Source organism: Nocardiopsis coralli, assembly GCF_014892575.1.
Classification (GTDB): Bacteria; Actinomycetota; Actinomycetes; order Streptosporangiales; family Streptosporangiaceae; genus Nocardiopsis; species Nocardiopsis coralli.
Map to the genome: position 1 here is coordinate 115,343 of NZ_JADBGI010000012.1, position 98,244 is coordinate 213,586.

The window sequence follows — 98,244 nt, forward strand, 5'->3', positions numbered from 1 at the left end:
GCCCGCGAACCGCACCGGGGACGGAAGGCGAACGTGACCGCCGGCCGTGTGGCCGTGCGGGGTCTGGTGCTGATGATCATCGGGTGGATCCTCACCGCGATCGTCTCCCCCACCGAGGCCGCGCTGACGGTCATCATCACCTACTACGGCCTGTACTTCCTCCTGGCGATCCCGTTCCTGCGCCTGAACGCGAAGTGGAGCGCGGCCGCCGCCGTCACCGCCGCGATCGTGGGGCCGCAGCTGCTGTACGCCCTGCGGCGCTCCAACGACGAGGGCGGCTGGTTCTACGAGTTCACACAGTCCTGGAACCAGGTCTCGCCGGGCCACATCTTCCTGGAACAGGGGCTGCTGGACCTGTCGGTCTACGGCTTCTACCCGGCCCTGAGCTACCTCGCGATCGTGCTCGCCGGTCTGGCCGTGGGGCGCCTGGACCTGCGCTCGCACACGGTCCGGATGGGGCTCGCCGCGCTGGGGCTGCTGCTGAACTCGGTCGCCTACCGGGCGTCCTGGCACGCGTGGGAGAGCTACCGGCTCGTCGACGAGATCGGCCCGCGCGAGGAGCACCAGGGCCCGGTGCCCACCGACGACGCCCGTTGGCTGCTCTCCAGCGCCTCGCACACCGCCACCACCCCCGAGATCGTCGGCGGGACCGGACTGGGCATGGCGGTGCTGGTGGGGTGCCTGTACCTGGCCGACCACCTGCCGCGCCTGCTGCGGCCGCTCATCGCCACGGGCACGATGGCGTTGACGGTGTACGTGGCGCACGCCCTGGTCATGGCGTGGCAGGCGAACATCGACCACACCTCGGGGGACCTGGCCCACTGGTTGAACGAGTACATGCCCGAGGTGTTCATCGTCGGGGCGATCGTGGTCGGGTTCGCTTGGCACAAGCTCGTGGGACGCGGGCCCGTGGAGGCGTGGGTGTCGACGGTGAGCAAGGCCGTGGTGCCCGGCGGCGGGGTGTCCCGGAAGGCCCGGAGCACCGCGGGCGGTGGTGACCCCGGTTCCGACGGGGGCGGTGACCCCGGGGGGCCCAGCGGCAGCGGGCCGGAGGGCCCGGGTGGCAGCGACGGCCCCGAAGGCGACGCCGCCGGCCCCGAGGCGGGTGGCCCCGACCCCACGGCCCCCGACGCCGGCAGCTGGGACCTCGAGCGACCGGGACCTGGTGAACGCCGCGACGGCGCGGACGAGAGGGCGGAGACCGAGCGGGAGCCCGAGCACTCCGGAACCGGCCCGCGCTGGACCTGACGCGCCCTCGCGTTGAACAGGGATCGGACCCGGGCGGCTGTCACCCCGGTGACAACGCCGGGACCCATGTTGTCTCTGCGGGGCGAAGCAAGTTCCGGGGCGGCGGGGTTAGTTTCCTCGACATGTCTGTCACCCCCGACGACCTCTGCCCCCTACCCCGACTGCTCGACCGGTGGGCCTCCGAGCGGCCGCACGGCATCGCCTACGGGTTCACCGACTTCACCGACGACACCCAGGGCTCGAACACCGCGCTGACCTGGGCCGAGACCGCGCGGCGTGTGGACCTGCTGGCCGCCCGTGTGGCCGCGGCGACGGCCCCCGGCGACCGGGTCGCCGTCCTGGCCCCACAGGGGTTGGAGTACGTCGTGGCGGTGCTGGCCGTCCTGCGCACCGAGGCGATCGCCGTCCCGCTCTTCGCCCCCGGACTGCCCGGCCACGGGGACCGGCTGGCGGCCACCGTGCGCGACTGCGCCCCCGCCGCCGTGCTCACCACGGCCGACGCCGAACCGTCCGTCCGCGCGTTCCTCGATCCCCCCTCCGACGGCACGGACGGCGCGCCGGTCGGTACTTCCGTGCACACGGTGATCGCGGTCGACGCTCAGCTCCCGGAGACACCCGCCGACGGGCCCTCGGTCCCCCGTCCACCCGGGGTCACACGTTCGCCCGGGGATCCCGCCTACCTCCAGTACACGTCGGGGTCCACCGGGTCCCCGTCCGGTGTGGTCATCACCCACGGCGCCCTGACCGCCAACGTCCGGCAGTTGTGGGCGGCGGCGGTCGGCCCGGAGGACCGGACCGTCACCACCGTGGGGTGGCTCCCGCTCTTCCACGACATGGGGCTGGTCCTCACCGTCGCCGTCCCACTGCTGACCGGAAGCCGCGCGGAGTTCATGGACCCGGCCGCCTTCGTGATGAACCCGGCCCGCTGGCTGCGGCTGCTGTCCCGGCACACCGACGTCTACAGCGCGGCACCGGACTTCGCCTACGAGCACTGCCTGCGCCGGGTGCGCGAACGGGCCCGGCAGGGGTTGGACCTCAGCGGGGTGCGCGCCCTGCTCAACGGGGCAGAGCCGATCCGTCCGCAGACCCTGGAACGCTTCGCCCGGGCCTTCGGTCCCCATGGCCTGGATCCGAACGCGATGACACCCGCCTACGGGCTGGCCGAGGCGACGGTCTACGTGAGCATGGACGCCGCCGACCGCGCGCCCGCCCTGCGCACCGTGGACCGCGCGGCCCTGGCCTCGGGGATCGCGATCGAACGCCCCGGAGGCGGGGAACACACGTCCACCCTGGTCTCGTGCGGCCGCCCCGTCGGTCAGGAGGTCGCGGTCGTCGACCCGGAACGGGCGACACGGCTGAGTGAAGGCACGGTCGGCGAGATCTGGGTGCGCGGCCCCAACGTCGCCACGGAGTACTGGGGATCACCCGCGCACGGGGCCGAACGCTTCGGGGCCCGTCTCGACGGCGGCCTCGGTTGGCTGCGCACCGGGGACCTCGGGGTCCTCCTCGGCGGGGAGATCCACGTGACCGGTCGGCTCAAGGACCTGATCATCGCCGACGGGCGCAACCACTATCCCCAGGACCTCGAGGCCACCGCCGCCGACGCCCACCCCGCGGTCCGCCGGGGCCGGGTGGCCGCCTTCGCCGTGTCGGGAACCCACGGGGAGCAGGCGGTCGTAGTGGCCGAGACCGACGACGCCCTGCCCGCCGCCGAACACGGAGAGGTCTCCCGGGCGGTCCGCCGCTCCGTCTCCGCCGAACACGCCCTGGGCCTGCACGACGTCGTGCTCGTCGGGCGGGGAGGGGTGCGGCGCACCAGCAGCGGCAAGCTCGCCCGGAGCGCATGCCGCGAGGCCTACCTGGCGGACCGCGCGTCCGGATCCGCACCCGGTGGGGGCGCCCCGCGCGAAGGTGCGGGCGCCGGGCCGGGGGCCGCAGCGACCACACGCCCCTGACCCGGCCCCGGACGGCCGCCCCGGCACGGTCGTCCCCTCCTTCCACCCCGACGGAGCCCCATGTTCGACGCGCTGGCACGCACGGTCTGCCGGCACCGTTGGGCCGTGCTGCTCACGGCGGTCCTGTTCACGGTGCTCTCCGCCGTGTGGGGGCGGGGTGTGTTCTCCGACCTCTCCGACGGGGGTTTCGAGGACCCCCGCTCGGAGTCCGCGTGGGCGTCGGACACCCTCGAGGCCGCCTTCTCCGAGGGCGACGAACTGGTCGTCTCCCTGCGCGCCACCGTGATGACGGTCGACGACTTCGAGTACCGGCGTGCGGTCGGCCGCATGCTGGAGCGGTTGCCCGAGGGCGCGCTGACCGGGGTCACCGACTACTGGAACACCGGTGACGAGGCACTGGTGGGCGAGGACCGCCGGGACACCTACCTGCTGGTGTCACTGCGCTCCGGGGAACTGGCCGACGAGGCGGGGCACGAACGTGTGCGCGCGGCCCTGACCAGCCCCGACTTCTCCGTCGAACTGGGCGGCGAAGCGGTCGTCGCCCAGGAGACGGCCGAGCAGACCGAGTCCGACCTCGCCCGAGCGGAACTGATTGCGCTGCCCGCGCTGGCCGTGCTGCTGCTCGCGGTGTTCGGGAGCGTGCCGGCCGCGCTGTCGGCCCTGGTGCTGGGCGTGTTCGCGGTGCTGGGCTCCCTCACGCTGCTGCGCACGTTGGCGATGGTCACCGAGGTGTCGGTCTTCTCGGTCAACGTGATCACCATGCTGGGCCTGGGCCTGGCGGTGGACCACTCACTGCTCGTCGTGGCCCGTTTCCGTGAGGAACTCGCCCGGTCGCCGCGCGGGGGTACGGCCGAGGCCGTGCGCACGACCCTGAGCACCGCCGGCCGCACGGTGGCCTTCTCCGGGACCACGGTGGCGGCGGCGCTGTGCGGACTCCTGCTGTTCCCGCAGATGTTCCTGCGGTCGGTGGGCCTGGGCGGGATCTGCGCGGTGCTCTTCACCATGGCCGGGGCGCTGGTCGTGCTCCCGGCCCTGTTGGCGGTGTTGGGCAGGCGGATCGAGGCGTTGAGCCTGCCGTGGCGGCCCCGGCTGATCGTGCCCCGGCACCGCAGGCCCCGTCCGGGTTTCTGGCGCCGGGTGGCCAGGGCGGTCAACCGGCGGCCCGTCCTGGCGGCGTTGCTGGTCACTGCCGTGCTGGCGGCGCTCACCCTGCCCTTCGCCGGGGTGCGGTTCGGTTCCGTGGACCACCGGGCCCTGCCGGAGGACGCCGAGAGCCGCGCCGTCGCGGAGGAGGTGCAGGAGAGCGCTCTCGGCCACTCCGTCAACGCCCTCGACGTCGTGGTCACCGTGGTCGGCACCCCCGACCAGGAGGCGCTGGAGGACTACGCCGACCGGCTCGCGTCACTGCCGGACGCCACCGGGGCCGACCTCACCGGCTTCTCGCCCGAGCACGGGGTGGTGCGGCTCTCGGTGCTCCACGGCGCCGATCCGATGTCCGACACCGCCCGCGAGCTGGTCCACGCGGTCAGGGCCGAGCCCTCACCGCCCGGGGCCGCCGACGTGCTGGTGGGCGGGCCCACCGCCGAGCAGGTCGACGTCACCGACAGCCTGGCCGACCACCTCCCGCGCGCGCTCGCCCTCGTGCTCGCCACGACCCTCGTGCTGCTCTTCGCCGCCTTCGGGTCGGTGCTCCTGCCCGTCAAGGCGGTGCTGGTGGCGGCGCTGTCGCTGGGCGCGTCCTTCGGCGTCATGGTGTGGGTCTTCCAGGACGGCCACCTCGCCCACCTCCTCGGTTTCACGCCCACGGGGACGACGGATCCGACCGTGCTCGTCCTCGTGCTCGTGGTGGCGTTCGGCCTGGCCACCGACTACGAGGTGTTCCTGCTCAGCCGGGTGCGCGCCGAGTGGGAAGCGGGACGCAGCGGCCCCGAGGCCGTCGCGGAGGGCATGCACCGGACCGGAGGGGTCATCACGGCCGCGGCCCTGCTCCTGTGCACCGTCCTGGTCGCCTTCTCCACGGCCGAGGTCGCCATCGTGAAGATGCTCGGCGTCGGCCTGCTCACCGCGATCGTGCTCGACGCGACGCTCGTCCGGATGCTGTTGGTCCCCGCGACCATGCGGTTGATGGGTTCGGCCAACTGGTGGCTGCCCCGTCCGCTGCGCGCTGTTCACGCGCGGATCGGCTTCGGCGAGGAGGAACCGTCGCACACCCCCGTCGTGTCCCCGCACCCCGCGGCGGACGCGCACACCCCCCGAACAACGGAAGGCACGAACCCATGGCATCCCCTCGCCCCTACGTCCCCCGACACCGCGCCTCTTCGAGGGTCCCCCGTCCCCGGCCGACCGCGCTGACCGCCCTCCTCCTCTCGCTCGTGCTCGGCCTCTCGGCGTCGGCGGCCGCACACGCCACCGCCGGGGACGAGGGCGCCCGGGTCGTCGAGGAGGAGCGGTTGGACGAGCGCACCGTCGACCTGCACGTGGCGTCCCCGGCCATGGACGACACGCTGCCCGTGCGGGTGATGTTCCCTCCCGGGTACTCGGCGGAGGCCGAACGCACCTGGCCCGTCCTGTACCTGCTGCACGGCGGCCGCGACGACTACACCTCCTGGACCCGCGAGACGGATGTCGCCGGTATCAGCGCCGGCAGCGACGCCATCGTCGTCATGCCCGAGGGCGGACGGGCCGGGAACTACGCCGACTGGCACAACCACGGCCGCGGCGGCGGCCCGGCCTGGGAGACCTTCCACACCGAGGAGTTGTGGCACCTCCTGCAGACCGAGTACGGGGCGGGTGACCGGCGCGCGGTGGCAGGGCTGTCCTCGGGCGGTCTGGGGGCCCTCAACTACGCGGCGCGCAACCCCGATGAGTTCTCGGCCGCGGCCTCCTTCAGCGGGCTGCTGTCGCCGCGTGCACCGGGCGTGCGCCAGCTGCTGCTGTCGATCATGCGCTCTGAGGGGCTCGACCCCTACGCCCTGTGGGGTTTCCCGGGCGCGGACGAGGAGCGGTGGATCGCCCACGACCCGCTCTCCAACGCCGAGGCGCTGCGCGGCACCGAGCTGTACCTGTCCAGCGGTCTGACCGGCCTGCCCGGCGAGCTCGACGAACCCGGCGGCGACTGGGACCCCCTGAACATCGGGGAGGCGCTGTCCGGCAAGGCCCTGCGTGCGATGGAGGAGGAGCTCGACCGCAACGGCGTGCCCGCGACCGTCAACCTCTACCGCGACGGCACCCACTCCTGGCCGTACTGGGAGCGCGAACTGAGCAGCGCGTGGCCGATGTTGATGGGATCGATCGGGGCGCGGACTGTGCCGAAGTGAGCCCAACCGCTCGGAAGTCGAGCACCGGACACGATAGTGGCGTGAACCGCGCCCGCTGCATCCTCGGGGTGTCGCACCGTACTCGCGGTGTGATCCCCCGAGGAAGCAGGAGTGACCCCCCGTGACCAGAACACCCCGCCGCCGACGGCCCCACCTGGCCTGGACGGCCGCCGCCACCTGCACCGCGGGCGTGCTCACCGCAGGCGCCTCCGTGGCTCTGCCCTCCGGCGAGAGCACGACCGAGGCCGGGCTGACCGATGCGGGCCAGAGCACGGCCGGCGCGCCCGAGGAGTCGCCAGGGGCGGTGGAGGCCGACGTCCTGTGGGACGAGATCGAGCAGCCGGCGGAGGAGGACCTGTCCCCCGAGGACGAGGACTTCTTCCGCCCGCCGGACCCGCTGCCGGAGGGCGAACCCGGAGACATCATCCGGGCCGAACCCGCCGAGGCCTTCACCGACGCCCTGGGTGTCGGCCGTTTCCCCGCCGACGTCTGGCGGATCCTCTACCTGTCCACCGACGCGCTCGGCGAACCCATGGCGGTCAGCGGCACCGTGATGGTCCCCGAGGAGGAGTGGGAGGGTGACGGCGAGCGTCCCCTCGTCTCCTACGCGATCGGCACGCACGGCCTGGGGTCGCACTGCGCGCCCTCGGTCGGGTTGGAGGAAGGCCTGGAGTACGAGGCGTCCATGATGGAGGACGTCATCGACGACGGGCACGCCCTGGTCGTCACCGACTACGAGGGCCTGGGCACGCCGAACGAGCACACCTACATGGTCGGCCACTCACAGGGCGCGGCCGTGCTGGACTCCCTGCGCGCCGCGACCCGCCTGTCCGACGCCGGGATCCCGGAGACCTCCCCCATGGGCGTCACCGGCTTCTCCCAGGGCGGCGGGTCCGCGGTGTGGGCGGCCGAGATGCACCCCGAGTACGCGCCCGAGCTGGGGCTCGAGGGAGTCGCCGCGGGCGGTGTGCCCGCGGACCTCGACCAGGTCGCCGACCACCTCGACGGCAGTGCGTACTTCACCTTCCTGGCCTTCGCCGCTTACGGGTACAACGCGGCCTACCCCGAACTCCCCCTGGAGGAGCACCTCACCGAGGAGGGGCGGGAGATGCTCGACGAGGCCGGCGACCTGTGCATGATCGAGGCGTTGCCCATCGGCATGTTCGACTCGATGGATGACCTGGTCACCACCGACCTGCTCAACACCCCCGAGTGGCAGGCGCGGCTGGCCGAGAACCGGCCCGGCGGGAGCTCCCCCGAGGTTCCGGTGTACATGTACCACTCCCCGGAGGACGACGTGATCCCGGTGGAGCAGGCCGAGGAGCTGCGGGACGCCTACTGCGCGGCCGGGGCCGAGGTCGAGTGGAACAGCACCGGCTCGGGACTGCACATCACCAGTCTGTTCCTCGACTTCCCGGAGGCCAACGACTGGCTGGGCGAGCGCTTCGCGGGTGAGCCGGTCGACAGCACCTGCTGACCCCGGCCCGGGGACGGTTCAGCCCCGCCGCGGAGAGACGGAAGCGCCGCGGCGGGGCAGCGTCCACAGGCTCAGCAGACCGCCGAGCGCCACGAGCGCGGCGGCGCTGAGGAGCCCGGTCGAGTAGCCGTGCATGAAGGCCTCCGCCTCCGAACCCCCGCGGGCCAGCACGGCGTCGCTGCCGGACCCCACCAGCACACCCACGGCGGCGATGCCGAAGATCCCCGACACCTCGCGGGAGACGCTGAAGACCCCGCTCGCAACGCCCTCGCGGCGCGTGGGAACGGCCCCGAGCACGGCGGACCCGAGGGGTGTGGTCAGGCCCGAGCCCACACCGATCACCACCATCACCGGAAGGAGGTGGGGATGCCCGTGGCCGGGTTCCAGCAGGGTCACCGCCGCCATCCCGCCGGCGACCAGGAAGAGCCCGGCCGCGACCACGGTGTTGGCCCCGAAACGGCGCGCCAGGGCCGGGGCGACCGGGGAGACGACCACGACCGCCACGGCCAGCGGCAGGAACGCCAGCCCGGCCGAGGTGGGGGTGAAGCCCAGCACGTCCTGGAGGAAGATCGAGGTGAAGAAGAAGACCCCGTTCACACCGAGCCCCCACAGCACCTGGGCGGCCACTCCCCCGCTGAACACCCGGTGGGCGAACAGCGACAACGGAACCATGGGCGCCGCTGCCCTCCGTTCGACGAGGCCGAAGACCGCGGCGGCGATCCCGGCGACCGCCAGGGCCAGCTGGGTGCGGGGTGCGGTCCAGCCGATGTCGGGGACGTGGATCAGCGCGAGGGTGAGGGCGGCCAGCGCGACCGTGGACGAGGCCAGCCCCGGTAGGTCGAGGGGCTGCGACGCACCGCGGCCGTGTGGGAGCACCGCCCGGCCCACGAGCATCGCCGCCACCCCGACGGGCACGTTGACCAGGAAGATCCACCCCCAGTGCGCGTGCTGGCTGATCAGCCCGCCCAGCACCGGGCCCAGGGCCAGCGCCGCCGCCGACGTGGCCATCCACACCGCGACGCCGAGGGAGCGCCGCCGCTCGTCGCCGGCGGCCGAGACGATCGCCAGGGTCGTCGGCAACAGCAGGCCGGCGCCCACACCCTTGACGATCCGGGCGGCGATGAGGGCGGTGGCGCTGTCGGCCGTACCCGCCCACAGGGAGGCGAGGGTGAACACCCCGAACCCGGTGAGGAACACGGCGCGGTGCCCGTACACGTCGGCGAGCCGCCCGCCGGTGAGCAGGGTCGCCGAGAAGCTGAGGATGTACCCGGCGGCCACCCACTCGAGCGTGGTCAGGGACAGTCCGAGGTCGGCGCGGATGCTCGGCAGCGCGACCGTGACGATCGTGTTGTCCAGCATCGTCAGGAACGCCGCGAGCGCCACTGCCACCAGGACGGGCACGGGCCGCGTGTCCACGGCCGCCTTCTTCTGTATCAGATCCATCGGGGACCTCCTCGCGCCCCAGTAAGGCACAGGCCGATCGGACCTGACTTGTCAGCGGACGACAAAAAACCGGCGGCGAATTGACCTTTCCGTTGATGTAACGGACCCGGGGGGCCACTAGGTTCGCTGGCATTCCCTTTTCCCCTGCTCTTCATTTTTCCGGATCGCTTTCCCCGACGGTGTCGCATTCGCCGGCACCGACCCCGCAGGAGTGGATTCGCCATGCGAGAGAGTTCTCCCCCCGACACCCCCGCCGATCCCCGCGGTTCCGACGGCTCCCCCGCCGGGGCCGCCCGGATCCAGGGGTTCCTGGTCGAACTGCTGGCGGAGCTGACCGGCACCGACTCCGCAGCCGTGGACATCGATCTCCCCTTCGCGGACCACGGCCTCTCCTCGCGCGACGCCGTCTCCGTCGCGGGTGAGTTGGAGGAGGAGACCGGCCGGCCGCTCTCGCCCGCCCTCCTGTGGGAGCACCCGACGGTGCGGACCCTGGTCGAGGCGCTTATCGGCGACGCCGAAGCGGGGCCCGGACCGGCCTCCGTGGAAGGCGGCGACGCGGCCGACGCGGACGACGGCCTGGTCGCGGTGGTCGGGGTCGGCTGCCGCTTTCCCGGAGCGGACGGCCCCGAGGCCTTCACCGAACTCCTGGCCTCGGGCACCGACCGGATCCGCGACGTGCCCCCGGGACGGTGGGACCGCTACGACGACGGCTCGCCCGAGACCGCCCGGCTGCTCGCCGCGACGTCCCGGAGGGCCGGGTTCCTCGACGACATCGAGGGGTTCGACGCGGCCTTCTTCCGCATCACCCCGGACGAGGCCCGTGTGGTGGACCCGCAGCAGCGGATCCTGCTGGAGACCGCGTTGGAGGCCCTGGAGCACGCCGCCCTCCCGCCCGCCGCAGTCGCGGGGACCCGGGCGGGCGTGTTCGTGGGGGCCTCCTCCACCGAGTACGGGCACGTCACCATGGGCGACCTCAACGGGATCGAGGGGTGGAGCGCCCCCGGCGCCGCGCTCAGTGTCATCGCGAACCGGCTCTCCTACCAACTCGACCTGCGTGGCCCCAGCCTGACCCTGGGCACCGCCTGTTCGTCCTCGCTGTCCGCCGTGCACACGGCCCTGCGGTCACTGCGTTCCGGCGAGTGCGACACCGCGCTGGCCGGCGGGGTGAACGTGCTGCTCTCACCGGCGGTGACCGTCGCCTTCGACCGGGCCGGCGGCACCTCTCCCACCGGGACCTGCCGCCCCTTCGACGCGGACGCCGACGGCATGGTGCGCGGCGAGGGCTGCGGTGTGGTGGTGCTGAAACGGCTCGGCGACGCCCGCCGGGACGGTGACCGGGTCCTGGCGGTGCTGCGCGGGAGCGCGGTCAACTCCGACGGCCGTTCCGCGGGCCTGGTCGCGCCCAACCCCGCCGCCCAGCGGGACGTGCTCACCAGGGCCTGTGCGGACGCCGGGGTCTCACCCGCCGAGGTGGGTTACGTGGAGGCGCACGGCACCGGGACCCCGCTCGGCGACCCGATCGAGGCCCGTGCGCTGGGCGCGGTCATGGGCAGGGACCGGCCGGCCGGGGACCGGCTGCGGGTCGGTTCGGTCAAGGCCGGCATCGGCCACCTGGAGGCGGCCGCCGGCAGCGCGGGGCTGATCAAGGCCGTGGTGGCGGTCCGGGACGGTGTCGTCCCACCCACACCGAACCACCGCACACCCACCCCGCACGTCGACTGGGAGGCCGAGGGCCTGGAGGTGGTCACCCGGGCCCGCCCGTGGCCGGACCGCCGGCGGATCGCCGGGGTCTCCTCGTTCGGGTTCGGCGGTACCAACGCACACGTCGTCGTGGAGTCGCCGCCGGAGGACCTGCGCGACGGAGCACGGACTCCTACGGGCAGGGAGCGCAGGGGCGCGCTCCACACGTTCCCGGTCACCGACGTCTCCCCTGAGCGCGTCCGCGACCACGCCGGCCGTCTCGCCCGCTGGTTGGACGCACGGGCCCCTGCCACGGGCGCTGCGTCCGAGGAGAGCGCCGAGAACCACGGGGCCGTGCTGGACGACGTGGCCCGCACGCTCCACCGCCGGGCCGGGCGCGGCGGTTCCGGGTCCGCCGTGGTCGCCGCCGACCTGGACGGGCTCCGGACCGGGCTGCATGGGCTGGCTGCCGGGACCGCCCACCCGGACGTGGTCACCGCACCCGTCCGCCGTGGCGAGCAGGGCCCCGTGTGGGTCTTCTCCGGCTACGGATCGGGGCTCTCCCCCGACTCCGTGCACGCCCTCATGGACGCGGAACCGGCCTTCGCTGACGCGGTCGCCGAGCTGGACCCGGCGATGCGGCGGGCCACCGGCACCGGCCTGCTCGACGCGCTCGCCACTGCCCCGGACGACCTCGCGCTGAGCGTGGCCCAACCCGCGGTCCACACCGTTCAGATCGCGCTGGCCCGTCTGTGGCGCTCCTACGGCGTCCACCCCTCGGCCGTGGTGGGGCACTCGATGGGCGAGGCCGCGGCCGCCGTGGCCGCCGGAGTCCTCACCGAGGAGGAGGGCCTCCGTGTGACGGCCGAGCGTTCGGCCCTGCTGGAACAGCTGGTGGGCGGCGGTGCGATGCTGCTCGCCGAGCTCTCGCCCGAGGAGGCCGACGAGCGCGCCCGCGCCCGCACGGACGTGCACGTGGCGGTCTACTCCGCCCCCGAGCAGACCGTGCTGACCGGTGACGCCGCCGAGCTCGAGGCGCTGGCCGAGGAGTGCGCGGCCCAGGGCCGGCTGGCGCGGCTCCTGGACGCCCCCGGCGCCGGGCACTCCCCGCAGGTCGATCCCCTGATGGGGCCGTTGCGGGAGCGGCTCGGCGACCTGGTGGGACGCGAACCCGCGGTCCCGTTCTACGGCACCGTGCACGACACCCCCCGCAAGGCACCCGCCTGCGACGCCGACCACTGGGCCGCGAACCTGCGCTCGCCGGTGCGCCTGACCCAAGCGATCGAGGCGGCGGTGGCCGACGGGCACCGCGCCTTCACCGAGCTCTCCTCCCATCCCCTGGTGGCGCACTCACTGACCGCCGTCACCGGCGAGGACACGGTCGTCACCGCCTCGATGCGCCGGGGCACGGGCGGGCACCGGGAGTTCCACCGGTCCCTGGCCCGGTTGGTCCTGGCCGGACACGCCCCCGGCCACGAACCGCCGGGCCGGATCGTCGACCTCCCGGTGCCCGCCTGGGACCGGACCCCCTTTCCGCCTCCCGGGCGCGCACGTGCGCGGACCGCCGGCGCACATCCCCTGTTGGGCACGCCGACCCGGCTGCCCGGAGGGGAACGGGCGGTGGCCGAGGCGGACGTGGGAACGGCGCGCCTGCCGTGGACGGCCGCCGGACAGGGCACGGTCTCCGGCCACGCGGCCGGGGACGCGGGCTCCGGACCTGCGGTGCTGACGCTGGGCCACGTCGCCGAGATCGCGCTGGCCGCGGGCGTGTGGGAGTTCGGGGCCGACGCCGAGGACCTGGAGGTCACCTGCGTGGAGATGGGGTCGCCGCTCGCCCTGGGCGAGCACGCGCCGATCACCACCGACATCGTGCCCCAGGGCCCCGGGACGGTCCGGGTGGCCGTGCACGCCCGCGACGCCGCGGGGCACTGGCACGAGCACGCCACCGCGCTCGTCGGCGAGGCCGCCCCGGTGGACGGGGGCGGACCGTTGGACGGGGAAGGGCCGGCGGACGGGGCCGTTCTCGGAGAGGTCGCCGTCCCCGACGACGTCCCCGTGGACCGCGCCCCGAGGATCAGCCCCGCCCTGATCACCGCGTGCCTCGAGGCGGCGGCCCCGCCCGGCACCGACGAACAGCGGCACCTGGCCGTGCGCGCCGAACGGGTCGTTTTCTCGGAACGGGACGCAGAACGGGCCCCGGACGGTTCGGCGGCGGCCCGGGTGCGCTTCGACCCCATCCGGGGCGACGTGGACGTGCTCGACGGGGAGGGGCGTTCCCTGGCCCGAGTCGAGGGCGTGGTGTGGCGCTCGGTCCGGCCGGACACCGTGCCCGCCCCGTTGGCGGAGATGCTCTTCGACGTGGAGTGGGAGCCCGCGCCGCTCCCGTCGCCCGCGCAGAGCGCCCACGACGGCCTGGGTGACGGCCCTCTCGTGCTGGAGTTCGACGCCGCCGGCGACCTCTCCCCCGAGGAGGTCGTGACCGCCGCGGTGCACGGCGCCCACCAGGCCCTTGACTCCGACCGCCGCCTGCTGTTCGTCGCACGGGGCGGCGCCGACGCCGGGCCCTCCCGGGTCGCGCTCGGCGGGCTGCGGGGCCTGGTCCGGGTCCTGGCGCTGGAACACCCGGAGCTGGCCGCGGCGGTCGTTTCCGTGGACGGGACCGACACCACGGCGGCCGGAGCGGATCTCCGGGCCGAGATCGCCGCGCGGGCGGCCGGGGAGACCGACGAGGACGAGGTCGCCTGGCGCGACGGGGCCCGGTTCGCGGCCCGGCTCACCCGCACGCACCTGGAACGCCCGCGCCGCCCCGCCGCCCCCTTGGTCCGCCCGGGCGCGAGTTACGTCCTGACCGGTGGTTACGGCGGGCTCGGGACGGCCGCGGCACGCCTGCTCGCCGAACGCGGCGCCGGCCGGATCGTGCTCAACGGCCGCTCCGGGCCGAGCGCCGAGGCGGCGAGGGAGATCGAACGCCTCCGGGAGAGCGGCTGCGAGGCCGAGGTGGTGCTCGGCGACATCGCCGACCCCGGCACCGCCGAGCGCCTGCGGAACGCCGCGACCGCCGACGGATTTCCCTTGCGCGGGGTGTTGCACGCGGCCGGGGTCCTGCGCGACCGCGTCGTGCGCGACCTGTCACCCGACGACGTCCTCGGCGCCTTCGCTCCCAAGGTGATCGGGGCCCGGAACCTGCACGAGGCGACCCTCCACGACGACCTCGACTGGTGGGTCGCCTACTCCTCGGCCGCCTCGCTCCTGGGCTCCCCCGGCCAGGGCGCGTACGCCGCCGCGTCGTCCTGCCTGGACGTCCTCACCGCCTGGAGGCGCTCCCTCGGGCTGCCCGCCACCACCGTGGACTGGGGTGTGTGGTCGGGCACCGGCGGCGCCCCCACCGGGGCGGGCCTCGGGGTGCTGCGCCCGTTCGGGGTCGCGCAGGGGCTGACCGCCCTGGAGGCCGTGCTCGCCGACGGCCGCACCTCCGTGGGCGTGGCCGGGCTCCGACCCGCGCGGGCGGCGAAGGTCCTCCCCGACCTGCCGCGCATCCCCTTCTTCTCCCGGGTCATCGCCGCCGCCGAACACACGGCGCCGACCTCCGCGGAGGATCTGCGCGCCCTCCCGCCGGAGGAGGCGCGCGACCTGGTGGCCGAACGGGCACGGGAACGGGTCGCGGAGGTGCTCGGCGTGCCCCCGCAGAGCCTGGACCGCACGCTCCCGTTGGTGGAGGCCGGCATGGACTCGCTGGCGGCGATCCGGGTCAAGAGCGTCGTGGAGCACGAGTTCGGGGTGGCACTGCCCACCCGTGACCTGCTCACCGGCGGCACCCTCGCCCACGCGGAGGCCGCCCTCTGTCGGCAGTTGGGGCTTCCCGAGGCACCGGAACCTGATCCCGGCCCCGGTCCCGACCGGGCGACCGGAGAGGACGGCGCAGGTACCCCGGGTCCGCGCGATGCGTCCGAGCGTGCGGTCGGGCGCTGCGTCACCGAGGTCCTCGGCTTCGAACCCGGGATCCACGACGACCTCACCCACCGCACCGAACGCTCCGGCCCCACCGACTGGCGGGAACGGCTCCGCCCCCTGCTGGAGGCCGAGGCGGGCTCCGCGCTCGACCCCGCGACGCTCTTCGCCGACCCCACCGTGGAGGGGATCGCCGCCGTCCTGCGCGAGACCGACGACCCCGGGTCCGCCGGCCGCCCGCGCGTCCTCCAACAGGGCGCCCGTCAGGGGCACGGCACCTCGGACACACCCCCACCGCTGTTCCTCGCTCACCCCGCCGGCGGCACCACCTGGGTGTACCGGGGCCTGGCCCGGCGGCTCGGGGCCGAGCGCACCGTGCTCGGGCTCGAGCGCTTCACCGACGGCGCCTCCGTCGAGGAGCGCGCCCGCCGCTACGTCCGCATGGTCCGGCAGGCCCAGCCTTCGGGCCCCTACCGCCTGGGCGGCTGGTCGTTCGGCGGGGTCCTGGCCCACGAGGCGGCCCGGCAGCTCACGGAAGAGGGCGCCGAGGTCGAGCTGGTGGCGATGTTCGACGCGGGCCTGCCCATGGACGTGGGCCCCGAGCGTGCGCGGCAGCTGAGCGCGCGCCGCTACGCCGACTTCGCCGCCCACCTGGAGCGCACCCACGACCGCCCCGTCCCCGTCGACCCCGACGAACTGGCCGACCTCACCGAGGACGCCCAGCTCGAGGTCCTGCTGCGGGCCGTCGACGATTCCGGGGTCGGGAAGCTGCTCAGCCCCGCCATCCTCGAGCACCACCGCACCTCGCACGAGGACACCCTCGCGCTCGAGGCCTACCGCCCCGGACCCCACGGCGGCCGGACCGTGCTCTACCGCGCCACCCGGCCCACGCCCTGGGCGGTCTCCGACCCGCGCTACGACCACCCCGACGAGGCACGCGGCTGGGATCCCCACTGCCCGGACCTGCGGATCGTCCGGATCGACGCCCACCACCTGAACCTTCTCGACCCACCCGGGGTCGACGCGATCGCGCGCGACCTCGCCCCGTTGCTCGGCTGAAAGGCTGGAAGAAGATGACCGACCTGATCGACGCAGTCCTGTCCGGCGCCACAGGCGGCGAGCTCGACTCCCTCCACCTGCCCGACACTTACCGCGCCGCCTACCTGCGCCGCGAGGACGACGACATGTTCGGCGACGACCCCGAGCCCGACGTGCGGCGCTCCCTGCGGGTCGGCCCGGTCCCCATGCCCGAACCCGCACCCGACGAGGTCGTGGTCGCCGTGATGGCCTCCGCGATCAACTTCAACACCGTCTGGTCCGCGCTCTTCCAACCGATGTCGACCTTCCGGTTCCTGGAACGGTTCGGCCGCCAGGACCGCTGGGCCGCCCGGCACGACCGCGACCACCAGGTGGTCGGCTCCGACGCCTCGGGGATCGTGGTGCGCGCCGGTGCCGGGGTGCGGCGCTGGTCCCCCGGCGACCGGGTGGTGGTCTCGCCCGCCTACATCGACACCGACGACCCGCGTGCCTCCCAGGACGGCATGGTCGCCGACCAGAAGGCGTGGGGTTTCGAGACCAACTTCGGCGGGCTCGCCGACTTCACCGTGGTCAAGGCCAGCCAGCTCCTGCCCAAACCGCGCCACCTGACGTGGGAGGAGTCCGCGGCCAACACACTCTGCGCGATGACCGCCTACCGCATGCTCGTCGGCCCGCACGGAGCCCGCATGAAACAGGGCGACGTGGTGCTGATCTGGGGCGCGGCCGGGGGCCTGGGCGCCTACGCCGTGCAGATGGTGCGCAACGGCGGCGGGATCCCGGTGGGTGTGGTCAGCTCCGAGCAGAAGGCCGAGCTGCTGCGCCGGCTCGGCTGCGAGGTGGTGCTGGACCGCCGGGACTTCGCGGGCGGGCCCGACGGGTGGTCGGACCCCCGGGCGCGCAAAGGGATGGGCCGGGAGATCCGGCGGCGGACCGGCGAGGACCCGCACATCGTCTTCGAGCACAGCGGCCGCGAGACCTTCGACGCCTCGGTGTTCCTCGCCCGCACCGGCGGAACCGTGGTGACCTGCGGGTCCAGCAGCGGCTACCGGCACACCTACGACAACCGGTACCTGTGGATGAACCTCAAGAGGGTCGTGGGCAGCCACGGCGCCAACCACGCCGAGGCGGCCGAGGTCACCCGCCTGTTCGACCTGGGGATGCTGGTACCGGCGCTGTCGGCCGTCTACCCGTTGGAGGAGGTCGGCGGAGCGACCCGGGCCGTGCAGCGGGGTGAGCACACGGGCAAGGTCGCGGTCCGCTGTCTGGCACCGCGCGAGGGCCTGGGGGTGGACGACCCGGACGCGCGGTTGCGGGTCGGGGAGGACCGGCTCTCCCTGTTCCGCAAGTTCTAGGGTCCGGCGGCCGGATCGGTCCCGGGACCGATCCGGCCCGACAGGCTCAGCACCCGCAGCGCCGCCTCCATCTCGAAACGCTGGTCGGTGTCGTTCAGGCGGTCGCCGAACAGCTCCTCCAGCTGGCGCAGCCGGTAGCGGACCGTCTGCGGGTGCACATGCAGCAGGACGGCGACCTTCTTGGCGTTGAACCCGCACTGCAGCCAGGCCAGGAGCGTCTCCGAGAGGCGTTCGCGCTGGGCGCTGCGGAGTTCGTGCAGCGGGGACAGGCGCAGGGAGATCATCGTCCGCATGAGCTCCTCGTCGCGGAACAGGAGTGAGGCGGCCAGGTGGTCGACCCAGCGCACGACCCCCTCGGCGGGGACATAACCCGCACTGACCAGCGAGAGCGTGTCCCTGGCCCGGCACAGGGACGTCGCGGCGTCGGTCACCTCCACGGTGGGGCCGACCGCGGCGTGCCAGCCGCGCAGCACGTTGCCGAGGCTCTGGATCCGGCCCGGACCGTCCGGGTCGGGGACCACCAGACAGGGGTCGACCCGGTTGAAGTCGCAGAGCACGTCCGAGGGCAGGGTCGGTGGCGGCTCGGTCTCGACCTTGCGCCCGCCGAGGGCGATCACCGCCACCTGCGCGGGCAGGCGCCACTCGGCGGCCAGGGCCAGCTCCGCGACCGCCTCCGGTGAGGGTGCGCTGTCGGACAACAGGAGGTTCACCAACCTGCCCCTGCGTCTGCGCAGCTCGCCCGAGACCTGTGCCTGGGCCTGGTTGTAACCGACCATGGCGGCCCCGGCCAGCTCCTCCAGGAAGAGGAACAGCGCTTCGGCGACCGGGCCGACGTACCTCTGCGGGAACACCCGGGGGTCGGCCATCTGCACCTCGGTGATCCGGCGCCACATCATGACGGCCGCGGTGCGCATCGCCACCTGGAGGCTGTCCAGGCTGCGCCCCTCGTGCGCCTCGCCGGCGCCCAGGGAGCGGAACCGTTCACGGAAGCCGTCGTCCGGGGGGCCGGTGGTGCCGACCCGTGCCAGGAAGGCCTCGAACGCCTCCGCCACGGCCTCCCTCGTGTTGGAGAGGTAGGTGTGGTTGCCCGGCCGGGCGTACTCGGGGACCCGTTCCTGGATCCGCTCCACGACCACGTCGACCATGGGATCGAAATGGGGGCGGAGCTGGTCGGCGACCTCGGGGGGAACAAAGGCCAACGGATTGATTTCTGAATAGTCTGACGCAACCGGTGTATTCACGGCCACCTCCTCGGCAGAACCGGGAACGAGAAACCAACGTTAGCCCGCCGCACGAAAAACACTAGCTTTCCGGTACAGAGGTGTGGGCCCCGTTTTTGTCACCCGCACGACAAAAAAGAGCGATCACCGGTGGGTACGGAATTCTTCGGAGCGCACTCCGGCGCCTTCGAACGACCGGGCCCTCCTCCGGGCACGGGTCCGGGGCCGCATCACCCCTTCCGTCGGGGCCCGCGCCGTGTTTGGGTGTCCTCCTGCACACGAGTGACAGGAGGGTCATGCCCGACCAGCACACGGGGCTGTTGAAGGTCCTCGGACGCGGGGACGTCCTCGCACTGTCCTTCGGGGCGATGATCGGCTTCGGCTGGATCGTCCTGACCGGTGAGTTCATCGACGCGGCGGGCCCGGGCGGCGCCGCGCTCGCGTTCGTCATCGGCGGGGTGATCATGGCCTTCGTCGGGCTCACCTACGCCGAGCTGGTCTCCGCGATGCCGCGCGCAGGCGGGGAACACCATTACGCCCTGCGGGCCATCGGCCCCAAGGGTGCACTGGTGGCCTCGTGGGCGATGGTGCTCGGGTACGTGTCCGTGGTCGCCTTCGAGGCGGTGGCGGTACCCGAGACGCTCGTGTACCTGTTCCCGGACATGGCCGTCGGCCACCTGTGGACGATCGCCGAGTACGACGTGCAGGCGAGCCTGGTCGCCGTCGGCATCGTCACCGCCGTACTCATGGCGGGCGTCAACTACGTGGGGATCCGCCCCGCCAGCGTCTTCCAGGTCGTCGCGGTGCTGTTCCTGGTCGGGATCGGCGCGGTGATGGTCGCCGGTTCCGCCGTCGGCGGGTCCGCCGAGAACATGGACCCGCTCTTCACCGGCGGCGTCTCCGGCATGTTCGTCGTCCTGGTGGCGGTGCCGTTCCTGTTCGTCGGCTTCGACGTGATCCCGCAGTCGGCCTCGGAGATCAAGATCCCCTACCGCCTCGTGGGCGGGCTGCTGGTGATCTCGGTGTTCTGCGCGACCGCCTGGTACGTGATGGTCATGCTCACCGCCGGTTCGGGTCTGTCCCCCTCGGCCCTGCTCGAGTCCGAACTGGCCTCCGCCGACGCCGTGGGCGCGTTGTGGCAGAGCCGGACGGCAGCGAACCTGGTGGTGCTCGGCGGGATCGCGGGGCTGCTCACCAGCTGGAACGCGTTCCTCATCGGGGGCAGTCGGCTGCTGTTCGCCATGGGCCGCTCGGGGATGGTGCCGACGTGGTTCGGGCGGCTGCACCCGCGCTACCGCACACCCTCCAACGCGATCCTGTTCATCGGGGCGCTGTCGGTCGTCGCCCCGTTCTTCGGCGACCCGATGCTGGTGTGGCTGAGCAACGCCGGCGCGTTCAACATCGTCGTCGCCTACCTGGCGGTCGTCGTGTGCTTCCTCGTGCTGCGCCGCCGCGAACCGGACATGGAACGCCCGTTCCGGGTGCCCGCCGGGACCCCGGTCGGTGTGGTCGCGTTCGTGCTCGCCTTCGGGCTGTTCCTGCTCTACCTGCCCGGTATGCCCGCAGCGCTGTCGTGGCCCGAGGAGTGGCCGATGGTGCTCGTGTGGTGGATCGCGGGCGTGCTGCTGCTCCTGCGCCTGCCGCGCGTGCGCCCGGGGGCCGACGCCGAGGAACGCCTCCTCGAAGCGCTGCGTGCCCGCAAGGGGGCCTCCCCACCTCCGTGATGCCGCGGGGCCTCGGAGGGCCCGGGGATCTTGCTACTGGGGCCGGGTTCAGCGCCGAAGTCGGCTCTGGTAGCAAGATCCCCGGGGGTCGGGCCTCAGGTGCGGTCGGAGTGCCAGCGGCGCAGGCGCGCCACGGCCTCGTCGAGCACCTCGTCCTGCTTGCAGAAGGCGAAGCGCAGCAGGTGCGCGCCCTCCTCCTCGTGGTCGTAGAAGACCTTCGCGGGCACGGCGGCGACCCCGGCCTCGCGCGGCAGGGCGCGGGCGAGGTCCTCGCCGTCGGAGTACCCGAGGGGCCGGATGTCGGCCATGAGGAAGTAGGTTCCCTCACACGGGCGCACGTCGAACCCGGTCTCCACCAGGCCCTCCGCGAGCCGGTCGCGCTTGCGCTGCAACGCGTCGCGCTGCTGCTCCACCCACTTCTCCTCGTTCTCGAACGCGTCGGCGATCGCCATCTGCAGCGCGCCGTTGGCCGAGAACGTGAGGAACTGGTTGACCGTGCGCGCGGCCCGAACCAGGGGTTCGGGGCCCATGACCCAACCGGTCTTCCACCCCGTCACGGCGAACGTCTTGCCCACCGACGAGATCGACAGGGTGCGTTCGGCCATGCCCGGCAGCGTCGCCAGCGGCACGTGCGGCGCGCCGTCGAAGGTCAGGAACTCGTACACCTCGTCGGTGACGGCGATGAGGTCGTGCTCGCGGCAGACCTTCGCGATCTCCTCCAGCTCGGAGGCGTCGAAGACCGCACCGGTCGGGTTGTGCGGGGTGTTCACCATGACCACGCGCGTGCGTGGCCCGACGGCGGCGTTCAGCTCGGCGGGGTCGAAGGTGAAACGCCCCGTGGTGTCGTCGCGGCGCAGCGGTACGGGCTTGCGCACGCCGCCCGCCAGGCTGATGACGGCGGCGTAGGAGTCGTACATCGGCTCGAAGACCACGACCTCGTCGCCCGGCTCCACCAGGGACAGCAGCGACGCGGCGATGCCGCCGGTCGCGCCCACGGTGATGTAGACCTGCGTCTCGGGGTCGAGGTCGATGCCGTGCCGGCGCGAGCGGTACCGGGCCACGGCCTCGCGCAGCTCCGGGCGTCCCGGCCCGGGCGGGTACTGGTTCACCCCCTCGAGCACGTACCGGTTGGCGCCCTCCAGCAAGGAGCGGGGCCCGTCGGTGTCGGGGAAGCCCTGCCCGAGGTTGACCGACTTGGTCTCGGTGGCCAGGCGCGTCATCTCGGCGAAGATCGTCTCGCCGTAGGAGCGCATTCTCTCGATCAGCGGTTCATCCACATCACGAGCGTATCGACAGCGGAACGGGGGCCGACCATCCGGTCGGCCCCCGTTCCGCGTTCTGCCCGCTCGGTCGGGGTGCTCAGAGCAGCAGGCTCAGCACCACCCACACCACGGGGCCCGCGATGAGCAGCGAGTCCATGCGGTCCATGATGCCGCCGTGGCCAGGCATGAACCGGCCCATGTCCTTGATGCCGAGGTCGCGCTTGAGCAGCGACTCGATGAGGTCGCCGACGGTCGCGGCGGCCACCACGGCCAGCCCCAGGACCACGCCGACCCACCAGTGGCCGTCCAGCATCAGCGTCACGCACAGGGCACCCGCGATCGCGCAGGCCAGGACGGAACCGCCGAAGCCCTCCCACGTCTTGTTCGGGCTGATCACCGGCGCCATCTTGTGGCTGCCCAGCAGGATCCCGGCGAAGTACCCGCCGATGTCGCTGGAGATCGTCACGACGATGAAGGTGACCAGCCAGAACTGTCCGTCGCCCGGGTGGGACACGAGCAGCTGCCACGTGGCCAGCAGGAACGGCAGGTACATCAGGGTGAACATGTTCGCGGCGGAATCGGCCGCGAAGCCGTCCGCGCCGCCGCGCAGCCGCCACGACAGGGCGACCACCGCGGTCAACGCCGTCACCCCGAGCAGCACCGCGGTACCGCCGAAGTACGCGGCGGGCTGCATCGCCACACCGCCCACGGCCAGCGGCACCAGGGCCAGGCGCACGTCCTTGCGTCCGAACGCGCGGCTGAGTTCGCGCAGCCCCAGCAGCACCGCGATCGAGGTGATGATGGTGAACAGCTGCGGCCAGGGGAAGATCGAGAAGAACACGAGAGCGCCGAGTACGACGCCGCTCGCGATGGCCACCGGGAGGTTGCGGCCGGTGCGCACCGGCTCGCCCCCCGGCTTGTGCAGCACGAAACGCTGCCCGTCGGCCTGGTCGGAATCGGCGTGCGATCCCTCGTCGGGTCTGTGCTCCGGCGAGTGCTCGCCACCTCCGGAGCCGGCGGAAGGTTTCGTCACTGGCTAGACCTCGAGGAGTTCCGATTCCTTGTGCTTGAGCAGCTCGTCGACGCCGGCGACGTGCTTCTGCGCCAGTTCGTCGAGCTCGCCCTGAGCACGGTGGGCCTCGTCCTCACCCAGGTCGCCGGCCTTGACCGCCTTCTCCAGGGTGTCCTTGGCGCGGCGCCGCACGTTGCGGATCGAGACGCGGGCGTCCTCCGCCTTGCTGCGCGCGACCTTGACGTACTCCTTGCGGCGCTCCTCGGACAGCTCCGGGAACACCACGCGGATGATCTGGCCGTCGTCGGACGGGTTCACGCCCAGGTCGCTGTTGCGGATCGCGTTGATGATGTTGGTGCGCGCGCTCACGTCGAACGGCGAGATGACCACCATGCGCGGCTCGGGAACCGAGAAGGAGGCCAGCTGGTTGATCGGCGTGGTCGCACCGTAGTAGTCGACGGTGATCTTGTTGAAGGTCGCCGGGGTGGGACGGCCCGTACGGATGGTCGCGAAGTCCTCCTTCGCGACACCGAGGGCCTTCTCCATCTTCTCTTCGGCCTCGAGGAGGGTTTCTTCGGTCATTGTGGCGCTCCCGGAACTCGACTGGGTGTTCGGTTGGCTGGGTGGCCCCGCGGACCTGGGCCAGGGCGTCAGGACGCGGACGGGCCGACGATGGTGCCGATCTTCTCACCGCGGACCGCACGCAGGATGTTGCCCTGGCTCATCAGGTCGAACACCACGATCGGCAGGCCGTTGTCCATGCACAGGCTGACCGCGGTCGCGTCCATGACCCTCAGGCCGCGGGTGAGGACCTCGTTGTAGTTGAGCTTGTCGAACTTGACCGCGTCGGAGTTGCGCTGCGGGTCGGAGTCGTAGACCCCGTCGACCTGGGTGCCCTTGAGCACGGCCTGGGCACCGATCTCCAGCGCGCGCTGAGCGGCCGTCGTGTCGGTGGAGAAGAAGGGTGCGCCCAGACCGGCACCGAAGATGACCACACGGCCCTTCTCCAGGTGGCGGACGGCGCGGCGGGGGATGTAGGCCTCGGCGACCTGGCTCATGTGGATCGCGGTCTGCACACGCGTGTCCACACCCAGGCGCTCCAGGAAGTCCTGCAGGGCGAGGCAGTTGATGACCGTCCCGAGCATGCCCATGTAGTCGGCCCGGCCGCGCTCCATGCCGCCCTCGGTGAGCTGCACACCGCGGAACATGTTGCCGCCGCCGACGACGACGGAGACCTGGATGCCCTCGGAGACCGCTTCGGCGATGGACTCGGCGACGTACTGCACGATCTCGGGGTCGATCCCCAGATCGCCGCCGCCCGCGAACGCCTCCCCGGAAAGCTTGAGCATGACCCGTTTCCAACCGGAGTCGTGCATGGCGGGTTCGGTGTTCGTCTCTTCCGTCACGGCCTGAGGCCTCCCTTGTCGTCCCCGCACGGTGCGGGGTCCCCCGAGTGTCTGTCGCGGCCGGGCGCACACGGCGCCGAGACCCGCCCTGATCGTCGCGGCCCCGACACGTACAGCGCCGAAATCCGCCTTTGGCCCTGCTCGGCGGACACCGATAACCACGGAAGGCGCCCACCGAACAGGGCCTGATCCACCAAAGGTGCCGGGGAGATCTCTCCCCGGCACCTCCATCATGTCAACGCTCCTAGGCCTGGCCGACCTTGAAGCGGACGAAGCGCTTGACGGTGACGCCCGCCTCGTCGACGACGTTCTGCACCGTCTTCTTGTTCTCCTTCACGAAGGCCTGGCCCAGCAGGGTGACCTCCTTGAAGTAACCGTTGAGGCGGCCCTCGACGATCTTGGGGATCGCCTGCTCGGGCTTGCCCTCCTCGCGGGTGGTCTGCTCGGCGATCGCGCGCTCGTGCTCGACCACGTCGGCGGGGACCTCGTCCTTGCTGACGTACTTGGGAGCCATGGCGGCGATCTGCTGCGCGAGGTCCTTGCCCAGCTCCTCGTCGGCCTTGTCCAGCTCGACCAGGACGCCCATGGTCGGGGGCAGGTCCGGGTCGGACTTGTGGAGGTAGGTCGCGACGTAGGTGCCGTCGAAGGTGGCGACGTGGCTGAGCTCGAGCTTCTCGCCGATGACCGCGCTCTTGCCCTCGATGTAGTCCTGCAGGCTCTTGCCGGACTCGATCTCGGCGGCCTTGACGGCGGCGAGGTCGTCGCTGTCCTGGGCGGCGACGAAGTCGGCGACCTCGTTGGCCAGGGCGATGAACTGGTCGTTCTTGGCGACGAAGTCGGTCTCGCAGTTGAGCTCGACCAGCGTGGCCTTGCCCTCGCTCGCCTGCTTGAGGACGACGGTGCCCTGGGCGGCGGTGCGCTCGGCGCGCTTGCCGACGTCCTTGGCGCCCTTGACGCGCAGGGCCTCGACGGCCTGGTCGAAGTCGCCGTCGGCCTCGGTCAGGGCCTTCTTGCAGGCCATCATGCCCGCACCGGTCATGTCGCGCAGCTTCTTGACGTCCGCGGCGCTGAAGTTCGCCATTGTCGGAATTTCCCTCGGAAGTGAAAGTCTGTGATGGACGGGGCGGGTACACCCGCCCCAGTTGCCGCCCCGCCCGAGGGGCGGGGCGGCGGCGAAACCGTTCGGCTGGTGCCGGCCGGGGACTAGGCCTCGGAGGCCTTCTCGGCGGCGTCGCCCTCGGGCGCCTGCTCGGGGGCGTCGACCGGGGACTCCTCGGCGGCGGCCTCGGCCGGGGCCTCGGCAGCGACCTCGTCGTTCGGGGCGACGGTCGGGGTCTCCTCCGGAGCGGCCTCGGCGGCGGCTTCCTTCGGGGCGGCCTCCTTGCCCTCGAGGAGCTCGCGCTCCCACTCGGCGAGGGGCTCCTCGTCGGCCTTCTGCTCGCCCGAGCCCTCGGCGGAGGCGCCGGAGCGGACCAGCAGACCATCGGCGACGGCGTCGGCGACCACGCGGGTCAGCAGGCTGACGCTGCGGATGGCGTCGTCGTTACCCGGGATCGGGTAGTCGACCTCGTCCGGGTCGCAGTTCGTGTCCAGGATGGCCACGACCGGGATGTTCAGCTTGCGAGCCTCGCTGATCGCGATGTGCTCCTTCTTGGTGTCCACGATCCACACGGCGCTGGGCACGCGGGCCATGTCGCGGATACCGCCGAGGGTGCGCTCGAGCTTCTCCTTCTCACGGCGGAGGTTGAGCAGCTCCTTCTTGGTGAGCGTGGAGCCGGCGACGTCGTCGAAGTCGATCTCCTCCAGCTCCTTCAGGCGCTGCAGCCGCTTGTGGACCGTGGAGAAGTTCGTGAGCATGCCGCCCAGCCAACGCTGGTTGACGTAGGGCATGCCGACGCGGCGGGCCTGCTCGTCGATGGCCTCCTGCGCCTGCTTCTTCGTGCCGACGAACAGGATGGTGCCACCGTGGGCGACCGTCTGCTTGACGAACTCGTAGGCGCGGTCGATGTAGGACAGCGACTTCTGGAGGTCGATGATGTAGATGCCGTTGCGCTCCGTGAAGATGAAGCGCTTCATCTTCGGGTTCCAACGGCGGGTCTGGTGCCCGAAGTGGACGCCGCTCTCCAGGAGCTGGCGGATCGTCACGACTGTGGCCATGACCTGTCCTTCCTGCGGTGGCGGGGTACTCCCCCGCCTTCGGTTGTGCCTGACGCCCCGGCCGTGCCGCCACCCGCTCTCGCGGTGTGGACCGTAGGTCCGGCCCCTCCCCGTGGGGAGGCTCGTGGACGTGCGTAGTGTGATCGGCCCTGTGGGCCACAGATGATTCTATCCTCCGTCGGAAGCAGCCCGGACCCGCCCGTGGTCGTCCACAGATCCGGTGCACCCTCTGGCGGACCACCACCTTCCGGCAGACCCTTGTCACATGGGCCTTCTCACCCGCTGGCTACTGACCTTGTCGATCCTGCTGTTCCCTTTTTTCCCGATCCGAACCGCTGCCGCCGATACCCCCTGGCAGTGGCCCCTGGAGCCCCGTCCCGACGTGCTTCGGGGCTTCGATCCGCCCGAGCAGAGGTGGCTCGCCGGACACCTGGGAGCGGACCTGGCGGCCGAGGTGGGGCAGGCCGTCCTGGCCCCCGCCGACGGGGTGGTGCACTTCGCCGGAACGGTCGCCGGTGTGCCGCTCGTCTCGGTCGCGCACGGCGACCTGCGCACGACGTTCCTGCCGGTGAGCGCCTCGGTGGCGCGGGGCGACCCGGTGGAGGCCGGCGACGAGCTGGGGACGGTGGTGGCCGAGCCCGCCCACTGCGAGGGGCGCCCGTGCCTGCACTTCGGCCTGCTGCGGGGGTCGGTGTACCTGGATCCCCTCGGACCCCTGGGCCACGGCCCCGTGCGGCTGCTGCCCCTGCCCCGCGACGGGCCGGTGGACCCCGAACCGCCCGCCGGTACCGCGTTCCGCACACGTGCCGAGCGGCAGTGGGCTCGGGCAAGGGACGCGCGGCGATGCCCTGTGCCGCGCGGTGCGGAAGGAGAGCGGTCAGGCGCGGGGGTGAGCCTGCCGGTAGGTGTCGCGCAGGCGCTCCACCGAGACGTGGGTGTAGACCTGCGTGCTGCGCGGGCTGGCGTGGCCCAGGAACTCCTGCACCGTACGCAGGTCCGCGCCTCCGTTGAGCAGGTGCGTCGCGGCGCTGTGGCGCAGGTCGTGCGGGGCGCCGTCGACGCCTGCGACGCGCAGGTGGGCGTGCACGTCCTCGCGGGCCTGGCGCACACCCAGGCGTCCGCCGCGTGCGCCCAGGAACAGCGCGTTCCGGGAAGCTCGGGTGAGCAGGTCGGGGCGGGCCCCGGTCAGCCAGGCGTCGAGCGCGTCGAGGGCGGGGGTCCCGACGGGCACGGTGCGTTCCTTGTGGCCCTTGCCCATGACACGCACGGTCTCGCGGGCCCGGTCGAGGTCGGCCAGGTCGAGCGCGCAGAGTTCCGCGACCCGGATCCCGGTGGCGTACAGCAGCTCGACGACCGCACGGCGGCGTACGGGGATCGGGCCCTCGTCGGTGTCCGAGGTGTGGGAGAGCGCGTCGGCTGCCTGGCCCTCCTCCAGCACCGTCGGCAGGCTGCGCTGCTGGGTGGGGGCGGACAGGCGCGGCCCGGGGTCCTCGTCCAGCAGTCCCTCGCGGTTCAGGAACCGGGTGAAGGCACGCACGGCGGCGACCCGGCGGGCCAGCGTCGAGCGGCTCGCGCCCGCCTCACGTGCGCGCGAGAGCCAGGCGCGCACGAGGGGGACGTCGAGTTCGCCGAGTTCCTGGCCGGTCTCGTCGAGGTGGGCGAGCAGCGCACGCAGGTCGGCGAGGTACCCGCGGACGGTGTGCGGGGACCGCCCCAGCTCGTGGGTGAGATGGGTGCGGAACCGGTCGAGCACGCTCACCGCTCCCCCAGCGCCGCGATGCCCTCGACCTCGACGAGGTAGCGGGGGTCGACGAGCCCGCTGACCTCCACGAGGGTTCCGGCGGGCCGGTGTCCTTCGGGCAGGCAGTCCAGCAGGGCCGACCGGAACTCGTCGAGGTCGGTGACGTGGCGCAGGAAGTAGGTGAGCTTGACCAGGTCGCCGAGGTCGGCGCCGTGGTCGGCGAGGAGGCGTTCCATGTTGGCGAAGATCTGCCGGGTCTGGCCCGCGACGTCGCCGGGCACGTTGCCCTCGGGCGTTCTGGGGAGCTGACCGGAGAGGAAGAGCAGTGGGCCGTGGGCCACCAGGGCGTCACTGTACGGTTTGGCCATGGCCGCAACGTACCCGCGCGCGCCCCGGCTCTACCCCGTGCGGCGGCTGCGGCGCACCACCCCCGCGGCCAGTTCCGCACCGTCGAAGACGCCCGCGCGGGCGCGCTCGGTGAGCGTGCGGGCGACGATCCGGTCGGTGAGGCGCGGGAAGTGCCGGGCGAGGAAGAACTCCACGGCGCCCTTGCCGGTCGTGGGCAGGTCGCGGCGGACACGGCGGCTGAGCGCGGCGAGGAGCACGGTGTCGACCACGCCTTCCAGGGGTTCGTAGGTGCTCATGCCCTCCAGGGACAGCCCCGCGGCGGCGGTGGAGTCGTGGATGGGGCTGCGCACCGCCGACGGGTAGACGCACGAGACCGTGGCGTGCCCGGCCAGTTCCATGCGCAGCGCGTCGGCGTAGGCGACGAGGGCGCGTTTGGAGGCCCCGTACGCGGCGGCCAGCGGCAGCTGCAGCACGGCCATGCGCGAGGACACCATCACCACCCTTCCGCGGGAATCGGTCAGGGCCCGGGCGCACGCCGACGTGACCCGCCAGGCGCCGAGCAGGTTGAGGTCGAGCTGGCGGCGGACCTCCTCCCCCGGCGGGAGTTCGGCCGGCGCGGGACCCCCGATGCCGGCGTTGTTGACGAGCACGTCGAGCCCGCCCAGGCGTTCCAGGGCCTGCGCGGTGGCGGAGGCGACGTCGGCGTCGTCGGTGAGATCGCACGGCAGGACCTCGACGGTGTCGTCCTCGTTCGGGGCGAGGTCGAGGCCGACGACGGTGGCGCCGAGTTCGGTGAAGCGGGTGCACAGGGCGCGTCCGAACGTTCCGGAGGCGCCGGTGACGAGGACACGCAGGCCGGCGGCGCTGCGGCGTCCGCCGGAGAGCAGATCGCGGACGGGTCGGGCCATGGGGGGCTCCTCGGGTCAGGGGGTGGATGCCGGCCGGGGCCGGGGCGCGGGGCCGACGGGAAGCGGACGTCGGGCGGGCCGCGGGTCGGAACTCAGGGGACGAGTCGGCCGGTTCAGGGGCGGAACGCGACCCCGGTGCCGCGCCGGGCGCGGTCGCGGCCCGCGACGTACTCCCGCGGGAGGTCGGCGAGGTACTGGTCGAAGTCGATGCGCATCATGGGGCGCTTCTCCGGTCCCCACCGGGCGACGGCCGCACGGTGGGCGCGGGCCACGGTCCGGCGCTGTTCCGCGGGGTCGGGGAGGTGGTAGGCGCCCGCGAGGTGGGCGGCGGCGAGCTTGGACTGGACCTCGACCACCGGGAGGGCGGCGCCGGTGGACTGCATCAGGCCGACGAAGGCCAGGCCCGGGTCCCGCAGGTGGAACACACGCTTGTAGAGCGGCATGCGTTCGGGGTCGGGGCCGGTCCAGTGCTCGGCCAGGAAGGGCGTTCTGACGCGGTACCCGGTCGCCCACACGACCACGTCGACCTCGTCCGCGGTTCCGTCGGTGAAGACCACCTTGGAGCCGTCGAAGCGTTCGATGCCGGGCCTGGGCTCGATCCCGCCGTGGGTGAGCCGGTGGTGCACGGTGTCGCTGATGGTCGGGTGGTTCTGGAACAGTCCGCCCGCCGGTTCCGGGAGCCCGTAGTCCTGGGGTCGGCCGACCGCGAGGCGGAGCATGGTCTGGGCGACCCCCTGGCGCACCCGCCACGGGAGGACCGCGAGGGCGCCGCCGGTCGCGTCGGAGGGGCGGCCGAACAGGTACTTGGGCACGATGTGGGCGCCGCGGCGGGCGGAGAGCAGGGCGGGGCCGTCGGTGACGTGGGAGGCGTCCACGGCGATGTCCATGGCGGAGTTGCCCATGCCCACCACCAGGACCCGGCGGCCGCGGAAGAGCTCGGGGTCGCGGTACTCGTGGGCGTGCACCTGGGTTCCGGTGAACGTGTCGGCGCCCGGGTAGGGGGCGGGCCACCGGGGGTCCCAGTTGTGGCCGTTGGCGACCACGACGGCGTCGACGGTCTCGGTTCCGGACGAGGACCGCACCTGCCAGCCGTCCGTACCGCGTTCCACGGACGTGACGGTGCTGCCGTAGCGGATGTGCGGCCCGAGCCCGAAGCGTTCCGCGTAGTCGCCGAGGTAGCCCGCGATGCGGTCGGCGGAGGGGTAGTCCGGCCAGTGCGCGGGCATCGGGTGGTCGCGGAACTCGGTGCGGCCCTTGCTGGTGTTGAGGTGCAGGGACGCGTAGGCCGGCGAGTGCTCGGCGCCGCGGACCCAGAGGCCTCCGGGGCGGTCGGCGCGTTCGTGGGCGACGGGGTCGAGGCCGCGGTCGAGCAGGGCCTTGACGGCGGTGAGCCCAGCCGCTCCGGCCCCGATCACGGCGACGCGGGGGGTGTTGCTCATGGGGGGTGCTTCCGTCCGGTCGAGAGGTGTGCAGCAAGGTACACCAGGCGCCCCGGCCGGCCCGCGACCGCCCGGTGCCGACCTGCCGGTCGGATGCGATCGGTGGCGTTGGTCAGGGCACGGCGCGCAGGGACGCGTCGAGGGCGCTCATGAGGCGGGCGACCCGGGTCCTGCCCTCGGGGGCACGGGGGTAACGCCGGAGCACGTCCCGGAGCACGGGCCCGGCGCGTTCCCGGGCGCGTTCGATGAGCACGTCCCCGACGGCAGGATCACCGTCGGCCTCCAGCTCACCCACACGGGCCTCACACGCGGCGGCGCGCAGGATGTGCCCCACCTGCGTCGCCCTGGAGATCGGGTGCAGGTACGCGGCGGAGGCGGCGTCCCCTGCCGCTCGTGCGGCGAGGCGCGCGGCCTCGGTACCGGCCTCCTTGGCGGCGCGGTGCGCGTCCAGGGAGGAGGAACGCTGGAGCTTGGTGCGCCGCTCGCCGCCGACGAACGTCCACGCCGCGTCGAGAGCCGCACGCGGTCGGGGGTCGTCCGGGTGAGCGTGCTCGAACACGGGGAGGAGGCCCTGGGCGCTCTGCGCCGCGTAGCGGGCGACGGCGCGCAGTTCGTCCATGGTGAGCGTGAAGTCGCCGGTCACGGTGGTCATGGCCCGATTCTCCTACGGCCACACACCCGGCACCTCCCCGGACGCGGGCCCTACGTCCGGAGACCCCCGATCCCCACCCGGTTGCACGCCCCATCGTGCCAGTAGGCGAGTTCGCGCGGCTCGAAGTCCGGTGTACGCGGGGCGCGGTACGGCTCACGTGCGGGGTGTGCGCCAACCGGCGGTGCAGCGCTCCACCAGGCCGGCGGCGGCGAGCACGCCGAGGGCGCGCATCGTGCCCTCGAGGTCTCCCCCGCACTCGAGCGCGATGGAGGCGGTGCCCGCACCCGTGCGGGGCACGGCGGAGAGCACCCGTTCGGTCTCCGGCGACAGGTCGGCCTCCACGCGCACCGGCCCGGGGCTCTCCGGACCGGCGTCGTCCCCTAGGTGTTCCAGCACGTCCTCGGCGCTGGTCACGCACACCGCCCCGTGCCGCCGCAGGAGCGTGTGGCACCCCACGGACAGGGCCGAGGTCACCGGCCCCGGAACGGTCATGACCGCGCGGTCCATGGAAGCGGCGTGCGTCGCGGTGTTGAGCGCCCCGCTGCGCCGGCCCGCCTCGACGACCACGGTGCCGGGTGTGAGGGCGGCGATGAGCCGGTTCCGGACGAGGAAGTCCGGGGCGCGGGGTGTGGCGCCCAGGGGCCGTTCACTCACGAGCGCGCCCCGGCGCGCCACGTCGGCGAAGAGCCCGGCGTGCCCGCGCGGGTAGTCCACGTCCAGCCCGCACGCGAGCACCACGACGGTCGCACCGATGGCGTGGGCCGCGCGGTGTGCGGCCCCGTCGATGCCGTACGCGCCGCCGGAGACGGTGACGACGGAGTGCTCGCCCAGCGTGTAGGCCATCTCGGACGCGACGTGTTCGCCGTAGGACGTCGCGGCCCGTGCGCCCACGAGCGCCACGGAACGCAGGCAGAGGTTGCGCAGATCGCCGCCGCCGCGCACCCACAGGCCGTACGGTCCGGGGTCGAGGCCCTCCAGGCGCCCGGGCCATTCGGGGTCGCCCGGGGCCACGAACCGCACCCCCATCTCGGCGGAATCGCCCAGCAGGCCGTCCGGGTCCACGCGGCAGGCCCGGGTGCGCCACCGGTTCCAGGTGCGCTCCATGGCCGGACGCGCGTCCGGGTCGGCCTCGGTGTCCACGCTGTCGGTGTCGGGAGGCCCCTCTCCCGACGCCAGGGCCGCCCACACCCGTGCGGCCCCGTGCTCGGCCAGGAGGTCGGTCAGCCACGTGTTGCCCGGGCCGCACACGGCCGTCAGGCAGGCCCGCGCCCGCACCTCGTCGTCCCGCTCACCCATCCCCACTCCTCTCGGTCCACCACCTGCCGACCGTCACCATGCACGTCCGGACCAGAGCGCGAACGCATACGCCGTCTCCTCCTCGCCGGGCTGTTCGCGCCCGGCGAGGTCGGCGAGGGTCCACGCCACCCGCAGGGCGCGGTCGACGCCGCGTGCGCTGATCTGCCCCAGGTCCATCGCCCGCCCCAGCACCCGCAGGGCCTCGGGCCGCACGGGGAACTCCCGCCGCAGGCGGGTGCCGGGGACCGCGGCGTTGGTCCGCCACGGCGTCCCGGCCAGGCGTTCCCCCGCCCGCATACGCGCGGTGTGCACCCGCTCGGCGACAACGGCGGAGGACTCCGCGAAAGCGCTGTCGGCGAGAAGCTCGGCGCGCGAGACCGGTTGCAGCTCCGTCTTGAGGTCGATGCGGTCCAACAGAGGGCCGGAGACCCGTGAGAAGTACCGGCGGCGTTCCCCTGCAGAACAAGTGCACAGCGCCCCGGGTTTCGCGCAGAGGCAGGGGTTGGCGGCCATCACGAGCTGGAACCGGGCGGGGAACGTGACCGTCGAGGCAGCGCGGGCCAGCACGACCTCCCCGCGTTCGAGGGGTTCGCGCAGCGAGTCCAGCACCCCGCGCCCGAACTGCGGCGCCTCGTCGACGAACAGCACCCCGTGGTGGGCCTTGGACACCCACCCGGGCGCCGGGAACCCGCTCCCGCCGCCGATGATCGAGGCGCGCGTGGAGGTGTGGTGGGGCGCGGCGAACGGCGGGAGGGTGATGAGCGGCGCCTCCGGCGGCAGCGTTCCGGCCACGGAATGGATCGCGGTGGCCTCCAACGACTCCGCCGGGCCCAACCGCGGCATCACCGTGGGCAGCCGTTCGGCGAGGAGGGACTTCCCTGTCCCAGGAGGCCCCAACATCATGAGGTTGTGGCCCCCGGCGGCGGCGATCTCCACGGCGCGGCGCGCGACGGGCTGGCCGAGCACGTCGGACAGGTCGGGCCCGTGTTCGTTAGCACGGGGTTCGCTCAGGTCGGGCTCGGTGCAGGAGGGTTCGCCCCCGCGCAGCCAGTGGCACAGGTCGGCGAGGTCGCTGACGCCCACGACGTCGACGTCGGGCACGAGCGCGGCCTCGGCGAGGTTCCCGGGTGAGACCACGAACCGCTTGAACCCCTGCTCCGCCGCGGCGACCACGGCGGGCAGCACCCCGCGCACCGACCGGGCGCGCCCGTCCAGACCGAGCTCGCCGATGAGCACGGTGTCGGTCAGCCGCTCCAGGGGCACGTCGCCCATCGCGGCCAGCAGCGCACCGGCGATGGCCAGGTCGAACAGGCTCCCGGACTTGGGCAGGCTCGCCGGGGACAGGCTCACCACGACCGATCCGGTGGGCCACCGCTCCCCGCAGTTGACCAGCGCGGCGCGGATCCGGTCGCGGGCCTCGCGCAGCGCGGCGTCCGGCAGCCCGACGAGGGTCACGGAGTTCTCTCCCCCGCCGCCGAGGTCGACCTCGACCTCAACGACGTGGCCACGGACCCCGACCAGGGTCAGGCAGTGGGTACGGGCGAAGCTCATCGGCGCATCCCCCGTTCGTGGGAGACGAAGACCCGTCCGCCCACCACCAGGACGGAGACGGTGTCCACCCGGGTCCGGGAGAGGGGAACGCCGTAATGCGCGGCCCAGTGGCGCGCCAGCCGGTACAGGCGCCGGCGCTTCTCCTCGGTGACCGCGCGTGAAGGGTGCCCGCGCACCAACGAGGTCCGGGTCTTGACCTCGGCGACGACGAGCACCGGCCCGTCACGGGCGAGCAGGTCGACTTCGCCCTCCCGGTTCCACCGGTTGCGCGCCAGCACCCGCATGCCCACACGGCGCAGATGCCGCGCGGCAAGGTCCTCTCCCCGGCCGCCCACGTCGCGCCGGTGCACCGCCCTGGGATCCATCGGTGACCACCTCCGATCACCACGGTGGGTGATCGGAGGTGGCCCCGCCAGAGCTCATTTTTTCCTGTGGACAGCGGTGGTCGCCCGGGCCCGCTGCCCGCGTCGTCAGGACCGTTGAGAGGCCGGTCCCGGGGATCCTTCGGTCAGGAACCGGAAGCGGGTCCGCCCGGATCCGTGGGCGGCAGCTCGAGGTCGGACTTGGTGATCTCCTCGACGTTGACGTCCTTGAACGTCACCACACGCACGTTGCGGACGAACCGGGCGGGCCTGTACATGTCCCACACCCAGGCGTCCTCCATCGCGACCTCGAAGTACATCTCCCCGTTCTCCGTCGAACGCGGCTGGAGGTCCACGTGGTTGGTGAGGTAGAACCGGCGTTCGGTCTCGACGACGTAGCTGAACAGCCCGACGACGTCCCGGTACTCGCGATAGAGCTGGAGCTCCATCTCGGCCTCGTACTTCTCCAGATCCTCAGAACTCATGTGCGCGCTCGCTTTCGTCAGCACTCTCCGGTCGTGGTGTGCTCGGTTCCTCCGGGCTCCATCATGCGTCACGGACGGGACCCACGTCCCCCGGAGCGCAGATTTTGTCGGCCGGAGTCGGTCACCGTACCCGAGAAACCCCCGGGTGTGGAGCCCGGGAGACCGCCGTCACTGCCCGGCGGCCTCGACCTCCTCGAACGCCGGCGGGATGCCCAGTCCGCCCATCTGGTCGAACGGCCAGATGATGACGAACGCGCGGCCGACGACGTGGTCGACCGGGACGGCACCGCCACCGGGGTTGTTCTGGTTCATGCGGGAGTCGTAGGAGATGGAGCGGTGGTCGCCCATGAGCCAGAGCTCGTCGGGGCCGAGCTCGATGGGGCCGAACTCGGTGTGGCTCTCGGTGCTGCCGGGGTAGAGGTAGTCGTCCTCGTCGAGGGGGACACCGTTGACGATGATGCGGTTCTGGTCGTCGCAGCACTCGACGGTGTCGCCGGGCAGACCGATGACCCGCTTGATGTACTCCTTGCCCGTCGGGGCCGCGCCGAGCTGCTGCTGCACCCACTGGAAGCCGCGCGCCACGGGGTTGGCGGGCTCGGCGACCTCCACGGTGTTGGGGTCGTCCCAGGAGCCGTCGCCGTCGAAGACCACGACCTCGCCGCGTTCGATGTCGCGGATCTGGTAGACGACCTTGTTGACCAGCACCCGGTCACCCACCAGGAGCGTGTTCTCCATGGACGTGGACGGGATGAAGAACGCCTGCATCACAAAAGTGCGGATGACGAACGCCAGGACCAGGGCGATCGCGATCAGGATCGGCAGTTCCTTCCAGAAGGAACCCGACCCCTTCTTTTTCTTCGTTGCGTTCTCGGACTTGCTCACCGTCTCCTCCGCCCTCTCCACCGGCTCCGGATCCTGCGTGCCACCGACCCCGGAGACACCACTGGCTCCCGTGTGCTCGTCGGGCACGCGGGAGCCAGAGTCGGAGCCGTGCTCCTCGGGGTCTGTTCGGTCGGGGTTCTCGTCGGGAACCCCGTCCGAACCGAGGTCCCTGTCGTCGTTGGTCATCAGTGCAAGAGCCTATCCGTTCTTCGACGGAGGTGGTGGGCTTCATCACCGATGAGGACGACCGGTTGCCGCAGGGCCTGTTCGGCGGTGGCCGTCGAACAGGCCCGCGCGGGCCGGCAGGGCCCGCGGAGCGGCAGCTACTTCTTGACGGGCTCCCGGCGCTCGCGGATACGGGCCGCCTTCCCGCGAAGGTCGCGCAGGTAGTACAGCTTGGCGCGGCGCACGCGGCCGCGGGCGACGACCTCGTACTTCTCGACCGCCGGGGTGTGGATCGGGAAGACCCGCTCCACGCCGACGCCGTAGCTGACCTTGCGGATCGTGAAGGTCTCGCGGTTGCCGGAACCCTGGCGGGCGATGACGGCGCCCTTGAAGACCTGGGTACGGGTGCGGGTGCCCTCGGTCACGCGGACGTGGACGGCGAGGGTGTCACCGGGACGGAAGTCCGGGACGTCGGTGCGCAGCTGGGCCTTCTCCAGCTCCTGAATGGCGGTGTGCATCTGATAATCCTCGTTGATAGCGCGCCGCGTCCTGTCCCCGCCGTGAGCGGGGAGGGGTTCGCGGGCCAGACCCTGACTCGGGACTGAACTGTCGGGACCCCGGATGACCGACACAGAGGCCGACGTCATGCCGCCGGCATGCGGATGCCACTGGTCACCAGGGGGGAACCCAACTAGTTTGCCACATGTTCTCCATCGCCCGGAACGGGACGTTCTGCGAGCACTTCGAGGTCACGGCGGTCGAAGGTGCCCTCCGGCGCGGACTCCACCAGGTCGGGGCGGTTGCGCGCCGTCTTGCGCAGGGCCTGGTCCCGGCGCCAGCGGTCGACGTGGCCGTGGTTGCCGGACAGCAGGACGGGTGGGACCTCGTGGCCGCGCCACTCGGCGGGCTTGGTGTAGACGGGGCCCTCGACGAGGTGTTCCATGCCTCCCGAGGCGAAGGAGTCCTGCACGTGGGACTCGCGGTTGCCGAGCACCCCGGGGAGCAGGCGGGTGATGGCCTCGACCATGACGAGGGTGGCCGACTCTCCCCCGTTGAGCACGTAGTCGCCGATGCTGATCTCCTCGACGGGCATGTGGCGGGCGGCCTCCTCAGCCACACGCGAGTCGATGCCCTCGTAGCGCCCGCACCCGAAGACGAGGTGTTCCTCCCCGGCCAGGCGTTCGGCGTCGGCCTGGCGGAAGGGCCGCCCGCTGGGGCTGGGCACGATCAGGCGGGCGGGGCGCTCCCCCACGACCTCGTCCAGGGCCTCGCCCCAGGGGCCGGGTTTCATGACCATGCCGGGGCCGCCGCCGTAAGGGGTGTCGTCGACGGTGTTGTGCCGGTCGTGGGTCCACGAACGCAGGTCGTGCACCTGCATCTCGAGCAGGCCGGCGGTGCGGGCCTTGCCGATCAGGGACAGCTCGAGGGGGGCGAAGTAGTCGGGGAAGATGCTGATGATGTCGATGCGCACGGCGTTCCTCACTCGGCCTTGCCGAGGTCGAGCAGCCCGGGCGGCGGATCGATGACCAGGCGCCCGGCCTCCACGTCGATCTCGGGTACGAGCGGGCCCACGAACGGCACGAGGGCCTCCTCGCCTCCGGGCCGTTCCACGACGAGCACGTCCTGGGCGTGGTGGAGCACGTCGGTGACCTCACCCACCTGTGTGCCGTCGGGGGTCTGCACGGCCAGCCCGATGAGCTCGTGGTCGTGGAACTCGTCCGGGTCGTCCAGGGGGGCGACGTCGGCGGACTCCACCTGCAGGACGGTTCCGCGCAGCGCCTCGGCGGCGTTGCGGTCGCGCACGCCCTCGAAGCGCACGAGCAGGCGCCCGCTGTGGTTGCGGGTGGAGGAGATGGTGAGCGGTCCGGCCGAGGCGGGGTCGGTCAGCAGCACCGTCCCGTCCGCGAAACGCGCGCCGGGGTCGTCGGTGCGCACCTCAACGGCGACGTCACCGCGGATGCCGTGGGCACGTCCGATCCGGCCGACGACGAGACGCATGGGGTTCTTTCCTTCCGTGGGCCCGCCCCCGGACGGGGCACGGGATGAAAGCGCCCGGGGCCCGTCTCGACGGGGTCCCCGGGCACGACTGTGGGGCGCCGACCGAACGGTCGACGCCCCCGCGAGGCGGTTCAGCGCACTTCGTGCAGGTCCAGCAGGTCGACGCGGACGTGGCGGCCCCCTGCGAGGGAGCCGACCACGGTGCGCAGCGCCCTGGCGGTCCGGCCGTTGCGGCCGATGACCTTGCCCAGGTCGTCAGGGTGAACCCGGACTTCCAGAACCTTGCCCTTGCGGAGCCTCTTGGTTCTCACCTGGACGTCGTCGGTGTTCGCAACGATCCCCTTCACGAGGTGCTCAAGCGCCTCTTCAAGCACGTCAGGCCTCGCCCTCGGACTTCTTGGCCTCGGCGGCTTCCTCGGCGGGCTTCTCCGCCTTGTCAGCCTTCTTCTCGGTCTTCTTGGCCTTGGTGGCCTTCTCCTGGCCCGGGAGCACGAGCTCCTTCAGCGCGGCCTGGAACTCGGCCTCCTTGGCCTCCGGGTCGGCCTTCTCGGGCACCTGGAGCGGCGCCGGAGCGGCCAGGCCCTTGAACTTCTGCCAGTCACCCGTCTTGCGCAGGAGAGCCTTGACCGGGTCGGTGGGCTGAGCGCCCACGGACAGCCAGTACTGAGCACGCTCCGAGTCGATCTGGATGAAGCTCGGGTGCTCCTTCGGGTGGTACGTGCCGATCTCCTCGATCGCCTTGCCGTCGCGCTTGTTGCGGGCGGAGGCGACGATGACACGGTACTGGGGCGTACGGATCTTGCCCATACGCTTGAGCTTCAGTTTGACAGCCACTGGAGTGGTCTTCTCCCGAATACGGTGTTGGCGCCCGGCGGAAGGCCGCGTGGGGCACGGCGCCCTACCGGACATGACGTGGGCGGCGGGCAAGTTAGAGGGCCGGCCCGTCCACCTTTAGTCGACTCCTCATTGTGCCAGACGTCCACGACTTACTTCGCCAGGACAGCGGCGCGTCTGTGTCACACCTGCGCACACGACGACGGGCCGGCCAGGAGATCCCGGCCGACCCGCGGTGCTACTTGTTCTTGGGAAGCTTGAAGTTCGACAGGTCGGGCATGTTCTGCCCGCCCAGGCCCGGGGGCAGCGTGGGCTGGCCACCGCCGCCGAGGCCCGGGGGAAGGTCGGGCATCTGCTGGCCGCCGCCCTCCTCCTGGCGCCGCTTGCGCTCGGCCTCGCGTTCGGCCTCCTGCTGGCGGGCCTTCAGGGGGTTGCCGCTGCGCTGCTTGCCCTTCTTGTCCTTCTTCTTCTGCTTCTTCTTGCCACCGGCCCCGCCGCCGGCCCCGGGCATCCCCGGCATGCCGGGCATCCCGCTCATGCCGCCGCCCTTCTTCATCTTGCGCATCATCTTCTGCGCCTCGAAGAAGCGGGTGACCAGGCCGTTGACGTCGCTGACCTCGGTACCGGAACCGTTGGCGATCCGCAGGCGGCGCGAACCGTTGATCATCTTGGGGTTGGCGCGCTCGGCCGGGGTCATCGACTGGATGACCGCCTGGATGCGGTCGACGTCCTTGTCGTCGATGCCCTCGATCTGCTCCTTCATCTGCCCCATGCCCGGCATCATGCCGAGCAGGTTGCCGATGGGGCCGAGCTTGCGGACCATCTGCATCTGCTGGAGGAAGTCGTCCAGCGTGAAGTCGTCGTCCGAGGCCATGGTCGAGGCCATCTTCTCGACCTCGGACTCGTCGAACGTGCGCTGCGCCTGTTCGATGAGCGTGAGCACGTCACCCATGTCCAGGATGCGCGAGGCCATCCGGTCAGGGTGGAAGAGGTCGAAGTCCTCGAGCTTCTCGCCGGTGGAGGCGAACATGATCGGGCGACCGGTGATGTGGCGGATCGAGAGCGCCGCACCGCCGCGGGCGTCGCCGTCGAGCTTGGTGAGCGCCACTGCGTCGTAGCCGACACCGTCGAGGAAGGCCTGCGCGGTGTTGACCGCGTCCTGACCGATCATCGCGTCGACGACGAAGAGGATCTCGTCGGGCGAGACCGCGTCGCGGATGTCGGCGGCCTGCTGCATCATCTCGGAGTCGACACCGAGGCGGCCGGCGGTGTCGATGATGACCACGTTGTGGTTGTTGTGGCGCGCGTGCTCGATGGAGGCGCGCGCGACCTCGACCGGGTCGCCCTGGCCGTTGCCGGGTTCGGGGGCGAACACCGGGGTGCTCGCGCGCTCACCGACCACCTGGAGCTGCGTGACGGCGTTGGGGCGCTGGAGGTCGGCGGCGACCAGGAGCGGGGTGTTGCGGTCGGCCGACAGCCACTTGGCGAGCTTGCCCGCCAGGGTGGTCTTACCGGCGCCCTGCAGACCCGCGAGCATGATCACCGTCGGCGGGTTCTTGGCGAACCGGACCTGCCGGGTCTCGCCGCCGAGGATCTCGACCAGTTCCTCGTTGACGATCTTGATGACCTGCTGAGCAGGGTTGAGGGCCTTGGAGACCTCTTCGCCGCGGGCGCGCTCCTTGATCCGCGAGATGAACTCGCGGACCACCGGCAGCGCGACGTCCGCCTCGAGCAGCGCGAGGCGGATCTCGCGCGAGGTCGCGTTGATGTCCTCCTCGGACAGCCGCCCCTTGCCGCGCAGCGAGGAGAAGACCGATGTCAGCCGGTCGGAAAGCGTCTCGAACACGAGTTTGGCCAGTCCTTCGTCTCGGAATTGATCTCCCAGCCTACCCGCCCGGAACCACCCTCCAGCATGCGGAGACGGCGGGCGGGGCGGCCCTTTCACACGTCGGCGGCCCCGTGTCCGTGCACGGGGCCGCCGGTGTCATCTCACGCGGGCGCGCCGCGGCGGAGGTCAGTCCTCCTCGTCGGCGCCCTCGTCGTCGGCGCCCTCGGTCTCCTCACCGTCGGCGAGGGTGGCCTCGCGCTGCTCCTCGAGCGCGGCGAGCATGTCCTCCTGCTGGCCGCCGGTCAGGCCGCGGGTGACCAGCTCCGCCTCGCCGCCGATCTCGTAGGACTGCTGGGTCTCGCTGACGATGTTGTAGTCGGCGCCGCAGGACAGCTCGAGGGTGTCACCGGCCTCGAGGCTGCCGCTGTCGTTGCACTCCTCGTCGCCGATGTCGTCGTTGCTGAAGGTCACGTCCATGCGGACGTTGACCGTGCCGACACCGTCGCCGCCCGCGTCGTGCACGGTCCCGGTCCAGGTGCAGGCGGGGCCCTCCTCGCAGTCCATCTCCGGGGAACCGGACCAGCCGATCTCCACGCGGGCGTCGCGGGAGCCGGTGAGCTCGTCCTCGGCGGTGGTGGTCAGCCCGTCGTACAGCTCGTTGACGGCGGTGCCGTCGGCCTCGGCGAGGTCCAGGCGCACCTGCGGGCCGGCCTCGGCGTCGGCGTCCGCGAGCTCCTCGATCTCGATGCGCTTGATCTGCTCGGTCTCGGCGTCGATCCAGAGCTGGTTGCGCTCGCCGGCCAGGTCGATCTTGTGGGTGAGCTCGCCGTCGAGGTTCTCCTCCTCGGCCTCCTCGCCCTCGACACCGATGTCCTCGATGATCTGGGCCAGGGCGGCGGGCGTGAGGGAGGCGCCCGGGTTGAGGCCGACCTGGGTGGCGTTGGAGCGCACCCAGTTGTCGTCGAAGTCGTCGAAGTCCGGGCCGAAGACGCCCTTGTCGAGCCAGAAGCTCTCGGCGGCCTTGACGTAGAGCTTGTCGTCGGCCTGCAGGACCTCCGCCTCGCCCTCGTTGAGGCGCAGGGTGCCGTTGGCGGCGCCGCCGTCGGCGACCGTGAGGGTGGTGTCCTGGACGTCGGCGCCGACGCTCTCGGCGATCTGGCCGTCGGCGACCAGCGCCGGGTACTCGGCCAGGTCGGCGAGCGCGCTCTCCAGGAGCGGCGCCGCGGCGACCGGCTCGTTCTCCTCGGCGGCGGGCTCGTCGTCCTCGCCGCCCGGGCGCAGGTGGCTCAGGTCGATCGAGCACCCGGCCAATCCGACCACGGCGACAGCGCTCGTCGCTGCGAGCAGCCACCGCCCGCGGCTGCGACCCCTGCTGTGACTAACCGGCGCCATCTTGCCTCCTGTCCCCGCTTGCCTGGGGCACTGTACGAATGAGCGTGAGTGTGTGGGGTGGACGGCGGCGCGACCGAACATGTGTGCTCGCCCCGTCCATGACGTCTGATGCCGACGCGGCCCCCGAGGTTGTGCCTCGGGACGATCCGTTCCACCGTCGCGTCCGCGGCCCAGGGCATCCGCCGCCGGGGCCGCGTGTGGTGGCGGCCTGCGTGAGACCTGCCGTCTCACCGACCTGAAAGGGTACCGAACGAACGGTACCGGGAACCCCGGTTGCCGGATCCGGCCACCCCGTGCACAGGCCGAGGGGCCGGCGGGAGGCGTTGCCCCCACCGGCCCCTGGCTCGTCCCACCGCTCTTGGTGGACCGGGTCCCGTTCCTCTTCGTCGAAGCTCAGGCCCCGGACCGCGGCGAGACCGTCTCCCCGCCCGGAGGCGTCGACGAGGAGACCGCTTCTTCCTCGAGCTCGTCGAGTTCGTCGAAGGCGTAGGCGGACTCGGCGTGCAGCTCGTGGTCGAGGCCGTTGGTCTCGACCTCCTCGGCGATCCGGAAGCCGATGACCAGGTCGATGATCTTGGCGATGACCCAGGTGACCACGAAGGTGTAGACCATCACGCCGAGGACCGAGACGGCCTGGGCGACGAGCAGGCCGATGCCGCCGCCGTAGATCAGGCCGGCAGCGCCCTCGCCGGGCACCGCGGAGCTGGCCAGGAAGCCGAGGGCGAGGCAGCCGACGATGCCGCCGACCATGTGGATGCCGACCACGTCGAGGGCGTCGTCGTACTTGAACTTGAACTTCCAGCTGATCGCGTAGGCGCAGATCGCACCGGAGAGCGCACCGACGGCGACGGCACCCATGGGGGTGACGTTGGCGGCCGCGGGGGTGATGGCGACCAGACCGGCGATGGCACCGGAGGCGAAGCCCAGCGCGCTGACCTTGCCGTAGCGCAGGCGCTCGACGAGCATCCACGCGGCGGTGGCAGCGGCGGTGGCGGCCTGGGTGTTGACCAGGGCCAGGGCGGCCTCCTCGTTGGCCGCGTAGGCCGAGCCGCCGTTGAAGCCGAACCAGCCGAACCACAGCAGGGCGGCGCCCAGGAGCACGAACGGCAGGTTGTGCGGGCGCATCGACTCGGAGCCGAAGCCCTTGCGGCGGCCGAGCACGATGACCAGGGCCAGGGCGGCGGCGCCGGCGTTGATGTGCACCGCGGTACCGCCGGCGAAGTCGATGACCTCGGGCAGGCCGGTGAACTCGTGCAGGCGGGCGACCCAGCCGTCACCCCAGACCCAGTGGGCCACGGGGAAGTAGACGAGCAGCGCCCACACGGGGGCGAACAGCAGCCAGGCGCCGAACTTGGCACGGTCGGCGATCGCGCCGCTGATGAGAGCGACGGTGATCACCGCGAACATCATCTGGAAGCCGGCGTCGACCAGGAGCGGGAAGCCGCCCTCCTCGTCGACCTCGGTGATGATGTTGCTGAGCCCGACGTAGTCGAACCCGCCGATGAACAGCTCGAGGGGCCCGTAGCCGGGTGCGTAGGTCAGGGAGTGGCCCACGGCCACCCACAGCACGCTGATCACGGCGATGGAGCCGAAGCTCATGAGCATCATGTTCAGCACGCTCTTGGCCCGGGACATGCCTCCGTAGAAGAACGCCAGGCCCGGGGTCATGAGCATCACCAGCGCGGCGCTCATCAGGAGCCACGCGGTGTTGCCGGTGTCAATCATCTCGTCGCCTCCAGGGGGACGGACAGTTCGGAGTGTGGTCGATGGGCGGTCAGCAGGCGCGTCATCGGGCCCGACGAGATCACCACGGACGCCACTGTCCGCCCGGGGTGTTTCCCGGCCGCGCCCGACGTGTTGCGCAGGGGTAAAAGGACAGGCGGCGTCGTTAAGCGGCCGTGAACACACGCGTCAGCCCGTGCGAACGCACGTGCGTCCGGGACGAACCGCCACGGAACCGCTGGTCGGAACCGGGTGCCGATCGATACACGGAACAGGATCCGGACACACGAAAGGGCCGCCGTCGCTCGGACGGCGGCCCGTGTAACACGCACGTGTCGGTTCCATGACGCGGCTCACACACGGCCGCGCGCTCGGTGGCCATTCCCGGGGACCGGAAACCCCCGGGGCTGCCGGGGTTCCGGGGACCGGCCGGGGTTCGCGGGGGCGAGGGGCGCTCAGCCCTCCAGAAGGGCGTCGACGAAGACCTCGGGGTCGAACGGGGCCAGGTCGTCGGGGCCCTCGCCCAGGCCCACGAGCTTGACCGGCACCCCGAGCTCGCGCTGCACCTGGACGATGATGCCGCCCTTGGCGGTGCCGTCCAGCTTGGTCAGCGCGATACCGGTGATGTTGACGACCTCGGCGAAGACCCGCGCCTGGCGCAGGCCGTTCTGGCCGGTCGTGGCGTCCAGTACCAGCAGGACCTCGTCCACCTGGGACTTCTTCTCCACGACCCGCTTGACCTTGCCGAGCTCGTCCATCAGCCCGGTCTTGGTGTGCAGGCGGCCGGCGGTGTCGATGATGACGGTGTCGACGCCCTCCTCGGTACCGCGCGCGACCGTGTCGAAGGCGACGCTGGCGGGGTCGGCGCCCTCCTCCTTGCTCACGACAGGGGCGCCCACACGGCCGCCCCAGGTCTGGAGCTGTTCGGTGGCGGCGGCGCGGAAGGTGTCGGCGGCGCCGAGCACGACACTGCGGCCGTCGCCGACCAGGACGCGGGCGAGCTTGCCGGTGGTGGTGGTCTTGCCGGTGCCGTTGACGCCCACGACCATGATCACGGCCGGGCGGCCGTTGTGCGGTTCGGTGCGCACGGTGCGGTCGGTGTCGCCGCCGATCTGGGCGAGCAGCTCCTCGCGCAGCAGCCCGCGCACCTCGTCGGTGCCGCGGGTGCCGAGGACCTTCACGCGGGTGCGCAGGTTCTCCACGATCTGGGTCGCCGAGGTGACACCGATGTCGGCGGTGATGAGGGTGTCCTCGATCTCCTCCCAGGTGTCCTCGTCGAGGGTGTCGGAGGAGAGCAGGCTGAGCAGCCCCTGGCCCAGGGAGCTCTGGGAGCGAGCCAGCCGGGCCCGCAGGCGCACCATACGCCCGGCCGACGGCGGCGGGGTCTCGATCTCGGGAGCCGGAGCGGGCTCGGGCTCCGCGACGGTCTCCCCGGGGGCGGGAGGCGCCTGTGACGGCGGGGTGGCGACGGTCCCCTCGTCGCGTTCCCGGTCCTCCTCGGGGGGTGCCGCGGTGGCGCCCCCGGTGACCTCGGGCCCGGCCTCGTCCTTGCCCGGAGCGACCGAGCGTCGGGTCCTGACCAGGAAGAATCCGCCGACGGCGAGGAGCACGACGACGATGGCAACGGCTGCGAGCAAGGTGATGTCCATAGCGCGGACAGTCTTTCAGAGTGCCGCACGCCTTCGCACCACACAGGCTCGCGGGCGCCCCAGCCCGGGGATCTTGCTACTGGAGCCGGGTTCAGCGCTGAAGTCGGCTCCGGTAGCAAGATCCTCGCAGGGAGGAGCCTCCCTCAGGTTGACCGGTGGCGGGTGGTCCGCAGGATCAGCACGAAGAAGGGCGCGCCCAGGAACGCGGTGACCACACCGATGGGCAGTTCCGCCGGTGAGACGAGGGTGCGGGCGGCGATGTCGACGAGCACCATGAACGCGCCGCCCACGAGCACGGTCACCGGCAGGATCCTGCGGTAGTTGGATCCCACGAGGCGGCGCACGATGTGGGGCACGACGATGCCGACGAAGCCGATCAGGCCGCTGACCGAGACCGCGGCGGCGGTGGCCAGGGACGCCGCGGAGATCACGAGGATCCGCACCAGCGTCGGGTTCATGCCCAGGCTCACGGCCTTGTCGTCGCCGAGGGCGAGCATGTCGAGCAGGTATCCGCAGGCCAGCAGGGTCACCAGGGCGACCAGCGCGTAGGGCAGGACGAGGTCCACGTCGTCCCAGCCCCCGCGGCCCAGCCCGCCGAGCAGCCAGGAGTAGATCTGCTGGAGCTGGTCGATGCCCATCTGCTGCACGAGGGTCTGGGCGGCCGACAGGAACGAGGAGACCGCCACCCCCGCCAGCAGCAGCGACGCGGTTCCCCCACCCCCGGCGGTCGAGCCGAGCAGGTACGCGGTGAACACACCCACGAGCGCGCCCACGAAGGCGGCCACGGGCACCATCGCCCGGGGTGCGTCGAACCACTCGGCGCCGAAGACCATGACCAGGGTCGCGCCCAGGCCCGCGCCGGCGGCCGCACCGAGCAGGAACGGGTCGGCGAGCGGGTTCCGGAACACACCCTGGTAGGCGCCGCCCGCGGTGGCCAGGAGCGCGCCCACGAGCACGCCCATGACCACGCGCGGCAGGCGCAGTTCCACGAGCAGGGCCACCTCCCGCTCGGTCAGCGGGGATTCCGTGCCGAACGGGAGGAGGCTGAACACGTGCCGGACGATGTCGGCGGCCGAGACCGAGGCCGCCCCGGCGCTGACGCCGAGCAGGACCGCGGCCACGAGCAGGGCGAGCCCGCCCAGGACCCACCCCGTGGGGAAACCGGCACCGCCCTTCAACTCAGGCTCCCTGCTCGCGGACGGCGTCGCCGATGCTCTCGGTCAGGTCGACCACACGCGAGCTCCAGCGGGAGGAGATGTCCGGGTCGAGCAGCTCGACGGAGTCGTCGGCCACGGCGGTGACGGCGTCGAAGGCGGGGCGCTCGGCGATCTCCTGCACGGTGTCCTCGTCGCCGTAGGCCAGGAAGATCAGGTCGGGGTCCTCCTCGACCACGTACTCCGCGGAGACCTGCGGGTAGCCGGCCGCGCTGCCGTCGTCGGCCTCGTCGGCGATGTTGACCAGGCCGAACAGGGAGTAGATCTGCCCGATGAAGGTCTCGGAGGTCGCCGCGTACATGCTGTCGTCGAGCTCGTGGTAAACGCTCAGCGGTTCGGCGTCGCCGACCTCCGCGCACACCTCCTCGACGGTCGCGGCGATCTCGGTCTCGACGCGGTCGGCCTCGGTGTCGGCGGCCTCGGTCTGCCCGGTGGCGTCGCCGAGCAGGCGCAGCTGGGCGTAGGTGCCCTCGAGGTCCTGGGCGGCGTCCAGGACCAGGGTGGGCACGTCGACCGAGTCGAGCTGGCCGGCGAGGTCGGCGTTGTCGCTGCCGACGACCACGAGGTCGGGGTCGTACTCGGTGATCGCCTCGACGTTGGGTTCGTAGCCGCTCAGGTCGGTGACGGGCGCCTCCTCGGGGTAGTAGGAGTACTCGTCGACCGCCTCGACCTGGTCGCCGGCGTCGATGGCGAACAGCATCTCGGTGTGGGTGGGCGAGAGGGAGACGATGCGCTCGGGCTCGTCCTCGATCTCGACCCCGTCGGCGTCGTCGTCGATGGCCGCCGGGAAGGTGCCGTCACCGACGCCGGGGCGGTCCGGGTCGGCCTCGGGCGGCGCGCACTCGGCGGCCGCGCCGTCCTGGGTCTCGTCGTCGGTGGCGGGGTCGTCGTTGCCGCAGGCGGTCAGGACCAGGGCGGCGCCGAGCAGTGCTGCGGGCAGTCTGCGTGCTGTGCGCACGATGCTCCTTGCATACCGGGGGAAGGAGCGCGACCCGGTGCACGAGACGGCCTGTCCTTCCCACGAGGACGGGGACGCCGGCACCGGCGAGGCGACCTGGCTCGTCCCCTCGCGTGGAGGGGCCTCACAGTTGCGGGACAGCGCCGGGTTCGGGGCCGTGTGCGGGGTGGCCCACCGACCGGACTTCGCTCGCTCGGTGCCGTTCGGGACGGGGTGTCACACACCTCCGGCCCAACCCTGCCACTGTACTGTCGCGGTGCCGGCGGGCTGCGCCGAGGACACGGCGAGCGCGTGCGGGGCGGCCGATCCCGCGCGGGGTGAGCATTGACACACCGTCCCCGGCGGGCAATGATCACTGAGCCGTGCGCGCCGAAACCAACCGACACGGACACACTTCGGCACATCCCCCAGCGCATGCACAACATGATCCCTGTTGGGGGCTGCCCATTCCCCCGGTGTCCTGAGGCGCGCACCGAGAAGGGATGTGTTGTCACGGTGGTACAACGCTCACGTCTGGCCCAGGTCGCCGGGCTGACTCTCGTCGCGGGCCTGCTCGCGGTGTCCCCCGCCCAGGCGGACCCGGTGTCGGAGCTCGCGCCGCTCCACCCGTTGCCCTCCTCCGACGGCGGTGAACCGGTGCACCAGGCCGAGGGCCTGTGGTTCGTCGAGCTGGAGAGCCCGCCGACCTCGGAGGGCACCGCGCAGGCCACGGTCGAGGGTGAACACGAACGCTTCCGCACCGAGGCCGACGACCACGGTCTGGTCTACGACGAACGCCACGCCTTCGACGAGCTGTGGAACGGGCTGTCGGTCGAGATGGAGGACGCGCAGGTCGGATCGGCCCGGCAGATCCCGGGTGTGAAGGCCGTGCACCCGGTGGTGCGCCACGAGATCCCCGAGGTCGACGACAGCGAACCCGACCTGGACACCGCGCTCCCCATGACCGGGACCGACATCGCGCAGAACGAACTGGGCCTGCGCGGCGAGGGGCTGCGCGTGGCCGTCATGGACACCGGCGTGGACTACACCCACCCGGACCTGGGCGGGGGCGACTTCCCCAACGACCGTGTGGTGGCCGGTTACGACTTCGTCGGCGACGACTACAACGCGGGCGACCCCGACTCCGACGTCCCGGAGCCGGACGAGGACCCGCAGGACTGCAACGGCCACGGCACACACGTGGCCGGCATCATCGGCGCGGAGGGCGAGGTCACCGGTGTGGCCCCCGAGGTCGAGATGGGCGCCTACAAGGTGTTCGGGTGCGAGGGCTCCACGGACTCCGACATCATGCTCGCCGCGATGGAGGCCTCCCTCGCCGACGACATGGACGTGCTCAACATGAGCATCGGCTCGGCGCACTCCTGGCCCCAGTACCCGACCGCGGTGGCCGCCGACAACCTCGTCGACCAGGGCGTGAGCGTGGTGGCCTCGATCGGCAACGAGGGCGCGAGCGGGCTGTACTCGGCCGGAGCCCCGGGCCTGGGCGAGCACGTCATCGGCGTGGCCGCGTTCGACAACACCCACATCATGACGGCGACAGCGCTGGCGCAGCCGGGCGGCGAAGAGGTCGCGTACATGGAGATGGACTCGGCGCCGGAACCGCCGACCTCGGGTGAGACCGACGAGATCGTGCACGTGGGCCGTGCCTGCCTGGACGAGGGGGACGAGCTCGATGACGACCCGGACGGGAAGACCGCGCTGATCGTCCGGGGCGACTGCGAGTTCGGCGACAAGTACCGGGCGGCGGTGGAGGCCGGGGCGACCGGCGTGGTCATGTACAACGACCAGCCCGGGATGTTCTCCGGCGGCGGCCTGCCCGACCTGGGCGCGTTCGCCGTGGGGATCTCCGACGAGGCCGGCGCGCACCTCATCGAGCTCGCCGAGGCCGGTGAGGCGCCGACACTGGAGTGGACCGACGAGGAGGTGCAGACCCCCAACCCGACCGGCGGGGAGATCAGCTCCTTCAGCTCGTTCGGGCTCTCCCCCGACCTGGACCTCAAGCCCGACCTGGGCGCCCCGGGCGGTCTGATCAACTCCACCTACCCGATGGAACTGGGCGAGTACGCGACGCTCAGCGGAACGTCGATGTCGGCGCCGCACGTGGCCGGCGGTGTGGCCCTGCTCCTGGAGGCCCGCCCCGACCTGGACTCGCACGAGATCCGCACCGTGCTGCAGAACAGCGCCGACCCGAAGGCGTGGTGGGGCGACCCGGACTCCGGTGAGCTCGACAACGTGCACCGCCAGGGCGCGGGCATGCTCGACGTGCCCGGTTCGGTGCTGGCCGGCACGACGGTGGCGCCCGGCAAGCTCGCCCTCGGAGCGACGGAGGGCGCGGTCACCGAAACGGTCACCGTCACCAACGACGGCGACACCGAGGCGACCTACACGATCGGCCACGAGTCGGCGGCGGGCACGCACGGCGACACGTTCGAGCCCTCGTTCAACGACGCGGCCGCCGAGGTGGACTTCTCCGACGACAAGGTCACGGTGGGTCCGGGCTCCTCGGTGGAGATCGAGGTCACCGTCACCCCGCCCGAGCGCGAGTTCGAGCAGATGGTCTACGGCGGTTACGTGACCGTGGACAACGGCGCCGACGGGCAGTACCGGGTCCCCTACGCCGCCTACAACGGCGACTACCAGGAGATCGAGGCGCTGCCGGTGGACGACGAGATGCCGGCGCTGACGCGGATCACCGAGTGCGCGAGCTTCGACGGGCTGGACTGCGTCGACGAGAGCGCGGTCTTCGATCCGCAGCCCGACGGTGCCTCGTTCACGATGGAGTGGGCCGACCACCTGCCGGACATGCCCTACTTCCTGGTGCACTTCTCGCACCACGTCACCGAGCTGCGCATGGTCGTCATCGACGAGCGGACCGGACGGCCGATCCACCCGGACCGCAACGTGGCCGTGCACGTGGACCACGTCAACCGCAGCGCCTCCCCCGACGCGTTCTTCAGTTACCCGTGGGACGGCAAGGTCGTGGACTCCCACGGCCGGGTCACCGACGTGGACGACGGGGAGTACCGGCTGGAGCTGCGTGCCCTGAAGGCGCTCGGCGACCCGGAGAACGAGGACCACTGGGAGACGTGGACCTCGCCGGTGGTCACCATCGACCGCGGCTGATCCGACCGGATCCACCGCACACGGGGGCCGTCCCGAGGGGGCGGCCCCCGTACGCATGCGGCACAAATGTTGCCACAGTCACAGCGAACGGTATGTGTGCTTGTTACACGCACCCATCACCATCTACCCCTGTGCCTTTGCGCAGTTCACACCGGGCCCGGGGCCGCCACGGCGGCCCCGGGCCTCTTGCTGCGCCCGAATACGCACACACCGCTGCCGATCGAACACGTACGGAGACCACCATGCACACAGCCACGGCCCTTCGCCCCCGGCCCTGCCGGGCGGGCTGATGGGGTTCATCGAATACACCGCGGACAGCATGCCCGCACTCCTGGGCGCGACCCTCGAACACACGGTCCTGGTGCTGCAGGGCCTGGGTCTGGCGGTCCTCATCGGTCTTCCCCTGGCGCTGCTGACCTACCGCCACCGTTCCCGTGGGGCCGTCCTGGCCGTGGCAGGGGTGTTCCTCACCATCCCCTCCTACGCCCTGTTCGGCCTGCTCATCACCCCCCTGGGCCTGGGAACGGCGCCGTCGGTCATCGCGCTGACCCTGTACGCGTTCCTGCCGGTCATCCGCAACACCGTCGTGGGCCTGCGCGAGGTCGACCCGGCCGTCGTGGAGTCGGCACGCGGCATGGGCCTCAGCCGCACCCAGACCCTGCTGCAGGTGGAGCTGCCCCTGGCCCTGCCGGTCATCGTCACCGGCCTGCGCGTGGCCACCCAGATGATCCTCGGGATCGCCGCCATCGCCGCCGCGGTCAACGGCCCCGGCCTCGGCAACCTCATCCTGCAGGGCCTCACCAGCGCGGGGACCCCGTTCGCGGTCTACCTCACGCTCCAGGGCGTCATCGGCATCGTCGTCCTGGCGATCCTGTTCGACCTGTTCTTCGCGGCACTGGGCCGCCTGACCACCACTCGGGGGATGATGATCCGTGCCTGACCACATGATCCAGCTCGTGGAGCTCACCAAGTCCTACCCGGGGCAGAGCGAACCGGCCGTGGACGCCCTCACCCTGGACATCCCCGAGGGCGAGATCGTCGTGTTCGTGGGCCCCTCCGGGTGCGGCAAGACCACCACGATGAAGCTGATCAACCGGCTCATCGAACCCACCTCCGGGCGCATCCTGCTGAACGGCGCCGACGTCACCGGCTCGGACCCCGACGAGCTGCGGCGCGGCATCGGGTACGCGATCCAGCAGACCGGCCTGTTCCCCCACCGCACCGTCGCCGAGAACATCGCGACCGTCCCCAAGCTCCTCAAGTGGGGCACCGAGCGCGTCCGGGCCCGTGTGGACGAACTCCTCACCATGGTGGGCCTCGACCCGGCCGAGTACCGCGGGCGTTACCCCAAGCAGCTCTCCGGCGGCCAGCAGCAGCGTGTGGGTGTGGCCCGCGCGCTCGCGGCCGACCCTCCCGTGCTGCTCATGGACGAGCCCTTCGGCGCGATCGACCCGCTCACCCGCGAGACCCTGCAGAACGAACTGCTGCGCATCCAGCGGGAGATCCGCAAGACCATCGTCTTCGTCACCCACGACATCGACGAGGCGGTCAAGATCGGCGACCGGATCGCGATCTTCTCCGAGCACGGCCGGGTCGCCCAGTACGACACCCCCGAGAAGGTGCTGAGCGAGCCCGCCGACGAGTTCGTCGCCGACTTCATCGGCGCGGGCGCCTCCGTCAAGCGCCTGTCCCTGACGCGGGTCGCCGACGCCGCGGTCGCCACGGACTGGCCCACCGTCCAGCGCGGTGAGCAGCCCAGGGAGAGCGACCGCGAGTTCCTGCTGGTGCTGGACGAGGGACGGGCCGTGGAGTGGCTCCCGCGCCGCGACGGCCGCGGTGGTCTGCCGGTGCTCAACGCGGTCGGCCCCGACCACACCCTCTACGACGCGCTCAACGCGATGCTGACCAACAACAGCGACGTCGTCGTGGTCACCGACGCCGAGGGCACCTACCGGGGGACCCTGGACATGCCCGCCATCCAGGACCTCATCCACGCCGACGACACCACCTCCGTGCCCCGGCGCGCCACGAAGGGGGAGGTGCGATGAGCACGGCGACCCGTCCCTCCGCCCCGGCCGTCCCCGAGGCGGCCCGCGCGACCCGGTACCTGCGCATCTTCGGTACCCCCGTCGCGCTGCTCGGTGTGGTCGCCGCGCTCTACCTGTACGTGGACGCCCAGGACCTGGACCGGATCGAGCAGCGCAGCCTCAACGCCGAGTACCTGGTCAGCCGGGCGGTCCAGCACCTGTCGCTGAGCGCGGTGGTCGTGGTGCTGATCCTGGCGGTGGCGATCCCGCTCGGCATCGTGCTCACCCGGCCGTGGGCCCGCAAGGCGGCCGGTCCGGTGCTGACGCTGGCCAACATCGGACAGGCCACCCCCACGTTCGGTCTGATCGTGCTGTTCGCCGTGGTCTTCATGACCTGGGGTGTGCACACCATCGCGATCGTCGCTTTCTGGCTGTACGGGATCCTGCCCGTGCTGCGCAACACGATGGTCGGTCTGGAACAGGTGGACCGCTCCGTCGTGGAGTCGGCCCGCGGCATGGGCATGTCCCGCGCCCGCGCGCTGATCAGCGTGGAACTGCCGCTGGCCGTCCCCGTCATGCTCGCCGGGATCCGCACCGCCCTCGTCGTCACCGTCGGCACGGTCGCGCTGGCCACCTTCGTGGGCGCCGGCGGCCTGGGCGACGTCATCAACAACGGCATCATCTCCAGCCGCGACACGGTGCTGCTGACCGGCAGCGTGCTCGTGGCCGTCCTGGCCCTGTTCATCGACTGGCTCGCCGGCCTGGTCGAGGACCTCTTCCGCCCCAAGGGTGTCTGACCGGCCCGGGCTTTCGACTCACGACAGAAGGGAGCACGCCATGGCCAGGACCTGGCTCTCCATGACCGCGGCCGGCCTCACGGCGGCCCTGCTCACCAGCGCGTGCGGGACCGGCGAGCCCGCCTCGACCGCCTCCGCCGACGCACCCAGCCCCGGCGAGGTCGACCTGTCCGGGGGCAGCATCGCCGAGGACCACGACCTCTCCGGGGTCGCACTGACGGTGGGGTCCAAGGACTTCACCGAGAGTGTGATCCTCGGCAAGATCACCGACTACGCCCTGCAGGCCGCCGGGGTCGAGACCACCGACCAGACCGGGTTGATGGGTTCCAACATCGTCCGGACCTCCCTGGAGAACGGCGACGTGGACATCTACTGGGACTACGCCGGCACCGGCTGGACCCAGTACCTGCAGAACGACGAGATGATCCGCGACGACCTCGAGCAGTACGAGCGCACCGCCGAGGACGACCTCGACCAGAACGGTATCGAGTGGATCGGCCCCGCCGCGTTCGGCAACCAGTACGGGGTCGCCCGCGCCGCCGACGCCCCCGGGCCGGCCGGTGAGGTCGACTCCCTGGACGAGCTGTCCGACTTCGTGCGCGAGCACCCGGACGAGGCCACGTTCTGCGGGGACGCCGAGTTCATGGACCGCGAGTGGGAAGCGTTCCAGGACTACTACGACGCCCCGTTCAACGCCGCCGACGTCTACCAGATGTCGCTGGCGCTGAACTACGTCAACGTCGCCAAGGCCGACCCGTGCAACTTCGCGGAGATCTTCACGACCGACGCGCGGCTGGAGTCGATGGGCCTGCAGGTCGTCGAGGACACCGACACCTACTTCACGACCCAGCTGGCGGCGATCACCGTGCGCCACGAGACCGCCGAGGAACACCCCGAGCTGCGCGAACTCGGCCTGGAGCTGGGTGAGGCGATCGACGAGGAGACCATCATCGCCCTCAACGGGATGGTGGACCTGGACGGCCTCAGCGAGGACGAGGCCGCCCTGTACTTCCTGCAGCAGGAGGGCTTCATCGGCTGACCGCCGGGGATCTTGCTACTGGAGCCAATATCGGCGCTGAACCCGGCTCTGGTAGCAAGATCCCCGCACGGGTGACCCCGTGGGTCACGGGCCCGGGGTGGTGCGCTCCAGCTTCTGGCTGATGACCTGGGAGATCCCGTCCCCCTTCATCGTCACGCCGTACAGGGCGTCGGCCGCCTCCATCGTGCGCTTCTGGTGGGTGATGACGATGNACGGGTGACCCCGTGGGTCACGGGCCCGGGGTGGTGCGCTCCAGCTTCTGGCTGATGACCTGGGAGATCCCGTCCCCCTTCATCGTCACGCCGTACAGGGCGTCGGCCGCCTCCATCGTGCGCTTCTGGTGGGTGATGACGATGAGCTGCGAGGCCGACCGGAGCTCCTCGAAGATCACCAGCAGGCGCTGCAGGTTGGTGTCGTCCAGGGCCGCCTCGACCTCGTCCATCACGTAGAACGGCGACGGGCGCGCCTTGAAGATCGCCGCGAGGAAGGCGACCGCGGTCAGCGAACGCTCACCGCCCGAGAGCAGCGACAGGCGCTTGACCTTCTTGCCGGGCGGGCGGGCCTCCACCTCGATCCCCGTCGTGAGCATGTCGTCGGGGTCGGTCAGCACGAGCTTGCCCTCGCCGCCGGGGAAGAGGCGGCCGAAGATCTCCGCGAACTCGCGCTCGACGTCGAGGAAGGCCGCGGAGAAGACCTCCTGCACCCGTGCGTCGACCTCCGCGACGATGTCCATGAGGTCGCGGCGGGTCTTCTTGAGGTCCTCGAGCTGGGCGTTGAGGAAGGCGTGGCGTTCCTCCAGCGCGGCGAACTCCTCCAGCGCCAACGGGTTGATCTTGCCGAGCTGGTTGAGCTTGCGCTCGGCCGCCTTGTACCGCTTCTCCTGCACCTCGCGCACGTACGGGATCGGGGCCGCGTCCTCCCCGGCGTCCGCGGGCGGGGGCACCGGGACCTTCGGCCCGTACTCGCGCACGAGGGTGGGCACGTCCACGCCCAGTTCCTCGGCCGCCTTGGTCTCCAGCTGTTCCAGGCGCATACGGCGCTCGGCACGGGCGACCTCGCCGCTGTGCGCTGAGCTGGTGAGCTTCTCCAGTTCCACGGAGAGTTCGCGGACCCGGGCGCGCACCGTGCGCAGCTCGGCGTCGCGCTCCTCCTTGGCGGCCTCGGCGGAGGCGCGTTCGGTCTCGGCGGCCGCGTGGGACCGGCCGATGCGTTCCAGGGACAGGCGTGCGCTCTCGGCCACCGCTTCGGCGACCTCGGCCTGGGCGATGCGGGTGCGGCGGCGTTCCGCGGCGCGTTCGACGGCGCGGCGTTCCTCGGCGGCCTGGGCGAGCAGGGCGTCGGCCCGCCCGGAGACCGACCGCACCCGCTCCTCGGCGGTGCGCACGGTCAGGCGGCGTTCCATCTCGGTGGCGCGGGCGCCGGAGGCCTGGGCCGCGAGCTCGTCGCGGACCTCGGGGTCGGGCGCCTCCTCCTCGACGGAGGCGGCCATCTCCTCGGCCTCGGCGTACTCCTCCTCGAGGCGTTCGAGCTTGGCCGCGTCCTCCTCGCGGGCGGTGCGGGCCTTCTCCGCCGCCTTCGCGTAACGTTCGGCCTCCGCCTCGGCGGAGCGGGCCTGACCGCCGAGCTTGCCGAGCTTCTGCGCGCTCTCGTTGCGCTTGCGGTCGCCCTGCTTGCGCCGCGCGGCAAGCTCCTCCACCTGCTCGGAGCAGCCGCGGCGTTCGGTCTTGGCCTCGGCGAGGGCCTCACCGGCCGCGCGGGCGGTCTCGGTGGCCGACTCCAGGGCCTCGGCGGCCTCGTCGACCGCGGCCTGCACCTCGAGGAGGCTGGGCGCGCCGGCCGAACCGCCGTGCACCATGACCGGGGTGAACACGTCGCCCTCGGGTGTCACCGCGCGCACCTGCGGGAGCTTGTCCACCAGGTCGCGGGCGCGGGCGGCACTGTCGACGAGGGCGGTGCGGTCCAGGAGCGCGGCCACGGTCCCGGCGAGGTGTTCGGGCGCCACGACCGCGTCCAGGGCCCAGGTCACCCCGTCGGGCAGGGACGGCCATTCCCCGCGGGGCACCCCTCCCAGGCCTGCCTCGGTGGCGGCGCGGGCGACGACGATGCCCGCACGTCCGGCGTCCTCCGAACGCAACAGGTCCAGCGCGGCCGCTGCGGCGTCGGGGTCGGCGACGGCCACGGCACCGGCGGCCTGCCCGAAGGCGGAGGCGACCGCGGTCTCGTGCCCGCCCTCGACCTGCACCATCGTCGGCAGGCTGCCCAGGGTCCCGGGCAGGTCGGCACCGAGCAGGGTGTCGGCGCCGTCCTTGCTGGCCAGGCCGAGCTCCAGGGCCTCCTTGCGGGCGGACAGGGCGGCCCGTTCGTTCTCGGCGGTGCGCTCCTCGTCGCGGAGCCGGTTGAGGCGCTCCTCCACCTCCGCGAGGCGGGCGGCGGCCTCCTCCTGGGCGGCGTCCATCTCGGCGTCGCCCTCGTCGAGCCCGGTGGACTCCTCGGCGGCGGCCTCGTACTCGGCCTGGGCCTCCTCCGAGCGCCGGGCGGCCTCCTGCGCGGCCTCCTCGGACCGGGCGATCTCCTCGTCGGCCGAGGCCAGGCGCGAACGCAGGCTCTCCACCCGGGTCCCCATCCGCACGATGCCCTCGCGGCGTTCGGCGGCGGCGCGGTTGGCGGCCTCCAGGCGCTTCTCCTCGCGGTGGAGGGAGTCCTCGGCGGCGCCGCGCTCGGTGACGGCGGCCTCGAGCTGCTCGCGCGCCTCCTCCAGGCGTTCGGCGAGCTCCTCCTCCTGGGCGGCGGCCTCCTCGGCCTCCATCTCCAGTTCTTCGGGGTCACGCCGGTGGACCGGTTCGCCGGAGTCGGCGGCGAGGTGGCGGTGGCGTTCGCCGGCCAGCCCGCGCACGGCGTCGAGGCGTTCGGTGAGGCGGGAGAGCGCGTGGTAGGTCTCGGTGGCCGTGGCCAGGGCGGGGGCGGCCGCGGTGGCCTGGGACTCCAGCTCGCCCTCACGCTCCTGTGCGCGCTTGAGGGAGGTCTCGGTGGCCGTGCGCTTGGCCAGGACCTCCTTCTCGTCGGCCTCCTCCTTGGCGAGCTGGTCGGTGAGGGTGACGATGTCGTCGGCGAGCAGGCGCAGGCGGGCATCGCGCAGGTCGGCCTGGATCACGGCGGCCTTGCGGGCGAGCTCGGCCTGGCGGCCCAGGGGTTTGAGCTGGCGGCGCAGTTCCGAGGTCAGGTCGGTGACGCGGTCCAGGTTGCCCTGCATCGCGTTGAGCTTGCGGATCGCCTTCTCTTTGCGCTTGCGGTGCTTGAGGATGCCTGCGGCCTCCTCGATGAGCCCGCGGCGTTCCTCCGGCCCGGCGTGCAGGACGGTGTCGAGCTGGCCCTGGCCGACGATGACGTGCATCTCGCGGCCGATGCCGGAGTCGCTGAGGAGGTCCTGGATGTCGAGCAGCCGGCACGTGTCGCCGTTGATCGCGTACTCCGAGCCGCCGTTGCGGAACATGGTCCGCTTGATGGTGACCTCGGTGTAGTCGATGGGCAGGGCGCCGTCGCTGTTGTCGATGGTGAGGCTGACCTCGGCGCGGCCCAGCGCCTGGCGGGTGGAGGTGCCCGCGAAGATGACGTCCTCCATCTTGCCGCCGCGCAGGGACTTCGCCCCCTGCTCACCCATGACCCAGGAGAGCGCGTCCACGACGTTGGACTTGCCGGAGCCGTTGGGCCCCACGACGCAGGTGATTCCGGGTTCGAAACGCAGGGCGGTGGACGACGCGAACGACTTGAAGCCGCGCAGCGTCATTTTCTTGAGATACACCCACACCTCCGGAACGGTCACCGCTTTTGCACACGGGCGGCCACACAAGGGTGCCACGAAGCGGTGACCGGCGGGGATGGGAACGGCCGAGGTGGCTGATCACACGGGGTGCGTTCCCGGTGCTGCCGCCCGCCCGGGGCGGTACGGCGCAGGCACGGCGGCCCGTCGCAGGGCCGTCTCGGGAAGGGGATGTGAGAGGGGGGATGTCCGGCGGACACGGAGGGTTGTCGCTCGGGCCGCCGGGTACAACGTCAATAGAGCCGCAACGGAAAGGAAAGGATCGTGCGGGCGGTGGAAAAGGGTCGGCCGCGTGGCGGTTCGGTGTGATCCCCAGGGACGCCTGGATCGTGCCTTCGGCGTCCCCGTCAAAGGATCCTCACGCCGGCGGTGGGTGACGGTTCGGAGCCGTCACCGCGGCGGTGGCGCTCAGGCGAGCGCGGGCTCCCGGTCGGACGAACCGGAGACCTCGGTGACGGCCATGCTGAGCTGGTCGTTACGGGCCTGAAGTCGGCTGACCTCGGCCTCGAGGTCGCGTACCCGGTTCTGCAACCGGCGCATCTCCTGGACCATACGAGGGTCGGAGCCGCCGACGTGGCCAAACAGAGCCTTCGCCATGATGTGGGTCCTCCACACTGAGTGACCAGTGGTGATGTGCGCGTGCGGTGTCCCGCAGATTCCGTGGCGTGACGGCCACGAGCGGGCCGGAAATATTGCGCGGTGTGCCTTCCAGAGTCTCACCGTGCGCGTCACTGGTCAAGGTTGGATTACGACAATCGGTGACGGCCAGTATCCGGACAGACACGTCCTGGACACGTGGCACCGCGCGATACGAATGAGCGGCCACCCCCGTCACCGGGTTCGTTGCCTGAGGCCGCGGGCGCGGGGCCCTCGGACTCGGCCGCTCGGAGCGATTCGCATCGCGTCACCCCTCCAGCATACTCACCGTTCGACGAATCCGGTGAAGGTACCCCCGGGTCGGGCCCAGCGTTCGACGACGGAATCGACACGGCCGGGCGTGCGACCGCCGCGCAAATGCCCCAACAGCCGCTCGCACGCGTCCCGATGCCCTTCGGCCACGACCTCCACACGGCCGTCGCTGAGGTTGGTCGCCGCACCGACGAGACCTTCCTCGAGCGCGCGGGCCCGCGCCCACCAGCGGAAACCCACACCCTGGACGTGTCCGCGCACCCACGCGGTCAGCCTGACGTCCGCGTCCGGAAACTCGGTGCCTTCGGGGCTCCCGCCCTCGTTCTCGTTCACGGCGCGCGCCTTCCTTACCTTCGCGACAAACTTTCCTCACCACGATGCCGCACCACGTGCGCCCCATGCGTCACAGCATCACCTGCGGTGGGCAGGGGGCGAGCGCGGTCCGGTGCAGGGACAGGTCAGCGGCGTGCGCGCGGGGCCGGCTGGCAGCGCGGGCACGAGAAGGAGGAGCGGTTCATGAAGGCCTCGCGCACGATCGGCGCACCGCAGCGGCCGCACGGTTCGTCGCGGCGTCCGTAGGCGTTGAGTCCCCGCTCGAAGTACCCGCTCTCGCCGTTGACGTTGACGTAGAGGCCGTCGAAGGTCGTGCCGCCGACCTCCAGGGCCTCGTTCATCACGTCCTGCACGTGGGCGATGAGGCCGAGCGCCTGGGCGTCGGACAGCCCGCGCGTGGACCGGCCCCAGTGCAGGCCCGAACGCCACAGGGCCTCATCGGCGTAGATGTTGCCGACGCCGCTGACCACGGACTGGTCGAGCAGGGCGCGCTTGACCTCGGTGCGTTTGGTGCGCAGGGCCTTGACGAGGTCGCCGGGCACGAAGGCGGGATCGAGCGGGTCCAGCGCGATGTGGTCGACCACGGAGGGCACGTCCGGGTGGTCGCCGCCGGTGTCGACCATGAGGTGGCCGAAGGTGCGCTGGTCGACGAACCTCAGTTCACGGCCGTCCGACAGCGGCAGGCGCACCCGCAGGTGCTTCTCGTCCCCGCGCTCGGCGGGCTGGACCAGCATCTGCCCGCTCATGCCCAGGTGGGCCAGGAGCAGGTCACCGGTGTCGAGCACCAGCCACATGTACTTGCCGCGGCGGCGCACGGACACCGGGACCGCGCCGGACAGGCGGGCGGCGAAATCGGCGGCGCCGGGCACGTGGCGGCGCACCGAACGCGGGTGCAGGACCTCCACGCGGCCGATCTTGCGGCCCACGGCGTGGGCCTCCAGCCCCCGGCGGACGACCTCGACCTCGGGCAGTTCGGGCACGGTTCTACCCCTGTCCGCCATCGTCGGCGGCCTGCTCGGAGCGGGCGCGGATCGCCTTCCACGCCGACTCCGCGGCCTGCTGCTCGGCCTCCTTCTTGCTGCGGCCCTCGCCGAGGCCGTAGCTCTCGCCGGCCACGCGCACGGTGGCGCGGAAGGTCTTCTGGTGGTCGGGGCCGGACTCGTCCACGTGGTACTCGGGCACGCCGAGCATCTCGGAGGCGGTGAGCTCCTGCAGGGACGTCTTCCAGTCCAGGCCGGCGCCCAGGCCCGAGGCGGTGGCGATGAGCGGGTCGAACAGGCGGTGCACGAACTCCGACGCGGTGTCGAGCCCGCGGTCGAGGTAGACGGCGCCGATGATCGCCTCGAGGGTGTCGGCGAGGATCGACGACTTGTCGCGGCCCCCGGTGCCCTCCTCCCCGCGGCCGAGCCGGATGTACTCGCCGATGCCGAGGTCGCGGGCGACGTCGGCCAGCGCACGCATGTTGACCACGGCGGCGCGGAGCTTGGCGAGCTGGCCCTCGGGCAGGTCGGGGTGCTTGCGGAAGAGGGTGTCGGTCACCACCAGGCCGAGCACGGAGTCCCCGAGGAACTCCAGGCGCTCGTTGGTGGGCAGGCCGCCCTTCTCGTAGGCGTACGAGCGGTGCGTGAGGGCGCGCAGGACGATCCCGGGGTCGATCTCGACACCGATGGCCTTGTTGAAGGCCCGGGACTCGGAGGCGGAGAGCTGCTGGTTGGCCACGCGTGAACACTTCCCTGGTCGTGCGCCGGGCGGGCCCGGGGCGGCGCGGGCGGCCCCCGGTACCTTCCTCACTCCCACCTGCCCGGCGCTGGGGCGGATCGGGCGCGCGTGGGCCGGTCACGGCCGCGGTGCTCGAAAACGAGGTGATCGTCGCGGGAGTGCGACTCCCCCGGCAGCCACCACGAACTCGGGAACCACGGCCGGGTCTGCGACCGGCCCCGGACGGCACCCGTGGGTTGCGCCACCACTCTACAAAGCCCTGCGAGCGGCCCACCCCGGTACCTCGCGGTCCTGTCGCGTGAGACGCGTCCCGGGTCGGGCGGGAGGAGGGCGCGGCAGGGCACCTGACACAGAGATGCCGCGCTCCCCGTCATGGGCAGCGCGGCATCTCGGGCCGGTCTCCGCGGGCCGGGGGCCCTGCAGAAGGCACGGCGAGCCTAGGCCGGGTTGGTGACCTGGCGGTTGTTGTAGGTGCCGCAGGTCGGGCACGCGGTGTGGGGCTGCTTCGGGTCACGGCAGCGCGGGCAGTTGACCAGCGCCGGGCGCTGCGCCTTCCACTGGGAACGACGGGTCCGGGTGTTGCTCCGCGACATCTTCCGCTTCGGGACGGCCACTTCAATCCTCCTGGGTCACCCCCGCGGTCGCGGGAGGGTCGATCGTCTGGTCAGCCCCGCGTGCTGTGCGGGGTGGTGTGCTCCGTCACGGGCGGCCCGGGCCGGATGCCGGGACGTCCCGCGTGCACGGGGCGCTGCTCTCAGCGTTCGCCGGGGTCCTCCGCGATCTTGCGGAGCGCCTCCCAGCGGGGGTCGATGCGCTCACCGTGGCCGTGGTCGGGACCGGCCTCGGCGAGCTTGACCCCGCACTCGGGGCACAGGCCGGGACAGTCCGGACCGCACAACGGTGAGAGCGGGAGAGCGAGAACGACGGCGTCTCGGACCACGGGCTCGAGGCCGAGCAGGTCGCCCTCAAGATAGTAGTCCTCATCGTCGGCGTCCTCGTCCGTGTCCTCGTCGCCGGTGCCCTCGCTGCTGTCGGAGGGGTAGCGGAAGAGCTCCTGGTAACTGGCTTCCAGGTCCTCCGAGAGCGGGTCGAGGCAACGCGAGCACTCAGCCGTCATCCTCCCCCGGACGGTGCCGGTGACGAGGACGCCCTCCATCACGGCCTCCAGGCGGAGGTCGAGTTCGATCTCCGCGCCCTCGGGGATGGACGCCATCGGCGTCGCGAACGCCTCGGGGACGTTCACGATGCGGTTGACGGTCCGCATCGACCCCGGCTGGCGGCCCAGCGGGCGGGTGTCGACCACGAACGGGTCACGGGGATCAAGACGGGACTGGGTCATCGCGCTTTCACGAAAGGGTTTCGGAGCTTGCCGGACACCGCTCACGTGCTGTGGCCGGTGCCGGGAACGGGGCCGGCGGTGCCGGCCAGGGTCCCTCCCGGTGACGGGACCTCGGTCCCTCCGCCGGATCGGCGGGGCGAGGGCCGTGTACTACGGACGACGCCCATGGTCGAACCAGGATTCTACCTACCATGTCCGCGACCACCCAAATCAAGCCCGGACAGGGACCTTGTGCCCCTGTCTCACTGCTCCGCGGCGCGCTCGGCGTACTTCTCCCGCAGGCGCTTCTGGACGTAGGGGGTGACCAGACTGGAGACGTCGCCGTTGTGCTGGGCGATCTCCCGCACCAGGCTGGAGGACAGGAACGAGTACTGCGGGTTCGCGGTCATGAAGACCGTCTCCACACCAGAGAGCCGGTAGTTCATCTGGGCGATCTGGAGCTCGTAGTCGAAGTCGCTGACCGAGCGCAGGCTGCGGACGATGGTGTCGATGCCGTTGGCGCGGCAGTAGTCGACGAGCAGGCCGTCGAAGTCGGCGACGCTCACGTTGCCGAAGTCCCCCGTGCCCTCGGAGAGCATGTCGAGCTTCTCCTCGACGCTGAAGAGCCCGCGCTTGTTGATGTTGTTCAACACGGCGACGACGACCTCGTCGTACTGCTTGGCGGCGCGGCCGACGATGTCGATGTGACCGTAGGTGACCGGGTCGAACGAGCCCGGGCAGACGGCACGGCGCACGGTGGATCGCCCCTTTCCGAAGGTTGTCTCGTACCTGCCGGGGCCCGGCGCCCGCGGCTCCGCGGACGAGGGACACGGATCACATACGGATCAATCCCGGCAGATCATGTCCAGGGCGTGCATGACGGACACATACCCCCCGCCATCCTCCCGCACCCGCTTCCGGCCCCCGTGACCCGGGAGCCCCCTCGGACGCCCGGGCCCCCGGACCCCTGGTCGTGCGCGGGTCAGGGGGTGGGACGGGCGTACCAGAGCACGGCCTCGCCGTAGGTGCGGCTGCGGTCGCGTTCGAGGCCGTCGGGCCAGGTGGGTTCGGGGCTGCGCTTGGAGCGTTCCAGCACCACAACGGCGTCCTCGGCCAGCCACCCCTGGTCCACGAGGGAGCGCAGCACACCGGCGAGCTCCTCCTCGCCGACCGGATAGGGCGGATCGGCCACGACCAGGTCGTAGGGCGCGTCCGGGGCGCTCGCGAGGACCCGCTCGACACGGTCGACGACCAGCCGGGCCGCCGGCATCCGCAGCGCCTTGGCGTTGGCCCTGACGGTCGCGGCGGCCTTCCGGTCGGCCTCCACCAGCAGGGCGTGCTCGGCCCCGCGGGACAGCGCCTCCAGGCCGATCGCGCCGGAACCCGCGTACAGGTCCAGCACACGCGCACCGTGCAGGGTTCCCAGGTCGGACTGGGCGGAGGAGAACAGCGCCTCCCGGGCTCGGTCACTGGTGGGGCGCGTGGTGCGGCCGTCGGGGGCGTCGATGCGCCGACCGCCCGCGGTTCCGGCGATGATGCGGGTCATGGCACCACGGTAGCGGCGGCGGGGTGCGCCCGACCCGGGCACCTCCCGCTGCCCCGCCCGGGCTCACCCCTTGTCGAGGTACTCCGCGCGCTCCTCCGGCAGCAGGGTGTCCAGGGCCTCGGCGAGCGGCGCGTAGGTCAGATCCGGGTCCTCCTCGATCTGGCGGGACGCCTCCTCCCGCGCCTCCCCGATGAGCTCCTCGTCGCGCAGCAGGGTCAGCATGCGCAGGCTCGAACGCGCACCGGACTGGGTGTCCCCGAGCACGTCGCCCTCCCGCCGCATCTCCAGGTCCACCCGGGAGAGCTCGAACCCGTCGGTGGTCGAGGCCACCGCGTCGAGCCGTGTTCGGGCGGGTGTGCCCTCCGCGGCCTCGGTGACCAGCAGACACAGGCCGGGCAGGTCCCCGCGCCCCACACGTCCGCGCAGCTGGTGCAGCTGGGAGACCCCGAAGCGGTCGGCGTCCATGATCACCATCGTCGTGGCGTTGGGCACGTCCACACCGACCTCGATGACCGTGGTGGAGACCAGCACGTCGATGTCGCCCGCGGCGAAGGCCCGCATCGCCTCGTCCTTCTCCTCCGGGGCCATCCGACCGTGCAGGGGCGCCACCCGCAGGTCGGGCAGGAGCTCCTTCTGCAGGCGGGCGTGCAGGTCGAGCACCGAGGCCGAGGAGTCGTCGTCGTTGTCACCGATGCGCGGGCACACCACGAACGCCTGGCGCCCCTTGCCGACCTCCTCGCGCACCCGTTCCCAGGCGCGGGCGAGGAAGTGCGGTTTGTCCAGCGCCGGGACCACGTGGGTGGACGTCCCCGCCCGCCCGGACGGCAGCTGCGTGAGGGAGACCACGTCGAGGTCGCCGTAGACCGTCATCGCGACGGTCCGCGGGATGGGTGTCGCGGTCATGACCAGCACGTGCGGGCGCCCCTCCGCGGCCTTCTCCCGCAGGGCGTCGCGCTGCTCGACCCCGAACCGGTGCTGTTCGTCGACCACGACGAAGCCCAGGTCGGCGAAGGAGACGTGCTCCTGCAACAGCGCGTGTGTGCCCACGACGATCCCGGCCTGCCCGGACGCGGCCTCCAGCAACGCCTCGCGCCGGGCCGCGGCCCCCATCGAACCGGTGAGCAGACTCACCCTCGTGGCGTGCTCGGCGCCGTCGATCTGCCCGGCCCGCGCCAAGGACCCGAGCATCGCGGTGATGGAACGGTGGTGCTGCTGCGCCAGGACCTCCGTGGGCGCCAGCATCACGGCCTGCCCGCCGGAGTCCACGACCCGCAGCATCGCGCGCAACGCCACCAGCGTCTTGCCCGCGCCCACGTCGCCCTGCAACAGGCTGTGCATGGGGTGTGTGCCGGCGAGCCGCTCGGCCAGGCGCTCGCCCACCTGCGCCTGCCCGTCGGTGAGGGTGAACGGCAGCTGCGCGTCGAAGGCGGCCAGGATCCCTTCGTCGGAACCGGGGCGGGGCCGCGCGGGCAGCTCCTCGGCCTTGTGCCGCCGCATCGCCAGGGCCAGCTGCAGCACGAACGCCTCGTCCCACTTCAGGCGCCGCCGGGCACGGCCGATGTCCTTGTCGCTCTCCGGGCGGTGGATCCCGCGCAGCGCCTCGGCGATCCCCTCGAGCCGCCGCCGTTCGCGCACCTGCGGGGGCAGGGGATCGGGCAGTTCGTCCACCCGGGCCAGGACCATCTCCACGGCCACGGCGATGCGCGCGGAGTCCAGCCCCTTCACCGCCGGGTACACGGGGATGAGCTGGTCGGCGTAGGCGCGGGCCTCCTCCTCCGACAGCTCCTCGCCCTCCAGCAGCTGGTACTCGGGGTGATCGAGCTGGCGGCGGCCCCGGTAGGTGGAGACCCGGCCGGAGATCATCGCGAGCCGGCCGGGGACGAGTTTGCCCTGGTGGAACGAGCCGCGGTTGAAGAAGGTCAGGTGCAGGCGCCCGGTGCCGTCGGTCACGGTGACCTCGAGCATGTCCATCCGGCGGCGTTTGCCCCGGGCGGGGATCGTGCGGCGGCGGGCGTCGAGCACCTCCGCCTGCACGGTCACGTCCTCGCCCTCCTGGAGCACGGCGAGGTCGGTGAGGTCTCCCCTGCGGTCGTACCTGCGGGGGTAATAACGCAGCAGGTCCCCGAGCGTGTGCAGGTCGAGTTTGTCCTTGAAGGTGCGCGCCGAGCCGCCGAGGGCCGTGCGCAGCGGTTCGTCCCAGGTGCTCACTGTGGTTCCCGTCCGGATTCGCTGATGACCGCCTGCTGACCGCTACGGTAGAGGTTCGGCGCCCGCCGTGGCGGTGCGAGACCCGCGTCGGCACCCAGCCCTTCGCAAGCGGGGTATACTCGACACCGTTCATCGCGTCCTCGCTGTGCCCGCACAGCTCGTGCGATGCTCCGGTGGGTGATGGAGCTCTCGCTCCCACCACGGCCCACCTGCACACGAAGAGGTTCGGTCTGCGGCCCGATTCCGCGTCCGACCATGCTTTTCGTGTACTCTTCGACGGTTGGCGACCATGTCGCCGACCTGCCCTCGACCTCTCCCGGTCGGATCAGACCCTTCGCGTGCGGCGACGTGCGCGATCCCGAGCGCTTGAATGGAGTTACCGTGGCTTCCGTTTGCGACGTCTGCGGCAAGGGACCAGGGTTCGGTAACAGTGTTTCCCACTCGCACCGTCGCACCCGCCGCCGCTGGAACCCCAACATCCAGACCGTCCGCACCCGTGTCGGTGGCACGCCCCAGCGCGTGAACGCCTGCACCTCGTGCATCAAGGCCGGCAAGGTCACCCGCTAGGGTTCCGGCCGCAGGATCATCTCGAAGCGCCCTCCGACACCGTCGGGGGGCCTTCGTCGTTTCCGGGGGTCTTCTGCCGGTGGGCCTCCGGGGGCGCAGCGCCCCTCAGCCCCTCAGAGGTCGCAGACGTGGCCGTTGAGGGAGCACCGGGCCGGCGGGTCCTCGGCGTCGCCGATGGCATCGAAGGAGACGGTGACCGAGTCCCCCGGGTCGAGGCCGTCCTCGCCCCCGGGCTGCCGGGCCAGGACACCGTCGTCCAGGGGTTCCCAGTCGGCGTCGTGCACCTCGGTGACCTCCGCGTGGTCGAAGGCCAGCGCCAGCTCCCACGCGTCCAGGTGGCTCTCGGAGGTGTTCGTGAGCGTCACGTGCCCGGTGAACCCCGCGTCGGTTCGGTCCACGACGCGATAGGCGACCGTCGTGGGTTCGGTTCCGGCCTGCGTCTCGGGGCCGTCGGTGCTGCCGGAGCCCTCCTGGCCGGCCGATCCGCGGTCGGGCGAGGGTTCGGGGTCGAGGTCCTCCACGGCTCCCGGGTTCTCGGGAACGCCGGGGTTGCCGCCGAACTGCAGGTAGATCTGGGTCGTGCTGTAACCGAAGAGCAGCAGCCCCAGGATCACGCCGGAGACGACCAGGACGTTGAGCAGGCGCGGCGGTTCCACACGCTTGGGCACGGTGCTGCCCAGGAACCCGCTGAAGCGCCGCAGGGCACCGGCCTCCTCGGGTTCGCTGCGGTGCGCGCCGCGACGCGTCGTCGCACGCCGCTTACCCATGCCGCTCAAAGAACCGCCCTCTCGACGCTGCCCCGTTGCCCGGTCGCAGACCTTTCCTCACATCACACGAGCCGCGCGGAAAACCCTAGCGCGAGAGCCAAACAGGACAAATCCGAGTGCGCTCACCCCGGGCCGAAATGGTCCCATCCCCCGCCCGGAGCTGGGGAACCGTCGACCGTGACACCGAAGTCCGTGCCCGACCCGGCCTTTTCGGACGCCTGTCGGACGCGGCCCACGGGACGCCAGTGCGCGGGGAGCTCGGCGTCGGGAGGGAAGGCCGCGGCGAGCGCGTGGTCCTCCCCACCGGCCAACATGAGACCACGGGCGGTCTCCGGCGCCCGCTCCGGGGCGGTGCCGAGGATGCGGACCGCTTCGAGGAGCTCGGGGTCGGGTTCGAGGGACATCGAGTCCAGATCGATATGCACCCCGCTCGCCCGGGCGACGTGGCCGAGGTCCTGCACGAGGCCGTCGCTGATGTCGAGCATCGCGGTGGCGCCCAGGCGCGCGGCCTCGGCCCCTGCGGCGTAGGGAGGGCTCGGCCTGCGGTGCTCGGACAGGCACAGCGCGGGCCCGTCGACGCCGCCTTCCAGCAGGGCGAGGCCGGCCGCCGAGAGCCCCAGGGGCCCGGTGCAGGCGATCACGTCACCCGGCCGGGCGCCGCTGCGCAGCACGGGGTCGGCCCCGCCGAGGTCGCCCAGTGCGGTGACGGCGATGGTGAGGGTGTCGGATCCCACCATGTCGCCGCCCACGACCGTTCCGCCGGCGACGGCGCACTCGTCGCGCACGCCCGCGGTGAAGTCCTCCGCCCACTGCACGGGGAGGTCGGAAGGCGCGGCGAACCCGATGAGCAGGGTGGTGGGGCGCGCGCCCATGGCCGCGATGTCGGCGAAGTTCTGGGCCACCGCACGGTGCCCCACGTCGCGCGCGCTGGACCACTCGCGGCGGAAGTGTCGCCCTTCGACGAGCACGTCGGTGGTGGCCACCGTCCGCCCGTCGGGGGCGGCGACGATCGCCGCGTCGTCGCCGGGGCCGAGGATTACGTCGTCCGTGGTGGGGAATTGGGCTGTCACGCGTGTGATCAGAGTGAACTCGCCCAGACCCCCGATGGTGTTCCGCACAGGGATCAGGGTACGGTGACGCTCCGGCGCGTGGTCCAGACCTCTGCAGGGGCTGTGTCCAGCGCCGTCACTTTTTTCGACACCTGCCGCGCCCCTCGCGGTCGGCCGGTGCCCCGCTCGTTCCACCGGCTCCGACCGAAGGAGAAGTACACATGGTGCAGGCCTACATCCTCATCCAGACCGAGGTCGGTCATGCCTCGGAGGTGGCGGGGCGGGTGCGCGACATCCCGGGTGTGGACGAGGCCCACGACGTCACCGGCCCCTACGACGTCATCGTCCAGGCCCGCGCGGACGACGTCGACGCCCTCGGTTCCCTGGTCGTGGCCCGTATTCAGCGCCTCGACGGGATCGCCCGTACCCTGACGTGTCCTATCGTCAATATCTGAACGGGTCCCCCACGGGCCCAGAGATTCCCCTTCCGGGTCCGACAGAGCGGGGTGGCAAGGCAGTGCGCAGACGAGGTTTCGGGACGGCCGCGGTGACGGCTCTCGGTGCGGTCCTGGTCGCGACGGGCTGCGGGCCGCAGACCGTGCAGATGAGCCCCCCGGAGACCGACGGGACCACCACCGAGGTCTGCTCGGACCTCGTGGCAGAACTCCCCGACACCCTGATGGAGGCCGAGCGCGCCGAGGTCCAGCCCGAGAGCGAGGCCATGGCCGCCTGGGGCGACCCCCCGATCAGCCTGCGCTGCGGTGTGCCCCGCCCCAACGACCTCCAGCCGGACTCGCTCCTGGAGGAGGTCAACGGGGTCGCGTGGCTGCCCCAGCCCGAGGACGACCCGACGATGTTCACCGCGGTCGGGCACGAGGCCTACGTCGAGCTGCAGGTGCCCTCCGGTTACGGGGCCCCGGCGGAGGCGCTGACGACGGTGAGCGACCTGATCTCCGAGCACATCCCGCCGCTGCCCGACGGCTCCCTCTGAGGCTCCCCGACACACGCAAGGGGTCGGCGGCCGTGTATCGGCCACCGACCCCTTCTCGTGTTCTCCCAGGTGGAGGGTTCCGCCGTGTGCGGGGCGGCGGTTACTCGTTCTCCTCCTCGGAGCCCTCACCCTCGTCGCCGGCGTCCTCGTCACCTTCGGCACCGTCCTCGGCGCCCTGCTCTGCGCCGCCCTCGAGCTGCTCCTCGATCTGCGGGGCGGTCTCGGAGATCTGGCCGGAGCACGCGGCACCCGGCTCCGGGACGTCCTGGCCGCGCTCGTACATCTGGACGTAACGCTGCAGGTCCTCGTCGTCGGCGTTCTCCGCGGTGATCTGGCGGGCCCAGCTGGTGGCCACGATCGGGGCCTCCATCTCCTCGGCCGCGGGGGTGACCAGCAGGTAGTCGCCGTCGTTGTACATGTCGTTGAGCGCCTGGACCTCGTCCTCGGGGAGCTCCGGGTCGTAGTTGATCCAGACCGCGCCGTGCTCCATGGAGTGCACGGCCAGCTCCGTGGTCACCGGCTCGGGGTAGACGCCGCAGTTCTGCCAACTCTCCCAGTGGTCCCCGCCCGCGGGTGGATACTGGTCGTAGTCGACCCGTTCACCCATCTGGACGTGGTTGTTGGTGACACCCTCGAACTCCTGCACGCCCGAGATGTTGCGGCTCCGGACCTCCATGACGACGGCGAAGACCAGAAGACCCACCACCAGGACGGCCGCTGTGGTGATACCGGCGATCTTCCACATGCGCTTGCGGCGTTCTTCCTTGATGCGCTGGGCCTTCAGCTCCGCGGCCCGGCGCCGTCTCTCCTCGGCCGACTTCTTCTTGGCCACTGGGTCTCCTGGGATAGGGGTGGACAACGGGTACTTACCTATCCTCTACCTTGTCACCACCGTTGGGCGATACGACCAGGATGTAACCGATGGAACACAACGACCCACGCGCGGACGGCTCCGCCGACAGCGACGGGACCGGGGAGACCGCGGAGGACCCCCTGGAGGACACGAACCCGGAGGAGGGAGCGGGGCCTGAGGATGCTGCACCCAAGGGCTCGTGGCGCTCCACACCGACGTGGATGGCGGTGACCCTCGTGGTGCTCGCGCTCGTCGCCGGCTACCTCGCGGGGCGCCCCTCGCACCCGCTGGACACCAGTGCGGACGCCGGTTTCCTTCGGGACATGAGCGCCCATCACGCCCAGGCCGTGGACATGTCGATGGTCATCCTGGACAAGACGGACGATCCCCAACTGCACACCGTCGCCACCGACATGGCCCGCACGCAGCAGGCGCAGATCGGCATCATGCAGGGCTGGCTCATGGAGTGGGAGCTGCCCTCCCGCGGGCCGGAGGAGCCCATGGCGTGGATGGCGGGAACGGACCACGACCACGGCGGCGGTGAGGGCGAGGCGCCCGAGCGCATGCCCGGCCTGGCCACGGACGAGCAGCTCGTGGACCTGGACGAGGCCGAGGGCGAGGAGGCCGAGATCATCTTCCTCGAGCTGATGATCGACCACCACCAGGGCGGCATCGACATGGCCGAGGCGGAGGCGGAGCTCGGCAGCGAGGACATGGTCGTGGACTTCGCGCAGGGCATGGTCGACGCCCAGCAGTCCGAGATCGACCTGATGGAGCGGATGCTCGGGGACCGCGGGGTGGACCCGGAGGACTGACCGCCCAGAACCGTTCGTGCTGGGGCGCTGCGCAGCTTCCGTGGCCGCGCGGCGCCCCTCGTACGTCCGGATCATCCTGGGGGACGGGGGTCCCCTCCCCCTGGACGGCTGTACCCCGGGTAGTGGCCCCAGGAGGTCGGGCGGAGCATCAACCCGGCGACGGTGGCGCTGTGGACGAGGTACAGGATCGAGAACAGGCCCCCGAGCCCGGCCAGGACGCTGCCCTCCGCGACGGCGATCCACCCCAGAGCGCACGTGGCGGCAAGAGCGAGGACCCCCGGGAACACCTGCAGATGGAGGGCGAACCGGGGCACGGACCAGAGGCGCCGGTGCAGCACACGGGCGGCCAGCAGGGTCAGCGCACCGTGGACCAGGACCACCGGGCCGAGCACGGGGACAGGGAAGTAGGCCTCGGAACCGTTTCCCAGCACGGCGAGGACGACGGTGGAGACCGCACCGAGGACGAGGCCGACACTGCCGCCGAGGTACATGACGGACCGGGCCCGGAGGAGCGCAGCGGGCAGGGTTTCACGGACCGGCCCGTCCACGCCCCGGAACCCCGGACCGGGGACCGCGGTGCCTGCCTCGTGTCCGTGCCCGTGGCCGGGGCCTCCTGTCTCCATCGAACCCGCCTTCTCCGCTCGGCCGTCCTCGTGCCCGGGGTTTTTACCACAGGGGTGCCGAGCGCCCTGCCCCGCTGTGTGCGCAAGGGCACAGGGGACTGTTCCGCACGGCTCCGCACGCTCGGCCTCCGGAGGCGTTTTCCCTGGGCACAGCGGTTCGAGCACGGAAGCTACACCGCACCGGGGTGATCCACAACGCTCGCGCACACCCGCCGAGAGCCCTCCGGAAGGCCCGCGGACCCCGCTCGAAGGGCCCGTTGACCGCCTCCCCCGAGCATTACGACACGAAGTAGCACTACAGTTCGTAGTACTACTTGCGGTCGGCACCTGAGAGGCGGGCATGGAAGCACTAGACCTCGCGAGGTGGCAGTTCGGGATCACCACGATCTACCACTTCCTGTTCGTCCCCCTGACGATCGGCCTGTCCTTCATCGTCGCCGTCCTCCAGACGTTCTGGTACAAGACGGGACGGCACGAGTACCTCCAGGCCACCCAGTTCTTCGGCAAGCTGTTCCTCATCAACTTCGCCATGGGCGTGGTCACCGGCATCGTGCAGGAGTTCCAGTTCGGCATGAACTGGAGCGAGTACTCACGCTTCGTCGGCGACGTCTTCGGGGCGCCCCTGGCCATGGAGGCGCTGCTCGCCTTCTTCCTGGAGTCCACCTTCATCGGACTGTGGATCTTCGGCTGGCACCGGCTCCCCCGCCTGGTGCACCTGGGCTGCATCTGGCTCGTGGCCATCGGCACCAACCTGTCCGCGTACTTCATCCTCGCCGCGAACGCCTGGATGCGGAACCCGGTCGGGTACGAGATCAACGAGGAGACCGGCCGCGCCGAGCTCACCGACATCTGGGCCGTGCTCAGCAACGACCAGGCCTGGTCGACCTACATCCACACCGTCGGCGCCTCCTTCGTCACCGCCGGCCTGTTCGTCGTCGCCGTCTGCGCGTTCAAGATCTGGCGCAACACGCACCACAACGACACCGGGAACCCGGGTGTGGAGCCGCCCCGCCGCGAGCGCGCCCTGTTCCGCGGCGCCCTGAAGGTCGGCCTCGTCGTCACCCTCGTCGCCGGCGCGTTCACCGTGGTCTCCGGCGACAACCAGGCCAAGCTCGCCGCCGAGTTCGAACCCATGAAGCTCGCCGCGGCCGAGGCGCACTGGGACAGCGAGGAGGGCGCGCCCTTCTCCACCTTCGCCGTCGGCAACACCGACGAGGGATACAACCCGATCGACGTGACCATCCCGAACGTGCTCAGCTTCCTCGCCACGGGTGAGTTCGACGGCGAGGTCCACGGGATGAACGACATCCAGGAGGCCTACGAGGAGTACTACGGCCCCGGCGACTACATCCCGAACGTCTTCGTCATCTACTGGTCGTTCCGGCTCATGATGGGCCTCGGCCTGTTCGGGATCGCCATCGCCGCCGCCGGCCTGTACTTCACCCGCGGCCGCGAACGCCTGCCGAACAGCAAGTGGTTCTACTTCGCCGCGATGGCCGCCCTGCCCGCGGCGCTCCTGGCCAACATCTTCGGCTGGGTCCTCACCGAGATGGGCCGCCAGCCCTGGACGGTGCACGGCGAACTCCTCACCGCCGCGAGCGTCTCGCCCGGGGTCGACCTGGCCACCGTCGCGACGAGCCTGGCGGTCTTCACCGCGGTGTACGGGGCGCTGTTCGTCGTCGAGGTCGGGCTGCTCTGGAAGTACATCAAGAAGGGGCCCTCCCACCTCGTCCCCGATCTGGAGGACGACGAGGACGAGTCCACGATCCCGCACTTCAGCTACTAGGAGGCCCGGACATGGATCTCGCTCTCCTCTGGTTCATCGCCATCGCCGTCCTGTGGACCGGCTACTTCTTCCTCGAGGGCTTCGACTTCGGGGTCGGGGTGCTGCTGCCGTTCACCGGCGCGCGCAACTCCGTGGACCGCCGGGTCGCGATCAACTCCATCGGCCCCGTGTGGAGCGCCAACGAGGTGTGGCTGCTCACCGCGGTCGGCGGGATGTTCGCCGCGTTCCCGGCCTGGTACGCGTCGGTGCTCAGCGGGTTCTACCTGCCCGTCTTCGCCATCCTCATCGCGCTCATCGCCCGCGGTGTGGCCTTCAAGTACCGCAGCAACCGGGACAGCGACCGGTGGCGCGAGTGGTGGGACCTCGCGATCTTCTGGGGGAGCGTGGTGCCGTCGTTCCTGTGGGGGGTGCTCTTCGCCAACCTCGTGCAGGGCGTGGCCATGGACGCCGACCACATCGTCACCGCCGGGCTGTTCGACCTGTTCACGCCGTACGCCCTGCTGGGCGGGCTGACGACGCTGTCGCTGTTCACCCTGCACGGCGCGGTGTTCCTGACGCTGAAGACCGGCGGGCCGGTGCGGACCCGGTCCCGGACGGCGGCGCTGGGCAGCGCCGTGGTGGCGGTTCCGGCGACGACGGTCTTCCTCGTGTGGACGCAGGCCGAGCACGGGCAGGGCTGGACCCTGTGGAGCGCGGCGGCGGCCGTGGCGGCACTGGCCGTCGGCGTCACGCTGGCCTGGCGCGGGCGTGAGGGCTGGTCGTTCACCGCGATGGGGATCGCGGTGCTCGGCCTGACGGTCACGGTCTTCGGTTCGCTGTACCCGAACGTGCTGCCGTCGACGACCGACCCCGCCTACTCGCTGACCATCGCCAACGCCTCCTCGGCCGAATACACGCTCACGGTCATGTCGTGGCTGACGCTGGTGGCGCTGCCGGTCGTGCTGGGGTACCAGGCGTGGAGTTACTGGGTGTTCCGGCAGCGGGTCACCGGGGAAACGATCACCGGGGAGAGCGTGGAGCCCGAGTCCGCACGAGGGTGACCCCTCGGCAAGACTGTCCTCGCAACGCCCCTGCGCAGGCACGGCCGCGTTCCGCTGCTCCGCGGGACCCGAACCACCCACCACACGGACGGGGTGCACCCACCGATGAAACCTCTCGACCCGCGACTGGTACGCACGGCGAGCGCGGTCCGGCTGCACCTGGGCGTGTCCGTGGCGGCCGGCGTGCTGACCACCGGGCTGATCCTGGTCCAGGCCTGGCTGCTCGCGCGCACCATCACCGGCGCCTGGGACGGCGAGGGCATCGACACCCTGGGCTGGGCGGTCGCCGGGGTCGCCGCGGTGGCCGTGGCCCGCGCGGTGCTGTCCTACGTCTCCGAGGCCTCGGCCCTGTACAGCGCGGCCCGCACCAAGTCGCAGCTGCGGCGGCGGTTGGTCGCGCACGTCACCGGGGGCCGTGGGCGCGTGTGGACCGCCGGGCCCGGCGGCGACGGGGACGAGGGGGACTCAGGCGACGGGGGTGCCCCGAAGGCCGGTGAACTGGTCACCCTCGCCACCCGCGGGTTGGACGCGCTCGACGACTACTTCGCGCGGTACCTGCCCCAGCTCGCGCTCGCGGCGATCGTGCCGTTCGCGGTGCTGGCGGTGGTCTTCTGGGCGGACTGGATCTCCGGCGTGGTGATCCTGGTGACGCTGCCGCTGATCCCGATCTTCATGGCGCTCATCGGGATGCACACGCAGGCGCGCACCGACAAGCAGTGGCGGTTGCTGAGCCGGCTGGGCGGGCACTTCCTCGACGTCGTGGAGGGCCTGCCCACGCTCGCGGTGTTCCGGCGGGCCAAGGCGCAGGCCGCGATCATCCGGCGGGTCGGGGAACAGCACCGCCGGGCGACCATGGGAACGCTGAAGGTGGCGTTCCTGTCGGCGTTCGCGCTGGAGCTGCTGTCGACCCTCGCGGTGGCGCTGGTCGCGGTCGAGGTGGGACTGCGCCTGCTGGGCGGGCACATGGACTACCAGACCGCGCTGCTCGTGCTGATCCTCGCGCCCGAGGCCTACCTGCCGCTGCGGGAGGTGGGTTCCCGGTTCCACGCGAGCATGGAGGGCGTGGCCGCGGCCGAGGGGGTCTTCGCGGAGCTGGACCGCAAGCGCGGCACGGACTCCGAGGGCGAGGAGCCCGCTCCGTCCGGGACACCCGCGCCTGCGGCGTCTGGCGACCTGCGCTTCGAGGGGGTCGGGCTCACCTACCCGGGGCGCGAGCGGCCCGCGTTGGAAGGGCTGGACCTGACCGTGCGAGCGGGTGAACACGTGCTGCTGACCGGGCCGAGCGGTGCCGGGAAGACGACGCTGTTGTCGCTGCTGCTGCGGTTGAACGAGCCCGGCACCGGACGGGTGAGCGTGCGTGCGCCCGGGGGCGAGTGGGAGCCGCTGTCCGCGATCCCGGCCGAGGACTGGCGCCTGGGCATCGCGTGGGTGCCCCAGCATCCGTACCTGTTCGACGTGTCGGTGGCCGACAACATCCGGCTCGGCGCCCCCGACGCGACGATGGAGCAGGTCCGCGCGGCGGCGCGGGCCGCGGAGGCCGACACGTTCGTGTCCGAGCTGCCGCACGGGTACGAGACACGGTTGGGCGAGCGCGGCGCCCGCCTGTCGGCGGGTCAGCGGCAACGCATCGCCCTGGCGCGGGCGATGTGCCGGGACGCCCCGCTCGTGCTGTTGGACGAGCCCACCGCCCACCTCGACCCGGAGAACGCGGCGGCCGTGCGGACTGCGGTCGCGCGCCTGGCGCGCGGCCGGACCGCCGTGATCGTCGCGCACGACCCCGGGTGGCTGACACAGGCCCTCGTGCCCGACGGAACACATCCGGAGCAGACGTCGGACCGAGCCGGGCACGTGCGCACCGGAGGCGCGGACGAGCTGCCGGCACCGGTGGATGCCGATGACCCCGCAGGCAGACGGACCGGACAGACCCGGGCCGCAGGGTCGGCAGGAACCCGCGCCGAACGTGCACGCGCCGGAGGCGCGGACGGCGCACGCCACGCGACCGGGGCCGACGGCCCCGAAGGTGTACGGGCGGACCGCGCGGGCGGGGCTCCGGGGCTGCGCGTGGTCGAACTGCGGGTACCGAGCACGGACGGGGGCGCACGCCGATGACAGCGAAGCACGAGGACCCGGCGACGGGGTTCCTGGAGACGGCCGACCCGGGAGCCCCGGTGCCCGAACGGGTGCGCCGCCGCGACCCGCTCCGGCGCATGATCGCGCTCGCCCGCCCGCGGACCGGCCGGTTCGCGCTCGGGGTGCTCCTGGGCGCGGCCGCCACCGGTTCCGGGGTGGCCCTCCTGGGAGTCGCGGCGTGGATGCTCGCCGTGGCCGCCGACCACCCGCCGATCACCGCGCTGAGCGTGGCCGTGGTGGCCACCCGGGCGCTCGGCGTGAGCAAGGGCGTGACCCGGTACCTGGAACGGCTGGTCACGCACGACGCCGCGTTCCGGACCCTGGCCGAGGTGCGGGTCCGGGTGTACGAGCGGCTCGCGGCGACCGAACCCTTCGGCCGGTTCCGCACCGGCGACCTCGTCTCCCGGCTGGTCAACGACACCGAGGCCACGCTGGACCTGCTCGTGCGCGGTCTCACCCCTCCCCTGGTGTCGGTGGTGACCGGCGGCGCGACCGTCCTCGTCCTGACCGCCGTGTACGTGCCCGGCGGTGCCCTGCTCGCGGCCGGGCTCCTGCTGGCCGGGCTCGCGGTTCCGCTGGCGATGGCGCTGCTCGGCAGGGGACCCGGGAAGCGGCAGGCCGAGGCGCGCGGCGCCCTGTCCACGACGCTGGTCGACACCCTGCACGGGGCGCCGGACCTCGTGGCCTACGGGGCGATGGACCGGCAGGTCGCGCGCGCGCACGAGGCCGACGAGGTGCTCACGCGGGTGGAACAGCGCGATTCCGCCGTCCTGGGCCTGGGCGCCGGGGCCAACGCGCTGATCACCGGGCTCACCGTGTGGGGCGCCCTGTTCCTGGGCGTGCTCGCGGTCGGGGACGGCACGATCAGCGCCGTCTCCCTGGCGGTCCTGGTCCTGACCACGCTGGCGGCGTTCGAGATCGTGGCCCCGCTGCCCGCGGTGGCCGGCAAGCTCGGCGCGATCCGGGCGAGCGGCGAGCGCCTGTTCGGGGTCCTGGACACCCCCGCACAGACAGCGCCCGCGCGCGAGGAGGGCCTGGCCGACAAGGTCGCCGAGGAGGGCTCCTCCGTCTCCGTGCGCGGCCTGCGCGTGCGGTACGGGCCGGAGGAACCGTGGGCCCTCGACGGCGTCGACCTCGACGTGCCCGAGGGGGAGACCGTCGCGGTGATCGGGCCGAGCGGTGCCGGCAAGAGCACACTGGCGTCCGTGCTGCTGCGGTTCCTGGACCCGGCCGAGGGGTGCGTGGAGCTCGGTGGCGCCGACATCACCGCCCACCCCGCGGACGAGGTGCGCGCGCTGGTCTCGGGTGTGCCCCAGGATCCGCACGTCTTCGCCTCGACCGTGCGCGAGAACCTGCGCCTGGCCCGCCCCGATGCGACCGACGACGACCTGTGGGAAGCCCTGGTGCGGGTGAGCCTCGCCGACGAGGTCCGCGCCATGCCCCGCGGCCTGGACACCGAGGTCGGCACACACGGCACCGGGCTCAGCGGCGGCATGGTGCAGCGCCTGGCCCTGGCCCGCGCGGTGCTCGCCTCCCCGCGGGTCCTCGTGCTGGACGAACCCACCGCCCACCTGGACGCCGACACCCGCGACGCGGTGGTCGCCGACCTGTTGGACGCGGCGGAGGGTTACTCGACGCTGCTCATCACACACGACCTCACCGGCCTCGACCGGGTCGACCGGATCCACGTGGTGCGCGAGGGGCGCGTGCTGCAGTCGGGCACCCACACCGAGCTCCTCGCCCAGGAGGGGTGGTACCGCGACGTCGCCGGCTGAGCCCGTGTCCCTCCCGGCCCTGTGCCCACCCCGCCCCCGGAACACGCCCCGCACGGACCCGTTAGGGTTCGCCCCGTGAGCAATCCTGTGCGTGAGATCTTCGGTGGGTTCGGGTACCTGCTGCGCGGCGTCGGACTCCTGCTGCGCAGGCCCCGGCTGTTCCTTCTGGGCACCCTGCCCGCGGTGTTCGTGTGGCTGGTCTTCCTCGGGCTCTTCATCGCCCTCGTGGTCAACATCGAGGAGCTCGTGGGGTGGGCGACCCCGTTCGCGGCGGACTGGGACCAGACCTGGCAGGCGCTCGTGCGCGGAGCGGTCTCCCTGGCCACGCTCCTGGGCGCGCTCCTGCTGTTCGTGGTCTCGTTCACGACGGTGACGCTGGCGGTGGGTTCCCCGGTCTACGACAAGATCGCCGAGCTCGTGGAGAACGAACTCGGCGGTGCCCCGGAGGAGGCCGACGACCCCCTGCTCGCCTCGGTGACCCGCTCGGTGCGCCAGACCGCGGGGATCGTGCTGGTCTCGCTCGCGGTGACGGTCACGGTCTTCGTGCTCGGGCTGGTGCCGTTCGTCGGGTGGATGGCCGGACCGGTGATCGCGGCCGTGGCCGGCGGGTGGCTGCTGGGGATCGAGCTGGTCGCCAACGCCTTCGACCGGCGCGGGCTGTTCCGGGTCAGGGACCGCCGCCGGTACATGGCCACACGGCGGCTGCGGGTGCTGGGGTTTGCGATCCCGACGTACTTCCTGCTGGCGGTGCCGTTCCTGGCCGTGGTGGTGTTCCCGGCCGCGACGGCGGGCGCGACCGTGCTCGCCCGCGACCTGCTGCCCGCCGCTCCCCCGGAGGCCGACGAGGCCTGAGCGCTACTGCAGGAGCGCGGCCGCCTCCACCTCGAACCCGAACGGCTCCCCCAGGCGCACCGCTGCGCCGGGCACGGCCCGCTCCACCGTGCGGTACACACCCTCCACGGGGTCGGAGAACAGTGCGATCTCGCACTTGAGCGGATCGACGACCAGGTAATACGGGACCGCTGCGCGAGCGTACCCAGCTGTCTTGGCTTCCCAGTCGTACCGAACACTGCTGCGAGAGACGACCTCCACGGCCAGTTCGAGGTCATCGGCGGAGCGCAGCCAGTCCGGCCCGTCCCACGCGTCGCCGTCCACCACCGCGGTGGGCAGCACCGAGAGGTCGGGCACGAAACGGTCCTCGTCCTGGGGGATCTCGACGGTCACCCACTGCAGGGATTCGAGTCCTTCGGGGCCGTTCCGGTCGAGTAGGCGTTCGATCGACCGGATGATGCGGGCGTGCCGGTAGGAGGGTGTGGGCGACACGACGAGGCTCCCCTCGATGATCTCCGTGCGGTAACCATCGGGGATTGCGAGGTTCTCGGCCAGCGTCGGCAGATCCATCACCGTCTCCACCATCCGCGTGTCAGTTGCACACACCATGCTGTACCCCCTGCGGTGTTCGGAACACTCCGAAGGTAGCGCTTCGGGGGCCGCCGCGAAGGGTTTTCCACAGACGTGATTCCCGGAACCGGGGGACTCCCCGGCCCGGGGACCACGAGTGTGTCAGCGCAGGCCGGCCGGGCGCTTCAGCGCGGTGCCGATCATGCGCTCGACGAGCGCGGCGTAGTCGACGCCGCTGGCCGCCCACATCTGCGGGAACGCCGAGGAGGGCGTGAAGCCGGGCATGGTGTTGAGCTCGTTGACGAGCACCCGGCCGTCGTCGGTGTAGAAGAAGTCGACGCGGGCCAGGCCCTCGCACCCCATCGCCTCGAAGACGTCGGCGGCCATGGCACGCAGGCGTCCGATGGCCTCCTCGGGGATCTCCGCGGGGATCGTCAGGCTGCTCGTCGACAGGTACTTGGCCTCGAAGTCGTAGAAGTCGAAACCGTCCGCGACGTGGATCTCCGCGGGCTGGGACACGTCCGGCAGCCCGCCGTCCTCGGCCTCCAGCACCCCGCACTCGATCTCGCGGCCGCTCACCTCGGCCTCCACGAGCACCTTCGGGTCGTGCTCGCGGGCGGCGTCGACGGCGGCCACCACGGCGTCGGTGTCGGCGGAGTCCGGAACCCGGGTGATGCCGACGCTGCTACCTGCGCGCGCGGGCTTGACGAAGACCGCACCGCCGAGCGCGGCGATGTCGTCGAGCACCCGCTTGCGCTCCTGCTCCCACTGCCGCCCGGTGACGGCCACGTACTCGATGGTGGGGATGCCGTTGCCCAGGAGCATGGACTTCATGAAGACCTTGTCCATGGCGGCGGCGCTGGAGAAGACCCCGGCGCCCGCGTAGCGCACGCCCATCATCTCGAACAGGCCCTGCACGGTGCCGTCCTCGCCGAACGGCCCGTGCAGCAGCGGCAGGACGACGTCCACCTCGGCCAGTCGTGCGGGCGCCTGCCCGGGCTCGACGACCATGAGCCGGCCGGCGGAGTCGAAGGGCAGCGCGAGCTCGGAGCCCCCACCGACGCTGGGCAGCGCCTTGGTGTCGGCGTCGATGCGCAGCTCCTCGGGGTCGCCGGAGGTCAGGACCCAGTTACCGTCCGGGGTGATGCCGACGGGAACGACCTCGTACTTGTCGCGGTCGATGACGGACATGACGCTGCCCGCCGTGACACAGGAGATCTGGTGTTCGGAACTGCGTCCGCCGAAGACGACGGCGACCCTGGTCTTGCGCTGCTCGGACGACATACTGCCTGCCCTCGTGTCTCGCCTGTGGATGGAAAACCGCCCCGCAAACGGGGTCTACCCGTTGTCGAGCGCCTGGAGCGCGTCCTCGACGAGGTCCTCCGGATCCTCCAGGCCGATGGAGAAGCGTACCGCGCCGGAGGAGATGCCCGCTGCGTCCAGTTCTTCCTGGTTCATGGTGCGGTGGGTGGTGGTGGCCACGTGCCCGGCGAGGGTGTGGGTCCCACCGAGGGACGCGGCGATGGTGCTGACCCGCAACCGGTCGGCGAAGGCCATGCCGGCGTCCCAGCCGCCCTTGGGGTGGACGGTCACCACGCCGCCGAAGCGCCCGTGATCGAAGAGCTTCCCGGCCAGGTCGTGCTGCGGGTGGGAGGCCAGCGACGGGTGGTCCACGCGCTCGACGGCGGGGTGGCCCTCCAGCGCGGCGGCGAAGGCGGCGGCCGACTCGCACTGGCGCGCCACCCGCAGCGGCAGGGTCTCCAGGCCGCGGTGCAGCATGTAGGCCTCGTCCGGGGCCAGGCAGGGCCCGAGGTCCACGCGGGCGGCGCGCACACGGTCGATGAGCGCGGGCTCGGCCACCGCGACGCCGCCGGTGGTGTCGCTGTGGCCGCCGATGTACTTGGTGGCCGAGTGCACGACGACGTCGGCGCCGAACTCCAGCGGACGGCAGATCGCCGGCGACGCGAACGTGGAGTCGACCACGAGCGAGGCCCCGGCCCCGTGCGCGATCTCGGCGAGCGCGGGCAGGTCGGAGACGGTCATCGTCGGGTTGGACAGCGTCTCGGTGAAGACCACGCGCGTCTCGGGGCGCACGGCCGCGCGGACGGCGTCCAGGTCGGTGATGTCGACGAAGTCCGTGCTCACCCCGAACCGGCGCAGCAGCCCGTCCAGGAGCGAGTAGGTGTTGCCGTAGATCGAGCGGGACGCGACCACGTGCGCCCCGGCCTCGGTGAGCGCCATGAACACGGTGCTGAGAGCGCCCATGCCGGAGGAGAAGGACTGCCCCCGCACCGGGGTGTCCAGCCCCGCACCCTCCAGGGCCGCGACCGCCTCGGCGAAGGCGTCCACGGTCGGGCTGTCGATGCGCGCGTAGGAGTACCCGTCCTGCGCGCCCGAGAGCACGTCCGCGAACTCCTGCGAGGTGTCGAACGCGTACGTGGTGGCCCGGTGCACGGGCATCCGCAGCGGGCGTTCGGCGGGGACGGGGCCCTCGGGCAGGGACAGCGCCCTGGTGTTCTCGCCGACGTGGCCGGACCCTGGTGTGTGTGGCATGGTGCTCGCTCTCAGCCTGCGTGAGCCCGGCTCATACCCCGTAGCGTTCCGGTTTGGTGCTGCGGGACATGAAGCCGACCAGCGCCTCGGCCGGGCTCAGGTCGTGGTGCATCATCCTGACGACGGACTCGGTGATCGGCATGTCGACCCCGTGGGCCCATCCGAGGCCGAGGACGGACTCGGAGGACTTGACCCCCTCGGCGGTCTGTTTCGTCTGCGCGACGACCTCGTCGAGGGTGAGTCCGGCGCCCAGTTTCTCACCGAAGGTCCGGTTCCGCGACAGCGGGGAGGAACAGGTCGCGACGAGGTCGCCCATCCCGGCCAGGCCGGACAGCGTGTGCTCGTCGGCGCCCAGGGCCACCGCCAGGCGGGTGGTCTCGGCCAGGCCGCGGGTGATGAGCGAGGCCTTGGTGTTGTCCTTGAAGCTCATGCCCTCGGCCACGCCCACGGCCAGCGCGATCACGTTCTTCATGGCGCCGCCGATCTCCACGCCCACCAGGTCGGTGCTGGTGTAGGGGCGGAAGTAGGCGGACTTGAACAGCTTCTGCAGCCGGACCGCGGTCTCCTCGTGCGGGCAGGCGACCACGGCCGTCGCGGGCTGGCGTTCGGCGATCTCCCGCGCCAGGTTGGGCCCCGACACCACGGCCACCCGCTCGGAGGAGCACTCCAGCACCTCGGAGATGATCTCGCTGACCCGCATGCGCGTGCCGAGCTCGACCCCCTTCATGAGGCTGACCACGACCGCGTCCTCACGCAGGTGCGGTTTCCACGCGGCTAGGTTGTCGCGCAGGGACTGCGAGGGCACGGCCAGGACCACCACGTCGGCCTCGGCGACCGCCTTGTCGGCGTCGGTGGTGGCCCGCAGGTGCGGGTTGAGCTTCATCCCCGGGAAGTAGTCCGGGTTCTCGTGCTCGTCGTTGATCGTGTCGACGACGGAGGCGCGGCGCCCCCACAGCACGACGTCGACGGCCGGGGCCGCGGGGTCCTCGTCGCGCGCCAGGTCGGCGGCGTCGGCGATGACGTTGGCGAACACCGTCCCCCACGAGCCGGCGCCCAGGACCGCGATCCGCACGTTGTCGGTTCCCATGGTGGTGCTCAGGCCTCCGCGTCGTTCTTGCCCTGGGCTTCGCCCTTGCCGTTCTCCTCGCGCTCTGCGGCCTCACGCTCGGCCTGGCGCGCCTTCTTCATGTCGAAGGGCTCGGCGGGGGGCTCCTCGCCGCGGATCTCGGCCTGGAGGGCGGTGATGTCGGCCATGATCGCCTCGGTGGCCTCCTGCAGGACCGTGTTGGTCAGCGGCTGGTCCCGGAAGCGGTCCAGGTCGACGGGCGGGCCCGCCTTGAACCGGATCTTCTTGCGCGGGGGCAGCAGGTGGGGCTTCTTCTCGCCGTAGGGCAGCAGGTGCTGCTCGCCCCAGTGCGCGACGGGCACGACCGGGGCCCCGGTGGACAGGGCGATGCGGGCGACGCCGGTCTTGGCGGTCATCGGCCACAGGTTCGGGTCGCGGGTGCAGGTGCCCTCGGGGTAGAAGATCACCGAGGAACCGTCGCGGGTGAGGGCCGTCTCGACCTCCTCCAGCGCCTTGACCGCGTCGGCGCTGCCGCGCTTGATGGGGATCTGGCCGGTGGACCTGGCGACCGAGCGCACCACGGGGATGTTCATGACCGCGTCCTTCATGGTGAAGGTCGGCCAACGGCGCGCGCCGATGTAGAGGAAGTGCGCCACCGTCAGCGGGTCCAGCACGGACAGGTGGTTGAACGCGACGATGGTCCCGCCCTTGGCGGGCACGTGCTCGGTGCCCTTCCACTCGGGTTTGGTGACCAGCCACAGCGCGAACCGCACGATCCGCGACACGACCCACTTGACCCAGGCTGATTCTCGTTTCTTGGCCACGGGACTCCTCTTGATCCATCGACCCCGGCCCGGTCGGACCGCAGGCACAACCTACGCATTCTAGGGCGTGTGGGTGCGGGGGCGGACCCGGTGGAACCACCCCGACCTGCACACTCGCCGCGCCGGAGGCCGCCTGCCGTGAGGGGCCCCGGCCGACACACCCAGGGCTCCCGCGCCGCGCCGACCCCGACCGCCTACCCTCGTGTCCACCGCCGTCGCCGAAGCCCCGGGGGAGAGACGTGACCGGCCCTGCAGAACGAGGCGAACAGACGCGCGGGGAGCGCTGGTCCCTGATCGTCCCAGTCAAGCATCTCGGCCGGGCCAAGTCGCGCCTGGCCCGTGCCGCAGGGCCCCACCGGGCGGACCTGGCGCTGGCGATCGCCTGCGACACCGTGGCCGCGGCGCTGGAGTGCCCAGCGGTGGACCGGGTCCTGGCGGTCACCGACGACCCCCGCGCGGGCACGGCCCTGGAGGCGTTGGGGGCGCTCGTGGTCCCAGGGGAGCCGGGAACCGGCCTCAACCCGGCGCTGGAGCACGGGGAGGCGGCGGCCCGGGACCTGGGGCCGGTGAGGGGCCTGTGTGCGCTCTCGGCCGACCTCCCGGCGCTGCGGCCCGCGGAGCTGGCGCTCGTGCTGGGGGCGGCGGGCCGGCACCGGCGTGCGTTCCTGGCCGATGCCCCCGGGATCGGGACCACTCTCCTGGCGGCGACCGGCGGCGCACGGCTGCGGCCGGCCTTCGAAGGGGCCTCGCGCGCCCGCCACGCGCGCTCGGGGGCACACGAGCTGGTCGTCGCCGGCGCAGCGTCGGTGCGGCGCGACGTCGACACCCCTCAGGACCTGCGGGCCGCCGCGGAACTCGGGCTGGGCCCGCGCACGGCCCGGTGGCTCGACCGCGCGGGCGGCGCGGGAGGCGACGCGGCCCTGACGTACGGGCCCGGACACAGCTCCGCCCGGGTCCCCTCGTGGGGTGACCCGGGCGGTAACAGTCCTTCGCCGTCGAGCGGCGAAGCTACTTCTTGTCCCCGTTGACCAGAGCCTTGAAGTCGGCACCGGCACGGAACTTCGGCACGAAGCTGGCCGGAACGTTGATCGTGGCGCCGGTGGCGGGGTTCCGCGCCGTACGGGCCGCGCGCTCGGACTTCTCGAAAACACCGAAGCCGGTGATGGCGACCTTGTCGCCGGAGGCCACGGTGGACTGAATGGTCTCGAGCACAGCGTTGACCGCTTCGGTAGCGGTCTTCTTGTCTCCGAGTCGATCGGAGATTGCGTCGATCAGGTCACGCTTGTTCATAAGGTTCCTCCGGTTCCCCCTTGCTCGCACGAAATTAGGGGAAGCAGAGGCCCTTACACAAATACAAACGCCCCGGGAGAAGGCGTGTCGAGGCCTTCCCGACCTGCACGGTCACTCCCTGTTGACGGTGCGGCACACCGGGCACCCCCACCCGAGGGCCCCCTTTTATGCCCTTCTGGGGGCCTCAAATGCCTACGTATAACCGGATTCCGGGCTCCGGGTGCGACGAACCCGGGGACATTGGGGTGGTGACCGCATACTCACCCCGCGTAAAGGTAAAATCTTTCGGCGAGAGCCGTGCTCTGGCTCACAGACGGCGTGATCGCCCCACCAGAAGGTGATCCAGCACCCGGATCCTGCCCCGGTCGACCGACCTCCGAGCGGTCCGATGACCGGGCGACCCGAGTGCTTCCTCACCATGTGTGACCATCCCTCCGGAACGACGACGGGGGCGCCCCGGAGCGGTGCTCCGGCGACGCCCCCGCGGGGTCCACGGGTCCGGTCAGAGGGTGACCGGCGCCCAGGAACGACGGCCCGACTCGAACTCGCTGATCTCGTCGGTGTGGCGCAGGGTCAGGGCGATGTCGTCCAGCCCCTCCAGCAGCCGCCAGCGTGTGTAGTCGTCCAGTTCGAAGGACTCGTGCACGCCGGGGGCGCGCACCTCGCGCTCGACCAGGTCGACGGTGATCTCCGCGGACGGGTCGGCCTCCACGGTCTTCCACAGGTGGTCGATGACCTCCTGCGGCAGCAGCACGGTGAGCAGGCCGCCCTTGAGGGAGTTGCCGTAGAAGATGTCGGCGAAGCGGGACGAGAGCACGACCCGGAAGCCGTAGTCCTGCAGCGCCCAGACCGCGTGCTCACGGGAGGAACCCGTACCGAAGTCGGGGCCGGCGATCAGGACCGTGGCGCCCTCGTGCTCGGGGCGGTTGAGGACGAAGTCGTCCTCCTTGCGCCACTCGGCGAACAGGCCGTCCTCGAACCCGGTGCGGCTGACCCGCTTGAGGTAGACGGCGGGGATGATCTGGTCGGTGTCGACGTTGCTCGCGCGCAGCGGCACGGCCCGACCGGTGTGGACGTCGAACTTCTCCATGAGCTTCAGCTCCTACTCGTTTCTGGGCCGCCACTCGGTGGCCCTCGCTCCGGCCCGGGTTCGGCCGCCCTGAAGGCACGTGCTTCGGTCTCTCCGCGGTCGTGCTCGTTCCTGCGCGCGCCCGCTCCGAGCCCTCCAGCGACGTGCCGGCGGCCTCACCTGTACCGGTGCGGCCCGTGAACATCGTGTCGGCTCGGCTATTCGACCAGGTCGGCGGGCGAGGACAGGGTGCCGCGCACGGCCGTGGCGGCGGCGACCAGCGGCGAGACCAGGTGCGTGCGCCCGCCGCGGCCCTGACGGCCCTCGAAGTTGCGGTTGGAGGTCGAGGCGCTGCGCTCGCCCGGGGCGAGCTGGTCGGGGTTCATGCCCAGGCACATCGAGCACCCGGCCTCCCGCCACTCGGCGCCGGCCTCCTCGAAGACCGCTCCCAGGCCCTCCTCGTTGGCCTGTTCCTTGACGCGCATGGAGCCCGGAACGACGAGCATGCGGACGTTGTCGGCGACCTTCTTCCCGCGCACGACCTCGGCCGCCGCGCGCAGGTCCTCGATGCGGCCGTTGGTGCAGGAGCCGAGGAAGACGGTGTCCACGGCGACCTCGCGCATCGGGGTGCCGGCCTCCAGGTCCATGTAGGCCAGGGCCTTCTCGGCGGCGGCCCGCGCGGAGGGGTCCTCGAAGGAGGCGGGGTCGGGCACGGCGGAGTCCAGCGAGACGCCCTGGCCGGGGTTGGTGCCCCAGGTGACGAACGGGCTGATCTCGTCGGCGTGCAGCACGACCTCGGTGTCGAACTCGGCGCCCTCGTCGGTGGCCAGGCTCTTCCAGTACTCGACCGCGGCGTCGAAGTCGTCGCCCTGCGGGGCGTGCGAACGGCCCTGGACGTAGTCGAACGTGGTCTGGTCCGGCGCGATCATGCCCGCGCGGGCGCCCGCCTCGATGGACATGTTGCACACGGTCATCCGGGCCTCCATCGAGAGCGACCGGATGGCCTCGCCGCGGTACTCGATGACGTAACCCTGGCCGCCGCCGGTGCCGATGCGGGCGATGACGGCGAGGATGATGTCCTTGGCGGTCACACCCGGCTTGAGCTGCCCGTCCACGGTCACGGCCATGGTCTTGAAGGGCTGCATGGGCAGGGTCTGGGTGGCCAGCACGTGCTCGACCTGGCTGGTGCCGATACCGAAGGCCAGGGCACCGAAGGCGCCGTGGGTACTGGTGTGGCTGTCGCCGCAGACCACGGTCATGCCGGGCTGGGTGAGGCCGAGCTGGGGTCCGACCACGTGCACGACACCCTGGTCGATGTCGCCCATGGGGTGCAGGCGCACGCCGAAGTCGGAGCAGTTCTTGCGCAGCGTCTCGACCTGCTTGCGCGAGACCGGGTCGGCGATCGGCGCCAGGAGGTTCTGCGTGGGGACGTTGTGGTCCTCGGTGGCGATGGTGAGGTCGGGACGGCGCACGGAGCGGCCGGCCAGTCGCAGCCCTTCGAAGGCCTGCGGGCTGGTCACCTCGTGCACGAGGTGGAGGTCGATGTAGAGCAGGTCGGGCTCACCGTCGGCACGTCGGACGACGTGCTCCTCCCAGACCTTCTCGGCCATCGTGCGTGCCATGGGCGATCGCCTCTCTCGTGGTTGCTGTCGTGGCTGCTCCGTACGCGGGCACCTCGTCTGCGCGACCTGACTTGCGTTTCATATTTCGAGACGGCAATATCAAGCCATGGACAACTCTAGCTCATCCAGCGGCGTCGGTGTCCTGGACAAGACGATGTCCGTCCTCGACGCCCTGGAGTCGGGGCCCGCATCCCTGGCCCAACTGGTGCAGATCACCGGCCTGGCCCGCCCGACCGCCCACCGCCTGGCCGTGGCCCTGGAGCGCCACCGCATGGTCACGCGCGACAGCCAGGGACGGTTCGTCCTGGGCCCGCGCCTGGGCGAGCTCTCGATCGCCACCGGCGAGGACCGCCTGCTCGCGGTCGCCGCCCCCGTCCTGGTGCAGCTGCGCGACCTCACCGGGGAGAGCGCCCAGCTCTACCGCCGCCAGGGTGACCTGCGTGTGTGCGTGGCCGCCTCCGAGCGCAGCAGCGGCCTGCGCGACACCGTGCCCGTGGGCAGCGAACTGCCGATGAACGCGGGATCGGCCGCCCAGGCCCTGCTGGCCTGGGAGGACTCCGACCGGATCCGGCGCTCCCTCGTGGGCGCGCGCTTCACCGCGGCGAGCCTGGCCCAGGTGCGCCGGCGCCGGTGGGCCCAGAGCGTCGCCGAGCGCGAGCAGGGCGTGGCCTCGGTCTCGGCCCCGGTGTCGGGCCCCGGCGGCCGGGTCATCGCCGCCGTCTCGGTCTCGGGCCCCATCGAGCGCCTGACCCGCTCCCCCGGCCGCATGCACTCTCAGGCGGTGCTGTCGGCGTCGGAGAAGATCAGCGAGTCGCTGCACACCTACGAGGGTGCGCCCTGACCGCCACCATCTGAACCCTCCACCACCGTCTCCGCAGGGGCGGCCCCGGCGCCGGGGCCGCCCCGCCGTCGTTCCGGACCCCCTCGATCGTCACTCTCCGTGACACGGAAAACGCATTCGATCCCGGGAGGGGGTCGCCGGAGAAATCCAGAACACGAAGGAAAGCATCGTCTTTTCGTTTTGTCGCACCCTTCTCGGGAGCCTCCACTTCTTTCTCTCGGACAGAACTCCCGTAGCGCACATTTGACCCCGATCAACTTTTTACGCCGCACCGGAGCCTTCTTCGCCGCCCTCCCCCGACGCCCGTGGGCCCGACACCCTCGAGCCCCACCCGGCCCTCGGAGCCCCGCCGCCGCACGGGTTCCCGCGCGCGCTCGCCCCTCATCGGCCACACACCCCCGACGACCACCACGGGCGCCCGACCCGTCGTCGCCACCCGCCACCCCCGACGCCTCGCCCGGCACGGCCCCGCTTCGGGCCGTAGGTCCCGAAACCACGCCCCTCCCCCCGTCACCGCAGCTCACCAGCGCCCGCACCCCTCCTCCCGCACCCCGTGCCCGCTTCACCCGGCCCCCCTGTGGACACTTACTGACACGCTGTCTAACATGACGGCATGTCTCAGACGCACGTGACCGCGGACACACTCCCCCCGGGAGACCTGTCGGGCTTCCGCGACCTCCAGCAGCTCGCCTACGAGGCCGCCGACACCGTGGCCGCAGGCCTCGGACCCGGCGTCACCGAGCGGGAGGCGGCCCGCCGCATCCGGGACCACCTCACCGAACGCGGGGTCCAGGACTGGTTCCACACGCCCTTCGCGTGGTTCGGCGACCGCACCGCCTTCCGCCGCTTCCGCACCCCGCTACAGTTCTTCCCGACCGACCGCAGGCTCGAGGAGGGCATGCCCTTCATCCTCGACTGCGCCCCCGTGCGCGACGGCTTCGTCGCCGACATCGGCTACTCCGGCTACCTCGGCGACAACCCCCTCCACGACCAGCTCATGGACGACCTCCACGCCCACCGGCAACTGATCCTGGAACACGTCCGCGCGGGCGACACCCTCCAGGACGTCTACCGCGGCGTCGACGGGCTCCTGCGCGAACAGGGCTACGACAACCGGCACCAGGTCTATCCCGGCCGGGTCATCGCCCACCAGGTCGGCAAGGTCCAATCGCGCCTGCCCCGCGCGATCGTGGCCGGGTTCGGGGTCCGCTCCCTCCAGACCCTCTTCGGCGACCTGGTCGTCGAACGCCTGCACAACCGTTCGCCCCTGTGGGCCGACGGAGACATCTCCGCCCACCCCGCGACCCCCGGTATGTGGGCGGTCGAGCCCCACCTGGGCTTCCGGGACATGGGCGTGAAGTTCGAGGAGATCCTCGTCGTCACCGAGGACGACGCCTTCTGGCTCGACGACGACCTTCCCCACGTGCGCCGGTGGGAGAGGCGCGCTCTCACCGCCGCCGGAACCACCGAGGAGAACCGATGACCGCCGCCCCCCTCTACGTCACCGCCACCGACGGCCAGCGCCTGGCCGTCTACACCGAGGGCCGCGCCGACGCCCCCACCCTGCTGCTCGTGCACGGTTACCCCGACAACGCCACCGTGTGGGACGCCCTGGCCGAGGAGCTCTCCGGCACATACCGGATCGTGCGCTACGACGTGCGCGGTGCCGGGCGTTCGACCGCCCCCGACCGGCGTTCCGGTTACCTCGTCGACCAGCTCGGCGAGGACCTGCTCACCGTCGCCGACGCCGTCAGCCCCGACCGGCCCGTGCACGTGGTCGGCCACGACTGGGGCGCCATCCAGGCCTGGCACGCGGTCACCGAACCCGCCTACGCCGAACGCCTGGCCTCCCTCACCGCCGTCTCGGGCCCGAACCTCGACCACGCGGGCCACTGGCTGCAGAAGGCCCCGGACGGCGTGCGCAACGTGCTGCGCCAGTTCGTGCGCTCCACCTACATCGGCTTCTTCAGCACCCCCGGCGTGCCCGAGGCGGCGTGGCTGTCCGGCATCGGCGGGCTCGCCCTGTCCGGCCTCGAACGCATCGGCGGCGGCCCGCACGAGCGCGCCCGGCGCAGCACCCGCGACTACCTCAACGGCCTGGAGCTGTACCGCGCCAACATGCTGCGCCGCTTCACCCGGCCGGTCGAACGCCGTACGAGCGTTCCGGTGCAGGCGCTGGCGCCCACCCACGACGCGTTCATGATCGACCAGGTGCAGTCCAACGCCGGACGCTGGGCGGAGGACTTCCGCTTCCACCGGTTCCAGGGCGGGCACTGGTCGGTGCGCTCGCGCCCGGTCCCCATCGCCGCCCGCATCCGCGCCTTCGTCGACGAGATCGAGTCGGGTGCGCCCCGGCCCCGGCGCGCGCTGACCGCCCAGCAGGCCCGGCGCCACGGGGGCGCGTTCGCCGGTCAGCTCGCCGTGGTCACCGGGGCGGGCAGCGGGATCGGCCGCGCCGTCAGCTTCGAGCTGGCCGAACGCGGTACCCGTGTCATCGCCGTGGACATCGACGAGGACGCCGCGAGCCGCACCGCCTATCTCTGCGGCCACCTCACCCCGGGTTCGGACTTCCGCAAGGTCGACGTGGGCGACGCCGAGGCCATGGAGAAGCTGGCCGCGTGGGTGCGCTCCGAACACGGCGTCCCCGACCTGGTCGTCAACAACGCCGGGATCGGTGTGGCGGGCCCGTTCCTGGAGACCTCCGAGCGGGACTGGGACCGGGTCGTGCGCGTCAACCTCTGGGGTGTCGTCAACGGCTGCCGGGCCTTCGCTCCCCTGCTCGTGGACGCCGGCGGGGGCGGACGCATCGTCAACACCGCCTCGGCAGCCGCGTTCATCCCCTCACGGGTGTTCGGCCCCTACGCCACCACCAAGGCGGCCGTGCTCATGCTCAGCCGTACCCTGCGCGGCGAGCTCGCCGGCCGCGGCGTGAGCGTGACCGCGGTCTGCCCCGGCCTGATCAACACCGGGATCATCGACAACGCGCACCTGTCCGGCATGGGCAAGGAGACCGCCGCCAAGAAGCGCCTCAACCGCCTCTACCGGCTGCGCGGCTACACCCCGGAGAAGGCCGCCACCCGCATCGTGAACGCGATCGAGAACGACCCCGAGATCGTCCCGGTCACCGCCGAGGCGCACCTGGGCCTGGCGCTCAGCAGGTTCGCTCCGAAGGCCCTGAGCCGCGGCGCCCGCCTCGCCCCGCCCCTGTAGTACGCCCGGCCCCGTCCGGGTCTCCCCCGCCCTCCGCCCCCGTCCCTCACCGATCACCCCGAGGAGTCGCCATGAGCACCGGCGCCGAGACCCCTCCCCTGCCCGACGAACCCGACCGCCTCGTCCTGCACGCGCGCGACGTCGAGTTCGACTGGAGCAGCCTCGACCTGCACTGGATCCCCGGCGAACCGTTCGCCACCCACGTCATCAACGTCCTGCACCTGCTGCTGCCCGAGGGCGAACGCTGGTTCGTCGAGGTCTTCAAGCAGGCCGTCCCGCACATCACCGACGAGGAGCTCCGCCAACAGGTGCTCGGTTTCATCGGCCAGGAGGCCGTGCACGCCGAGGCCCACGCCGGCGTGCTCGACCACATGGACGCCCACGGGCTGGACCCCACCCCCTACGTGGAGCAGATCGCGTGGATGTTCCGGGTCGTGCTCGGCGACCGCGACCTGGACGGCCGCCGCGAGTGGGCCTGGCTGCGCACCCGGCTCGCGGTCATCGCCGGCATCGAGCACTACACGGCCGTGCTGGGCCAGTGGGTGCTCGACGCCCGGAAACTGGACGAGGCCGGCGCCGACGCGACCATGCTGGACCTGCTGCGCTGGCACGGGGCCGAGGAGGTCGAGCACCGGGCGGTGGCCTACGACCTGTTCATGCACCTGGACGGCGGCTACCCCCGGCGCGCCCTGGCCATGGGTGTGGCCGCCACCGCCCTGGCCGTGCTGTGGGTGCGCGGGGTCCGCTTCCTCGTCGCCAACGACCCCTACCTGCGCGGCCGCATCGGCGGGCAGCGGCCCAAGGCGCGCTGGGCACTGCGCGACGGACGCCGCGGCCTCATCCCGCACCTGTCCCGCCTGGCCGGTGCGATCCCCGAGTACCTGCGCCGCAAGTACCACCCCTCGCAGTACGGCTCCACGAGCCAGGCCGTGGCCTACCTGGCCACCTCGCCCGCCGCACGCGCGGCCGAGGCCGCCGAGCAGGGGGCGCACCGGTGAGCGGCGGGTACAGGGGCCACGTCAAACACAGCAGCGAGTACTACGCCCGCCCGCGCCGGCCGGTCTCCCTCACTCGGGGGCGGGGACCGGACCGGTTCATGCTGGCCCTGGAACGGGTCGCGCGCGGCATCGAACCGCTCACCGCACGCCTGCGCCCCGGCCACCCGATCCCGGAGCCGGAGGGTGAACGGACCGTGCGGGTGGAACGGGTCGAGCACCCGGCCGAGGGCGTCGCCCAGCTGACGCTCGTGCCCGCGCGGCCGGGCGAGACCCTGCCCGCCTGGCAGCCCGGACAGCACGTGGACGTGGTGCTCGGCGGCGGGGTGCTGCGCCAGTACTCCCTCACCGGTGACCCCTCCGACCGGTCGGCGTACCGGATCGCGGTGCGCCGCATCCCCGACGGCGTGGGCTCCGGTCTCGTGCACGGGCTCCGCGAGGGCGACACGATCGGGTTGCGCGGCCCCCGCAACGCGTTCCCGTTCACCCGGGCCGAGCGGTACCTGTTCGTGGCCGGCGGGATCGGCATCACCCCGATCCTGCCGATGGTGCTCAGCGCCCACCGCGCGGCTGTGCCCGCCCGCACCGTCTACACCGGCCGGTCCCGGGCGACCATGCCCTTCGCCGACCTGCTCCCGGGCGAGGTGTCGGTGCGCCCCGACGACGAGTGCGGGCCGCCCGACCCGGCCGCGATCGTGGAGGGCCTCACCCCGGGCACCGCGGTGTACGTGTGCGGCCCTTCTCCGCTCATCGAGGCGGTGCGGGCCAGGACCCCGGAGGGAACCCCGTTCTTCTCCGAGCGCTTCGCCCCCGCCCCGGTGGTGGACGGCGAACCCTTCGAGGTGCAGCTCGGCGAGGACGGCCCCGTCGTTCCGATCCCGGCCGACGAGAGCGCGCTGGAGGTCATGCGCCGGGTGCGCCCGGCGACCGCCTACTCGTGCCGGCAGGGGTTCTGCGGCACCTGCCGGCTGACCCTGCTCTCGGGTGAGGCCGACCACCGCGACCGGCCCACGGGCGGCTCGCCCCGGGGGGAGGAGTTCGCGCCGTGTGTCTCCCGGGCCGCTGGGGGCGAACGCCTGGTCCTCGACGTGTAGGTTCGGAACGAGAGAACGGCCGGCGATCCCGGAGGACGATACGACGGTGGTGTCCCACAGCACCGACCGCCACCAGGCGCGGAGAACGCAGCGGCCGGGCCCCGCCCCCGTCGGCGGGGCCCGGAACCGGCGCCCGCGCAGGATGGCCCCGCAGGAACGCAGGGAGGACCTGATCCGGTCGGCCCTGCGGGTCTTCGCGCGCCGTCCCCCCGGCGAGGTGACCCCGGAGGAGATCGCGGCCGAGGCCGACGTCTCCCGCGCGCTGGTCTACCGCTACTTCCCGAACATGGGAGAGCTGCGCCGCGCCACCCTGCAACACGCGATGGGTGAACTCCTGGCGGAACTGGAGCCGCCCGAGCACCTGCCGACCCTGGAACAGCTACGGGTCGCGCTGCGCACGTTCATCTCCTTCGCGCACTCCTACGCGCCCTCCTACCCGGCGCTGATGAGCGGTGGTTCGGTCATCGCCACGGAGGAGACCGAGGCCGAGATCGACCGGGTGCGCGAGGGCGTGCGGGACCTGCTGCTGGACCGAAGCGGCGTCGAGAAGCCCTCGCCCCAGCTGTCCCTGGCGATCCGGTGCTGGGTGGCGTCGGTGGAGACCGCGGTCATGCTGTGGCTGTCGGACCCGGTGATGGAGCGCGACGCCCTCGCCGACTGGCTCCTGGACCAGCTCGTGGCCATGGTCGCCGCCGCGGGCGGGCCGCAGGAGGAACTGGAGCACCTGATCGCACGCGTGGAGTGAGCACGGGGGCGCGGGGACGCAGTGCCCGTCACTCTCCGGCCGCGCCCGTGATCGCGCACAAAAAAGGCCCCATCCGAAGATGGAGCCTGTGGTGGTACCCCCGAGCGGATTCGAACCGCCGTTACCGCCTTGAGAGGGCGGCGTCCTGGGCCACTAGACGACGGGGGCCCGTGGTCTGCCGTGTGCGACGGACTCGAAAGCCATCGTACCCGGCCGAACCGGACATCGGCACCGTGTGCCGACCAACAAGAAAGCTCCCACGGCGTGGGAGCCACCCCTGCTTTTCCGTACCCCCGAGCGGATTCGAACCGCCGTTACCGCCTTGAGAGGGCGGCGTCCTGGGCCACTAGACGACGGGGGCCCGTGGTCTGCCGTGTGCGACGGACTCGAAAGCCATCGTACCCGGCCGAACCGGACATCGGCACCGTGTGCCGACCAACAAGAAAGCTCCCACGGCGTGGGAGCCACCCCTGCTTTTCCGTACCCCCGAGCGGATTCGAACCGCCGTTACCGCCTTGAGAGGGCGGCGTCCTGGGCCACTAGACGACGGGGGCCCGTGGTCTGCCGTGTGCGACGGACTCGAAAGCCATCGTACCCGGCCGAACCGGACATCGGCACCGTGTGCCGACCAACAAGAAAGCTCCCACGGCGTGGGAGCCACCCCTGCTTTTCCGTACCCCCGAGCGGATTCGAACCGCCGTTACCGCCTTGAGAGGGCGGCGTCCTAGGCCACTAGACGACGGGGGCCTTCTGCGGAACCCGAGGGTTCCTCGTTCTCGTCCCGGGCCCCGGAGGACCGTTCGGTGGAACGTGCTGGGGTACCAGGACTCGAACCTAGACTAAGTGAACCAGAATCACTCGTGCTGCCGATTACACCATACCCCAGTGCTTTTGGGGGGCCGGTCGGCTTCCGCTTCCCTGTCCCCCTCGGCGACGTTCATAACTCTAGCGGACTTTCCGAGTGCTCGCGAACTGAATACGGGGCGGCCGGCTGTGGCCCCGGCCACCCCGTCACGTCACGCCTCGGAGGTGCCTTCGGCGGCCTCTTCCGCACGCCCCTTCTCCAGCGCCGCGGCGACCCGGGCGACGGTGCGCTCGCGGCCCAGCAGCTCCAGGGACTCGAACAGCGGGAGCCCGACGGTCCGCCCCGTCACGGCCACGCGCACGGGCGCCTGCGCCTTGCCGAGCTTGAGGCCCAGCCCGGCACCGGCCTCCTCGGTGGCGGCCTTGAGGGTGTCGGTGTCCCACGACAGCGACTCGTCGGAGAAGCGCTCCAGGGCCGCCTCGAGCATCGGGACGCCGATGCCGGGCTTCATGGCCTTCTTCCAGCTCTTCTCCTCGGTGTCGGGCTCTTCGAGGAACAGGAAGTCGACGTTGGGCACGATGTCCGACAGCACGGCCACCCGGCTCTGCGCCAGAGGGGCCACGCGGGCGAAGACCTCGCGGTCGAAGTTCCCGGCCGGCCAGGGGGCGTCCTCGCCGGTCGCGGTCAGCCACGGCTCGCAGCGCTCGATGAAGTCGTCGAGCTCCAGCGAACGGATGTAGTCGCCGTTGAAGGCGCGCAGCTTCTTCTCGTCGAAGAAGGCGCTGGAGCTGTTGACGTCGGCGATGTCGAAGAGCGGGACCATCTCGGCCCACGGCATGATCTCGCGGTCGTCACCCGGGGCCCAGCCCAGCAGCATGAGGTAGTTGACCATCGCCTCGGGCAGGTAGCCCTCCTCCTGGTAGGACTCCAGGGCGACCTTGTCGCGGCGCTTGGACAGCTTCTTGCGCTGCTCGTTGACGATCACGGGCAGGTGCGCCCACACGGGCGCCTCCAGGCCGAGCGCCTCCCACAGCAGCTGCTGCTTGGGGGTGTTCGACAGGTGCTCCTCGCCGCGGACCACGTGCGTGATGCCCATCTCGACGTCGTCGACGACGTTGGCGAGCACGAACAGCGGGCTGCCGTTGGAGCGCACGATCACGAAGTCCTCGATGGAGGCGTGGTCGAACTCCACACGGCCGCGGATGCGGTCCTCGACGACGGTGGGGCCGCCCTCGGGCACACGGAAGCGCAGCGCGCGGCCGGGCCCGGGCTCCAGACCGCGGTCGCGGCAGAAACCGTCGTAGCCCAGGTTCGGGTTGTCCCGCCGGGCCTGGACCTGCTCGCCGGTGCAGTCGCAGTAGTAGGCGCGCCCCTTGCTGTGGAGCTCCTCGGCGGTCTCCCGGTGCTTGCCGGCGTAGTCCGACTGGAAGTAGGGCCCCTCGAAGGCCGGGTCCTCGGCGTTGATGCCCAGCCAGGACATGGCACGCACGATGCCGTCGGTCCACTCGGGTTTGTTGCGGGCCTCGTCGGTGTCCTCCACACGCAGCACCATCCGGCCGCCGGGGCTCTGCTGGGCCATGGCCCAGTTGAAGAGCGCGGACCGGGCTCCACCGACGTGGAACATGCCCGTGGGGGACGGAGCGAAGCGGGTTCGAATCGAAGTCTCAGTCACGGCCCCAGGGTATCCGTGCTGCCCGGTCACCCGGGGTGTCCCGCGTCCGCCCCCGCCCGCTCACACGCCGCCCCGCGCCTCGGGGATCTTGCTGCCAGAGCCGGGTTCGGCGCTGATGTCGGCTCCAGTAGCAAGATCTACTGGGGATCATGGTGGGTGTCG

General features: G+C 71.8%; 81 protein-coding genes, 5 tRNA genes and 1 pseudogene (1 of these 87 running past the window's edge). 30 read left to right on the forward strand and 57 right to left on the reverse strand.

Annotation, left to right across the window (positions count from 1 at the left end):
* From IDM40_RS15170 to IDM40_RS15190, 5 genes are all read left to right on the forward strand, one after another.
* On the forward strand, window positions 1–1,248 hold the 3' portion of the coding sequence (locus IDM40_RS15170; RefSeq protein ID WP_216630837.1) for a heparan-alpha-glucosaminide N-acetyltransferase domain-containing protein. The gene continues 243 nt to the left of window position 1, outside the view; the window shows 1,248 of its 1,491 coding nt (coding positions 244–1,491); its start codon lies beyond the left edge, outside the window; its stop codon occupies window positions 1,246–1,248.
* Window positions 1,249–1,370: 122 nt separating this feature from the next.
* Window positions 1,371–3,203: a fatty acyl-AMP ligase gene (locus IDM40_RS15175; RefSeq protein WP_193122657.1), complete on the forward strand. Its 1,833-nt coding sequence runs from the start codon at window positions 1,371–1,373 to the stop codon at window positions 3,201–3,203.
* A 60-nt stretch (window positions 3,204–3,263) separates the two neighbouring features.
* On the forward strand, window positions 3,264–5,555 hold the full coding sequence (locus IDM40_RS15180) for an MMPL family transporter (protein ID WP_193122658.1): 2,292 nt from the start codon (window positions 3,264–3,266) through the stop codon (window positions 5,553–5,555).
* Window positions 5,480–6,520 carry an alpha/beta hydrolase gene (locus IDM40_RS15185; RefSeq protein WP_193122659.1) on the forward strand — a complete coding sequence of 347 codons (1,041 nt, stop codon included), beginning with the start codon at window positions 5,480–5,482 and terminating at the stop codon, window positions 6,518–6,520. The genes IDM40_RS15180 and IDM40_RS15185 overlap by 76 nt, the downstream gene beginning before the upstream one ends.
* Window positions 6,521–6,641: 121 nt before the next feature.
* Entirely contained in the window at window positions 6,642–7,997 is a 1,356-nt protein-coding gene (locus IDM40_RS15190; protein WP_193122660.1) for a lipase family protein, read from the forward strand.
* 18 nt (window positions 7,998–8,015) lie between these two features.
* Here IDM40_RS15190 and IDM40_RS15195 read toward each other — a convergent pair whose 3' ends face one another.
* Window positions 8,016–9,440: an MFS transporter gene (locus IDM40_RS15195; RefSeq protein WP_193122661.1), complete on the reverse strand. Its 1,425-nt coding sequence runs from the start codon at window positions 9,438–9,440 to the stop codon at window positions 8,016–8,018.
* Window positions 9,441–9,662: 222 nt separating this feature from the next.
* On the opposite strand from IDM40_RS15195, the gene IDM40_RS15200 reads away from it, so the two are divergent.
* Window positions 9,663–16,127: a type I polyketide synthase gene (locus IDM40_RS15200; RefSeq protein ID WP_193122662.1), complete on the forward strand. Its 6,465-nt coding sequence runs from the start codon at window positions 9,663–9,665 to the stop codon at window positions 16,125–16,127.
* Between the two features lie 14 nt (window positions 16,128–16,141).
* The gene (gene ccrA, locus IDM40_RS15205) at window positions 16,142–17,458 is read left to right on the forward strand and encodes a crotonyl-CoA carboxylase/reductase (RefSeq protein WP_193122663.1); all 1,317 of its coding nucleotides are present in this window, start codon (window positions 16,142–16,144) and stop codon (window positions 17,456–17,458) included.
* Here the strand turns inward: ccrA and IDM40_RS15210 are convergent.
* Complete coding sequence (locus IDM40_RS15210) at window positions 17,455–18,657, reverse strand: PucR family transcriptional regulator (protein WP_235997611.1); 1,203 nt, start codon at window positions 18,655–18,657, stop codon at window positions 17,455–17,457. The genes ccrA and IDM40_RS15210 overlap by 4 nt on opposite strands.
* A gap of 317 nt (window positions 18,658–18,974) precedes the next feature.
* Between IDM40_RS15210 and IDM40_RS15215 the strand changes: the two genes are divergently transcribed.
* A complete protein-coding gene (locus IDM40_RS15215; RefSeq protein WP_193122664.1) occupies window positions 18,975–20,402 on the forward strand; it encodes an APC family permease in 1,428 nt (475 codons plus the stop codon).
* 95 nt (window positions 20,403–20,497) lie between these two features.
* Here IDM40_RS15215 and IDM40_RS15220 read toward each other — a convergent pair whose 3' ends face one another.
* The 6 genes from IDM40_RS15220 to rpsB all read right to left on the reverse strand — a co-directional run bounded on the left by IDM40_RS15220 (window position 20,498) and on the right by rpsB (window position 26,239).
* Complete coding sequence (locus tag IDM40_RS15220; protein WP_193122665.1) at window positions 20,498–21,679, reverse strand: pyridoxal phosphate-dependent aminotransferase; 1,182 nt, start codon at window positions 21,677–21,679, stop codon at window positions 20,498–20,500.
* A gap of 82 nt (window positions 21,680–21,761) precedes the next feature.
* Complete coding sequence (locus tag IDM40_RS15225; RefSeq protein WP_193122666.1) at window positions 21,762–22,697, reverse strand: phosphatidate cytidylyltransferase; 936 nt, start codon at window positions 22,695–22,697, stop codon at window positions 21,762–21,764.
* Window positions 22,698–22,700: 3 nt separating this feature from the next.
* Entirely contained in the window at window positions 22,701–23,258 is a 558-nt protein-coding gene (gene frr / locus IDM40_RS15230; RefSeq protein ID WP_193122667.1) for a ribosome recycling factor, read from the reverse strand.
* Between the two features lie 68 nt (window positions 23,259–23,326).
* The gene (gene pyrH / locus IDM40_RS15235) at window positions 23,327–24,052 is read right to left on the reverse strand and encodes a UMP kinase (RefSeq protein ID WP_216630862.1); all 726 of its coding nucleotides are present in this window, start codon (window positions 24,050–24,052) and stop codon (window positions 23,327–23,329) included.
* A gap of 274 nt (window positions 24,053–24,326) precedes the next feature.
* Window positions 24,327–25,163: a translation elongation factor Ts gene (gene tsf, locus IDM40_RS15240; protein WP_193122669.1), complete on the reverse strand. Its 837-nt coding sequence runs from the start codon at window positions 25,161–25,163 to the stop codon at window positions 24,327–24,329.
* Between the two features lie 122 nt (window positions 25,164–25,285).
* Window positions 25,286–26,239, reverse strand: a complete 954-nt coding sequence (gene rpsB / locus IDM40_RS15245; protein ID WP_193122670.1) for a 30S ribosomal protein S2 — start codon at window positions 26,237–26,239, stop codon at window positions 25,286–25,288.
* 265 nt (window positions 26,240–26,504) lie between these two features.
* Between rpsB and IDM40_RS15250 the strand changes: the two are divergent.
* Window positions 26,505–26,933: pseudogene (locus IDM40_RS15250) on the forward strand (M23 family metallopeptidase); the annotation flags it as partial.
* Window positions 26,934–27,116: 183 nt separating this feature from the next.
* Here the strand turns inward: IDM40_RS15250 and IDM40_RS15255 are convergent.
* The 21 genes from IDM40_RS15255 to IDM40_RS15355 form a co-directional block, all read right to left on the reverse strand.
* Window positions 27,117–27,998, reverse strand: a complete 882-nt coding sequence (locus tag IDM40_RS15255; RefSeq protein WP_193122671.1) for a tyrosine recombinase XerC — start codon at window positions 27,996–27,998, stop codon at window positions 27,117–27,119.
* Window positions 27,995–28,348: a RidA family protein gene (locus IDM40_RS15260; protein WP_193122672.1), complete on the reverse strand. Its 354-nt coding sequence runs from the start codon at window positions 28,346–28,348 to the stop codon at window positions 27,995–27,997. Before IDM40_RS15260 ends, IDM40_RS15255 begins: the two co-directional genes overlap by 4 nt.
* 30 nt (window positions 28,349–28,378) lie before the next feature.
* Window positions 28,379–29,236, reverse strand: coding sequence for an SDR family NAD(P)-dependent oxidoreductase (locus IDM40_RS15265; RefSeq protein WP_193122673.1), 858 nt, complete (start codon window positions 29,234–29,236; stop codon window positions 28,379–28,381).
* Window positions 29,237–29,349: 113 nt separating this feature from the next.
* Window positions 29,350–30,675, reverse strand: a complete 1,326-nt coding sequence (locus tag IDM40_RS15270) for a flavin-containing monooxygenase (protein WP_193122674.1) — start codon at window positions 30,673–30,675, stop codon at window positions 29,350–29,352.
* Window positions 30,676–30,787: 112 nt separating this feature from the next.
* Entirely contained in the window at window positions 30,788–31,327 is a 540-nt protein-coding gene (locus IDM40_RS15275; protein WP_193122675.1) for a putative immunity protein, read from the reverse strand.
* 153 nt (window positions 31,328–31,480) lie between these two features.
* Window positions 31,481–32,623, reverse strand: coding sequence for a DNA-processing protein DprA (locus IDM40_RS15280; RefSeq protein WP_193122676.1), 1,143 nt, complete (start codon window positions 32,621–32,623; stop codon window positions 31,481–31,483).
* 33 nt (window positions 32,624–32,656) lie between these two features.
* Window positions 32,657–34,174 (reverse strand): YifB family Mg chelatase-like AAA ATPase, encoded by a 1,518-nt coding sequence (locus IDM40_RS15285; protein WP_193122677.1) that lies wholly within the window; start codon window positions 34,172–34,174, stop codon window positions 32,657–32,659.
* Window positions 34,171–34,539: a YraN family protein gene (locus tag IDM40_RS15290; RefSeq protein WP_193122678.1), complete on the reverse strand. Its 369-nt coding sequence runs from the start codon at window positions 34,537–34,539 to the stop codon at window positions 34,171–34,173. Before IDM40_RS15290 ends, IDM40_RS15285 begins: the two co-directional genes overlap by 4 nt.
* 143 nt (window positions 34,540–34,682) lie before the next feature.
* Complete coding sequence (locus IDM40_RS15295) at window positions 34,683–35,021, reverse strand: DUF2469 domain-containing protein (protein WP_017614712.1); 339 nt, start codon at window positions 35,019–35,021, stop codon at window positions 34,683–34,685.
* A gap of 168 nt (window positions 35,022–35,189) precedes the next feature.
* The gene (lepB, locus tag IDM40_RS15300) at window positions 35,190–36,089 is read right to left on the reverse strand and encodes a signal peptidase I (RefSeq protein ID WP_193122679.1); all 900 of its coding nucleotides are present in this window, start codon (window positions 36,087–36,089) and stop codon (window positions 35,190–35,192) included.
* Window positions 36,090–36,226: 137 nt separating this feature from the next.
* A complete protein-coding gene (gene rplS, locus IDM40_RS15305; protein WP_193122680.1) occupies window positions 36,227–36,586 on the reverse strand; it encodes a 50S ribosomal protein L19 in 360 nt (119 codons plus the stop codon).
* A gap of 173 nt (window positions 36,587–36,759) precedes the next feature.
* On the reverse strand, window positions 36,760–37,539 hold the full coding sequence (gene trmD / locus IDM40_RS15310) for a tRNA (guanosine(37)-N1)-methyltransferase TrmD (protein ID WP_193122681.1): 780 nt from the start codon (window positions 37,537–37,539) through the stop codon (window positions 36,760–36,762).
* 8 nt (window positions 37,540–37,547) lie between these two features.
* The gene (rimM, locus tag IDM40_RS15315; protein ID WP_193122682.1) at window positions 37,548–38,066 is read right to left on the reverse strand and encodes a ribosome maturation factor RimM; all 519 of its coding nucleotides are present in this window, start codon (window positions 38,064–38,066) and stop codon (window positions 37,548–37,550) included.
* Between the two features lie 131 nt (window positions 38,067–38,197).
* Entirely contained in the window at window positions 38,198–38,440 is a 243-nt protein-coding gene (locus tag IDM40_RS15320) for an RNA-binding protein (RefSeq protein WP_193122683.1), read from the reverse strand.
* A gap of 1 nt (window position 38,441) precedes the next feature.
* Window positions 38,442–38,900, reverse strand: a complete 459-nt coding sequence (gene rpsP / locus IDM40_RS15325; protein WP_193122684.1) for a 30S ribosomal protein S16 — start codon at window positions 38,898–38,900, stop codon at window positions 38,442–38,444.
* A 238-nt stretch (window positions 38,901–39,138) separates the two neighbouring features.
* A complete protein-coding gene (gene ffh, locus IDM40_RS15330) occupies window positions 39,139–40,746 on the reverse strand; it encodes a signal recognition particle protein (RefSeq protein WP_193122685.1) in 1,608 nt (535 codons plus the stop codon).
* Between the two features lie 168 nt (window positions 40,747–40,914).
* Window positions 40,915–42,120, reverse strand: coding sequence for a hypothetical protein (locus IDM40_RS15335; RefSeq protein WP_193122686.1), 1,206 nt, complete (start codon window positions 42,118–42,120; stop codon window positions 40,915–40,917).
* Between the two features lie 393 nt (window positions 42,121–42,513).
* Entirely contained in the window at window positions 42,514–43,845 is a 1,332-nt protein-coding gene (locus tag IDM40_RS15340) for an ammonium transporter (protein WP_193122687.1), read from the reverse strand.
* A 452-nt stretch (window positions 43,846–44,297) separates the two neighbouring features.
* Window positions 44,298–45,491: a signal recognition particle-docking protein FtsY gene (ftsY, locus tag IDM40_RS15345; RefSeq protein WP_193122688.1), complete on the reverse strand. Its 1,194-nt coding sequence runs from the start codon at window positions 45,489–45,491 to the stop codon at window positions 44,298–44,300.
* A 143-nt stretch (window positions 45,492–45,634) separates the two neighbouring features.
* Window positions 45,635–46,669: a FecCD family ABC transporter permease gene (locus IDM40_RS15350; RefSeq protein ID WP_193122689.1), complete on the reverse strand. Its 1,035-nt coding sequence runs from the start codon at window positions 46,667–46,669 to the stop codon at window positions 45,635–45,637.
* A gap of 1 nt (window position 46,670) precedes the next feature.
* Entirely contained in the window at window positions 46,671–47,663 is a 993-nt protein-coding gene (locus IDM40_RS15355; protein WP_193122690.1) for an ABC transporter substrate-binding protein, read from the reverse strand.
* A gap of 495 nt (window positions 47,664–48,158) precedes the next feature.
* Between IDM40_RS15355 and IDM40_RS15360 the strand changes: the two genes are divergently transcribed.
* The 5 genes from IDM40_RS15360 (at window position 48,159) to IDM40_RS15380 (ending at window position 54,649) form a co-directional block, all read left to right on the forward strand.
* Window positions 48,159–50,786, forward strand: a complete 2,628-nt coding sequence (locus IDM40_RS15360) for a S8 family serine peptidase (protein WP_328807029.1) — start codon at window positions 48,159–48,161, stop codon at window positions 50,784–50,786.
* A gap of 289 nt (window positions 50,787–51,075) precedes the next feature.
* A complete protein-coding gene (locus IDM40_RS15365; protein ID WP_193122691.1) occupies window positions 51,076–51,726 on the forward strand; it encodes an ABC transporter permease in 651 nt (216 codons plus the stop codon).
* A gap of 4 nt (window positions 51,727–51,730) precedes the next feature.
* Window positions 51,731–52,834, forward strand: coding sequence for an ABC transporter ATP-binding protein (locus IDM40_RS15370; RefSeq protein WP_193122738.1), 1,104 nt, complete (start codon window positions 51,731–51,733; stop codon window positions 52,832–52,834).
* Window positions 52,831–53,610 carry an ABC transporter permease gene (locus IDM40_RS15375; RefSeq protein WP_193122692.1) on the forward strand — a complete coding sequence of 260 codons (780 nt, stop codon included), beginning with the start codon at window positions 52,831–52,833 and terminating at the stop codon, window positions 53,608–53,610. The genes IDM40_RS15370 and IDM40_RS15375 overlap by 4 nt, the downstream gene beginning before the upstream one ends.
* A gap of 40 nt (window positions 53,611–53,650) precedes the next feature.
* Window positions 53,651–54,649 (forward strand): glycine betaine ABC transporter substrate-binding protein, encoded by a 999-nt coding sequence (locus IDM40_RS15380; protein ID WP_193122693.1) that lies wholly within the window; start codon window positions 53,651–53,653, stop codon window positions 54,647–54,649.
* A gap of 229 nt (window positions 54,650–54,878) precedes the next feature.
* On the opposite strand, the gene smc is transcribed toward IDM40_RS15380, so the two are convergent.
* The 10 genes from smc to recG all read right to left on the reverse strand — a co-directional run bounded on the left by smc (window position 54,879) and on the right by recG (window position 66,499).
* Window positions 54,879–58,448, reverse strand: a complete 3,570-nt coding sequence (gene smc / locus IDM40_RS15385; protein ID WP_193122694.1) for a chromosome segregation protein SMC — start codon at window positions 58,446–58,448, stop codon at window positions 54,879–54,881.
* A 426-nt stretch (window positions 58,449–58,874) separates the two neighbouring features.
* The gene (locus tag IDM40_RS15390; protein WP_017614728.1) at window positions 58,875–59,063 is read right to left on the reverse strand and encodes a hypothetical protein; all 189 of its coding nucleotides are present in this window, start codon (window positions 59,061–59,063) and stop codon (window positions 58,875–58,877) included.
* Between the two features lie 324 nt (window positions 59,064–59,387).
* Entirely contained in the window at window positions 59,388–59,708 is a 321-nt protein-coding gene (locus IDM40_RS15395; RefSeq protein ID WP_193122695.1) for an acylphosphatase, read from the reverse strand.
* 125 nt (window positions 59,709–59,833) lie between these two features.
* Complete coding sequence (mutM, locus tag IDM40_RS15400) at window positions 59,834–60,688, reverse strand: bifunctional DNA-formamidopyrimidine glycosylase/DNA-(apurinic or apyrimidinic site) lyase (RefSeq protein ID WP_193122696.1); 855 nt, start codon at window positions 60,686–60,688, stop codon at window positions 59,834–59,836.
* 4 nt (window positions 60,689–60,692) lie between these two features.
* Window positions 60,693–61,427, reverse strand: a complete 735-nt coding sequence (rnc, locus tag IDM40_RS15405) for a ribonuclease III (protein WP_193122697.1) — start codon at window positions 61,425–61,427, stop codon at window positions 60,693–60,695.
* Between the two features lie 437 nt (window positions 61,428–61,864).
* Window positions 61,865–62,041 carry a 50S ribosomal protein L32 gene (gene rpmF, locus IDM40_RS15410; protein ID WP_193122698.1) on the reverse strand — a complete coding sequence of 59 codons (177 nt, stop codon included), beginning with the start codon at window positions 62,039–62,041 and terminating at the stop codon, window positions 61,865–61,867.
* A 140-nt stretch (window positions 62,042–62,181) separates the two neighbouring features.
* The gene (locus IDM40_RS15415) at window positions 62,182–62,766 is read right to left on the reverse strand and encodes a YceD family protein (protein ID WP_193122699.1); all 585 of its coding nucleotides are present in this window, start codon (window positions 62,764–62,766) and stop codon (window positions 62,182–62,184) included.
* Between the two features lie 242 nt (window positions 62,767–63,008).
* Complete coding sequence (coaD, locus tag IDM40_RS15420; protein WP_193122700.1) at window positions 63,009–63,500, reverse strand: pantetheine-phosphate adenylyltransferase; 492 nt, start codon at window positions 63,498–63,500, stop codon at window positions 63,009–63,011.
* Window positions 63,501–63,727: 227 nt separating this feature from the next.
* Window positions 63,728–64,291 carry a 16S rRNA (guanine(966)-N(2))-methyltransferase RsmD gene (gene rsmD / locus IDM40_RS15425; protein ID WP_193122701.1) on the reverse strand — a complete coding sequence of 188 codons (564 nt, stop codon included), beginning with the start codon at window positions 64,289–64,291 and terminating at the stop codon, window positions 63,728–63,730.
* Window positions 64,292–64,354: 63 nt separating this feature from the next.
* Window positions 64,355–66,499, reverse strand: a complete 2,145-nt coding sequence (recG, locus tag IDM40_RS15430; protein WP_193122702.1) for an ATP-dependent DNA helicase RecG — start codon at window positions 66,497–66,499, stop codon at window positions 64,355–64,357.
* 381 nt (window positions 66,500–66,880) lie between these two features.
* On the opposite strand from recG, the gene rpmB reads away from it, so the two are divergent.
* Window positions 66,881–67,066 (forward strand): 50S ribosomal protein L28, encoded by a 186-nt coding sequence (gene rpmB / locus IDM40_RS15435; RefSeq protein WP_193122703.1) that lies wholly within the window; start codon window positions 66,881–66,883, stop codon window positions 67,064–67,066.
* Window positions 67,067–67,179: 113 nt separating this feature from the next.
* Here rpmB and IDM40_RS15440 read toward each other — a convergent pair whose 3' ends face one another.
* Both IDM40_RS15440 and IDM40_RS15445 read right to left on the reverse strand, forming a co-directional pair.
* Window positions 67,180–67,833, reverse strand: coding sequence for a cellulose binding domain-containing protein (locus tag IDM40_RS15440; RefSeq protein ID WP_193122704.1), 654 nt, complete (start codon window positions 67,831–67,833; stop codon window positions 67,180–67,182).
* A 122-nt stretch (window positions 67,834–67,955) separates the two neighbouring features.
* Window positions 67,956–68,951 (reverse strand): thiamine-phosphate kinase, encoded by a 996-nt coding sequence (locus tag IDM40_RS15445; protein WP_193122705.1) that lies wholly within the window; start codon window positions 68,949–68,951, stop codon window positions 67,956–67,958.
* Window positions 68,952–69,103: 152 nt separating this feature from the next.
* On the opposite strand from IDM40_RS15445, the gene IDM40_RS15450 reads away from it, so the two are divergent.
* Together IDM40_RS15450 and IDM40_RS15455 are read left to right on the forward strand one after the other, a co-directional pair.
* Window positions 69,104–69,337 (forward strand): Lrp/AsnC family transcriptional regulator, encoded by a 234-nt coding sequence (locus tag IDM40_RS15450; protein ID WP_017614738.1) that lies wholly within the window; start codon window positions 69,104–69,106, stop codon window positions 69,335–69,337.
* A gap of 62 nt (window positions 69,338–69,399) precedes the next feature.
* On the forward strand, window positions 69,400–69,873 hold the full coding sequence (locus tag IDM40_RS15455) for a DUF3515 domain-containing protein (protein ID WP_407939978.1): 474 nt from the start codon (window positions 69,400–69,402) through the stop codon (window positions 69,871–69,873).
* Between the two features lie 100 nt (window positions 69,874–69,973).
* Here IDM40_RS15455 and IDM40_RS15460 read toward each other — a convergent pair whose 3' ends face one another.
* A complete protein-coding gene (locus IDM40_RS15460; protein WP_193122706.1) occupies window positions 69,974–70,705 on the reverse strand; it encodes a DUF3105 domain-containing protein in 732 nt (243 codons plus the stop codon).
* 89 nt (window positions 70,706–70,794) lie between these two features.
* Between IDM40_RS15460 and IDM40_RS15465 the strand changes: the two genes are divergently transcribed.
* On the forward strand, window positions 70,795–71,541 hold the full coding sequence (locus IDM40_RS15465; protein WP_193122707.1) for a DUF305 domain-containing protein: 747 nt from the start codon (window positions 70,795–70,797) through the stop codon (window positions 71,539–71,541).
* A gap of 71 nt (window positions 71,542–71,612) precedes the next feature.
* On the opposite strand, the gene IDM40_RS15470 is transcribed toward IDM40_RS15465, so the two are convergent.
* Complete coding sequence (locus IDM40_RS15470) at window positions 71,613–72,164, reverse strand: hypothetical protein (RefSeq protein WP_193122708.1); 552 nt, start codon at window positions 72,162–72,164, stop codon at window positions 71,613–71,615.
* Window positions 72,165–72,504: 340 nt separating this feature from the next.
* Between IDM40_RS15470 and IDM40_RS15475 the strand changes: the two genes are divergently transcribed.
* The 5 genes from IDM40_RS15475 (at window position 72,505) to IDM40_RS15495 (ending at window position 79,747) form a co-directional block, all read left to right on the forward strand.
* Window positions 72,505–73,950, forward strand: a complete 1,446-nt coding sequence (locus IDM40_RS15475) for a cytochrome ubiquinol oxidase subunit I (RefSeq protein ID WP_193122709.1) — start codon at window positions 72,505–72,507, stop codon at window positions 73,948–73,950.
* A gap of 11 nt (window positions 73,951–73,961) precedes the next feature.
* On the forward strand, window positions 73,962–74,990 hold the full coding sequence (gene cydB / locus IDM40_RS15480) for a cytochrome d ubiquinol oxidase subunit II (protein WP_193122710.1): 1,029 nt from the start codon (window positions 73,962–73,964) through the stop codon (window positions 74,988–74,990).
* Window positions 74,991–75,095: 105 nt separating this feature from the next.
* The gene (cydD, locus tag IDM40_RS15485) at window positions 75,096–77,099 is read left to right on the forward strand and encodes a thiol reductant ABC exporter subunit CydD (protein ID WP_235997612.1); all 2,004 of its coding nucleotides are present in this window, start codon (window positions 75,096–75,098) and stop codon (window positions 77,097–77,099) included.
* On the forward strand, window positions 77,096–78,895 hold the full coding sequence (gene cydC / locus IDM40_RS15490) for a thiol reductant ABC exporter subunit CydC (RefSeq protein WP_193122711.1): 1,800 nt from the start codon (window positions 77,096–77,098) through the stop codon (window positions 78,893–78,895). Before cydD ends, cydC begins: the two co-directional genes overlap by 4 nt.
* 75 nt (window positions 78,896–78,970) lie before the next feature.
* A complete protein-coding gene (locus IDM40_RS15495; RefSeq protein ID WP_328807031.1) occupies window positions 78,971–79,747 on the forward strand; it encodes an EI24 domain-containing protein in 777 nt (258 codons plus the stop codon).
* Between the two features lie 3 nt (window positions 79,748–79,750).
* Here IDM40_RS15495 and IDM40_RS15500 read toward each other — a convergent pair whose 3' ends face one another.
* From IDM40_RS15500 to IDM40_RS15520, 5 genes are all read right to left on the reverse strand, one after another.
* Window positions 79,751–80,296: a Uma2 family endonuclease gene (locus tag IDM40_RS15500; RefSeq protein WP_235997613.1), complete on the reverse strand. Its 546-nt coding sequence runs from the start codon at window positions 80,294–80,296 to the stop codon at window positions 79,751–79,753.
* Between the two features lie 162 nt (window positions 80,297–80,458).
* Window positions 80,459–81,580 (reverse strand): D-alanine--D-alanine ligase family protein, encoded by a 1,122-nt coding sequence (locus tag IDM40_RS15505; RefSeq protein ID WP_193122713.1) that lies wholly within the window; start codon window positions 81,578–81,580, stop codon window positions 80,459–80,461.
* A 54-nt stretch (window positions 81,581–81,634) separates the two neighbouring features.
* Complete coding sequence (locus IDM40_RS15510; protein WP_193122714.1) at window positions 81,635–82,849, reverse strand: trans-sulfuration enzyme family protein; 1,215 nt, start codon at window positions 82,847–82,849, stop codon at window positions 81,635–81,637.
* Window positions 82,850–82,880: 31 nt separating this feature from the next.
* Window positions 82,881–83,936, reverse strand: coding sequence for an NAD(P)H-dependent glycerol-3-phosphate dehydrogenase (locus IDM40_RS15515; protein ID WP_193122715.1), 1,056 nt, complete (start codon window positions 83,934–83,936; stop codon window positions 82,881–82,883).
* Between the two features lie 8 nt (window positions 83,937–83,944).
* Entirely contained in the window at window positions 83,945–84,739 is a 795-nt protein-coding gene (locus IDM40_RS15520; RefSeq protein ID WP_193122716.1) for a lysophospholipid acyltransferase family protein, read from the reverse strand.
* Window positions 84,740–84,978: 239 nt separating this feature from the next.
* On the opposite strand from IDM40_RS15520, the gene cofC reads away from it, so the two are divergent.
* Entirely contained in the window at window positions 84,979–85,767 is a 789-nt protein-coding gene (gene cofC, locus IDM40_RS15525; RefSeq protein ID WP_193122717.1) for a 2-phospho-L-lactate guanylyltransferase, read from the forward strand.
* On the opposite strand, the gene IDM40_RS15530 is transcribed toward cofC, so the two are convergent.
* The 3 genes from IDM40_RS15530 to leuC form a co-directional block, all read right to left on the reverse strand.
* On the reverse strand, window positions 85,748–86,029 hold the full coding sequence (locus tag IDM40_RS15530) for an HU family DNA-binding protein (RefSeq protein WP_193122718.1): 282 nt from the start codon (window positions 86,027–86,029) through the stop codon (window positions 85,748–85,750). The two genes, cofC and IDM40_RS15530, sit on opposite strands and share 20 nt — an antisense overlap.
* 502 nt (window positions 86,030–86,531) lie before the next feature.
* Entirely contained in the window at window positions 86,532–87,119 is a 588-nt protein-coding gene (leuD, locus tag IDM40_RS15535; RefSeq protein WP_193122719.1) for a 3-isopropylmalate dehydratase small subunit, read from the reverse strand.
* A 197-nt stretch (window positions 87,120–87,316) separates the two neighbouring features.
* Window positions 87,317–88,720 carry a 3-isopropylmalate dehydratase large subunit gene (gene leuC / locus IDM40_RS15540; protein WP_193122720.1) on the reverse strand — a complete coding sequence of 468 codons (1,404 nt, stop codon included), beginning with the start codon at window positions 88,718–88,720 and terminating at the stop codon, window positions 87,317–87,319.
* Window positions 88,721–88,874: 154 nt separating this feature from the next.
* Between leuC and IDM40_RS15545 the strand changes: the two genes are divergently transcribed.
* The 6 genes from IDM40_RS15545 (at window position 88,875) to IDM40_RS15570 (ending at window position 95,605) form a co-directional block, all read left to right on the forward strand.
* Window positions 88,875–89,561, forward strand: coding sequence for an IclR family transcriptional regulator (locus IDM40_RS15545; protein WP_407939979.1), 687 nt, complete (start codon window positions 88,875–88,877; stop codon window positions 89,559–89,561).
* A 613-nt stretch (window positions 89,562–90,174) separates the two neighbouring features.
* Window positions 90,175–91,044, forward strand: coding sequence for a M24 family metallopeptidase (locus IDM40_RS15550; protein ID WP_193122722.1), 870 nt, complete (start codon window positions 90,175–90,177; stop codon window positions 91,042–91,044).
* Window positions 91,041–92,771 (forward strand): SDR family oxidoreductase, encoded by a 1,731-nt coding sequence (locus tag IDM40_RS15555; protein WP_193122723.1) that lies wholly within the window; start codon window positions 91,041–91,043, stop codon window positions 92,769–92,771. Before IDM40_RS15550 ends, IDM40_RS15555 begins: the two co-directional genes overlap by 4 nt.
* Window positions 92,772–92,842: 71 nt before the next feature.
* Window positions 92,843–93,769 (forward strand): metal-dependent hydrolase, encoded by a 927-nt coding sequence (locus IDM40_RS15560; protein ID WP_193122724.1) that lies wholly within the window; start codon window positions 92,843–92,845, stop codon window positions 93,767–93,769.
* Window positions 93,770–93,867: 98 nt separating this feature from the next.
* Window positions 93,868–94,860: a PDR/VanB family oxidoreductase gene (locus IDM40_RS15565; protein ID WP_193122741.1), complete on the forward strand. Its 993-nt coding sequence runs from the start codon at window positions 93,868–93,870 to the stop codon at window positions 94,858–94,860.
* Between the two features lie 142 nt (window positions 94,861–95,002).
* The gene (locus IDM40_RS15570) at window positions 95,003–95,605 is read left to right on the forward strand and encodes a TetR/AcrR family transcriptional regulator (RefSeq protein WP_193122742.1); all 603 of its coding nucleotides are present in this window, start codon (window positions 95,003–95,005) and stop codon (window positions 95,603–95,605) included.
* 92 nt (window positions 95,606–95,697) lie between these two features.
* Here IDM40_RS15570 and IDM40_RS15575 read toward each other — a convergent pair.
* The 6 genes from IDM40_RS15575 to gltX form a co-directional block, all read right to left on the reverse strand.
* Window positions 95,698–95,773, reverse strand: a tRNA-Glu gene (locus tag IDM40_RS15575).
* A gap of 120 nt (window positions 95,774–95,893) precedes the next feature.
* A tRNA-Glu gene (locus tag IDM40_RS15580) sits at window positions 95,894–95,966 on the reverse strand.
* Between the two features lie 120 nt (window positions 95,967–96,086).
* Window positions 96,087–96,159: transfer RNA gene (locus IDM40_RS15585), tRNA-Glu, on the reverse strand.
* 120 nt (window positions 96,160–96,279) lie between these two features.
* Window positions 96,280–96,352: transfer RNA gene (locus IDM40_RS15590), tRNA-Glu, on the reverse strand.
* Between the two features lie 66 nt (window positions 96,353–96,418).
* Window positions 96,419–96,490: transfer RNA gene (locus tag IDM40_RS15595), tRNA-Gln, on the reverse strand.
* A gap of 131 nt (window positions 96,491–96,621) precedes the next feature.
* The gene (gltX, locus tag IDM40_RS15600) at window positions 96,622–98,082 is read right to left on the reverse strand and encodes a glutamate--tRNA ligase (protein WP_193122725.1); all 1,461 of its coding nucleotides are present in this window, start codon (window positions 98,080–98,082) and stop codon (window positions 96,622–96,624) included.
* Window positions 98,083–98,244 lie beyond the last annotated feature (162 nt).

Bases quoted from the DNA above. Each gene is read 5' to 3' on its own strand.
- IDM40_RS15175 (WP_193122657.1), top strand. From the start codon at position 1,371: ATGTCTGTCACCCCCGACGACCTCTGCCCCCTACCCCGACTGCTCGAC.
- IDM40_RS15180 (WP_193122658.1), top strand. From the start codon at position 3,264: ATGTTCGACGCGCTGGCACGCACGGTCTGCCGGCACCGTTGGGCCGTG.
- IDM40_RS15185 (WP_193122659.1), top strand. From the start codon at position 5,480: ATGGCATCCCCTCGCCCCTACGTCCCCCGACACCGCGCCTCTTCGAGG.
- IDM40_RS15195 (WP_193122661.1), bottom strand. From the start codon at position 9,440: ATGGATCTGATACAGAAGAAGGCGGCCGTGGACACGCGGCCCGTGCCC.
- IDM40_RS15200 (WP_193122662.1), top strand. From the start codon at position 9,663: ATGCGAGAGAGTTCTCCCCCCGACACCCCCGCCGATCCCCGCGGTTCC.
- ccrA (WP_193122663.1), top strand. From the start codon at position 16,142: ATGACCGACCTGATCGACGCAGTCCTGTCCGGCGCCACAGGCGGCGAG.
- IDM40_RS15215 (WP_193122664.1), top strand. From the start codon at position 18,975: ATGCCCGACCAGCACACGGGGCTGTTGAAGGTCCTCGGACGCGGGGAC.
- frr (WP_193122667.1), bottom strand. From the start codon at position 23,258: ATGACCGAAGAAACCCTCCTCGAGGCCGAAGAGAAGATGGAGAAGGCC.
- pyrH (WP_216630862.1), bottom strand. From the start codon at position 24,052: ATGCACGACTCCGGTTGGAAACGGGTCATGCTCAAGCTTTCCGGGGAG.
- tsf (WP_193122669.1), bottom strand. From the start codon at position 25,163: ATGGCGAACTTCAGCGCCGCGGACGTCAAGAAGCTGCGCGACATGACC.
- rpsB (WP_193122670.1), bottom strand. From the start codon at position 26,239: ATGGCCACAGTCGTGACGATCCGCCAGCTCCTGGAGAGCGGCGTCCAC.
- IDM40_RS15260 (WP_193122672.1), bottom strand. From the start codon at position 28,348: ATGGCCAAACCGTACAGTGACGCCCTGGTGGCCCACGGCCCACTGCTC.
- IDM40_RS15265 (WP_193122673.1), bottom strand. From the start codon at position 29,236: ATGGCCCGACCCGTCCGCGATCTGCTCTCCGGCGGACGCCGCAGCGCC.
- IDM40_RS15270 (WP_193122674.1), bottom strand. From the start codon at position 30,675: ATGAGCAACACCCCCCGCGTCGCCGTGATCGGGGCCGGAGCGGCTGGG.
- IDM40_RS15275 (WP_193122675.1), bottom strand. From the start codon at position 31,327: ATGACCACCGTGACCGGCGACTTCACGCTCACCATGGACGAACTGCGC.
- IDM40_RS15280 (WP_193122676.1), bottom strand. From the start codon at position 32,623: ATGGGTGAGCGGGACGACGAGGTGCGGGCGCGGGCCTGCCTGACGGCC.
- IDM40_RS15285 (WP_193122677.1), bottom strand. From the start codon at position 34,174: ATGAGCTTCGCCCGTACCCACTGCCTGACCCTGGTCGGGGTCCGTGGC.
- IDM40_RS15290 (WP_193122678.1), bottom strand. From the start codon at position 34,539: ATGGATCCCAGGGCGGTGCACCGGCGCGACGTGGGCGGCCGGGGAGAG.
- IDM40_RS15295 (WP_017614712.1), bottom strand. From the start codon at position 35,021: ATGAGTTCTGAGGATCTGGAGAAGTACGAGGCCGAGATGGAGCTCCAG.
- lepB (WP_193122679.1), bottom strand. From the start codon at position 36,089: ATGACCAACGACGACAGGGACCTCGGTTCGGACGGGGTTCCCGACGAG.
- rplS (WP_193122680.1), bottom strand. From the start codon at position 36,586: ATGCACACCGCCATTCAGGAGCTGGAGAAGGCCCAGCTGCGCACCGAC.
- rimM (WP_193122682.1), bottom strand. From the start codon at position 38,066: ATGCGTCTCGTCGTCGGCCGGATCGGACGTGCCCACGGCATCCGCGGT.
- IDM40_RS15335 (WP_193122686.1), bottom strand. From the start codon at position 42,120: ATGGCGCCGGTTAGTCACAGCAGGGGTCGCAGCCGCGGGCGGTGGCTG.
- IDM40_RS15340 (WP_193122687.1), bottom strand. From the start codon at position 43,845: ATGATTGACACCGGCAACACCGCGTGGCTCCTGATGAGCGCCGCGCTG.
- ftsY (WP_193122688.1), bottom strand. From the start codon at position 45,491: ATGGACATCACCTTGCTCGCAGCCGTTGCCATCGTCGTCGTGCTCCTC.
- IDM40_RS15365 (WP_193122691.1), top strand. From the start codon at position 51,076: ATGGGGTTCATCGAATACACCGCGGACAGCATGCCCGCACTCCTGGGC.
- IDM40_RS15370 (WP_193122738.1), top strand. From the start codon at position 51,731: ATGATCCAGCTCGTGGAGCTCACCAAGTCCTACCCGGGGCAGAGCGAA.
- IDM40_RS15375 (WP_193122692.1), top strand. From the start codon at position 52,831: ATGAGCACGGCGACCCGTCCCTCCGCCCCGGCCGTCCCCGAGGCGGCC.
- IDM40_RS15380 (WP_193122693.1), top strand. From the start codon at position 53,651: ATGGCCAGGACCTGGCTCTCCATGACCGCGGCCGGCCTCACGGCGGCC.
- IDM40_RS15390 (WP_017614728.1), bottom strand. From the start codon at position 59,063: ATGGCGAAGGCTCTGTTTGGCCACGTCGGCGGCTCCGACCCTCGTATG.
- IDM40_RS15415 (WP_193122699.1), bottom strand. From the start codon at position 62,766: ATGACCCAGTCCCGTCTTGATCCCCGTGACCCGTTCGTGGTCGACACC.
- rsmD (WP_193122701.1), bottom strand. From the start codon at position 64,291: ATGACCCGCATCATCGCCGGAACCGCGGGCGGTCGGCGCATCGACGCC.
- IDM40_RS15440 (WP_193122704.1), bottom strand. From the start codon at position 67,833: ATGGGTAAGCGGCGTGCGACGACGCGTCGCGGCGCGCACCGCAGCGAA.
- IDM40_RS15450 (WP_017614738.1), top strand. From the start codon at position 69,104: ATGGTGCAGGCCTACATCCTCATCCAGACCGAGGTCGGTCATGCCTCG.
- IDM40_RS15465 (WP_193122707.1), top strand. From the start codon at position 70,795: ATGGAACACAACGACCCACGCGCGGACGGCTCCGCCGACAGCGACGGG.
- IDM40_RS15470 (WP_193122708.1), bottom strand. From the start codon at position 72,164: ATGGAGACAGGAGGCCCCGGCCACGGGCACGGACACGAGGCAGGCACC.
- IDM40_RS15475 (WP_193122709.1), top strand. From the start codon at position 72,505: ATGGAAGCACTAGACCTCGCGAGGTGGCAGTTCGGGATCACCACGATC.
- cydB (WP_193122710.1), top strand. From the start codon at position 73,962: ATGGATCTCGCTCTCCTCTGGTTCATCGCCATCGCCGTCCTGTGGACC.
- cydD (WP_235997612.1), top strand. From the start codon at position 75,096: ATGAAACCTCTCGACCCGCGACTGGTACGCACGGCGAGCGCGGTCCGG.
- cydC (WP_193122711.1), top strand. From the start codon at position 77,096: ATGACAGCGAAGCACGAGGACCCGGCGACGGGGTTCCTGGAGACGGCC.
- IDM40_RS15500 (WP_235997613.1), bottom strand. From the start codon at position 80,296: ATGGATCTGCCGACGCTGGCCGAGAACCTCGCAATCCCCGATGGTTAC.
- IDM40_RS15505 (WP_193122713.1), bottom strand. From the start codon at position 81,580: ATGTCGTCCGAGCAGCGCAAGACCAGGGTCGCCGTCGTCTTCGGCGGA.
- IDM40_RS15510 (WP_193122714.1), bottom strand. From the start codon at position 82,849: ATGCCACACACACCAGGGTCCGGCCACGTCGGCGAGAACACCAGGGCG.
- IDM40_RS15515 (WP_193122715.1), bottom strand. From the start codon at position 83,936: ATGGGAACCGACAACGTGCGGATCGCGGTCCTGGGCGCCGGCTCGTGG.
- IDM40_RS15530 (WP_193122718.1), bottom strand. From the start codon at position 86,029: ATGAACAAGCGTGACCTGATCGACGCAATCTCCGATCGACTCGGAGAC.
- leuD (WP_193122719.1), bottom strand. From the start codon at position 87,119: ATGGAGAAGTTCGACGTCCACACCGGTCGGGCCGTGCCGCTGCGCGCG.
- leuC (WP_193122720.1), bottom strand. From the start codon at position 88,720: ATGGCACGCACGATGGCCGAGAAGGTCTGGGAGGAGCACGTCGTCCGA.
- IDM40_RS15545 (WP_407939979.1), top strand. From the start codon at position 88,875: ATGTCCGTCCTCGACGCCCTGGAGTCGGGGCCCGCATCCCTGGCCCAA.
- IDM40_RS15550 (WP_193122722.1), top strand. From the start codon at position 90,175: ATGTCTCAGACGCACGTGACCGCGGACACACTCCCCCCGGGAGACCTG.
- IDM40_RS15555 (WP_193122723.1), top strand. From the start codon at position 91,041: ATGACCGCCGCCCCCCTCTACGTCACCGCCACCGACGGCCAGCGCCTG.
- IDM40_RS15560 (WP_193122724.1), top strand. From the start codon at position 92,843: ATGAGCACCGGCGCCGAGACCCCTCCCCTGCCCGACGAACCCGACCGC.
- IDM40_RS15565 (WP_193122741.1), top strand. From the start codon at position 93,868: ATGCTGGCCCTGGAACGGGTCGCGCGCGGCATCGAACCGCTCACCGCA.
- IDM40_RS15570 (WP_193122742.1), top strand. From the start codon at position 95,003: ATGGCCCCGCAGGAACGCAGGGAGGACCTGATCCGGTCGGCCCTGCGG.